A 112,223-nucleotide genomic window follows, 5' to 3' on the forward strand; every position below is an offset into this window, starting at 1 on the left:
CCCGCACGTGGGCCGGCTGGGGCCCCAGGTCTGCGGGGTCGGTCCCTCGTCCGACTGTGGCGATGATGTCCGCGTCGAGGCCGGCGAGCCCGGCCAGGAGGCGCTCGAAGAGGTCGCCCGACGCCGTGTTGAAGATCGTGCCGAGGGTGACGTAGACCCGCGGCCGGCCGGAGCGCGACGTCGCCCTCGGCGCAACGAAGGACCTGTAGTGCGTCGGGCTCAGGGACATCGGCGACATCGGACTCCGGAACGAGGGCGCCGCATCGGTCAGCACCAAGCCGGAGGTCAGCAGCGTCAGCTCGGGGTCCGGCGGTAGGCCGTGTTCAGCGCGGATGGAGTCGAGGCGCTGGGCCACCAGCTCTGGCCGGATCAGCAAGCCCGCGGCCAGCACGAGGTGGCTGGCGACAGGCACGTCCAGCAGCTGGGCGGCGATCGTCGTACCGAGGTCGGTCTCGTCGCGGAGCACGAGGTCGGGCTTGTAGGCGCGGATGACGTCCGGCACGGCCAGTGCCATCCGACGTGCGCCCCGGTCGGCGAAGTTGTCAGCAAACTCGAGCTCGGTCGCGCGAGCATCCATCACCTCGAGCGGCGTCCGGCCCCGGCTCGCACGCGTCTGGTCGTGGTGCGGCCGCGGGCTGGTCGCGAAGGCGGTGAACCCGGCCTCCTCGATCCGCGGGACCAGCCCACCCGACCCGGCGATCGCCACGTGGTGCCCGGCGTCGCGTGCCGCACGTGCCAGCGGGAGCAGCGGAGCCAGGTGGCCGAGGCCGCCGACGAAGGTGACGAGGAGACGCATGATGGCTCACCTTAGAGAGAGCCGCTGTGTCGAGTGGAAGGACGCCTTCGACGGAGCCAGCGGCTGCTCGTGTCGGTGGGGGATCCGACGCTTCACGTGCCCCGGAAGGCTCAGGCCCGGTCGACCTCGTCGGGCGCAACCTCGCGGCGACGTAGATCGGCCTTCATCGTGGCGATCCGTTGGTCGGTCCGGTCGATGCGGTAGGCGTCCAAGGTGCCGTGCCGCACGCCCAGTCGGATGATCCAGTACACGGCGAAAGCGGGGACTGTCCACAACACGAAGAAGAAAATCAGCTCGACCAACCCGACGTCCATCATCGGCGGAGGTTATCGCACTGCCGTGTGCGTGAGCGAAAACGGACGCGCGGGCGCCGCGGGCCTAACCTGACCCCCGTGACTTGGACCGATGTCGTCGACGGCTATTGCGAACGGACAGACGCGAGCTATTGGTCCGAGCCGCTCAATGCGGTGTCCAACCTGTCGTTCATGGTGGTCGCCGTCATCACCTGGCGTATGGCGCGTGCGGCCAATGACAAGGCCGCGCTCCTTCTCGCCCTGTCCGCCGGCAGCATTGGTATCGGGTCGTACCTCTTCCATACCCACGCAACACGTTGGGCGCTGCAAGCGGACGTCTGGCCCATCCGGGGCTTCGTGCTCCTGTTCATCGGATTCGCCGTCGTTCGCTTCTTCAACGCACCGCGGTGGGCGGGCCTTGCGACTGCGGCCGCGTTCGTGATGGCGACCGCGGCGACCATCGCGCTCGGCGGGGCGGTGGGCGTCACGTTGAACGGGTCGATCGGTTATGCCCCCATACCTGCGGCTATGGTGTTGATGGCTGCCCTGGTGGCACGCCGCGACCAGCGCGCAGCCATCGGCATGCTCCTGGGTGCCGCAACTTTCATCCTTTCCCTCGCCCTGCGCACCGTCGACCGTGAGCTCTGCGCGTCCCTGCCGCTCGGCACCCATTTCGGCTGGCACCTGCTCAATGGCGTGGTGATCGGAACGATGATCGCCGTGTTCATCCGAGGCGGGCGTGTGGTCGTCAACGACCTCGGCCGGTCGTCGCTCCCCATCGCGACAGACCGCTGACAGGCATCTCGGGCGTCAGTCCCAACAGCTCGTCCAGCTTGTTCATGGGCATGCGGCCTTCGTACTCGCTGGCCGCGATCATCAGCGTTGTCACGAGCTCGACCTCGCCAAGGAGATCGCCATCCTCGAGGCTCACGTCGAACTGGTCATACACGCGAACACCCCCATTGCGGTCGACTCGGGTGGACACCCATCTGTGTGCCCCCGATGAAGCCTTCTGGAGGCCATGCTTCCGCACCTGTGGCAACAGCACAGCAACAGCCGTGGCCCGGTCCCCAATTTCGGGGAAAGGCACGAAATCGCTTGACGTCGACCGGTGAGCGGTCGTTGTCACCCCGCGCGACATGCCTGTGGCCCCCGCAGGCCGTGCTCTGCGGGGTGTGGGGCAGGGAAGTCAGCTGTCGGGTGGGGGGCCCGGTCGGGCCGATCGGTCGGGATCCTGTGTGGTCGCGGAGGTACTGGTCTCCCAGCGGGCTGGTCCAGATGAACACCCCGGGGTCGGTCGTGCGGTAGCGCCAGCGACCCCGGGTCTTGAGGCGATGGTGTCGCCTGCACAACGGGGCGAGGTTGTCGGTGCTGGTGGGACCACCGCGGGTGGGGTCGGTGTGGTCGAACGGGACGACGTGGTCGAGGTCGCAGCTGCGCGCGTTGCGTCCGCACCACGGGAAGACGCAGGTCCGGTCCCGGGCGATGACGTGGTCGCGGATCCGGCCGGTCGGTGTGTAGCCGGCCGTCTCGAGACGCTGGTGGAGGTCAATGACGGGCTTCACCGTGACCTGGACGTCGGGGCGTCCGCACCAGTCCCGGATCTGGTCGGCCGCCAGGCCGCGGTGGCCGGCCTGTTCGACGTACCCGCTCAGGTACTCGTCCCCGTCGGGGTTGGTGCGGAGAATCGCGTCGGCGGAGAGGTGGGCGTGGAGCACGATCTGGGTCGTCGCCGGCTGCTTCGAAGTCGGCCGGGCGTCGGCGTCAGGGTCGTTGAACCCGAACGCGAGCTGGTGGCGGGCAAGGTCACCCAGGGCGGTGGCGCGGCGCCCGTCGAGGGTGTCGGTCGAGCCCAGGTCAGCAAGACGGGCGGCACCGTCTGCGACCGCTCGGGCGAGGCCGAGGGCGTCGGGGACGTCGAGGTCGGCCTCGAGGTGCATGGTGCCCTCGAAGGAGACCTGGTCGGTGATGAACGTGACGTGCCGCTTGTCTGCTGCGGCTTCGACCTCCGCTGCCAGCAGCTCGGGCATGAACCTGGCCCGGGCGTGGGCCACCAGCCTCATCAGCTGCGACGGAGTGAGCCGGTTGGCGCACCACGCGGTCTGCATGTCCACGAACGCCGCCGCCTCCGGCGTGAGGTCGACTGTGGTCTGTGCGATCACCCGGGCCCGCCACGGCATCACGTCACCCATCAGGACCCCGGCCCACAACCGGGGCAAGCGGTAGCGCAGCTCGATGACGTCAGTCAGGTAGGACCCGACCGAGTCGCACGTCATGCCGAGCTTGGTCGCGACGTCTGGGATGCAGAACTCGTCTATGGCCGGGGAGCCCTCCCCGGCGAGAGTCTTCGGGGACTGGAAGCACCCGGCAGGGTCCTCCGAATCCGCGGCCGGGTGCAGCGCGACCCAGTGCGCGGCCAGCTGCATCGACCTGACGTCGGAGGCCCGCCGCAGGTCCTGCTCGGACCGCAACGCAGCCAGCACCTCGGCCGGAGAGTCCGGCAGAGTCGCGGTGGTGGCGGTCGCTGTCATGAGACAAGCCAAGCAGGGACCACCGACACTGAGGGCCCGAAATCGACCACCCTGTAGATCTTGGGGAAGAACTTCAGAGCACGTCGGGGTCGAGGTCCAGCGTCGTCGTGTCGAGGCTCTCGAGCAGCCGCAGCTTGGGGCCGATGGTGGGCAGCTCGAACGCATAGAAGAAGCGCGCAGCCGCCCGCTTCCCGTCGTAGAAGTGGCCCTCACGCGTGCCGCAGGCCGTGAGCTGCTCGAGCCACAGCCAGGCCACGACGACGTGGCCGAAGGCTTCGAGATAGAGGGTCGCGTTCGCCAGGGCGAGCTCCGGATCGAGCTTCTCCCACAGGGCCGCGGTGACGCGGAGGACGTCGTCCCACGCGGCCTGGAGCAAGACGGCGTGGACAGCCGCTTCGCCACCGGCTTCGGGGGCTGTAGCAACGGTGGCGGCGATGCGGGCACCCAGCACGTTGAGAGCCGTGCCTCCACCCTCCACGACCTTGCGGCCGAGGAGGTCCAGGGCCTGGATGCCGTGGGTGCCCTCGTGGATGGGGTTGAGCCTGTTGTCGCGATAGAACTGCTCGACCGGGTAGTCGCGGGTGTAGCCGTAACCGCCGTGCACCTGGATGGCGAGGTCGTTGGCCGCGAGGCACCACTGCGACGGCCACGACTTCGCGATCGGGGTGAGGAGCCCGAGCAGCGCGCGGGCTTCACCGGCAGCCGCGGCGTCGGGGTTTGTCCGCTCCTCGTCGACGAGGTGTGCGCAGAACAGGACGAGCGCGAGCCCGCCTTCGACGTACGCCTTCTGTGCCAGCAGCATCCGTCGCACGTCGGGGTGGTCGATGATCGCCACCGGAGGAGCGGCCGGGTCCTTCGTGCCGACCGGCCGGCCCTGGGTCCGGACGCGGGCGTACTCGAGGGCGTGGAGGTAGCCGGTATAACCGAGCGCCACCGCGCCGGCACCGACCCCCACCCGGGCCTCGTTCATCATGTGGAACATGTAGGTGAGGCCGCGGCCCTCCTCCCCGACGAGGAAGCCGACGGCACCCGGTGCCCCGCGGGGCGTGGTGAAGCCCTCGCCGAGGTTGAGCAGGGTGTTCGTGGTGCCGCGGTAGCCCATCTTGTGGTTGAGGCCGACCAGCGCCACGTCGTTGCGTTCTCCGAGCGACCCGTCGTCCTCCACCAGGAAGCGGGGGACGATGAAGAGCGAGATGCCCTTGGTGCCGGGGGCGGCGTCCGGGGTGCGCGCGAGGACGAGGTGCACGATGTTGCCCCCGAGCTCGTGGTCGCCGGCCGAGATCCACATCTTGGACCCGGTGAGGCGGTGGCTGCCGTCGCCCTGTGGCACTGCGCGGGTGGTGATGTCACCGAGCGACGAGCCGGCCTGCGGCTCCGACAACGCCATGGTGCCGTACCAGCGTCCCTCGATGATGGGCAGCGCGTAGGTGGCCACCTGCTCGGGGGAGCCGTGGGTCACGATCAGGTTGGCGTTGCCGGCGGCGAGGAACGGGTATGCCGAGGCCCCGACGCTCGCGGCCATCAAGTAGCTGGTGGCCGCCATGTGCACCACGAACGGCAGCTGCATGCCGCCGACGGCGTCGTCGAAGATGCTCGCGCTGAGCCCGGATGCGGAGTACGCCGCCAGCGCCCGCGTCAGCTCCGGCGGCAGGACGACCTTGCCGTCGTCACCGACGAAGGGCTCGTTGGCGTCCACGATGGCGTTGAGGGGCCCGAAGTGGTGGGTCGCCAGCTGCTCGCTGAGGTCCAGGACGGCGTCGAAGGTCTCCCGGCTGTGGTCCGCGTAGCGCTCCCGCTCGACCAGGGCCGGGACGTCGAGCCACTCGTAGAGCAGGAACTCCACATCGCGGCGGTTCATGATCGTCGAGCTGGCCACTGAATGCCCTTCGTCGTCGCGGAAGCTGTGAGTCCCGGGCAGGTCTACCAGACCGGCACGGAAGGATCGGTGTTGTCGATGACCACGGCGGCGCGGGCCCGTGGGTCGCATTCGCGCAGGTAGATGCGCTGCCCTTCGACGTACCGCCGCATGCTCGGCTGGTCGGGATCGGGGTCCGACCCGTCCCGATCCGCCATCCGCCGGGCCGTCACCTCGAAGGGGACGTCGAGGAAGATCGAGAAGTCCCAGCAGTCGATCAGCTCGTCGCGGTGCAGGAAGATCCCCTCGACGAGAAGCACGCCGCCCGGCGGTGCGGTGACCCAGCCGCCCGCCACGAGCTCGTCGCTCTCGAGGTCGTGGGAGGCCGTGCGACAGCGACCGTTGCCACCCGGTGCCAGCGGATCGAGGACGTCCGAGCGGAAGGTGGCGTAGTCGTAGGAGTCGAGCCAGAAGCCAACGGGTGAGTCCTTCCCGAGCCGGTGGCGCACCCCGCGACGGTGGTGGAAGTCGTCGACCGAGACGGCGACAACCGTGGCCCCGCGTGCCTCGAGCGCGCGCGTCAGCGCGGCCGCGAACACGGTCTTGCCGGCGCCATCCACACCGTCGACAGCCACTCGGCGTGCCGGTATGGCGAGGATGCGGTCGGCGAGGCACGCCAGGACGGCGGCGCGGCCGCTGGCCCCGGGGTGCTCGGGCGTCATCGGGTCGGCAGGACAGGCAGGTCGGGGATCGGCCACTCGGGATCGGGACGGAATCGTTCCCAGTCGTCGCAGAACGGGGGACCCCAGCGGGATACCACGGCCTCGACGTCGGCAGCGTCCGCCTCGATCGCTGCCGCTGCGGCGGGGTCGAAGACGCCTTGGGCGACCGCGAGCTCGAGCTCGTCCTCGTCCTTGCGTCGCATCGAGCGATCAGGGTCGACAACGACGTCGAGCACGTGGTCGGTCGTGTAGACGGTGTCCCCGTCGCGTACGTGCGGCGTCTCGAGGTTGACGTACCACCCTGCGAACTCCCCGGTGCCCTCCGCGAAGAACACCCAGACCGACCACGGTCGCCCGGTCGGGGCCACCCGGAGCTGGTCGAACCAGGCGTGCACGCCGTGGTCCTGGACGACCTCGGCGGTGAACAGGGTGCTCAGGTCGGCTCGCTTGTCCAACCCGTCGGCGCGCGCCGCCCGCAGGACCGGCGTGCCGACGGGCAGCCACGCGACCAGGGCGTCGGCGTCGTCACGCACGACGGTCACCGGCTGGGCGAAGTGGGGGACAGCGAGGTCCGCGACCGGCGCACCGGTGCCCAGCGCTCCTGACCCCTCCCGCCACATGATCTGGGTGCCGGGGGACCAGTACGGCGGGCTGCCCGACGGTCGACGGCTCATCTGGGTCATGGGGATGGAAGGTACGTCACGAGAGCGGCTGGAGGCTGTCAGCCAGGTCGGAGGCGATTCGCTGGGACTTGTCGCGGTCGTCGGTGAGGATGTTGATCGTCGTAGCGGTGGTGTCCGTCTGCACGATGAGCTGAGCCTGATGATGGACGGGGTCCTTGAGGCTTGATGCGAACCCGGTCAGGATCGCTGAACCGACCGCCGTGTCGACCTCGGTGAGCTCGACGTAGTCAACCCCGATCGGGCCGCTGCGGTAGGTCGCCTCGATGTCGGACATCGAATAGATCTCGCCGTCCACAGGCCGCACATCCACGGACATCTTGGAGAGGACACCGTTGTCCACCCCCTTGGCCGAGGCGACGAACACCGGCTCGGTGCCACCGGGGATCCCGGTGGTGCTGATGAAGATCATGACCGGCGACCGCTCGGTGTCCGGGCCGTGCCTCTCGACCAGCTCCGCCATCAGTTTCTTGTCCGTGGAGGCTGCACGGGCTGTATCGACGTCCAGCTCCACCCAACCTGCGGGCATCTCGAAGGTCAGGCCGGCGTCCTTGATGGTGACGGTCTCCGACGACCCGCCGCCGTCCGAGCTGTCGTCCGAACAGCCGGCGAGGACGGCCAGCATCACGAGGACGGCAAGGGTCGTCAGGATCGAGCGGAGGGTATGGCGCACGCACGGAACCTACGGGATGCGAGCCCTCGCACCTGACGGCGACATAACCCACTCGACCAACGGCGGAGCGGACTGGCAGGCTGGTGCTGACCGAGGAGAGGATCCGCTCATGTCGAACGAAGACCTCAAGGCCAAGATGCGCGAGGCGCTGGACAAGAAGAACAACAAGGAGAAGGGCGTCCACCAGGATGGCCCGACCCCGGAGAAGGCCCACGGCTCCGAGGTGGAGGGTGGCGCCGCCCCGAAGATGCACCGCCGCAAGGCCGGTGGCGGCGGCAGCTGACCGTCACCGTGACAATGGCCACGTGAGCACCCGCGTCCCTCAGGGGCGCGGGTGCGGCACGATGTGGCCCATGAGCAAGACGACGAGCAAGACCAACGGGGGCAACTTCTTCGAGGACTTCACCCTCGGCCAGGTGGTCGAGCACGCCACCCCGCGCACGATCACCGAGGGCGACCGCGCGCTCTACCAGGCGCTCTACCCCACGAGGTTCGCGCTCCCCAGCAGCGCCGAGTTCGCCCGGCAGGTGGGTCTGCAGCAGCATCCCGTCGAGGAGCTGATCGCCTTCCACGTCGCCTTCGGCAAGACGGTCCCGGACATCTCGCTCAACGCGGTCGCCAACCTCGGCTATGCCGAGTGTCGCTTCCACCAGGCCGTGGTCCCGGGCGACACGCTGCGGACGTCGAGCGAGGTCATCGGCCTCAAGCAGAACTCCAACGGCAAGACCGGCGTCGTCTACGTCCGGTCGACGGCGCTCAACCAGCGCGGCGAGGTCGCCCTCGACTGGTGTCGCTGGGTGATGGTCAACAAGCGCGATGTCGAGGCACCGGCTCCCGAGACGTTCGTGCCCGACCTGAAGGCCGTGGTCGCCGCCCAGGACCTCAAGATCCCCGCCGGCCTCGACTTCTCGGCGTACGACGACAGCGCAGCCGGCGAGAAGCACCGGCTCGGCGACTACGAGGTCGGCGAGAAGATCGACCACGTCGACGGTGTGACCCTCACCGATCCCGAGCACATGCTGGCGACCCGGCTCTGGCAGAACACCGCCAAGGTGCACTTCAACACCCAGGTGCGCCCTGACGGCAATCGGCTCATCTACGGCGGGCACATCATCTCGATGGTGCGCGCGCTGTCCTTCAACGGTCTGGCCAACGCGCAGCTCATCGCGGCGATCAACGCCGGAGCGCACGTGTCCCCGGCCTACGCCGACCGCACGATCTACGCCTGGTCGGAGGTGCTCGACAAGGCGGAGACCGACGCTCCCGGCGTGGGCGCCATCCGTCTGCGGCTCGTCGCTACCCGGGGTCGCGACGAGTCCATGACGCTGCACGGCGAGGATGGGAAGTATGCCGACGGCGTGCTGCTCGACCTCGACTACTGGGCCTTCATGCCTGTCTGAACCGGAACAGGCACACCAGCCGGGGCGAAGGCCTTCGCCAGCGGAACCAGGGCGAGCACCAGCACCATGGGGACTGCGAAGCCGATGCGAAGTGAGCCCGCGCCGGCGAGACCCGTCAGCACCGAGCCCAACAGCGCCCCGACGTAGTTGAACTGGTTGAAACGCGCAATCACTGCGTCGACGCGCGCCTGCCGCGCGCTTCCGGTCAGCGCAGAGCCGCCGGCGAGCGCGGCGGCCGCAGAGAAGCTGAGAGGCGCGATCGTGGCGACGCCGAGCCCGAGCACCGTGAAGCCCAGCACGGCGACTGGCCACGTCGGAGCCAGGACGATGACGCCAAGCGCACAGAAGGCGACGAGAGCACCGGACCGGAGCAGGGTCACCGGCCCGACCCGCCTAACCAGCGAGTCGCCAGCCAGCCGCATCGCACCGCTGGCGACGAGGTAGGGCAAGGTCGCCAACGCCACGAGCCCTGAGGGGGTGTCGAACTCGTCTGCGAGATAGGTCGGTCCCCACGTCGCGGCCGCCGTGTCGACCATGTAGAAGAGCACCAGTGCCGCTCCCACGAGCAGGAGCGGTCGCCACTGCACGACCTCGGCGGCCGTGCTGGCTCGATCCGTCGCTGCCTGGTCACGTCGAAGGAATGGTGCGAACGCGACCGCCAGCGGGACCACCGCGACGAGCACGGCCCAGGACAACGACAACGAGCTCGTTGCCAGGGTGATCACCGAGCCGGCGATCCCGCCGAGGGTCCACATCCCGTGGAACGAGGGCAAGATCGTCCGACCGTAGCGATGCTCCAGCGCCACCGCCTGCATGTTGGTCGTGGCGTCCACAACGCCCAACGCCACGCCGTAGAGCGCCATGCCCGCGACGAAGAACGCAAACGCGGGTGCAAGGACGAGGCAGGGGACGGCGATCACCATGAGCAACAGGTCGGCACGAAGGACGAGGGCGCTGTCGGTCGACCTCGCGGTCCGCTCGGCGATCACTGAACCGACCCCCGCCAGCACCACCATCATCAGCAGGATGAGGGACAGTGTCACCTCGCCGAGGTCCCAGCGCTCCCGCACGTCGGGGAGGCGGGTGGTCAGGGAGATGAACACCAGGCCCTGGGTGAAGAAGGCCGCGCAGTCCGCAGCGCGGGCGCGGCCGAGGGTCGTCATGCGCTGATGGTGGCAGCAAACGGGGGCAACCGGCGTGTCAGACTCGCGCCATGAGCGCCGACCCAGCCATCACCACCGAGCTCTGGCTGGTGCGCCACGGCGAGACCGAGTGGAGCAGGGACGGCAAGCACACCTCCACCACCGACCTGCCCCTCACCGAGCACGGGGTCGAGGTGGCTCGGGGCCTCGCACCGCGGCTCGTCGACGTCGAGTTCGCCCAGGTCTTCACGAGTCCACGCCAGCGGGCCCGGGTCACCGCAGAGCTCGTCGGTTTCCCGGACGCCACCCCGGACGACGACCTCGTCGAGTGGGCGTACGGCGACTACGAAGGAGTGACGACCAAGGAGATCCGCCGGACCGTCCCGGGGTGGACCGTCTGGTCGCACCCGGTGCCCGGCGGCGAGACGCCACGGGAGGTCACGGAGCGGCTCGACCGCGTGGTCGCCAAGGTCCGCGCGAGCAGCGGGCGCACCCTCGTCTTCGCGCACGGCCACTCGCTGCGTGCGCTCACCGCCCGGTGGCTCGAGCAGCCGGTCACCGACGGCCGCTACTTCCGCCTCGACACCTCGACCCTGTCGGTCCTCGGCTACGAGCGCGAGACGCCGGTTCTCCTCCGCTGGAACTCTTGACGACGCCACCACATTGATGAGACTGGGTGGGTGCTCCTCGCCGGCTGCCCGCAGTGCGCTGAGCCCGTCCGCGAGCGCGAGTCGGGCTGGGAGTGCCCCGCGCACCGCGCGGTGACACCGCTGTGGCGCCCGCGCGAGGCGGTCTATGAGGCCTTCGTGGATCACCTGGCTCGTGCCGACGACTGCCCGACGCTGCTGCCGTGGCCGATGGCGCCGGCCTGGCAGGTCAGCGACTTCGGGGTGGTCGCCGCCCCCGACCGGTCGGCGATGGCAACGGTGACGTGCTGCTCGGGCATGAGCGAGCTGGACGGAGCAGTCGACGTGCTGATCGTCTCGGAGGAGCCCGGCACCGGCCTCGGCGCCCGGGTGGCCCGGCTCGGTCGCAGCCACCCGACCGGCGTCGGTGAGGGCCCGCCGGTCGCCCGGGTCAGGGTGGGCCGCGCCGCGGTGCCGTTGTGGACGATCTCGACCGGAGAGGACCCCGACCTCGACCGGAGCGTGCTGGTGGGGGAGGCAGAAGGCCGCTGGTTGTGGTTCGTGCTCTACCCGGCATCGGCCGCGCTGTTGCTGGGCGACGACTGGATCCTGCGCGACGCAGCCGACGCTGGTGCCGGGCTGGTCGAGCTGACCTTCGGGGGAACGCCACCCCACTGGTGACCCACATGGATGGACGGCTCGGTGACACACTTGTCCGGTGCTCATCGACCTCCACACCCACTCGTTCGTCTCCGACGGGACCGATGCACCGGCCGACCTGATCCGCGCGGCGAAGACGGCTGGCCTCGACGTCGTGGCGCTCACCGACCATGACACGGCAGCCGGCTGGCCGGAGGCTCAGCGCGCCGCCGACGAGGTGGGCATCACCCTGGTGCCGGGGATGGAGATCAGCACCAGGCTCGGCTCCGCGAGCGTGCACCTGCTGGGCTATCTCCTCGACCCGACGCACCCCCCGCTCGTGGCTGCGCTCGACCGGATCCTCGACGGCCGCAACGGCCGCGTGCCGGCGATCTGCGCCCAGCTCCAGGCCGTGGGCATCGAGGTGACCGAGGAGGACGTACGCCTCAGTGCCGGTGACGCCGCGGCCACCGGCCGCCCGCACATCGCCGACGTGATGGTGGCGACGGGCGCGGTCGCCAGTCGGGACGAGGCGTTCGCGAAGTTCCTCAATCCCGGCCGACCCGGCTACGTCCGGCGCTACGCCTGCCCGCTCGAGGAGGCGATCGGTCTCGTGGGCGAGGCCGGCGGTGTGCCGGTCATCGCGCATCCGTGGGGCCGCTCTCCGGGCGCGCTGACCGAGGAGACCCTGGCCCGTCTGACCGCCATCGGTCTGCACGGGATCGAGGTGGACCACCAGGAGCATTCGCCGCAGGCGCGAGAGGCCCTGCGCGGCATCGCCCGCAACCTGGGGCTGGTGGTCACCGGGTCCAGCGACCACCACGGCACCGGCAAGGTCGATCACGACCTCGGCTGCAACACCACGGACCCCGACGAGTACGAGCGCATCCTCGAGCTGGCTACTTCCGCCCCATCGACTGGTAGCGCTGCAGCACCACGGAGGGGATGACCCGCGTCAGGGCGCGGACTGCCTTGTACTGCGCCCCGGGGACCGAGTAGACCCGCCCCTTGTCGAAGTCCTCGAGCGCGGTCTTCACGAGGAACTCCGGCTCGAGCCACATGAAGCCGTCGCCACGCTTGACCTCCATGCGCTCGTGGAACTCGGTCTTGGTGAAGCCGGGGCACAGCGACATCACCTTCACCCCGTGCGGCCGGTATTCGTTGTGCGCCCATTCGCTGAAGCTGTTCACCCACGCCTTGGTCGCCGAGTAGGTGCCGCGCGGCAGGAACGCCGCGACCGAGGAGACGTTGATGATGCCGCCCCGTCCACGCTCGGTCATCGGCCCCAGCGCGGCGTGCGAGAGCCGCAGGACGGCGGTGACCAGCACGTCGAGCATCGCCTGCTCCTCGTCGACGGAGTTGTCGAGGAACCGCTTCTTGAGGCCGAAACCGGCGTTGTTCACCAGAAGGTCGACCGGGCGCCCACGGTCCGCCAGGCGGGCCTCGACCCGGGCGCACTGCTCCGGCACGACGAGGTCCGCAGGAAGCGTCTCCACCTCGACGGCGTACGCCGCCCGCAGCTCGTCGGCCACGGCAGCGAGCCGAGCCTCGTCGCGTGCCACGAGCACGAGGTCGTGCCCGCGCCGGGCGAGCTGGTGGGCGAACTCGAGGCCGATGCCGGCGGTCGCGCCGGTGATGAGGGCAGAAGTCATGCCCCCAGCAAACAGGTGTCGCCATGATCGTGCCAACCGGGTCGGGCATGATGGGGCTCGATGAGCAGATCACGCACGGTGACCCTCGCGATCGCCAACCAGAAGGGCGGCGTCGCCAAGACCACCACGGTGGCCTCGATCGGTGCTGCCCTCGTCGAGCTGGGCCACTCGGTCCTGATCGTGGACCTCGACCCGCAGGCCTGCCTGACGTTCTCGCTGGGGATCGACCCTGAAGACTTGGAGCTGTCGGTGCACCACGTCCTCACCAAGGGTCTCGACCCCAGTGAGGCGATCATCGAGACCGCCGACGGCGTGGACCTGCTCCCTGCCACCATCGAGCTGGCGCGGGCCGAGGCCGACCTGCTGACCCGGACGGGTCGCGAGCACGTGATCAAGGTCGCGATCGACGCGCTCGCCGACGACGAGGTCCACTACGACTGGGTCCTGCTGGACTGTCCTCCCTCGCTCGGGGTGCTGACGGTCGCTGCGCTCACGGCAGCAGACGGGGTGCTCATCCCCTTGCAGTGCGAGACCCTGTCCCACCGCGGCGTCGGGCAGCTGCTCGACACCGTCCACGACGTGCGGCGCTTCACCAACCGCAACCTCGAGGTCTGGGGCGTGCTGCCGACGCTGTACGACGGCCGCACCAACCACTCCCGCACCGTGCTCGAGACCATCAGCGACACCTACGACCTCGAGGTCGTCGAGCCGCCCATCCCGAAGACGATCAAGTTCGCCGAGGCGCCGGCCGCCGGCCGGTCGATCCTCTCGACGAGCCGCAGCAGCAAGGGCGCGCAGGCCTACCGCGAGGTCGCCGCCAACCTGGTGAAGCGGGCCGAGCAGCCCAAGGCGCGCAAGAAGGCCCCGAAGAACCCGAAGAACCCGAAGGCAGCCAAGGCCACGAAGGCCTGATCGTCGTGAGTCGCCATCGGTCCGCCCGCCCTCGCTACGGCCGGATCGTGCTGGCCGCGCTCGCGCTCTTCATCACGGTCTTCGCCGTCCTCGGGGGAGTAGGCGTGGTGCCGACGGCGCCGTCTGCCGCTGAGGGCGACCGGGAGACGAAACGGTCAGCCCCGTCGGAGACGACCTCGCCCGAGGTCGCGGAGGCGGCGGACACCCAGCCCGGGGTCACCGGCCCGACTGCCTCCGGCGCCGGGACCGGGACCGGGACGGACACGGAACCGCTCAGCGACGCGGGGGGGCGAAACGGGGGGCGAAACGGGGGGCGACACGACCAGCGACACGGACACGGACGACGTGGTCCTGCCGGCCGACTCGGGTGCCGGGCGTCGGATCGTCTTCAGTGAGACCGAGCAGCGGGTCTGGCTCGTGCGCAGCGACGGCAGCGTGCGGCGTACCTATCTCGTGTCAGGCAGCGTGCAGGACAACCTCGAGCCAGGGACCTACTCCGTCTTCTCCCGCTCCCGCTGGGCCGCGGGCCTGGACGACTCGGGAGTGATGGAGTTCTTCGTGCGGTTCGCCCAGGGACAGCGGGCCGCCATCGGGTTCCACACCATCCCCACCAAGCTCGGAGTCTCGCTGCAGAGCCGCGCCGAGCTGGGCACTCCGCAGTCCCACGGGTGCATCCGGCAGGCGAAGGCCGACGCGATCTCCCTGTGGAGGTTCGCCCCCGAGGGCACCACCGTCGTCGTCGTCTGAGCAGGGCGCTCGGCTGGCGTCGATTTGCGACGCGGCGGGGTCCTTGTCATGGTGTCGGGATGCCACACACCCCCAAGGCCTTCGCTGCTGCCTGTGCGCTGACGCTCAGCCTTGCGCTGACGCCGGCGGCGCTGGGCACCCCCACCGCCCACGCAGACATGACGAGCACCCCGGTCACCATCACTGCGGACGAGACGCCGGGCGCGGAGAAGCCGAAGCCACCCAACGGGTACGGCCTGCGTCTGACGACGTTCAACATCCTCAGCAGCTCGATCGCCCGAGGCGGCGTCGACCGCGCCACCCGGGCCGCGAGGTGGGTGCAGGAGCAGGGCGCGGACGCCGCGGCCTTCCAGGAGGTCGCGAAGGACCAGCTGCGCCAGATGCAGACCGTCATGCCGCGCTACAACTTCTTCCCGCGTCGGGGCCTGGGCACTCGCGGCTCGGCCATCCAGATCGCCTGGAACTCCAAGACGGTCAAGATGGTGGAGACCGGGCACATCATGCGGCCCTTCCTGGGGTGGGCCCGCCCCATCCCCTACGTGCGCCTGCGTGACCGCGAGACCGGTCGTGGCTTCTGGGTGGTGGCCATCCACAACGCCCCCGGTGGCCAGGAGCACGATCGCGACGTGTCGACGGCAGCCGAGATCAAGCTGGTCGAGAAGATGCTCGCCGGCCGGGACCGCCCGGTCCTCGTGATCGGCGATGTCAACGAGCGCTCCGAGTTCTGCCAGAAGTTCGCCGCCGCCACCCCGCTGGTCTCGATGAACGGCGGCACCGCCAAGAACCCGTGCCCCGTCCCGCGTTTCGGCGGCCCGGACTGGATGCTCGGCAGCGGTGCCGAGTTCTCCGGCTTCAAGAAGGTCTACAACGGGATCAGCGACCACCCGGCCCTCACGGCGCGGGCCTGGGTGCCCTCCGCGCACTGACAACGCCGGTCGACGACCGGCACAACGACAGGCCCGCCCGAGCTCAGCTCGGGCGGGCCCTGTCATGTGTAGCTGTCACGTGCTTGCTTGGTGGTGCTCAGGACTCGCTGGTCGTAGCGGCCGAAGCGGAGCCACCGCCGGAGCGGGTGCGACGACGGTTGCGGTTGGTGCGCGTCGCGACGGGCTTGTCGCCCTCGGTGGCGGCCACGGCCGGCGCACCGGCCGTCTCGCCCGAGACGGAGGACCCGCTGCGCGTGCGGCTGCGGTTGCGGTCGTTGTTGCGGCTGCGGGCCGGGCGCTCGGAACCCTTGTCGTCACGTCGACCACGGTCTCCACCGCGATCGCCACCGCGGTCCTCACGCGGCTTGCGCTCGACCGGGGCAGCATCGACGATGCGGCCCTTGGTGCCCTTCGGGATGCCTTGGTCGTGGAAGAGCTCGGGTGACGTGGAGTAGGTCTCCGGCGGGTCGGGGAACGGCAGGTCGAGCGCCTTGTTGATCATCTTCCAGCGCGCGATGTCCGGCCAGTCGACCAGCGTGATCGCCGTACCGGTGGCACCAGCGCGACCCGTGCGACCGATGCGGTGGATGTAGGTCTTGTCGTCCTCGGGGCAGGTGTAGTTGACGACGTGGGACACGCCGCGGACGTCGATGCCGCGCGCGGCGACATCGGTGCACACGAGCACCTTGAGCTTGTCCTCGCGGAACTTCGCGAGCGCCTTCTCGCGAGCGATCTGCGCCATGTCACCGTGGAGGGGAGCGGCCGCGAAACCGCGCTCGGCCAGGTCGTCAGCGATGCGCTGGGCCTGACGCTTGGTGCGGGTGAAGACGATCATCTTCTCCGCGTCGTCGGCCTGGAGGACGCGACCGATGATCTCCGGCTTGTCCAGGTCGTGGGCCAGGTAGATGAACTGGGCCGTCGCCGGGACGGTCGCGTTCTCGTACGACGACTCGGCGCGGATGTTCATCGGGTGGCGCATGTGGCTGCGGGCCAGGGCCACGATCGCGGCCGGCATGGTGGCCGAGAACAGCATCGTCTGCCGGGTCTCGGGGGTGAGGCTCAGGAGGCGTTCGACGTCGGGCAGGAAGCCGAGGTCGAGCATCTCGTCGGCCTCGTCCAGGACGAGCGCGTGGACGTGCGAGAGGTCCAGCGCCTTGCGGTTGGCCAGGTCGATGAGCCGACCCGGCGTGCCGACGACGATGTCCACGCCGGACTGGAGCGTGTCGAGCTGGGTGTCATAGCCGACGCCGCCGTAGACGGTCAGCACGCGCAGCCCGAGGTCCTTGCTGGCCAGGTGCAGGTCGTTCGAGACCTGGAGCGCGAGCTCGCGGGTGGGGGCGACGATCAGTGCCTGCGGCTTGCCCTGCGGCAGGTCGGCGTAGGCCGGGTCGCTCATGGTGACGCTGCGCTGCATCACCGGGATGCCGAAGGCCAGGGTCTTGCCGGTGCCCGTGCGGGCCTGGCCGATCAGGTCGGTGCCCATCAGGGCGACCGACAGGGTCATCTCCTGGATGGCGAAGGGGGTGGTGATGCCGGCGCGCTCGAGCGCGTCGCAGATCAGGGGGAGCACCCCGAGCTCGCGGAAGGTGGTGGTCACGTCTATGTCGCTTTCTTGTTCAAGTCCTCGTCGTGCGGCGGACTCGCAAGAGAAAGCCTGCCGCGCACATACGTCGGCGCCGGTCGGATCCTCAACGGAACAGGGCGCCCGATGAGGCCACTCTATCGCCTAGGGTGCGAGCATGACTGAATCGTCGTCGGCGCTGATGACCGACTCCGGGCAGGATCCCGCCTACACCCAGGCAGTGATCGACCTGCTGGGCGCGATCGCCTACGGCGAGCTGTCCGCCTTCGAGCGCCTCGCCGAGGACGCCAAGCTGGCGCCCACGATCGAGGACAAGGTGGCCATCGGATCGATGGCGGCGGCCGAGTTCGGTCACCTCGAGCGCCTGCTGGCCCGGCTCACCGAGCTCGGCGCCGACCCGTTTGTCGCCATGCAGTCCTTCAAGGAGGGCTTCGACAGCTTTCACGCCCACACCCGCCCGGCCGACTGGTTCGAGGGCCTGATCAAGGCCTACGTCGGCGATGGCCTGGCCGCAGACTTCTACCGCGAGATCGCGGCCTACCTCGACTCGGAGACCCGCGACCTGATCGTCGCCGCGCTGGCCGACACGGGCAACTCCGTCTTCGTCGTCGAGCGGGTGCGGGCCGGGATCGCCCAGGACCCGCGCCTGGGTGGGCGCCTCGCGCTGTGGGGCCGACGGTTGATGGGGGAGGCGCTCACGCAGGCTCAGCGGGTGGCGGCCGAGCGCGACGCCCTGAGTGCCCTGCTGGCCGGGGGTGTCGACCGTCCCGGTCTCGACCTCGCGGCGCTGAGCCGTATGTTCAGCAGGCTGACCGAGAACCACGCCCAGCGGATGGCCGACCTGGGGCTCGACGCCTGAGCGACTCCGGCAGCCCGACACGCGGAAGGGCCCCACGCCTCGCGGTGTGGGGCCCTTCGTCGCTGTCGTGTCAGGCGCGAGCCTGGATCAGACGCGGGTGCTGTGGTTGCTGTTGTTACGGCCGCTGACGGTCGAGGCGATCATGACCAGGACGGTCGCGGTGATGACGGCAGTGATCCACTGGATCCAGTTGAAGTCCTCGGTGTCGCCGCCGCCGAGGGCTTCGTAGATGAAGAAGCCGAGCAGGATCCCGCCGATGCCGCACAGGATGGTCAGCCAGACGGGCGTGTTGTCCTTGTCACCGGGGGCAAGGAGCTTGCCGAGGAATCCGATGATCACGCCGAGGATGATGAGAACGATGATGTCGATAATCATGGTGTCAACCTTTCTCTAGTCGCACCCTGATGGCGCGAACCTGTCGAACGCGTCGACTTGGTTCCATCATCCTCATCACGCAGGTCGGTCGCAATTGGCGTCGCCCATAGGGGTGGCGTGGCTCAGCGGTAGCCCACGCTGCCGGACTTGCCGGAGCCGATCTCGACATAGGCGATCTTGTCGCCCGCGACCGCGATCCGGCGGCCGCGGGTGTCGGTGAACGCGAGGATCCCGCCGGTGCTGACGGCCTCCGAGAGCAGTGCCTCGAAGTCGCTGGGACTGGTGTCGGTCTCCACGACCAGCTCGCGAGGCGCGTGCTGCACGCCGATCTTGACCTCCATGGTCACTCCTTGTGGGGTATGTCGATGGGTGCTGCGATGGGTCAGGTGTCTTCGGACTTCGGATAGCCACGGATGCCGCGCCACGCCAGGCCGGAGACCAGCGCGGCGGCGTCCTCGAGGGGGATGGCGCCGCTGCTGACGCCGTCCTCGCCGAGCCAGAACCGCGCGCTGACCTGTGCCATTCCCACCAGCGCCACGGCCAGCAGGCGTGACGCCTCGTCGGGCAGCCCGGTGTCCTCGTGGATGACCTCGGCGATCATCGCGGCGCACTCGGTGGTGACGCGGTCGATGTGGGCGCGCACGGCGGGCTCGCTCGTCAGGTCCGACTCGAAGACCAGGCGGAAGGCGCCGGTGTCGGAGGAGACGTAGTCGAAGAACGCCTGCATGGCGGCTTGCACGCGCAGCTTGTTGTCGGTTGTGGAGGCCAGGGCCAGCCGGCAGTTGTCGATGATGGTGTCGCACGAGGCGTCGAGGAGTGCGAGGTAGAGATCGAGCTTGCCGGGGAAGTGCTGGTAGAGCACGGGCTTGGAGACGCCGGCGCGATCGGCGATGTCGTCCATGGCGGCGGCGTGGTAGCCGTGCACCACGAACACCTCGAGCGCCGACTCCATCAGCTGGACGCGGCGTTCACGGCGAGGCATCCGAGCCCCGCGGGGTCGGGACTCGCCTGAGTCGAAACGGTCGACGCTCACGTGCTGTGTCCTCCCGGCGGTTCCTTGAAGTCGCAGCCTACTCATAGGTATCCCCGGGGATTCGCAGGGCCGACGGCTCGCCCCCGTCCGGATGCCGGGACTTGTGCGGACCGGTCGCCCGGGCCGGGGAACATGAGGAAGGTCGGTGGTGTTTGCCTCCACGAACCCTGAATCGATCTGAGTCCGAGGAGTACCCGTGTCGTTCGCCCCGCTCGTGGAGCCCGCCGCTGAGCTGACCATCGACGAGGTCCGCCGCTACAGCCGGCACCTCATCATCCCCGACGTCGGGATGAGTGGGCAGAAGCGCCTCAAGAACGCCAAGGTGCTCGTGATCGGCGCCGGCGGCCTCGGCTCCCCGGCACTTCTCTACCTCGCTGCGGCGGGGGTCGGGACGCTCGGCATCGCCGAGTTCGACACCGTCGACGAGTCCAACCTGCAGCGTCAGGTCATCCACGGCGTCAGCGACATCGACAAGCCGAAGGGCCAGTCCGCCCGGGAGTCCATCGCGGAGATCAACCCGTACGTCGACGTCGTCCTCCACCCCGAACGGCTCGACAACGACAACGTGCTCCAGGTGTTCGAGGGCTACGACCTCATCGTGGACGGGACCGACAACTTCGCGACCCGCTACATGGTCAACGACGCGGCGTTCTTCCTCGGCATCCCGTATGTCTGGGGGTCCATCTACCGTTTCGACGGCCAGGCCTCGGTGTTCGCGCCGATGCTCGGCGACGACCTGCCCTGCTACCGCTGCCTCTACCCCGAGCCGCCGCCGCCCGGGATGGTGCCCAGCTGCGCCGAGGGCGGCGTGCTGGGGGTCCTCTGCGCGAGCATCGGGGCCATCCAGGTCAATGAGGCCATCAAGCTGCTGACGGGCATCGGTGACCCGATCGCGGGCAAGCTGATGATCTACGACGCGCTGGAGATGGAATACCGCAAGCTCAAGGTGCGCAAGGACCCCAACTGCGCCCTGTGTGGGGAGCACGCGACCGTCACCGAGCTGATCGACTACGACGCCTTCTGCGGTGCGGTCTCCGACGAGGCGGCCGAGGCTGCGGTCGGTTCGACCATCTCGGTCACCACGCTGGAGCACATGCTCAAGGAGCGGGAGAACGGTGAGCGCGACTTCGTGCTCGTCGACGTCCGCGAGCCCAACGAGGCGGAGATCAACCACATCCCGGGTGCGGTGCTGATCCCGAAGGGCGAGTTCCTCAACGGCAACGCCCTGAGCCAGCTCCCCAGTGACAAGCAGATCGTCATGCACTGCAAGTCCGGCGTGCGCTCCGCCGAGACGCTGGCCATCGTCAAGGGCGCCGGCTATGCCGACGCCGTGCACGTCGGCGGCGGCGTGGTCGCCTGGGTCAGCCAGATCGACCCGAGCCAGCCGACGTACTAGACGCGCGGTCCCTTCCGACTGCTCGATCACCGACGAGGCGTAACCCCAAGGGGTCACGCCTCGTTGGCACGTTCGGACGAGCCCTCGCCCACTCGGGAGCGAGGGCGCAATCGGAAGAGGACCCCACATGCGCACCTCACGCACCTTGCTCGCGGTCGCCGCGAGCATCACCCTCACGAGCGCCGTCGCCACGTCCGCCCCAGCCGTCGCTGCCAAGGGGGGAAAGAATTCCCCGACCGCCGTCTCCTATGCCCCGGCCGCCACCGCCAAGATCCACCCCGGCGTGCAGATGTACACCGAGGGCGCCCAGTGCACGGCCAACTTCGTCTACACCGACGGCGCCGGAGCCACCTACGTCGGCTATGCCGCGCACTGCGCCGGCCTCGGCGAGGCCACGGACACCAACGGTTGCACCGCACCCTCGCTCCCGCTGGGCACCCGCGTCCAGTTCGTCGAGGGCGGCTCGCTGGTCAGCCGCGGCACGACCGTCGGCCAGGGCACCCTCGCCTACTCCTCCTGGCTGACGATGCAGCAGCGCGGGGAGACCAACGAGAACGCCTGCGCCTACAACGACCTGGCGCTGGTCAAGGTCGACGCGGCCGATGTCGCCAAGGTCAACCCCTCCGTCCCGTTCCGGGGTGGTCCTGTCGGCATCAACACGACGGGCACGACCACGGGCGACACGGTCTACTCCTACGGCAACTCCAGCCTCCGTGCCGGCATCGAGACGCTGTCCCCCAAGCAGGGCACCAGCGTGATCACGGAGGGCGAGGGCTGGTCCCACGCCGTCTACACCGTGAGCCCTGGCGTGCCCGGTGACTCCGGCAGTGCCTTCCTCGACGGCCAGGGCAACGCGCTGGGCACGCTGTCCACGCTCGCCATCGCCCCGCTTGCCGCGTCCAACGGGGTCAGCGACCTCAACCACGAGCTGACCTACGCCCAGCAGAACGGTGGGATCAGCGGCCTGCGCCTCGTGCCCGGCACGGAGCCGTTCAGCCCGATCCTCTGATCGCGTAGCACCAGATTCCGGCGGCCCCGTCTGTGGGGGACGGGGCCGTCGGGCCTTTTCCTGCCTGTCCGGAGGACTAGGCTCCCGCGCATGACCTCGGGGGCGTGGCGCGCCGCGGCCGCAACCGCCGTCACCTGCGTCCTGGTGACGATGGTGGGCTGGGCTGCGCTGATCGGCCCGTCCGAGGTGTTCACCGGCCCCGGCCCTCAGCCGAGCAGCGAGACCACCACGACCAGCGAGGCGCCGGTCGAGGATGTCAAGGAGCTCCAGCGCAAGGACATCGAAGAACGTGAGTACGGCGCTGCGACGATCATCATCGCCAACGTGATCGGCGGTGCCATCCAGCTCTTCGTGCTGGTCGGTATGGGATGGGTGGCCTACCTGCTGCTGCGGCGCGCCCGGCGAGCCTGGCAGCTGAGACGGCATTTCGAGGCCCCGGCGACCGCCGACTTCGACATCCTCGAGGCCGGCCATCCCGAGCGGGTCCGGCGCATGATGGCGGACGACGCCGAGGCGCAGCTGGCGCTGCTGTTGGACGGCGAGGCCCGCAACGCCATCGTCGCGTGCTGGCACCGGTTCGAGGTGCAGGCCCATCATGCTGGGCTGCCCCGGCGCCCCTGGGAGACGTCGTCGGAGTTCGCCCTACGCATGCTCGAGCTGGCGGAGGTGGACTCGCCGGCCGTCAGCCGGCTGCTGGCCCTCTATCGCGAGGCGCGGTTCTCCGAGCACCCGATGGCTGAGGACGACCGACGCGCGGCTGCGGAGGCCCTGCGGCAGATCCAGTCCAGCATCGCCGCGAGCAGCTCGCCGGGGCGGTCGGGATGAGCCGGTGGTGGCGTCGCGTGGCTGTGCTCGTGCTGGTGGCGGTCGGGGGGCAGGTCGCGCTCACGCTCCTCGACTTCGACCCGGACCCGCTGCGGTGGGCGCTGATGGCGACGACCGGAGTCACGTTGCTGTGGCTGGTCCTCGACGTCCTCGGAATCGGCACCGCGCCCTGGGACGAGCCGCTGTCGCCGTACGCCCGTCCCGATGCCGCCGATGACAGCGTCCAGCACCGGGTGGTGGCCAACCACCTGGCAGCGCGCGACCCCGGTCCCGCGCTGCACCGCCTCCTCGTCGGGCTCGCCCGGGCCCGGGACCCGGCGCTCAGCGACCCCGAGCTCCGCGCCCTGGCCGAGGAGGCGCCGCGACGCCTCAAGGCCACCGACATCGACCGCTACCTAACCCGAATCGAGCAGCCCCATGACGACGACTGACGCCGTGCCCCAGCCCAGCGAGCTCACCGCCGTCGAGGCAGCCGCCGTGGCTCAGGAGGTGCTGAGCCAGGTCGGTCGGGCCGTCGTCGGCAAGCAGCAGGCGCTGAGTCTCGTGCTGGCCGCGATCCTGGCCAAGGGTCACGTGTTGATCGAGGACTTCCCAGGTCTCGGCAAGACCCTCGCCGCGCGGACGTTCGCCCAGGCGCTCGGACTCGACTTCTCCCGGGCGCAGTTCACGCCCGACCTGCTGCCGGCCGATCTCACCGGTTCCTACATCTACGACCAGCGGGTGGGGGAGTTCTCGTTCCGTCGCGGGCCGCTGTTCGCGGGACTGCTGCTGGCCGACGAGATCAACCGCACCCCGCCCAAGACCCAGGCCGCCCTGCTGGAGGCGATGCAGGAGGGCCAGGTGACGGTCGAGGGGGAGACGCACCCCCTGCCGGTGCCCTTCCACGTCCTGGCCACCGCCAACCCCGTCGAGTACGAAGGCACCTACCCGCTGCCCGAGGCCCAGCTCGACCGGTTCCTGCTGCGCGTCACCTTCGGATACCCGACGGCGGACGAGGAGTACGACGTGCTGGCCCGTCGCATCGCTCGCCAGCGCGAGGAGATCACCGTCGAGGCGGTGACCGACGCTGCGGGGCTGAGCGCGGTGCAGGCGGCCACCGAGCGCGTGCAGGTCGACCCCAGCGTCGGTCGCTACTGCGTCGCCCTCGCCGAGGCGACACGTGCCCACCCCGACGTGCTCATCGGGGCCTCGCCCCGGGGCAGTCTCGGCCTGGTGCTCGCCGCCCGCGGCTGGGCGCTCATCCGGGGACGCGACTACGTCATCCCCGAGGACGTCAAGGCCGTGGCGCCGTCCGTGCTGGCCCACCGGATCACCGTGAAGCCCGAGCTGTGGATGACGCAGGCCTCCGGGGGCGCGGTCGTCAAGGCCGTGCTGAGCGGTGTGCGTGCGCCCGGAGCGCTGGAGCGATCGTGAACGGGTGGGCACCGACGCCCGCCCTCGGCCGGGCGACCGTGGTGGCGGCCGTGGGGCTGGTCGGCGCCGCCCTGACCGGCTCGCCGGCGCTCGTGGTGATGGCGTCCTCCTTCGTCCTGCCCGTCCTGATGGGGCTGCTGGGCGGGCCCGACGTCGACCCCAGGATCGTGCCTCGCCTGGGGCTGGTCCGGCTGCACGAGGGGCAGGGCACCACCTCGACGCTCGAGATCGTCGACGGCGACGCCGTCGAGCAGGTCACGCGAGTGCAGACGCGGGCGGCGTACGTCGCAACCGTGCCCGCCTCCGGTGCGATGGCGGTGCCGATGGACCGGGCCGACGCCCGCGTCATCGCGCTCACCCCGCGTCGCTGGGGCCGACGCAACGTCGGTGACGAGCAGGTGGCGCTGACCAGCGCCTGGTGCGGCTACCGGTGGGGACCGGAGCGGATGCCCGCCCAGCAGCTGACCGTGTGGCCCCAGGCCGCGGCCTACGACTCGACCGCAGAGGCCCCGCAACCCGACGGTCTGGTCGGCGCGCACCGGTCGCGCCGGGTCGGCAGCGGGACCGAGTTCGCCGGCATCCGTCCTTTCGGGCCGGGGGATCGGCTGCGCCGGATCAGCTGGCCGGTGTCGCTTCGGACCGGAGAGCTGCAGGTCGTGACCACGCGGGCCGAGCAGGACGCGTCGGTCCTGGTCGTGGTGGACGCGCTGCGCGACATCGGTGTCTCGGGCGGGGTGGACGGGCGTGCCAGCAGCCTCGACCTGACTGTCCGGGCGGCGTCGGCCCTGAGCGACCACCACATCCGACGCGGCGACCGCGTCGGCCTGCGAGTGGTGGGCCCGAGGGACGTCCGCGTGCCTCTGGGCAGTGGCCCCCGGCACCTGCACCGGCTCACCGGCACGCTGGCGCGCGTGCTGCCCGACACCTCCCCGATGACGGCCGACAGCCTCGAGCTGGGAGTCACCGGGGACTGCATCGTCTACGTGCTGTCCACGATGCTGCACGCTCCGCTCGTCGCCGCAACCGCGCTGCTCTCGGCCAGGGGAGTCTCTGTGGTGGTCATCGACACGCTGGGGGAGCGAGCGATGGACGAGATCGGTGGGCCGACATCGGCGGCCGGCCTGGCCTGGCGAATGCGCATCCTGGAGCGGAGCTCCCTGCTCGATCGGCTGGCCGCCCTGGGGTGTCCCGTCGTGACGTGGCGAGGTCCGGGCACCGTCGATGAGGTGCTGCGCCAGCAACAACAGCGCCAGCAGCTCCCCAGGGTGCGGAACAGATGACCACCTGGCGGACCTGGAGCCGCAGCCAGGTGGGTTGTCGGGTCCTCGTGGCCCTGTCACCGGTCCTGGCCCTGCTGGTCGCACCCGTGCGACCGAGCGCCCCGGTCCTGGCGCTCGCGGCGGCTGTCTCCCTGCTCTGGGCGGCGTGGCCCGAGCTGGCCGCAGGGCCGGTGGTGCTGCTGCTCGTCATGGCCTGGTGGGTCCTGGCCGTTCCGGACCCCGTCCAACCGCGCGTCCTGGTGGCCGCCGCGCTCCTGCACACCGCCCACGTGGGAGGGGTGCTTGCGGCGTACGGACCCGCTCGCGCAGCGATCCACCCACGACTGGTCCGCATCTGGGTCCGCCGCGGGGTGCTGTCGTTCCTCGCCGCCCCGGTGGCCTATCTGGCCGTCGCGAGTCTGGACGACGTCCCGGACCAGCCGCTCATGTGGCCGGTCGCGATTGGCTTCCTGGTGGTCGCCGCCCTGACGATCGGCCTGCGATTTCGCGATCAACCCGTCCCGGTCTCTCCACAGGTGCGACGGAAAACTGTGGACAGGAACGGGTCATGATGTGGAGAACCTCCCTGCTTTGTGGAGGACACGCGGGTCAACCAGAATCAGTTCGAATTGGTTCTCCCAACCCCTTGTGCGGGGCGCGGCCGACGGCATAGAACTACTCCCACGCACTCCCCCCGGGGAGAGCGGGACAGCTCGGAAGTGAAGATCCATCCGACGGGGCAACCCGTCGCAGCGGCTGGGTGACGAAACCGCTGGGATCCGAAGACGAAGAGCCGTCGACTGGAGGCGTCACCACGATCCGGTCACCAGAAGGGCCCTTGCAACTCATACTTGCAAGGGCCCTTCGTCTATTTGCACATCCACGCAGGGGAAGATGTGCGACATGTTCTTCGCCGCGGTCCACCGAGTCGTCCCGCCCGTCGCCAAGGCCATCTGGCGGCCGACGGTGACCGGACTCGAGCACGTCCCGCGAACGGGTGCCGTGATCCTGGCCAGCAACCACCTCAGCTTCATCGACAGCACCGTGATCCCGGTGGTGGTGCCGCGCAAGGTGGTGTTCCTGGCGAAGTCCGACTACTTCGAGGGGACCGGCATCAAGGGTGCGTTCGTCCGCGCGTGGTTCGAGGGGCTCGGCATGCTGCCGGTGGACCGCGACAACAACTCGTCGGCGCTCGCCAGCCTCGACACGGCGCTCGAGGTGCTCGGTCGAGGGGAGGCCTTCGGCATCTATCCCGAGGGCACGAGGTCGCGGGACGGCCGCCTGTATCGCGGCCGCACCGGTGTGGCCCACCTCGCGCTCAGCGCCGGCGCCCCGATCGTGCCGGTCGGGCTGCGGGGCACGCAGGACCTGCAGCCGGTGGGAGCCCGCGTGCCGCGGCTCGCGCCGGTGAGCCCGGTGAGCATTGCCTTCGGACCACCGATCCTCCCTACGGGCTATGACGGTGTGCCGTCGGGCCGCGCCCGCCGCGAGCTCACGGACCGGGTGATGGCTGCGATCGGCGAGCTCAGCGGACAGGAAGCCGCCGGGGTCTACAACGAGCGGCCGGCCGACGGGTGAGGGTCCGCCGCGCACTGTCGGTGTCGTCTGTTTGAGTGCAGCCATGGCCGCGACCTCCCCGCCCACCACGCGCTACCGCCTTGTCCGGGCGGCCGCGCCGGCGCCCTCGCGCCCGACGCTCGACGAGCACCAGCAGGAGGTCGTCGACCACGCCGGCGGCCCGCTCCTGGTGCTCGCCGGTCCCGGCACGGGGAAGACCACGACCATGGTCGAGGCCATCGCCGAGCTCATCGAGCGACGTGGTGTGCATCCCGACCAGGTCCTGGCCCTGACCTTCTCCCGCAAGGCCGCAGAGCAGCTGCGCGACCGCGTGAGCGCGCGGGTCGGACGCACCACGTCGGCGGCGACGTGCTCGACGTTCCACTCCTTCGCCTACTCGTTGATCCGTGCCTACAGCCCGCTTGATCTGTACGACGCCCCGTTGCGGCTGCTGTCGGCCCCCGAGGCCGACGTCGTGCTGCGCGAGCTGCTGATGGACAACCCCGAGTCGGTCGCCTGGCCCGAGGCGCTGAACAGCGCCCTGGGGACCCGCGGCTTCACCCGAGAGGTGCATGCCGTCCTGTCCCGGGCGCGGGAGAAGGGCCTGGACCCCGCCGGGCTCGAAGCGCTGGGCGCGGCCAACGGGCTGCCCGAGTTCGTCGCTGCCGGGCTGTTCCTGGAGCAATACCTCACCGTCTTGGACAACCTCGGCGCCACCGACTATCCCGACCTCATCCGTCGGGCCGTGATCACTGCCGAGGCGCACCGCGATGAGCTGCGAGCCAGGTTCACCCACGTCTTCGTCGACGAATACCAGGACACCGACCCGGGCCAGGTCGCCCTGCTGCGCGCACTGGCGGGCGACGGACGCAACCTCACCGTGGTCGGCGACCCGCACCAGTCGATCTACGGGTTCCGGGGCGCCGACGTCCGGGGGATCCTCGACTTCCCAGGCCAGTTCCCCACCTCCTCGGGCCAACGAGCCCCGGTCCTCGTGCTTCGGCACACCCGCCGCTTCGGCCCGCGCCTGCTGCTGGCCGCGGGCCGGATCGCCGCCCGTCTTCCGCTGACGGGCAGCATCGGCCCCGAGGCCCGCGACGCGTTCCTGTCCCCGCAGGCCGTCCCCGGAGCACACGGCGAGGGCCGGGTCGAGGTCCACACCTTCGACACCGATCGCGCCGAGTCCGAGCACCTCGCCGACCTCCTGCGGCGCGCACACCTCGAGGACGGCATCGAGTGGTCGGAGATGGCGGTGCTCGTCCGCTCCGGCCAGGCGTCGATTCCCCCGCTGCGACGAGCGCTCGCCGCCGCCGGCGTCCCCGTCGAGGTCGCCACCGACGAGGTGCCGCTGGTGCGCGACCCGGCGGTGGTGCCCCTCCTCGACGCCCTGCGTGCCGTGGTCAACCTCGACAACAATGACCCCGACTCGGCCGACTTCCTCGACCCCGGGCGCATCGAGTCGTTGCTGCTCTCACCGCTGGGGGGACTCGACGCCAGTGATCTCCGCGCTCTCGTGCGCCGCCTGCGCACGCGGGAGAAGGTCAACGAGGCGCCCCGCACCAGTCGGGAGCTGCTGCGCCTCGCCGTCGCCGCCGACGACTTCCTCGCCGGGCTGGACGGACCCGAGGTCGACCGCTGTCGCGCCCTCGCGTCCCTCCTGCGCTCCGCATCAGCCCTTCTCGAGCAGCGGGCCAGCGTCGAGGACGTGCTGTGGCATCTGTGGTCCGGCACGAGCTGGCCCGACCGCCTCCGTCGTCAGGTCGACCACGGCGGGGCGGCGGCACGCCGCGCGCACAAGGACCTCGACTCGATCTGCGCCCTGTTCGAGGTCACTGCTCGCGCCGTCGAGCACCGGGACCACGTCGGTGTCGGTGCCTTCTTCGCCGGCCTCGTCGCCCAGCAGATTCCCGGCGACACCCTCGCCGAGAAGGGGGTGCGGGGTTCCGCCGTCCGGCTGCTCACCGCCCACCGGTCGAAGGGGCTGGAGTGGGACCTCGTGGTCGTGGCGCACGTGCAGCAGGAGGGCTGGCCGGACCTGCGCCGCCGGTCCAGCCTGCTGGGAGCCGATCGGATCGGTCTGGACGGCACCGGCCGGCCCGATCTCGTGCCTCCCGTCACCGCCCGGGCCCTGCTCATGGAGGAGCGCAGGCTGTTCTACGTCGCGTGCACCCGTGCCCGCCGACGTCTGGTCGTCACGGCGGTCAGGTCCGACGAGGACGAGGGCGAGCAACCCTCGCGGTTCCTGGCCGAGCTCGAGCTCGTCGCGGAGCACCACAACGGACGCCCGCCCCGCCCGCTGTCCCTCGGCGGTCTGGTGGCCGACCTGCGCCGTACCGTCGCCGACCCGGACACCTCCCAGCCTCTCCGGCATGCCGCTGCCCGACGCCTCGCTGCCCTGGCGGCTGAGGAGGTCGGTGGTCGCCCCCTGGTGCCCCAGGCCGATCCGTCGTCGTGGTGGGGCACCCGCGCGGTCACCAGGTCGCCTCGACCGGTGCGCGACCCCGAACGCCCGGTCCCGGTCTCCGCGAGCATGCTCGACGCACTGATGACGTGCCCCGCCCAATGGTTCCTGGCGCGGGAGGCAGGCGGCCTGACGGCAGCGCACCAGGCGGTCAACCTCGGCCAGATCGTGCACGCACTGGCCGAGCGGGTGGCCACGTCCGAGCTCATCGCCGACGTCGACGTGCTCATGAGCGAGGTGGACGCAGTGTGGGGGCGACTCGCGTTCCGCACGCCCTGGTCGCGCAAGCGGGAGCACGACCGCATCCGCAAGGCGATCGAACGCTTCGTGGCCTGGCACGAGTCCAATGGACGAGAGTTCGTGGCCGCGGAGACGCGCTTCAAGACCGTCGTGCAGGTCCAAGGACAGGAGATCACCCTCAACGGCACGGCCGACCGCCTGGAGCTGACGCAGGACGGCGAGGTGGTCGTGGTCGACTTCAAGACCAGCCGGAGTGCCCCGTCCGCGCCGGCCGTCAAGGCCAACCTGCAGCTCGCGCTGTACCAATACGCCGTCGACGCGGGAGCGCTCGACGAGGTGGTCGGCCGACCCACCAGGTCCGGTGGTGCGGAGCTGGTGCAGCTCGGCATCCAGGACGACACCGAGCTCGCCAAGGTGCAGGTCCAGGAGGCGCACGTCGACGGCGGTCCCGAACGCGAGCTGTTGCGCGAAGGGCTCGCGCGGGCCGCGACGCTGATCACGCACGAGACCTTCCCGGCGGTCCCGGGTCCGCACTGCCGCGACTGCTCGTTCGTGCCGATCTGTCCGGCCCGGGGCGCAGGCTCGGTGACCGTCCAATGACCCCATCAACGCCGATCCGCCTGGACACCCCAGCCGACCTCCAGGCACTCATGGGAGGACACGCGCCGAGTCCGGAGCAGTGGGAGGCGATCACCGCCGAGCTGCGCCCGACCGTCGTGGTGGCGGGCGCCGGCAGCGGCAAGACCACCCTGATGGCCCAGCGGGTCGTCTACCTCGTCGCGACCGGGCGGGTGCGGCCCGAGGAGGTCCTGGGGCTGACGTTCACGACCAAGGCCGCTGCCGAGCTGCGGAGCAGGGTCGCGCTGGCCCTCTCCAACGCCGGCCTGCGCTCGGTCGTCGCCGATGGCGAAGACGTCCTGGAGCCCACCGTCGCCACCTACCACGCCTACGCCGGCAGCCTCCTGACCGATCACGGGCTGCGGATCGGACACGAGCCCGACACCCGCGTCGTGTCCGACGCCTCTCGCTACCAGCTCGGTGCGCGGGTGATCGACCGGTTCACCGGTCACATCGAGCTGCTGTCCGACCACCCGGCGACCGTCATCCAGAACGTCCTGGCACTGGACGGGGCGATGAGTGAGCACCTGGTCGCTGCCGACGACGTCCGTCGCGTGGACGGCGAGGCACGCCAGGGGTTCGAGAGCGCGCGTGCTGAAGAGGTCCAGGGCAAGGCCCGCAAGACCTATCTGGAGGCCATCGACCGGGCCATCAACGCCTTGGACAGGCGAGCCGAGCTCCTGGAGCTCGTGGCCGGCTATCGCCGGCTCAAGGCAGACCTGGGACTCATGGACTTCGGTGACCAGATCGCCCTCGCCGCCCGGCTCGTCGCGGAGCAACCCGACGTCGGGGTGGTCGAGCGAGGCCGGTTCAAGGTCGTCCTGCTCGACGAATACCAGGACACCTCGGTCGCCCAGGCCACGATGCTCGCCCGGCTCTTCTCGGGCCCCTCCCCGGACTCAGGCCTCGGCCACCCGGTCATGGCGGTCGGCGATCCCAACCAGGCGATCTACGGCTGGCGCGGCGCATCGGTCTCCAACATCCTCAACTTCGCCGAGACCTTCCCCGCGGCCGACGGCGAGCCCGGCCGGCTGCCACTCACCGTCAACCGACGCTCCGACCGGCGCATCCTCGACGTGGCCAACCGCTTGGCCGAGCCCCTCCTCGCGGCGTACGGCGACAAGGTCGCCCGGCTCCGGGCACCAGAGGGGACTCCTGACGGCGTCGTGGAGACACACGTCTTCGAGCGCGCGGTCGACGAGCTCGACTGGCTCACGCGATCGGTGACCGAGGTCCATGACGCAGGCACGCCGTGGTCCGAGGTCGGGGTGCTGTGCCGCGACAACGCCCACGCGGCCGAGGTCTACGACGCGCTGACCGGGGCCGGCGTGCCGGTCGAGATCGTGGGCCTGTCGGGACTGATCCGACTGCCCGAGGTCGCGGAGGTCGTGGCAACGCTCTCCCTGCTGCACGACGTGACCGCCAATGCCGCGGTCCTGACCCTGCTGGCAGGTCCACGGTGGGCGATCGGGCCGCGCGACCTGCGCCTCCTGGCCGAGCGCGCAGCCGAGATCGGCGGTGGCCGCGACCGCAGCGAGGCGGCCTCGATCGGCCAGCAGCTCCTGCGCATCGCCGACGGCATCGACGTCTCCGAGCTCCCCGCTCTCAGCGACGCGCTCGAGGATCCGGGCGAGGCTCCGTTCTCCCCGGAGGCTCGCGAGCGCTTCGGGCTCCTCGCCGGGGAGCTGCGGCGCCTGCGCAGCCACGTCGGTGACCCGCTCCTCGATGTCGTACGCCGCGTCATCGACACCACCGGCGTCGACGTCGAGCTGGCGTCCGCCACCGCTGTGTCCGCGGCGGCGCGGCGCGACAACCTCGATCTCTTCGTCAAGGCCGTGGCCGAGTTCCAGTCGGTCGACGGCGACGTGACCCTCCCCGCGCTGCTGGCCTACCTGACGGCCGAGGACGACGACGGCAACGGTCTCGACATCGCCACCCCGACCGCCGCCGACTCGGTCAAGCTCCTGACCGTCCACCGGGCCAAGGGCCTGGAGTGGTCCTCGGTGTTCTGCGTCGGGGTCGGCGAGACGCGGTTCCCGAGCAACCGGTCACGGACCCTGTGGACGTCGTCGCCGGCCGTGCTGCCGGCGCCACTTCGCGGCGACCGGGCGGACCAGCCCCAGCTGCACGGCCACGACAAGGCCGCGCTCGACGCCTATCGTGCGGCCACCCGGGAGCACGATGCGGAGGAGGAGCTGCGCCTCGGCTACGTCGCCTTCACCCGGGCCGCCCACCATCTCGCCGTCACGTCCTACGTCTGGGCCCAGCGAGCCACTCCGTTCGGGCCGTCCGCCTACCAGCGCGTGGTGCGCGAACAGCTCGAGCACTGGGGCGCACCTGTCGGTGCCTGGCTGGACCGGCCGACCGGCAAGCCGCCCAACCCCAACGACGAGGTCGACCCCTCGAGGCCGTGGCCGGTGCCCGGTCCGGGTGAGGAGGCACGGCGACGGCTCGCCGCCGCGGAGCTCGTGCGCGCTGCCGATCCGACCGCTCCCGACGACGACCTCGACCTGATCGAGTCCGCTCGGGTGGCCGACTGGGACGACGACCTCGGCCAGCTCGTCGCCGAGGCCCGCGCCGCACGCGCTACCGACGTGGCCGTGCCGATGCCCTCGAGCCTCTCGGCGACCGCGCTCACCCGGTTGCACACCGATTCCGATGCCCTGGCCCGCGAGCTCGCCCGACCCATGCCACGCGCGCCGTCGGCTCAGGCCCGCTTCGGCACTGACTTCCACGCCTGGGTCGAGGCGCGCTTCGGCCAGCAGGCGCTGCTGGAGCCCGACGAGCTCTGGGGGCGGGCCGACGCGGACATCGAGGACTCAGGTGAGCTCCACGACGTCATCCGCAGCTTCGAGCGTGGCCCCTTCGCCGACCGAGCCCCTCACCGTGTCGAGGCCCCGTTCGCGCTCGTGCTGGCCGGACAGGTCGTCCGGGGTCGGATCGACGCCGCCTATCGCGAGGAGGACGGGTCCTTCCTGGTGGTCGACTGGAAGACCAACAGGGCCGAGACCGCCGACCCGCTGCAGCTCGCCATCTACCGCCTCGCCTGGGCCGAGATCAACGACGTGCCGCTGACGTCCGTGCACGCGGTGTTCCACTACGTCCGCACCGGGCGGACCGTGGAGCCCGACGACCTGCCCGGTCGCGAGGAGCTGGAGAGGATCATCGCCGGCTGATCTCCCGGGGCCGGCCCGCAGCGCGTCACTGATCCGGTCCCTGATCCGGAGCAGGAGGAGCTGTCGCAGCCGGGCGCATCGAAGACAGCGGTGCCTTGCTGCCACCAGGTGGCACCGAACGACCGCTGTCTCCGGCCAGAGCCCCCCCAGCGGCACCGGGGCAGGAAGAGCTGTGGCTTTGGTGCCATTCGCGGACATCAAACCACGTCAACGGAGCGCGCTCGGCCCCGGAGGGAGCCGCCTGGGTCAGGCCGAGCCGACCGAGATCGTGATGGTCGGCACGGTCCTCAGGCGAGTGCTGCTGACAGCGCGATGTGGACCATCGCGTCGAAGGTCTGCTCGCGCTCGGCCGACGTCGTCTGCTCGCCGGTGACGATGTGGTCGCTGACGGTGCACACGACCAGTGCCTTGCGGTCGTACGCCGCAGCGAGCGTGTACAACGCACTCGCCTCCATCTCGACGGCGAGCACGCCGTGGTCGGTCATGGGCAACATCAGCTCGGGGCGAGGTGAGTAGAACGAGTCGCTCGAGATGATGAGACCGACGTGGCTGGTGACGCCGTCGGTCGCCTGCGCGGCGGCGTACGCCCGGCTCAGCAGGCCGAAGTCGGCGACCGGTGCGTAGTCGAGGCCCCCGAAGCGCAGCTGGTTCATCGACGAGTCCGTGCAGGCACCGCTGGCCAGGACGACGTCGCGGACGGCGACCTTCTCGGTCAGGGCCCCGCAAGACCCGACGCGGATGACGGACTCGACGTCGTAGTCGGTGAAGAGCTCGTTGACGTAGATCGCGAGCGACGGCTGGCCCATGCCGGATCCCTGCACCGACACGCGCTGTCCGTGCCAGGTCCCGGTGTAGCCGTACATCCCGCGGACCTCGGTGTAGCACTGCGCGTCGTCGAGGAACGTCTCGGCAATCCACTTGGCGCGCAGGGGGTCCCCGGGCATCAGGACGACGGGGGCGATGTCTCCGGGCGCTGCGCCGATGTGGGTGCTCATGCACGTGCTCGCTTCGCTCCGCGCGCGCATGAGGCACGTGGCGCGCTGTGTTTGATGATTCGCTCGCTTCGCTTGCTCACGTGGTCAGCCTAGAGGGGTCGTACGGCGACGGAGACGCGGTCGTAGCCTGTGCACGTGATCCGCTTCCTGCCGCACGTGGCCCTGTCTGTCCGCGCCCATGACCGCGAGGGGATGCGGCGCACGGACGCAGACTGGTTGGCCGAGAGATGGGCGGACGACTCGACACTTGTCCTGGTGCTGGTCGGGACCAGGCTGCGTCCCGTCGACGGTGCGGTGCACTGGGTCAGCCCCGCGGAAGCACCGAAGGGCAGGCGTGTCCTGCTGGGCCATGCCGAGTGCGTGACCCGCTTCGCGGTGATCGCCCAGCCGGGTGACGTCGACGGCGAACGTGACGAGTGGGTCGCCCTGCGCGCGCTCTTCCCGGCCCTGCTGGCGGGCGATGAGTCGCTGGTGGGGGATGTGCCGTGGCTCTTCCACGCAGTCGGTCTCGCCGAATGGCACTGGGTGACCCGGTTCTGCCCACGCTGTGGGGGCGAGCTCGAGTCGAGCCACGCTGGGCACCAGCTCGACTGCATCGAGTGCGGGAAGCCGCAGTTCCCACGAACCGACCCGGCGGTCATCATGGCGGTCACCAAGGGGGAACCCGGCAGCGACGACGAGCGGATCCTGCTCGGACGTCAGGTGTCGTGGCCGGAGGGACGCTTCTCCACGCTGGCCGGCTTCTGCGAGCCAGGCGAGACGCTCGAGGACGCCGTACGCCGCGAGGTGCTCGAGGAGACGGGCGTGCTCGTCGGTGAGGTCACCTACTTCGGCAACCAGCCGTGGCCGCTGCCCGCGAGCCTGATGGTGGGCTTCACCGCGCGGGCGCTCACCGAGGACATCGAGGTCGACGGGACGGAGATGGCCGAGGCGCGGTGGGTCAGCAGGGCCGACCTGCGCGGCGATACCGCAGATCGCATCGCAGTCTCGAGCGGGATCTCCATCTCCGCGTCGCTCATGGAGACCTGGCTGGGATCGCCGCTGACCGGCGGCTGGTGACCGACCCGTATCGTCGGTCGGTCAGCTGGTGAGGGACGCGAGCTTCGCCTTCACCTGGGCGAGCGAGGGGTTGGTCTGGGCCGAGCCGTCGGCATACACCAGGGTCGGGACCGTCTGGTTGCCGTTGTTGACCTCCTGGACCGTCACTGCGGCCTCCGGGTGCTGCTCGATGTCGATGACCTCGTAGCTGATGCCCTCGCGGTCGAGCTGGCCCCTCAGTCGGTGGCAGTAGCCGCACCACGGCGTGCTGTACATCGTGAAGCTTCGCTCGCTCATGAGGCGTTGTCCGTCCTGACGTCTAGGGTTTCGATATCCGTCCAGCACAACCTCTCATCACCCGGAGTTGTTCCGCACCCATGCCCACGCCCGACGAGTTGCTGGCTGCCCTCGACCCCGAGCAGCGCCAGGTCGCTGAGGCCATCCGCGGGCCCGTTCGCGTGCTCGCGGGCGCGGGCACCGGCAAGACCCGGGCGATCACGCACCGGATCGCCTACGGCGTCGCGACAGGGGTCTACGCGCCCACCGAGGTCCTCGCCGTCACCTTCACGACGCGCGCGGCCGGCGAGATGCGGGGACGACTTCGTGGCCTCGGTGCCGGCGGAGTGCAAGCCAGGACGTTCCACTCCGCGGCGCTGCGCCAGCTGCGCTACTTCTGGCCCCGGGTGCACGGACACGAGCTGCCAGAGCTGATCGAGTCCAAGATCGGACTGCTCGCCGGAGCTGCCCGGCGTCAGCGCGTCCAGACCGACCAAGCGCTGCTGCGCGACCTCGCCAGCGAGGTCGAATGGGCCAAGGTCAGCAACGTCTCGCCCGACGACTACGCCCGGGTGGCCGAGCAGCGGGGCCGCTCCGTGGCCAAGCTCGATGCCGCGTCGGTGGCCCGGATCTACGAGGGCTATGAGGAGATCAAGCGCGGCCAGACCCGCATGGACATGGAGGACGTCCTCCTGTTCGCTGCCGGCCTGCTCGCCGACGAGGAAGCCGTGGCGGCACAGGTCCGACGACAGTACAAGTGGCTCGTCGTCGACGAGTTCCAGGACGTGTCGCCGCTGCAGTCAGCCCTGCTCGACCTCTGGCTCGGTGGCCGCAACGAGATCTGTGTCGTCGGCGACCCCGCCCAGACGATCTACTCCTTCGCCGGGGCCAACGCCTCCTACCTGCGCGACTTCGCCAAGAAATACCCCGCAACCACGTGCGTCGAGCTGGTCCGCAACTACCGGTCCACGCCGCAGATCGTCGGGGCGGCCAACCAGATGCTGGCGGGAAGTCCGAGCAGGGGCGTGCGGCTCGTCGCCCAGCAGCCGGCCGGCCCGGAGGTGACCTACAACGCCCACACCGACGAGGTGGCCGAGGCCGCCGCCACCGCCGACAAGATCGCGGCCCTGCGCGCCGCCGGCACGCCGGCGGGCGAGATGGCCATCCTCTTCCGGATCAACGCCCAGTCCGAGACCTTCGAGGACGCCCTGAGCCGACGCAAGATCCCCTATGTCGTCCGGGGCGCCGCGCGCTTCTTCGACCGTCCCGAGGTGCGTCAGGCGGTGACCTTGCTGCGAGGCACCGCCCGCTCCGGCCAGGGCGAGGGCTCCGTGGACGATCTCGTCCAGGCCACGTTGTCCGGGATGGGCTGGACCCCGGAGCCCCCGGGGACGCGCGGGGAGACCCGCAACCGCTGGGAGTCGCTGCAGGCACTGGTCGACCAGGCCGCCGAGTTCGTCCGCGAGCACCCCGGCGCCGCCCTCGGGTCGCTCGTCGACGATCTCGATCGACGCGCCTCAGAGCAGCACGCCCCGCTGGCCGACGGCGTCACGCTGGCCACCCTGCACACCGCCAAGGGCCTGGAGTGGGACGCGGTCTTCCTCTGCGGCATGCAGGACGGCACGCTCCCGATCGTCTACGCCGAGACTCCGGCCGAGATCGAGGAGGAGCGGCGCCTGCTCTACGTCGGCATGACCCGAGCGCGCAAGACGCTGGCGATCTCGTGGGCGCTGGCGCGCAACCCGGGCGGCCGTGGATCCCGCAAGCCGTCCCGGTTCCTCGACGCAGTGGCCGAGGTCGAGCGGTCCGCCACGGTCACGTCCGCAGCGGGTCGCAACCGCAAGGCGCGTCACTGCCGAGAGTGCGGTGGGCCGCTCGGCTCCCCCTCGGAGAAGAAGATCGGCCGGTGCAGCGACTGTCCGGCGTCCTACGACGAAGGCCTCTTCGAGCGGCTTCGCGAGTGGCGCCTGGCCCGGGCCGCCGACGACAGTGTCCCGGCCTTCGTCGTCTTCACCGATGCGACCCTGCAGCTGATCGCCGAGCACCGCCCCAGCGACCAGCGCGGGTTGCTCAAGATCAGCGGAGTCGGGGCCTCCAAGCTCATGAAGTACGGCGACGATGTGCTCGCTGTGCTGGCCGCCGAAGAAAAATGAAGAAATACCCATAAAATCGTTTGCCCATTACACGGGGCAGCCGCTACTTTTACTCCCACAAGCCACGCGCACACGATCACTGACACCGATCAGCGCCCGATCACCTGAGGAGGTGGACCGCAATGAAGATCTTCACCACATGGCAGCAGCCGGCAATCGAGCCGAGCTTCGTCATGCCCGTCAACGCCTCCACCTCCGCCTACGCCCGGCCGCACACATGCGGCATCACGGCGCCGGTGTCCGGAGCCGTCATGGGCGACGTGCGCCTCGATGCAGTCCGCATCAAGGGCGTCTTCCCGGGATCTCCCGCCTGGAGTCCGCCGATCAGTTGACAAGCAACTGAACGGCTCACCTCCAGGCCGCGGATCCCCACCGGGATCCGCGGTCTTTTCGTCTCTCCGGAGGCGTTGAGCCCGCGGACCCCGATCACACGAACTTGCACCAGCGATCAGGTCAACGAGAAGGAGGTGAAACACATGACCATCAGTGTTCTCGACCGCAACCGAGCCGGCGATGTCACCCAGGGAGACCTGGGCGGCCTCCACGACGCGGCTGCCCAGGTGGATGACGAGCTGCTGCCCTGCCGTACCAACGAGTCAGAGCTGTGGTTTGCCGAATCCCCGTCCGACGTCGAGTTCGCCAAGACCCTGTGCCAGGCGTGCCCTGTCCAGGCTCTGTGCCTCGACGGGGCCCTTGAACGGCGTGAGCCGTGGGGCGTCTGGGGCGGCGAGCTCTTCCTTCAGGGCGTGGTGATCCCGCGCAAGCGTCCCCGCGGTCGACCCCGCAAGAACGCCGCAGCCTGATCAGGGCCGCACCCCTTCTCACGAACGACCGGAGCACCTCAACACATGAACACCACTCAGCAACTCAACTCTTTCAAAGGACACGACATGAACACGATGCACGAAAGCCTGGCGCGCGCGCAGATGACCGCGCGCCTGGGAGAGGCGCAGCAGCTGCGGCGTGGCCACCAGCTGGCCCTGGCCCGTCGCATGAGCCGCAAGGCCGAACTGGCCGCGCAGCAGGCGCGTCTCGCCCTCGCTCGCGCGATCTAGCGACCAGCTCACCCTGATCGCGGGTGATGCAAGCAGAGCCGGCACGACAGACTCCTGTCGTGCCGGCTCTGGTGCATTTCGGCCGGGTAGCGTGATCTCATGCGCACCTGTGACTTCTGTGGCCGACAGGCCGAGCAGGCCGAGACACTGTCGTGGACGACGTCGGTCGAGAACGGCCGTCGCCGGACCTACTGCGACGAGTGCTCGCGCACCCACCTGCGGGCCATCGAGGGCAAGCTCGACAACGAGTGGTGGTAGCACCCAGCGTCAGCCGACCCGGCGACTGGCCCCATCATCGGCCCCATCATCGGCCCCATCATCGGTCAGGTGACCGGCCGACTGGTCTGGCAGGCCCCACGAGCAACCGCAGTGCGGGTGCCGCAGCCAGCGCTGCAGCTCGGGCTGCCGGTCGCTGGCCAGCGTGAGGGAGGACGACCACGTCAGGGGCAACCCGCCGGAGTGCCACGTCGCCAGGTCGCGCACCGCCCACCCCACTCCGGCCATCAGCAGCGCCGGATCCAGCGGCTCGCCGGGTGCGAGGGCAGGCGCCGCGGACGCAGTGGCGGCACCCCCCACCTGCACGCACCGCAGGCACGCCGTGACCCCCGGCTGGACGAAGGGGCCGAGCCGGATCGACTCGCCACCCAGGCACATGACCAGATGGGGCAGGGAGTCGACCAGCCACCGGTCAGTGGCGGAGGGGTCGTCCTGCGCGGTCACGAGGAGCGCAAGATCGGCAGAGTCGCTCGGTCGGAGCCCGGCCAGCGTCACGAGCTCGGTGATGCGGTCGGCATACGCGGGTGGCGCGTGCACCTGCGCCCGGATCGACTCCATGGCGACACTCAAGCAGCGAGAGTGGTCGCTCGCATCCGGCCGTCCACAGGCCCGTCAAATGCCAGCGGCGACGTCACCGCTGGGGTGACGTCGCCGGCTGAGCTGGTGGTGGTAGGCGAGTCTCACGCCTTGCCGAGGATGCGGTTGAGGTTGGTGCTGCAGACCGGGCAGACGGCCTTCGCCATCCGGGTGCCCTTGTCGTTGACCTTGACCTCGCCCTCCGCCTCGCGCTTCTCCTTGCACTTGACGCAGTAGAACTCGCCACTCCAGGTTTCGGCCATAGGGGCCTCCTTGCTTGGGTTCTCGCCTCGTCACGACGGGGAGGATGGGGAAGCCCGTCGGGGACACACGGCTGACCGCTGGTCCGTCAGCGACCCTACGCCAAGCGCGCTCAGGCACGGCGCAACACGCTCGGTCAGTAGGGTGAGCCCATGTCTGAAGAGCGCCGCGAGAACACGCCTGAATACGCGCAGCTGCGCCTCGATCGTCCCGCTGTCGGGGTCGTCCGCCTCACCTTGGACAACCCCGGAATGCGCAACGCCATGAGCGAGGAGATGACCGCGTCGTGGGTGCGTGCCATCGACGACCTGGCGGGAGATCGCTCGGTGCGGGTCGTCGTGGTCACCGGCGAGGGATCGGCGTTCTGCTCGGGAGGTGACACCAGCTGGATCTCCAGCGAGCCGGACGCCAGCGTCGACCACCTCCGCAACCGGATGCTGCCCTTCTACCGAGCGTGGCTCTCGATCCGCAGGCTCGAGGTGCCCACGATCGCGGCCGTCAACGGCCACGCGATCGGCGCTGGACTCTGCCTGGCCCTCGCCTGCGACATCCGCTACGCCGCCCGGGACGCCAAGCTCGGTGTCCCCTTCGTCAGGCTCGGCATGCACGCCGGGATGGCCGGCACCTACCTGCTGCCCAACGTTGTGGGTGCCGCGCACGCACGCGACCTGCTGCTCACCGGGCGCGTGGTCGACAGCGACGAGGCGCTGCGCATCGGCCTGGTCTCGCGGGTGATGGAGGGCTCGAGCTTCGCCGACGAGGTGCTCGACATCGCGCGCGAGATCGCCGCGACGGCACCGATCGCCACTCGCCTCACCAAGATCGCACTCGCTGACGGCGGCCACGCCGACTTCGAGAGCGCCCTGCAGTGGGAGTCGCTGGCCCAGCCGATGACCCTGGCCACCTCGGACCTCCAGGAGGGCGTCCGCGCCAGTCGCGAGAGGCGCGCACCGGAGTTTCGGGGGAGATGAAGACGAGGCCCTCGATCCGCTGGCGTCCGACCGAGCGCTTCCCCACGCTGGTCGTGCCCGACGGGCCGAGGGCCTCATCTGGCGCAAACCTACGAGATGGCTGATCGCGGGGTCAATGGGGGTCTTTCCACGCCTGTGCACAGGCCTGTGGACAACTTGTGGACCAACGGGCCGCGGCGGGGGAGAACCAGACCGGCAGCGGGGACGAGGTTGTGTGGGACACGCCCTACCGGACCGTCCGACAGCCCCGTGACCAGCCACAATGCTTGGCGAGGCCCTGTGGAGCAAAATGATCTGTGACCGACGTTCAGGAGGGGAGACGCGATGAGCGAGTACGCCGCTGGCCCGGTGGCCGCGCTGCGCCGCATCGCCTTCCTGCTCGAGCGGGCACGGGAGGACACCCGACGGGTCCAGGCCTTCCGGGCTGCGGCAGCAGTGATCCTGCCGCTGCCCGATGACGAGGTGAGCAGGCGTGCCGAGGCCGGCACCCTGACCGAGCTGCCCGGGATCGGGCCCAGCACCGCTGCCGTCATCGCCGACGCGTGTCGCGGCCGGCTCCCCGATCGTCTTGCCAAGCTCGAGGCCGAGCATGCCGGGCCCCTGGCCGACACCGGGCAGGGCCTGCGCGCGAAGCTCCGCGGCGACTGCCACTCCCACTCGGACTGGTCCGACGGCGGCTCGCCCATCGAGGAGATGGCCATGACGGCGATGGAGCTGGGCCACGAATACCTCGTGCTCACCGACCACTCGCCCCGGCTCAAGATCGCTCGCGGCCTCAGCGCCGAACGGTTGGCCCGACAGCTCGACGTGGTCGCGGCCATCAACGCCCATCTGGTGTCGCCGGACGCGACGACCGAGACGTTCACGCTGCTGCGCGGGATCGAGGTCGACATCCTCGACGACGGCTCGCTGGATCAGACCGACGAGCTGCTGGCTCGGCTGGACGTCCGGGTGGCCAGCGTCCACTCCAAGCTGGCGATGGAGGGCGACGCGATGACGCGTCGGATGATCGCCGCCGTGCGCAACCCATACACCAACGTGCTCGGCCACTGCACCGGACGGCTCGTCACCGGCAACCGCGGGGTCCGGAAGCAGAGCCAGTTCGACGCCCGGGCGGTCTTCGAGGCCTGCCGCGACAACGACACCGCGGTCGAGATCAACTCACGCCCCGAGCGCCGTGACCCGCCGACGGACCTGCTCGAGCTCGCGCGCGACCTCGGGTGCCTCTTCTCGATCGACTCCGACGCGCACGCGCCGGGCCAGCTCGACATGCTCGACTACGGCTGCGCACGAGCGGAGGAGGCCGGAATCGACGCTGACCGGGTCATCAACACGTGGCCACGGGACCGGTTGCTCGAGTGGGCCAACCGTGGCTGAGCCGCCCATCGTCGAGGTCCGGCGCTCGAAGCGCCGCCGGCGCACCGTGTCGGCATACCGCGAGGGCGACCGGGTCATCGTGCTGATCCCCGCCTCGATGAGCAAGCGCGACGAAGCGAGATGGGTGACCGACATGGTCGCGCGCCTCGAGCGGCAGGAGAGGCGCCGCAAGCCCAGCGACGAGCAGCTGATGGCGCGGGCCGCGGTCCTCAACGACACCTGGTTGGGTGGGCTGGCGACTCCGTCGAGCGTGCGGTGGGTCTCCAACCAGAAGTCTCGGTGGGGTTCGTGCACGCCCGGCGACCGGTCGGTGCGTCTCTCCGAACGGCTCCAGCAGATGCCGTCGTGGGTGGTGGACTACGTGCTGGTCCACGAGCTGGCGCACCTGATCGAGCCGGGCCACGATGCGAAGTTCTGGGCGTGGGTCGACCGTTATCCCAAGGCCGAACGCGCGAAGGGCTACCTCGCCGGTTGGTCGACGGCCGCGAGGATGGAGCTCCCGGAGGGCTACGACGAAGGCGAGTGACCCAGGCGAGCGAGCGCCGGCGCGATCCGCGACGCCAGGTCGGGGTTGGGCAGGTCGTCTATCGGCCACCAGGCGACGTCCAGCGACTCCTCGCTGACAGCGTGGCGGGCACCGGCGCGGGCGGTGGCCGCGAACATCACGTCGAAGTGGTGGACTGCCGTGCCGGGAGCGCAGAACGGCACGAGATGGGCGTCGAGCTCGATGGGAACGGGGTCGAGCGACAGGTCGGATCGCTGGAGTCCTGACTCCTCCACCGCTTCACGGAGGGCGGCGCCCGCCACGGTGGTGTCCTCCGGTTCGGGGTGCCCGCCGAACTGGAACCAGCGGCGTGCCTTCGCGTGATGGGTCAGCAGCACGCGGGTGGCGCCCTCGTTGAACACCAGGGTCGAGGCCGTGAGGTGGTCGGGCAGACAGTCACGCGTCATGGCGTCCGGGCGGGCATCGAGGAGGCACACGTAACGGTCGCGCAGCAGCGCTTGGTCGGTCGTCGGTGCGACCCAGCCCTGGAGGGTGGCGAGGGCGTCCGCGTGCAGCCGGCTCACTCCTGGCCGGGCTGGTCGCCGGACTGGTCGGGGTCCGGACCGTCGAGGAGCTCGCGCAGACCGGCGTCGAAGTCCTCCTCGGAGAGGGACAGAGGAGCCGCGGCGTCCTCGCGGAAGCCGAGCGGGTCGTCCAGGTCGGCGGCAGTGGGCAGCAGGTCGGGGTGCATCCACACGCCGTCTCGGCCCTCGGTGCCCTGGCGGGTCCGCAGCGAGCCCCACAGGGTCGAGGCGTCGCGGAGTCGGCGGGGCCGCAGCTCGAGGCCGACGAGGGAGGCGAAGGTCTGCTCCGCCGGACCGCCGGCTGCCCTGCGGCGGCGTACGGACTCCTGCAGCTTGGTCGCTGCCGGCATCCGCTCCTGGGTGGCCTGGCCGACGACCTCGTCGACCCAGCCCTCGACCAGGGCCAGGGTGATCTCCAGGCGATCGAGGGCGGCCTGCTGGGCCGGCGACTTGGAGAGGTCGAAGAGTCCGCCCTCGAGGGCGGACTGCATGGCCATCGGGTTCATCGGGTCGATCTCGCGGAGCTTCTCCTCCATGCCGGAGACGTTGATCTCCATGCCGCGGCCGTAGTCGGCCACGGCGCCGATCAGGTGCTCCCGGAGCCAGGGCACGTTGGCGAAGAGGCGCTGGTGCGCGGCCTCGCGCAGCGCAAGGTAGAGGAGGACGTCATCAGCGCTGACGTCGAGCTCGCCGGCAAACGCGTCGATGTTGCCGGGCAGGAGCGCTGCCTTGCCGTCCGGACCGAGGGGGAGTCCGATGTCGGAGGCTCCCAGCACCTCACCGGACAGTGCGCCCACGCCCTGGCCGACCTGGGTCGCGACCATCGCGCCGGTGATCTTGCCCAGCATCCCGATCAGGGGACCGGCCATCGCCCGCGCGTCCTCGGGCAGCGCGTTGCTCAGAGCACCGACGGCCGACCCGGCCAGCGGCTCGACCAACCGCTTCCACACGTCGGTGGTCTCCACGATCCATTCGGCGCGGCTCCACGCAGCAGTCGTGGTGACGCCCGACGGGAAGTCGGTGGTCTCGTCGAGCCAGTGGTCGGCCAGGCGCACCGCGTCCGCGATCGCGTCGCGCTGGGCCTGGGTCGGCGTCGGGTCAGGCGTCTGCGCCGCAGCCTTGCGGGCCACGTCCGTGACGACCGCCCAGTTGACCGGGCCGTCGTGCGGCTGCATGAAGGCCTGCATCTGGCTCATCAGGCCACTGAGGTCGGGCATCCCGGGAACGCCCTGACCCGGGCCACCAGCCGCGCCGAATCCGCCTCCGGGGCCGCCGCCCAGGGCCCCGCCGAGAGCGCTGAAGATCTGCTCGAAGGGGGTGCCCTTGAACGGGTTCGGCTCGTCCGGCGACTCTCCGGGGTTGTTGCTCATGGCTCCACGTTACTCACCGGCTCCCAGCGGGTTACCTAGACTCTGCCCATGACGCAGGCCCCCCAGCACACCGCCGTCCGCCTTGTCGCGATCCGCGACAGTGCCCTCGACGTCAACGAGGTCATCGACGTGCTCGATGACGTGGCGGCAGGGGCTCTGACGCTGTTCGTGGGCCGGGTCCGAGACCACGACGGGGGACAGGGCGTGACGTCCCTCGACTACAGCGCCCACCCGAGCGCCTACGAGCGGCTGGAGGACGTCTGTGCCCGGATCGCCAGCGAGCACGACGTCCACGGGCTGGTCGCGGTGCACCGGATCGGGCACCTGGAGATCGGGGACGTCGCGGTGATCGTGGCGACGACGGCCAGTCACCGCGATGTCGCCTTCCAGGCATCGCGCGCCCTCATCGACACCCTCAAGTCCGAAGTACCCATCTGGAAGCACCAGCGTTTCGCGGACGGTCGCGAGGAGTGGGTCGGCCTACCCTGACCACATGGAGATCCTGCTGTGGCTCGTGCCGGCCGCCCTGGCGACCGCCGGTGCCACCGTGTGGGTCAGCTGGCTGGCTCGAGAGGGTCGCGGTGAGGTCGATCGCGATGTCGCCGTCCAGCGCCTGGCGAAGGCGCTCGAGAAGGACCATCGCCAGGCACATCGCAGGGCCCTGCCCGCTCGCCCGGCGCGTGCGGCGGACCGCAGCACCGGGATCGCCGTACGCCCGACCCGGACCGGCCCAAGTGGCGCCTCAAGTGCCGGCCCCGAGACCCGTCGCGCGTCCTAGTTGCACCTGTTTGAGAGGCTGACGCCATGAGTCAGCGGACGATGGCAGCGTTGCTCGCCATTCCCTTGCTGATCGGGCTGTTCGTGGTGGTCGGCACCCAGCCGCTGCCGTACGTCACCTACCGTCCCGGCCCGAGCCTCGACATCCTCGGCTCACGCGGCGACAAGGAGATCATCGAGGTCTCCGGCGAGAAGGCCTATCGCGACGGCGGGGAGCTCAGGCTGACCACGATCTACGTCGACCAGCCGCAGGAGGACGTGACCCTCGACGAGCTGATGCGCGCCTGGCTGGACCCGAGCGAAGCCGTCTATCCCTACGACTCGGTCTACGCACCGAACGAGACCGACGAGTCCAACGACGCCGAGTCGACGGTCCAGATGGTGTCGTCGCAGGACGCGGCGATCGCCAGTGCGCTGAGCGAGCTGGGCTATGACGTGACCGAGATCGAGGTCGCGTCCGTCGACCGGGCCATGCCCGCGGACGGGGTGCTCCTGGTGGGCGACGTCCTGCTCTCGATCGAGGGCACGGAGATCACCTCGAGCCAGGACGTGGTCGACGCCGTGGACGGTGCCCCCGCCGGCGAGCCGATCGCCTTCACCGTACGCCGCAAGGGCCGCGAGACCTCGGTGACGGTGACGCCTGAAGTGGTGGACGGAGACAAGCGGATCGGCATCGAGCTCGGACCGCGCTTCAGCTTCCCGTTCGAGGTCTCGGTCGACATCGGGGACAACATCGGTGGACCCAGTGCCGGGCTGATGTTGTCGCTGGCGATCTACGACACGCTCACTCCCGGTTCCCTCACCGGCGGCGAGGTGGTGGCCGGGAGCGGCACCATCGACGCGGAGGGTCGGACCGGCGCGATCGGCGGTGTCCAGCAGAAGATCGCGGGTGCGCAGGACGCCGGTGCCGAGCTCTTCATGGTGGCTGCCGACAACTGCCCCGACACCCTTGAGCTCGACTCCGGCGACATGCGCCTGGTGCGGGCCGAGACCATGCACGACGCTGTCGAGGCGATCACCGCCTGGGCCGAGGACCACGACGCAGACCTGCCAACGTGTGAGGACAAGTCATGACCGAGATCTCCCTTCCGCAAGACCCGGCGCTGGCGACCGCGGTCCTCGAGATCGAGGCGCACGTCGCTGAGTCCGGGTGGGATCAGCCGTCGCGGCTGTACGCCCTCGTCGACACCGCCCGCATCGTGGAGCAGGAACCCGATCTGGCCTCGCAGATGGGACTCGACTCCGCCGCGGCGGACGGCTCCTTCACCCCGGTGGAGCAGGACGCGCTGCCCGACCAGACGCTCGAGGTGACCCTGGAGTCGATCGCCTGGCCGGAGGAGGTCAACGGCTGCGCGGCGGTGGTCGAGCGGCTGGTGCTCCCGCCCGGTGTCGACGACGAGATCCCCGACGACCCGGCTGCGGCGGAGGAGTTCGCTCGCGAGCACCCGCTTCGCCAGGAGGTGCGCATCGTCGCCGGCGTGACGCGCGCCGGGGCGACATACTGTGCCCTGCGTCTGAGAGCCCACGACGACGACTCGTCGGTCGTGGACGGCACCGAGCTCGTGCCGGGCCTGCTCGCCCTGCTGCGAAGCACGTTGGAGGTAGAGGTATGAGCTCGATGTTCGGAGCCGAATCGGCTCGCCAGGAGGAGCCGCCGGCACGGACCGGGCGCTCGCGCACGCTGGTCATCACCGCATCCGTGCTGGTCGTGCTGTTCCTGGTGCTGAGCGCGTTCGCCTCCTTCTGGACCGAGCGCCTGTGGTTCAAGTCGGTCGGCTACTCCGGTGTCTTCACCACCCTCCTGTGGACGCGGATCGGACTGTTCCTCGTCTTCGGTGGCGTCATGGCGGCGGTCGTGGCGCTCAACCTCGCGCTCGCCTACCGCGCGCGGCCGCTGCTGATCAACGGCGGCGACCCCAACCTGTCCCGCTACCGAGACGCCGTCACCCCCGTCACCGGCTGGCTGCTCGGGGGGATCTCGGCCCTGATGGGGTTCTTCGCCGGCGCATCGGCGTCCGGTCAGTGGCGGGAGTACTCGCTGTGGCGCCACTCGTCCCCGTTCGGCACCATCGACCCCTACTTCAAGCGCGACGTGGGCTTCTACGTCTTCGACCTGCCGTGGTGGCACTACCTCACCGACTTCATCATGGCCTGCACCGTGATCGGGTTGATGGCCGCGGCGCTCGTGCACTACCTGTACGGCGGCATCCGGCTCTCCGTCCCGCGTGATCGACTCAGCGGTGCCGCCCAGGCCCACCTGTCGGTGCTGCTCGGTATCTTCGTGCTGGCCAAGGCGGCCGACTACTGGCTCGACCGCTTCGACCTCGTGACCGCCTCTGGTCCGCTGATCGACGGGATGACCTACACCGGCAAGAACGCCGTGCTGCCGGCCAAGGAGATCCTGACCGGCATCGCACTGATCTGTGCCGTGCTGTTCTTCCTCAACGTGTGGCGGCGCACCTGGCTGCTCCCCACGATGGGCATCGCCCTGCTCGCGCTGTCGGCCGTGCTGCTGGGGCTCGTCGTCCCCGGCGTGGTCCAGCAGTTCGAGGTCAGCCCCAACGTCCGCGTCAAGGAGGGGCCCTTCATCAAGGAGAACATCGAGGCGACGCGCGCGGCCTACAACCTCGACGACGTCGAGGTCGAGCCCTACTCGTCCGACCCGGACACGGATGGCGGCGAGCTCGCCAAGCTCGACGCAGCGACCTCGACCGTTCCCCTGGTCGACCCGAAGATCGTCAGCCAGACCTTCGAGCAGCAGCAGCAGGTGCGCGGCTACTACTCAGTGGCCGACGTGCTGGACGTCGACCGTTATGAGATCGACGGCCAGGACCGGGCGATGGTGCTGGGTGTGCGCGAGCTCGACCAGGAGGGCGTGGCGGACGGCGACAAGAACTGGTCCAACCTGCACACGGTCTACACCCACGGCAACGGGATCATCGCGGCCTACGCCAACCAGCGCCAGGTCGACGGCGACGAGCAGACGGACACGATCCAGTGGGCCGAGGGGTCGGAGGAGAACGAGAGAGCACTGACCGACCTCAGTGAGGGCGGCTACGAGTCGCGGGTCTACTACGGCGAGAAGAGCCCGACCTATTCCATCGTCGGTTCGCGTGATGGCGTGGCGTCGATCGAGCTCGACCTGTCGAAGGGTGAGGAAGAAGAGCAGCGCACGACGTACGACGGCTCGGGCGGCGTGCCGATCGACAACATCTTCGAGAAGATGCTCTACGCGGTGAAGTTCGGTGAGCCCAACCTGGTGCTCTCCGAGCAGGTGCACGACAACAGCAAGATCCTCTACGACCGCCAGCCGCGGGACATGGTGCAGAAGATCGCCCCCTGGCTCACCGTGGACTCGGCGCCCTACCCGGCCGTCATCGACGGTCGGATCCAATGGATCCTGGACGGCTACACCGTCACCGACCGGTTCCCGCTCTCGCAGCGCGAGTCCCTGACCGACATGACCAAGGACTCGCTCACCGACGCGCCGGGCTTCCAGACCCTGCCGACAGACGAGATCAACTACATGCGCAATGCGGTCAAGGCGACGGTCGACGCCTACGACGGCACCGTGAAGATCTACGCGTGGGACGAGGAGGACCCGATCCTCAAGGTGTGGAGCGAGGTCTTCCCCGGCGTCGTGCTGCCCAAGTCGGAGATTCCGGACTCGCTGCGGGAGCACCTGCGCTACCCCGATGACCTGTTCAAGGTGCAGCGCCACCAGCTCGCGCGCTACCACCTCACCGACCCCAGCGACTGGTACGCCGGCGACGACCGCTGGGAGGTCCCGAGCGACCCGCAGGACGACGACACCAAGCAGCCGCCGTACCGCCTCTTCGTCGACGACACCTGGGCGCTCACCTCGGTCTACGTCCCGCAGAAGCGGAGGAGCAGCCTGGCGTCCTTCGTGTCGGTCAACAGCGATGCCACGAGCGACGACTACGGCAAGATCCGGGTGCTCGAGCTGGCGAACTCGGGGGCCCCGGGCCCGAGCCAGATCGCCAACGAGCTCGAGTCGGACGAGGGCGTGCGTGAGGAGCTGCTCGGCTTCACGCAAGGTGGGGTGGAGCCGATCTACGGCAACCTGCTGACCCTGCCGGTGGGCGACGGGCTGATGTACGTCCAGCCGGTCTACACGCAGAGGTCGAGCGACACCGAGACCAGCTTCCCCATCCTGCGATTCGTGCTCGTGTCGTACGGCGAGGAGATCGGCATCGGCCGCACGCTCACCGAGGCGATCGCCGACGTGCTGGGCGTCTCCTCGACCGATCCTCCGCCCGACCCCGACCCAGGCCCCGACCCAGGCCCCGGCACCGAAGGCCCTGACCCGAAGCCGACGGGCTCGGTCGACGAGCAGATCCGTGCGCTGCTCCTCGAGGCCGAGGAGAAGTTCGCGGCTGCCGATCGGGCGCAGGCCAACGGCAACTCCGTCGGGTGGGCGCGGCTGATGGAGGAAGGTCGAGACCTGATCAACGAAGCGGTGGCGCGGGCCGGCGAGCGCGACGACTGACCTCGATTTGAGGTCGCCCCCGCCGATCACGTAAGGTTCTGTTCACCGGCGCGGGGTGGAGCAGTTCGGTAGCTCGCTGGGCTCATAACCCAGAGGTCGCAGGTTCAAATCCTGCCCCCGCTACAAAGAAAGTCCAGGTCAGCCACAGGTTGACCTGGACTTTTTCTTTGGGGGGATCATGCGATCCCATCGTTTACCCATCACATTGACAGGTGCGCCGCGCCCCCCAGTCGTGCGTCGGCGCCGTTAAAGCCGAAGCGCACACCGACCGCGCCGTGCGCGACCGAGGTGAACGCCATCCGGGCCGTGATCAAGGCCTGGGAGCTGACACGTGGGGCGTCCGGTCCGAACCCGGACGGGCAGCTGGGCCAGATCGTTGAGGTCATGCTCGGTACCTCGGCACGGATCGGCGAGGTCCTGGCGATCCGCCGACGGGACCTGGACCTGACGACGACGTCGGCCACGCTGCGGATCTGCGGCACGGTCATCTCCGAGCGCGGTGTGGGGACCTACCGCCAGGAGCACCCGAAGACAGACCGCTCCAACAGGGTGATCGCGCTGCCGTCCTTCACCGCCGGGGCGCTCCGACGGCGGTTGGCGATCATGGCCGATCACTCGCTGGACGCGCTGGTCTTCCGCAGCCGTGAATGCACGCCGCTGACCACGGCCAATGTGCGGCGCCAGCTCCGCAAGGTCCTCGGGGACGCGGGCATCGAGGGAGTCAGCCCGCACATGTTCCGCCGCACCGTCGCGACGGTGATCAACGAGCAGGCCAGCCTGAACCTAGCCTCGGAACTGCTCGGACACACCGACCCCAAGGTGACGATCGAGCAGTACATCCGGCGCAACGAGCAGGTGAACCCGCTGACCGCGGAGCTGCTCGACGCAGCGTTCGCGCGAGCGGACAACGGGAGGGAGTTGGCATGACGGCAAGCTTGACGATACCTATAATCGGGAGATATCTTCCAGTTATGCGTAGTGACGGTCCGGCCCTGATGCCGGTGTTCCGCTCGCAGCATCAAGCGGAGTTGCTGATGTGGCTTCTGCTGCACCCTGAGCAGGAGTACGGCGTGACTGAGATGGCCGCACGGCTGGAGGTGCCGCTCTCCACGCTTCACCGCGAGGTGATCCGCCTCGATGAGGCGGGCCTCGTCGCGAGCCGCACCCAGGGCCGCAACCGGCTGATCCGAGCTAACCTCGACCACCCTGCCGCCAAGGCGCTGACCCAGCTGTTGGAGATCACGTTCGGGCCACGGGCCGTCATCGCCGAGGAGTTCGCGTTCGAGGGTGCTGAGCAGGTGGTGATCTTCGGCTCCTGGGCTGCTCGCTACGAGGGCGAGGCCGGCCCGCCGCCGAACGACGTCGACGTGCTTGTGGTGGGAAAGGTCGACCGTGCTGATGTCTACGAAGCGGCCGATCGGGCGAACGCCCGCCTCGGCATCGAGGTCAATCCGGTCGTCCGTACGGCGCAGCAGTGGGCCGAGCCACAGGATGCCCTGGTCGTGCAGATCAAGGAGTCTGCGCACGTGACGGTGCTCGACTCGCGTGAGCGGGTGAGCTCCTGATGGCCCGCTGGAAGCGCGGTGAGTCCGAGGTTGAGGCGCTGCTGGCTGCCGGGGAGCTGCAGAAGCTGACCGGCGCCGCGGCCAACGGCGAGCGGCTCCTGGAGAAGGCGACCGTGACGCTGACGACGGCTCGTTCAGCCGTCGGGACCGACCCTGACTCCGCCTTCGTGCTGGCCTACGACTCGGCCCGTCAGGCGCTGATCTCGTTGCTCGGGCATCAAGGACTCCGGCCGACGACGAAGGGCGGCCACTACGCCGTCGAGCAGGCCGTCCGCGCCCAGTTCGGCCCGGGGTTCCGCCAGTTCGGTGCGCTGCGGCGGCGTCGCAACGAGCTCGAGTACCCCGAACGTCCGGGCGACGACGCCACGCAGGTCGAAGCCGCCGAGGCCGTTGAGAACGCCGAGGCGATCCTCACCGCGGCGCAGGGCCTGCTCGATCAGCTCGGACTGTTCTGATCGCGTCGCCTGTTGGGCAAAGTCCCGACAACCGTTGCCGCCACCCGGCGTCTCAGAGGGCTGCCTTGCCGGGATAGCCGCCCTCGATGAAGAAGACCATGTCCACGACCTTGGCTCTGGTGTAGAGACGGGTCGAGGGGTGGCCGGTTGTGAATTCGAGCGTTGCCTGGCGCAATCCGTCGATCGTCGAAGCGTTCGCGCGATAGAACTCGCCGACCAGGCCCAACGATCCCTTGCTGAACGTCGAGATGCGGAATCCCTTCTTGAAGTAGGTATCGAACGCCGGGACGCAGCCGAAGACTCCGAGCATCACTTTGGTGACGAGGATGTCCGACGCCTCGACCGGCCGCAGGGCGCTGCGAATGTCGAGGGCCGTTTGGTACACGAGGTCGATGCCCGACGCGTCGTAGCCGTTGAGGTCGAGCTCCCAGAGCGCCGGCGGAACGTTGGCGATCCTCTCCACGAGGGGCACCAGATGTCGGGCGCTTCGTTGGAGGAGCTCCGAGGAGCCCCTGAGCATTCCCCAGCTCGCCAGGTAGAAGCCCAGTTGCAGGCAGCTGACCTCCATGCCGGTGGGTTGTCCCCATGCCGCGACGGCCGTGCGGTGCTCCTGGAAGTGGTTGAAACAGTAATCGAACGAGGCGTACCGAGCATCGGGATCTCGATCGCGGAGGTACTTGCCGACGGCCGCTTCGATGTTGACGTCGGTCCTAGTCGTCGCCACCGGGGCGCTCGGCGTGGCTTGCGCTGCGCCGTCGTTCTCGGCGCGCCTTTCAAAGCGGCGGTACACGCCGTGCTCAATCCGGGTGATGAGAGGTTGGCGACCCGCGAACATGCCCCGCGAAGCATCTGAGGCGTTGGAGGTCGCTCCCTGGATGTGTGCCCGTAGCGACGGCTCCTTCACGTCCGGATGGTGTCGGCGGAACCAGCCGACGATCTCGGACGCGCGGAAGGGCTCTGCCAAGTTCTGTACGCAGTAGTCGAGTCGGTCCCAAATGGTGTCGGCCACGGATTGATCCTCGCCCACATGCGCACTTTCGTCGCGTTACATGCCAACAGCAGCAGCGGACGCCGCGTGGGCTCGTGCTCACGCCGTTGGGCATCAGGGCAGGCCGGCGCGGTCGAACTCCTGTTGCAGCCGCGGCCGGCGACGATGCGTCTCCCGGAGCTCCGCGATCAAGCCATCAACCTCGACTGCTTGGTCGGACCCAGCGCTCAGCTTCCGCATCGTCGCAAGCCTTCGCGCAGCCAGTCGATAGTGCTGCGCGCCGGCCTCGACCAGCTCGTTCTCGACCAGACGCTGGTGGATCGGCAGCGTGGCGATCGGGTCGACCTTCTCGTACGCCTTCACCAGCTCGCTCCATGTGTGGTCGCTGTCCAGGGCGAGCGAGTGCGCGAGGTTCCAGGCGAACTGCGGCTCCTTCAGGGTGAGGAGCACGAACAGGACGGCGTCGCTGGGACTCGCTGCGAGGGTTGCCACGACCTCGTCGCGGTAGTCGGTCCACGCCTTGCCGGCGGCCTTGTGCAGCCGGGCCGCTGAGGTCGACGAGGGCCACTTGCGGAACACCGAGAGTCGCGCGTCGAACCCTTCTGATGGCCGATGCGCCTCCAGGAGTCCGCACCAGTAGTCGGCCGCCTTGAGGGACTGGTGCCCGCGGTCGAAGTCGGTCGCCTTCTTCGCCCAGTCGATGGCCAGGTCGATCTCGCCGATCTCCTCTAACGCCTCGGCGGTGTCCTCCAGCCAAGCGGCGACCTTCCGGTCCTTGGCATGGGTGCGGATGATGGCGTCGATGTCGTGGTCGAGGACCGCCAGCCGCCGTGCGTTCCAGTCCAGGGTGAACCACTCATGCGAGCGGCCCGACGTCCAGCGCTCGTCCTCCGATGGGCGAGGCCCGAGCTTCGCCTGGACCTCCGCCAGGCGCTTCCGGTACACCGCCATGCCGACCTCGCCGAGGGCCGGCGCGTACGCCACCGGGTCGAGCTCGAAGTAGTCGACCTCGTCGTCATCGAACTGGAACTTCATCATCCAGTCGATCAACTTCCCGACCGGCGTCCTGGCCGCGGCGGCTGCCCTCGGGTGGAGCTCCAACAGTCGACGACATCCGTCGCCGATGATCCCGCTGGAGTCATCGGCCCGGGCGATCACCTTCAGCGACGACGCGAGCGCCTTGTGAGTGACCGAGTAGACCTCGGCCGGATCAGTCGCCGGGATCGCGGCCTCGAGGATGTCGATGGCGTCGTGCATGTCCCGGCCGTGCGCATTGGCGGCGCTGTAGCGGTAGAGGTCCGAGCGGCTGCGGATCAGCGGGAGTACGGCGTCGGCCAGTGTGCTCACGGGCGACATTCTTCCTTCCCGACCTTCACTACATTTCCTCCACTCACCTTCTGCCCCGCCCTACCTCTTCCACCCCCTCATCCTCCTCCCTCTCCTCTTCCCATTCTCGCACTCCTCCTCATCTTCTTCTTCCTCTCCTTCATCCCCTTCACGCCTCTTGCAACTGAGGTGCGTGCCCGTCCCGGCGCCGTTCGGGAGCGCCTGCACACCTACCTTCTGAAGGAGGTGGGCGCGGTGACCGTGACCATCAGCAAGATGAGTGCCGGCAAGGGCTACGAGTACTTCCTGCGCACGGTCGCTGCAGGTGACGGGGACCGGTCACTCTCGACGCCGCTGACCCGCTACTACACCGAGCACGGAACCCCGCCCGGGCGGTGGATGGGCTCCGGCATCGCAAGCCTGGAGAGCCACGTGAAGATCGGCGACGAAGTGCTCGAGGGGCAAGCTGAGCAGAGGGGCGCCTGACACGCCTCGGACGACCTGCATTTGTGAGGAAGCCTGCGCTCCCAGCGATGCGGACGTAGTGTCCCTACAACCCCCCGTGTGACCTCGAGGACTGGGCAGGAGTGGGCCTCATGCGCGATTCGTCGTCGAACCGCGAGGACGAGCGCCCGGAGCAGGGCGGAGCCGCTGGCGAGCTCAAGGCACGTCCCCAGCGGTACGGCTCCGTGCACAACCGTGCGCCCGCGGGTGAGGTGGTCTTCATGCCAGGGCTGGACCACGCTGCGACGCTGGCGTCGCTCCAGGAGAGTGAGACGCGCCACCGCCTGGTCATGCTGGCGACCAACGACATCATCTGGGACGCCGATCTCGTCACGGAGACGACGCTGTGGAGCGGCGCCATCGAGGAGATCCTGGGGTACAGCGACCGGTTCCACCACGACGACGTGTGGTTTCGCTCGAGCTTGCACCCCGACGACTTCGACCGGGTGATCGAGGCGCTGGACAGTGCCCTCGGCGACCCGGACCAGTCGTTGTTCGAGGCGGAGTACAGGTTCCGTCGCCAGGACGGCTCCTACAAGGACATCTTCGCCCGGGGCCTGATCCTTCGCGACGAGCACGGGGCCGGCGTCCGGATGGTGGGCTCGATGATGGACTACACGGCACAGAAGCTGGCCGAGACCGTGCTGGTGGAGGCTCGTGTGCAGGCCGAGGCAGCCCAAGAGGCGCAGACCAAGTTCCTGGCCAACATCAGCCACGAGCTGCGGACGCCGCTGACCAGCATCCTGGGGCTGGGAGAGCTGTTGCTCGACGGTGAGATGGACCCTCAGCAACGCGCGTGGGCAGCAACGATGCATCGTTCCGCCGAACGCCTGCACGCCATCATCAACCAGTTCCTGGATTTCTCCAGGACCGAGGCTGGCTTCACCGTCGTGGATCCACAGCCGTTCGACCTCACCCTGTTGCTGGAGCAGCTGGAGGCGGAGTTCGCGCCCCTCGCTGACCAGAAGGACATACGTTTCACCGTCGAGGTGAGCAAGGACGTCGATCGCATCCTGGTGGGAGACGCCCTGCGCATCGCGCAGGTCCTGCAGAACCTGCTGGGCAACGCCATCAAGTTCACCAAGCAAGGCCATGTCGAGCTCCGCGTCGAACGTGCCGACATCGGGCCCGGACCGACCCTGCACTTCATCGTGGCGGACTCAGGCGTCGGCTTCTCTGCTGAGATCCAGCGAGACCTCTTCCAGTCCTTCCGGCAGGCGGACGAGTCAGTGACACGCGAGTACGGCGGGACAGGACTCGGCCTCGCCATCTGCAAGCAGCTCGCGGAGCTGATGGGCGGGGCGATCCACGCGGAGAGCCGTGTCGGCGAGGGGAGCACGTTCACGTTCGTGCTGCCCGTCGCGCCCTGACTCGGGGCCAGCGGCTCAGTCAGCCCGGACCGGAGACGTCCGCCGGCTCATCTGGACGACCCGGAGGTAGCCGGGCTTGGTGGCAGTGACTCGGACCGAGATCCGCTTGCCCTGCTGAGCTGCGCGCAGCAACAACGTCCGGCCCGTGGCGTTCCGGATGCGGGTGCCGTTGGCGAACCACTTGTAGGAGACGCGGACGCCAGGATCACGGTCACCGGCGCGAGCAGTGAGCTTGCTCCCCACCCGGGGTGTGCCCATCACCTTCGGCGTTGGGCGGAGGACCTGAGCAAGGATCTGCGGAACCACCACCGGTGGTACGACGACGGGCGGCGCAACGACGACGGGCGGCGCAACGACGGCTGCGGCTGCACGGACCACGCCGGTCGGGGCAGATGACGCAACACCCGGAGCGTACCCGACCCTCGTGCCGGTGGAGGTCACTGTCAGCGTGCTGCCCACCTCGCCGGCCGTCACCAGGTGAAGCACTCCCGTGCCGCACACGGTGCCGGGAGCTGCGCCACACCGCCACGAGTACGCGACGGCGGCGCCCGAGGGAGCCGTGGACCCGGCGGAGGCACCGAGGACGTCTCCGACCTCGGGGTCAGCGCTCCCGCGGACGCTGCTGGTGAGGTTGATGATCGTGGGCGCTCCGACCACTACCCGCCCGAAGAGGGCGTACAGGGTGACCGGGGCGGGTGCTCCATCCGGGCTGGACCCGGGGAGGGCGGTGACGTCGTCGACCACGAGGCCGGTGGCGTCCCGTTCGGTGCTCCACCCCTGGAAGTCCGGTTTCTGCGCGGAGAGGTCGGGCAGGGTGCGGGCGCCCGCCGCGAAGGAGGACGCGTAGACCGTGACCGGTGAAGGAGCTGTGAGGCCGATGCCGGGCTCGAAATCGACGAGGTAGTGGCGGTGGGTGACGTCGACCCCGACGGCGACCGTGGGAAGCGTGATGCTGCCATTGTTCTCGATGGCGCCCCCGCCGGTGATCGCAGCGCTGCCTCCACTGGCGCGGCGGATCACACCTGCCGTGCCGACCCGCACCGAGCTGTGGGGCACGCGAAGGTTACTGCCCAGTTCGAGAGTGCCGTCCTCGACGGTGAGGAAGGTGCCTGGTTCCGCCGTTGTTTGTGCTCCCCCGCCGATCGCGGAGCTGCTCGCATAGGCGTTGGCGCGCATGGTGCTCCCACCGGTCACAGTCGTCGACCCCGCAGCCCCGGAATACATTCCGGCGCCGATGCCGGCGCCTTCACTACCGTTGCCGGTGACCAGCGAGGCGTCGTTGCTGGTGGTGGTGCCACCTGCGCCCTCGGTGCCGCCACCGATCCCGGCGCCGCCGTAGCCCGAGCTGCCGACGATGGTCGAGGTGTTGTTGCTCGTGGTCGTCCCACCGTTGCCCGTGCGGCCGCCGCCGATGCCAGCACCCTGGCTGCTGCTCGTTCCGGCGACCGAGGCGGAGTCGTTCGTCGTCGTCGTACCGCCGCCGCCTGCGTTGCCACCTCCGATGCCGGCCGCGAACGCGCCCGAGGTGGCCACCACCACCGAGGTGTCGTTGCTCACCAACGTGCCCCCGGACGCGCCGGAGCCGCCGCCGATGCCCGCGGCGTAGAATCCCCCGGTCGCGTTCACCTGTGCTCGACCCGACGTCACCAGGGTGGCCGCGGTGGTCCGGATCCCGGGCACGTAGTTGTTGCCCGTGGCATTGGCAGTCAAGATGCCGGGGGCTCCGGCACCGGGGGAGGTGTCGGTGACCTCCAGCACCTGGCCAGCGTTGATGGAGACGTTGCGCACGTTGAGGTCGAAGCCGCTGAGGTCGATCAAGGCGACGCAGGCCACGGTGAGCTCGGCGGTGCCACCAAGGTCCTGCTGCAGGGTCACGGTGTACGGCGCAGCCTGGGTGCCGCTGCAAGTCGAAAGAGAAGCCGCCAGCTCGCCGAGGTCGGAGCCCGGAGCCGCCGAAGCCGGTGCGGCAAGCCCGGGCAGGACCGTGAGACCGACGACGGCGGCCGTCAGGGTCGAGAGCAGGATTCGGCCGTGGTGCCTCATACGGGGTGCCTCTCGGTGACGAGAGCAGGCCGAAGCGACCTCCCCCCTGGGGTGAAGGCAGTAGAGCACAGCACGGGTGACGAGTGGGCGAGAACCCAGAAGTCTTTGCCCTCCGCTGCGCAGCGCCCCGGGGGGGAAGGATCAGGGCCGTCGCTACTTGACCGAGATGTAGGCCTTCAGGCCGGTGACGGTCGACATCCAGCCTTCGCCGGCCGCGGGCACATGCCCGCCGCTCAGGGTGAGACGCAGGTGGCGGCGAGCGCCGTTGCCAGCTGGTCGACGTGCTTCTCGCCGAACACCAGCGGCGGTCGGATCTTGAGCGTCGCGCGGTCGCGGCCGGTGCGGCCGATGAGCACCCCGTGCTCCCGCATGCCTTCGACGATGCGACCCGCACGTGCCGCGTCCGGCCGCCCGGTGGCGGGGTCGACCACGTCGATGGCGAGGGCAAGTCCCCACCCGCGTGCTGCCCCCAGCTCGGCCCGGTCCTCGGCCACCGTGCGCAGGGCTTCGAGCAAGTGGGCCCCCACGACGGCCGCCCGCTCGACGAGGCGCTCCTCGTCGATGGTGCGCAGGACGGCGAGGGCCGCTACGCAGGCGGCGGTGCTGCCCCCGAAGGTGCTGAAGTAGTCGGTGCTGCTCACGAACGGATCCACCAGGGCGGCGGGGCCCACGACCGCGGCCACCGGGTAGCCGTTGCCCATGGGCTTTCCCACGGTGACCAGGTCGGCGGGGACGTCACCGGCCACGAAGCTCCAGAGGTGGGCGCCGGTGCGACCGTGTCCGGCCTGCACCTCGTCAGCGACGTACAGACCACCCGCGGCGTGGACGGCCGCAGCGGCGGCCTTGGTCCAGGCATGGGCAGGACCGTGCACGCCGTCGCTCGTGAAGACACCGTCCGCGAGCATCGCAGCCACGCCGTGCCCGCTCGCCGCCAAGCTGTGGACGGCCTCGACGACCGCCGAGGGTGAGGTCGGCGGTGGGGGCACGACCCGCATGTGGGGAGGGGCGGCTGCGTCTCGCCAGCTCTCCGGGGAGAAGGCGTAGGTGGCCTCGGTGACCCCGTGGTAGGCCCACTCTGTGGCGATGCCGCCGGCGGCTCCGGTCGCATGGCGGGCGATCCGCCAGGCAAGGTCGTTCGCCTCGCTGCCGGAGCTCACGAACAGCACCCGGTCGAAGCGCTGGGGAAAGGTGGCCAGCAGTCGCTCTGCCAGCTCGACCGGCGCGTCGTGGAGATAGCGGCTGTTGGTGTTGAGCGTCGCGAGCTGGGCGCCCACCGCCTCCACGACGGCTGGGTGCGAGTGGCCGAGCACGGGGACGTTGTTGTACGCGTCGAGGAATCGCCGGCCGTCGGCGGCATCGAGCATGACGCCGTCTCCCCGGACGAGGTGCAACGGCTGGTCGTAGACGAGCTCCTGATCGCCGAAGGCGCCTGCCCGTGCCCGGCTCAGCGCCGTCGTCGAGCGGCCGGCATGGAGCGTGGGCGCCTCGAAGCGGCGCGCGAGGGCGTCCAGTCCGATGGAGAGCATGGTCTCCAGCTGCACGTAGGCGTCGTCGTCGATCTCCGGCGCCCACCCCAGCTGGCGGGTGCGCCAGGCGGTGATGAGGACCGTGGCGGCGTAGCGAGCAGCCATCAGGTCGGCGACCAGGCCGCGCTCCTCAGGCTCCAGGGGGGTCACCGAGTGGTAGCCGGCGACGATCTCGCCCGCCAGGTCGAGCCCATCCGCACGCCCGCTGAGGACGTCGGCTGCAGCTACGGCCAGGTCACCGACGAGGGCCGTGTGCGTCAGGTCACCGAAGTCGGTGATGCCCGTCAGCGCGAGGTCGTCATCCACCAGCACGTTCGTGAGCGCCAGGTCGTTGTGCACCACTTGGGCGCGAAGCCGGGGGAGCGCGGGGACGACGCGCTCGTCGAAGCGGTCCAGGACCGTCTCGATCGCCGCCCGCCGGTCAGCCGCCACCGCCGGGAGCCACGGACGCAGCTGCGGCAGCAGCTTGACGTCCCAGGTGAGGGGATGGGTGGCGGCAGGGTGGGCGAAGGCGCGCAGCCCTCGCCCGAGGCGGGCGCTCGTGCGCCCCCACTCGCGCAGGTGGACGGGTTGGAGCTCGTCGGGCTCAGGGTGGCGTCCCGGCAGCCAGGTCGACAGCCAGGCCAACGAGCGGCGTCCGTCCCGGCCGGAGATCTCGACCCACGATCGACCATCAGGGGTGGGGACGACGCCCGGCACGGGCAGGTCAGGAGCGGCCGTGCGCAGGTGGCGCAATGCGGACTGCTGCAGGTCGAGGACCTCGTCGGTGTCGGCAGGGTTGTGCACCTTGAGCAGCAGGGAGCCGGCAGCGGAGTCGAGACGGAAGTTGCAGTCACGCTCTCCGTGCAGCGGGGTCAGCGCGCCGTCCGAGCCCCAGTGCGCATCGAGCATCGCGTGCACCACGTCGAGGTCGAGGTCGGGCCCGGGCACGCTCAACGAGTCCTCCGGCGCTGCACGCATAGGAGCATTGTGCCCGGCGCCGCGCCGGTCCTACGTCGCGCTGCTGGCCGCCGGGATGAAGACGGTGAAGGTCGTGCCCTTGCCCAGCTGGCTGGCCACCTCGATCCGCCCGCCGTGGCGGGCGATGATGCGGTGCACGATCGTCAGCCCCAGGCCGGTGCCGGGCTCAGCCACCGCCTCGGGGTTGGTGGAGCGGAAGAACTCCTCGAACAGGCGTTCCTGGTCCTTGGTGGAGATACCGAGCCCTTCGTCGGCCACGACGAGCACGACGTCCACGGCCCGTTGCTCGAGGGTCACGGTGATGGACCTGCCCTCGGGGGTGTACTTCACGGCGTTGCTGATGAGGTTGCCGCACACGCGGTCGAGGTCGCTGACGTCGCCGAGCGCGACCACGGGCTGGCTCGCCGGCTCGTGGATCGCCGCCAGCCGCTTGCGGCCGATTGTCAGCGACACCAGGTCGAGGGCATCAGCCACGAGGGGGCGCATGTCGACCGGAATGGCTACCAGTGCGTTGTTGGGGTCGCCGACCTCAGCCAGCGTGAGCATGTCTTCGATGACACGCTCCATCCGCACCGCGCCGCGTTCGATGAAGGCGACCGATCGCTGGGCCCGGGAGGGCACGCCGGAGGCGGCGTCGAGCATCTCGACGTGCCCCAGGATCGAGGTGAGGGGGTTCTTCAGCTCGTGGGCGACGGTCGCGATCAGCCGGCTCCGGTAGGTGTCCAGCTCGCGCAGCTCGGAGACGAGCTGTTGCTCGCGCTCGAAGTTGCGCGCGTTGAGCAGCGCGCGGCCCAGGTCTTGCGCGATGTCGAGCGCTGTGCTCGTCTCGATCGCAGTCCACTCCACGCCCGGGCCGCGGCGCGTGAGCACCAGGTTGCCCAGGCACTCCTGGCCGGCGCCCAGGGGCACGAAGAGGATGGAGGAGACTTCGAGAGTGGTGAGGAACTCGGAGATGAGGGTCTGCTGGGCGGCGGTGATGATCGGCGGCGGCTTCCGGTCGACGGCGACCACGACGGTCTCCTGCGCCTGCCAGAGCAACCCTGCGGCATCGCGGGAGATCTGGACCAGGTCGGCCGGCATGATCACTTCGCTGTCCGTGCCGGTGTAGATGGCGGAGCGTCCTTCGCCGTCCTCGTCGAAGGTCTGGATCCACAGCCCCGACACGTGCAGCCCTTGGGCGATCGCCGGTTGGCACACCTCCATGATCCGCTCGACGCTCAGCTCCGAGCCCACGGCACGCACGATCTGACGGGCTGCTGTCGCCAGGCGCACCTGCTCCTCGAGGCGGCGGCGAGCGACCTCCGTGAGCACCGCGCGACCTGCCTGGGCGGCGTACTTGTTCAGGAGTTCGCGGGTGGCCTGGTCAGGGCGACGTCCGTTGTCGGGGACGTCCATGTAGAGCACACCGAGGAGCTCGCCGCTGTCGTAGATCGGGGCCATGAGCAGGTCCATCGGATGCCACGCGTCCGGACCCGGCGCGACCTCGATCTCCGGGATCCAGACCGGCTCTCCATCGCCTGCCACGAAGCGCTCGCTGGGGACGAATCGGAGCATGCCCCACCGGTCTGCGCGCTCGATGTCGTCCAGGGTGGAGCGGACCGCGATCCGCGACCCGAGGAGCTGGCTGCGGGCGTCGTCGTCACCGGCGACCGCCACGGTCTCCAGCACCGAGTCCTCCTCGCGCAGGACCCGGATGGCGGCCACGCCGAAGCCGACGAGGTCGACGACGCTCTCGGCGATCAGCTGGAGGGCGTCGTGCACCACCGGTGGGGTCACCCCGTTGCTCATGTGTGTCTCGACCTTCCGCGGCGCAGGGGGGCGTCCCACCAACGTTCAACCAGTTTAGGACCGGCATCAGCGGTGCGGAGGGTTTTCTTCTACCTTCACCCACGGGTCGAGGTCAAGTCGGCCGGAGGCGTTTCCGGGTGTCAGGCCTCAGTGTGGGTGCCGACAGCGAGCAGGTACTCCTTCTCGAAGCGGGCGGCGCCCGGGGCGCCGACGTTCCAGGTGTCGCAGAAGCTGTCCAGGGCCGCATCGAACTCGGCTGCCCGGCCGTTGCGGTCCGCATTCGCGCGTACGGCGATGGTGGGACCGTAGTGCGCCTTGAAGTGCTCGCCGTAGTCGCGCGCCTCGGCGAATGCCGTGATCTCGAGGGTGTCCCGCGTCATCGTGTGGAACTCGACCCGTCCGCCGAACAGGCCGCGGAGGTGCTCCTCGCTGCCCCACAGGACTGGGGGCAGGGCGCCGGGCGGGGGTGCTGGCGCGAAGGGCTTCATGGTGGCGAACAGTGCGCCGAGCATGCCCTCCGGGGTCCAGCTCAGGAGACCGATGGTCCCTCCCGGGCGGCACGCCCGGACCAGCTCGTCGGCGGCGGCCTGGTGGTGCGGGGCGAACATCACCCCGATCGAGGACATCACCACATCGAACGAGTCGTCGTCGAACGGCAGGTGCTCCGCGTCGGCGGGGACCCAGGTGAGATCGAGCCTCGCCGCCTCCGGTCGGCTGCCTCCCGCCTCGAGCAGCTCGGGGGTGAGGTCGCTGGCCGTCACGACGGCACCGCGCTGGGCTGCCGGGATCGATGCGTTGCCGGTGCCTGCCGCGACATCGAGGACTCGGGTGCCGGCGCCGATCGGGCAGGCGTCGACCAGTCGCGGACCGAGGGGGAGCAGGAACGTGTCCACCATGTGCGGATAGTTCCCCGAGGCCCACATGCTGCGGTGTCGGGCCTTGAGGTCGCTGTCGGCTGTCTGGGTCGTCATGGTCGTCCTTTCGTCGGGTGGACCACCAGCGTCTTCCGGATCGGGCCCTCATCGCATCGGGCGAAATCCCCATCCCGTCCTAGACTCACGCCATGGAAGCCTTGGCCGGCGAGCTCGTGGCCGGCAGGCGCGCGCTGGAACAGGCGCAGTGGGCGGAGGCGCGGGGCTGCTTCGAAGCCGTCCTCGCCGCGGGTGAGTCCGGGTCGGTCCTGGAGGAACACGCCTTCGAAGGGCAAGCCCGCGAAGGCCTCGGTCAGGCGCTCTGGTTCTTGGCCGACATCGCTGGGGGCATTGCCTCCAAGGCGGCAGCCTTCGAGCTCTACGTGCGAGCGGGTCGCTGCAACGACGCGGCACGCTGTGCTGTCTGGGTCTCCCACCAGCACCTGCTCGGCGGTCGGGCCTCGGCAGCGCGAGGCTGGCTGGCTCGAGCGGAGCGAGTGCTCGAGGGCGTGGCTGAGTGCGAGGGGCACGGCTGGGCGGCCGTGGAGCGGGCGCGGCACGTCGTCGACCCGGACGACCGCGCGGCACACGCGCTCCGCGCGGTGGCGATCGGGCGCAGGGTCCGTGCGAGCGACCTCGAGATCTTCGCCCTGAGCGTGGTGGGCCGCACGCGGGTGGAAGCCGGCCACACCGAGGACGGGCTGCTGCTGCTGGAGGAGGCGTTGGCCGGTGCCGCGGGTGGGCAGGTGCGCAACGTCCACACGCTCGCCGAGGCCTACTGCAACCTGATCATCGCCAGCACCAGCACGGGCGACTGGGTGCGAGCCACCGAGTGGTGCGAACAGGTCGACGCGTTCGCCCGAGGCCACGACACCGCGCCGCTGTTCGGGACCTGCCGCGGGGTGCACGCAGACGTGCTCCTTGCGACCGGCCACTGGCTCGAGGCGGAGCAGGCGCTGGAGACGTCGTTGGCGACGCACGCGAGATACGTGCCCGAGATGGCCCAGCCGTCGGTGGCGTCGCTCGCCGAGCTGCGAGTCAGACAGGGTCGGCTGGGCGACGCCGAGGTGCTGCTTGCCGGCCGGGAGGAGAACCCGGCGGCGTTGCGGGTGCTGGCGATGCTCCGGGCGGCCCAGGGTCGGGAGGCCGCTGCGGTCGCGCTGCTCGAACGCGCGTTGCGACATGTCACGGGAGGCGTGGTGGTCAGGGCCCGGCTGCTGGCCGACCTGGTCGACGCTCGGCTGGCCGTGGCGGACCTCGAGGGCGCGCAGGAGGCGGCCGGCGACCTGGACAGCCTCAGCAGGGAGTCGGGGGTCCGCCTGGTGGAGGCTCGTAGCCAGCTCGCTGCGTCCCGCGTCGCGCGGGCCCGAGGAGACGTCGAGGAGGCAGTCGAGCAGGCACGCCTCGCCCTGACCGCATTCGAGGCCCTGGCCATGCCGCTCGAGGCTGGAGAGGCGCGCGTCGAGCTCGCCCGGGCGCTGGCCCTCTCGACCGATGCGGCGAGCGGCGTGGCCCTCGAGGAGGCTCAGGCTGCTCTCGTGGTCTTCCGCCAGCTTGGTGCCGCCCCGTCCGTCGCTGTTGTCGACACCTTGCTCCGCGAGCTGGCGGGAACGGACGCGGGTGCGTCCCATCGCGCCGGTCCGCTCACGCGCCGCGAGCAGGAGGTGCTGGAGCTGGTCGCCCAGGGCTTCTCGAACGCCCGCATCGCGTCCTCCCTGGTGATCACCGAGAAGACGGCGGGCCACCACGTCAGCCACATCCTGGCCAAGCTGGGAGTGCACAACCGGACGGAGGCGGCGGCCCACGTCACGGATCAGAGGTGAGGTGACGGTGCCGTCCGCAGGGCGAGAGCCGCGAGCGCCGTGGTCAGCGGCACCGCGGCGATCAGGCCCAGCGTCGCAACCACGCTGCGCACGATCTCCTGCGCCACGATCTGGTCGGTCACCACGCCGCCGAGGGAGTCGTTGTTGGCCACGATGAGGATGAGCAGCGGCAGGGACGAGCCGGCGTAGGCGAGGATAATGGTGTTGACCACCGAGGCGATGTGCGACCGTCCGACCCGGCTCGCCGCACGGTAGAGCTCAAGGAACCGGTAGGACGGGTTGGCCCGGGCGAGCTCGGACACGGTGGCGGCCTGGGTGACGGTGACGTCGTCGAGCACGCCCAGGGAGCCGATGACGATCCCGGCGAGCAGCAGGCCCTCGGTGTTGATGCCCTGCGACATACCGACCGATGCGGACAGGTCGTCGGTGACCCCCGTGAGGTGGAGCGCCGCGACGGTGGCGGCTGACAGCAGGCCGGTGAGGATCAGGGCGACCAGGGTGCCGAGCACGGCCACTGTGGTCGAGAGGGCGAAACCGTGGGTGAGGTAGAGAACCGTGAGCATGATGGCGCTCGATCCGACGATCGCCACCAGCAGGGGCGGCTCCCCGGCCAGGATCGCCGGGACGACGAACAGGAGCAGCAGGGCGAAGGTCGTGGCCAGCCCGGCCAGGGCGGTGAGCCCCCGCCACCGGCCGAACGCGACGAGCGCGAGGGCGAACGCGCCCGCGAGCACCCAGAGTCCGTCGCTGCGCTGGTGATCGACGATGGAGTAGACGTCCCCATCTGGGCTGCTGGTCCTGATCAGCACCACCTCGTCGCCGACGTCGACCTCGGGGGCACCCGCGCCGTTGGGCAACGCGACGGTGATCCCTTCCTCCGAGCCCGAGATGAGCGAGACTCGGGCGGAGCCGCAGCCGTTGACCTCGTCGGGCAGCTCCTCGAGGCACTCCTCGGCCTCCAGCGCCGTGACGGTACCGGCGTACTGCGTCATGGCGGCCTGCTCCGGGACGGTGACAGCATCGGCGGACGGCCACAGCCAGACCAGCGCTACCAGGGTCAGGACGACGACCGGCGCGATGACGACCAGCGCGAGGCGCTGCATCTGGCGTGTCTCCGGGGCCGTATGGCGCGAGTGGTGTCCACCCATGGGTCTCATGCTCCTCGCCAGGGGTCGGGTCCGCCGCCGGCAGATGCTGTCGGCTGCGGCTGCCGGTGGAATGAGCGTTCACCGTAGCCACGACGCATTCGCGGCCTAGACTCGCCGTGCTCCCCCCGCTGCCGCAAGGTGTCCACATGCCCCCCGTTCCAGCTCTCCAAGAGCTCGCCCGCCTCGTCGAGGGCGAGCCCCAGGCCGCGCTGCAGCGGCTCCTCACCTTGGCGTGTGAGCAGCTGGCCATGGACGTCGCGTTCGTCAGCGTTCTCGACGGCACCGGCAACCGCACCGTGCTGCAGTCCGTGCACGCCGATGGCACGGCCGGTCCCGCCGGCCTCACCGAGCCGGTGGACGCGACATGGTGCGGACGCGTCATGGATGACGGTTCGCTGCTGGTCGACGACGCACGTGAAGATGCCGCGCTTCAGGCCCTCCCGTCGACCAAGGCGTTCTCGATCGTGTCGTATGCCGGAGTGCCGCTCAGCGACGAGGACGGGAGCGTGTTCGGGGCGCTGTGCGCCTTGGGCCACCAGCCGCACCCTTCGCTCAACTCTCGCGACCGCGACATGTTGACCGGCCTCGCCGAGGTCGTCGCACCCTTGGTGCGCGCTCTCGACGACCCCCCCACGCCGCCCTCGGCGCCCTCGGGGCTGGCCGCGATCGCAGCTGTTCTCGAGGGCGCTCATGACGTCGAGCGGCTCAGTCGCCCGCTGCTGGAGGCGTTGCAGGACATCACCGGTCTGGCCTCGGCGTACCTCACGGTCGTGCACGAGGAGGACGACGTGCAAGAGATCCGCTACGCGCGAAACGCCCGTGACGGCTTCGAGATCCCGGAGGGATTGCACGTGCCTTGGGGGGACACGCTCTGCAAGCGTGCTCTCGACGAGGACCGTGCGTGCACGACCGACGTCCCGTCGATCTGGGGTGACAGCGACGCTGCCCGCGTCCTGGGCATCCAGGTGTACGTCTCGGTCCCTGTCTCCACGCCGGGCGGGCAGGTCTGGGGCACGCTGTGTGCGGCCGACTCCGTCGCAGCGGACGACGTCGAGTCCCACCTGCCGACGATGCGTCTCTTCGCACGTCTCATCGGTGCTGAGGTGGAGCGCGAAGAAGCCGTGAAGCGAGCCCGCGTCGAGGCCGCCACCGATCCGCTCACCCAGTGCGCGTCTCGCAGGGTTGTGGATCCCTGGCTCGCCGCGCAGCTGCCTGCCCTCTCCCCGGACGAGGTGGTCGTTGCCGCCTTTGCCGACCTCGACAACTTCAAGAAGATCAATGACTCACTCGGGCACGTTGCCGGTGACGCGGTGCTGGTGCAGGTGGGGCACCGTCTGCTCGCCACGGCTCGTCCCCACGACCTGGTTGCCAGGCTGGGTGGCGACGAGTTCCTCGTGGCGGCGCGCGTCCCGCGCGACTCGGCAGAGGCACTCGTGGCGCGCGTCCGCGATGCCCTGTCGTTCTCGCTGGACTGGCAGGGGACGGCTGTCGACGTACGAGCCTCGGTCGGCGCCGCGATCTCGGACGGTCGCGACGGACCGTCGCTGGTAGCGGCTGCTGACGCTGCGATGTACGCCGACAAGACCACGCGCTGACCGGCGGCCGACAGACCGGCCAAAAGGGTATGTCGGGCAGGGCGGCGTGGCGCGTAGTTTCGTGCCGATGGGCACGCATCACGGTGCCCGGCCACGTCCACGAACGCCCAGGAGGCATCCATGTCCAACGACGCCATCGTCCTGCTCAAGGAAGACCACCAGGAGATCAAGAGGGTCTTCCGCGACTTCGAGGGCGCGGGTGAGAACGCGGAGGTGCGCAAGGGCAAGCTCGTCGACAAGATGATCGAGCTCCTCACCCAGCACACCTACATCGAGAACGAGGTCATGTATCCGCGGGTCCGTGCGCTGCTTCCCGACCTCGAGGACGACATCCTCGAGTCGTACGAGGAGCACCACGTCGCGGACGTCCTCATCATGGAGCTCTCCACCATGAGCCCCAGCGACGAGCGCTTCGACGCCAAGACCACCGTCCTCATCGAGAACGTCGAGCACCACATCGACGAGGAGGAGGACGAGTGGTTCCCGAAGGTGCGGGAGAGCCTCGGTCGCAACCAGCTGCAGGAGATCGGCGAGGAGATGCTCGAGGCGAAGAAGACGGCGCCCACGCGGCCCTCGCAGCCGAGCGCCCTCAAGAAGACGATCGACGCCGTCCTCGACTGACCACGCCGCTCCGTCGCGACGGCTCAACGCCGACAACGGGCCACCCGCTCGGAGGAGCGGGTGGCCCGTTGCTATGTCCGGCTGTGCGCGGCCGGTTCGGTCAGCGAAGCACCGGGTTTCTCTTGACGATGCCCTGCGACTCCCACCAGGTGCCGAGGCCCCAGGTGCGACCGGCGTAGGCCAGTGCCAGGACGGCCATCACGATGACGCCGACCAGGTGGTCGTCGACGATCGGGTTGTTCTCCAGCGGCAGCACGGCGGCGTACATGAAGGCGTACATGAGAGCGCCGGCGGCGGTGCCGATCCGCATCGCGACGCCGGTGAGGAGCGCGACGCCGATGCCGAGGAGGCCGAGCATGAAGAGAACGTCTACCCAGCCCTGGCCAGCCATGCTGGTGAAGACTTCCTTGAACGGGTTGTCCGCCGGGACGCCGAAGGTGAGGAACCCTTCGGTGGGGCTGCCGCCGTTGATCCAGGCTGCGTCCTTGGCGAAGAAGTCGATGCTGTCGCGAGCCCCGGTCCCGGGGTTGGTGACCGCGCCGGTGTGGAATCCGAGGGCGAGCAGCTTGTCGAGGAACGCCCAGAGGAAGGTGATGCCGAAGGCGAGCCGCATGACGGCGATCGCCTTGTCCATCGGGGTGGACGTGGTGGGGGCGGCGGAGGCGTCGGTGGCGACGACCTCGCCGGCCTGGTTGGGGGTGTGAATGGCAGCCATGATGACGACCTCCTGGTGGGGTGCGGGTGATGCTCTGCACTCCATGGTGTGCCGCCGGAGCGCCGGGACGCAGGGCAAGTGGACCTCAGGTCGTGGGACCTTGGTCCCTCGCCGCCCGTGGTGCCAGGCCGAGCTCAACGGCTTCCTCGCGGAGCTCCTCACGCACGCTCGGGTGAGCGGCGTTCTCGATGAGCTGGCGTGCCTGCTCGGTCTGGTCGAGACCGAAGACCTGGGCGACGCCCTGCTCGGTGACGACGGCGCTCATCTGGAACGAGGTGACCGGCTCGTCGACCAGCGGCACGATCGTCGAGACGTCCGCCTTGGGGTGCCAGGAGCGCAGCGCGATGATCGCCTGGCCGCCCGGGCTGTGGAGGGCGCCCACGATGAAGTCGGTCTGGCCGCCGAACCCCGAGTGGATCCGGGCGCGGATCCGCGAGGCGTTGGCCTGCCCGAAGAGGTCCACCTGCAGGGCGGTGTTCACACTGACCATGGACTGGTTGCGAGCGATCCGGCCGGGATCGTTGGTGACCTCCGTGCGGGTCATCTGGACGCGTTCGTTGCCGTCAGCCCAGTCGAGCAGCTCCTCGGAGCCGAAGAGGAACGAGGCGATGATCGGAGCGCTGGTGTCGAGCGAGCCCGCGCGCTCGAGCGCGAGCACCGAGTCGGAGAACATCTCGGTCCAGATCCGCAGGCCCCGTCGGCCGGCGAGGCCGTGCATGGTCGCGTCCGGTACGGCGCCGATGCCGGCCTGCAGGGTCGCGCCGTCGACCACGCGCGCAGCGACGAGGCCACCGATCCGGGCGGACTCGTCGTCCACGCGGGACGGGGGCGCGAACGTCAGTGGTTCGTCGGCCTCCACCATCACGTCCAGCAGCGCCACGTCGAGCTCCGCGTCGCCGTACGTCCATGGCATGCGGTCGTTGACCTGGGCGATCACCACACCGCCACGGCGACGGACCGCCTCGATCGCGGCGGGCAGCACGTTGACCTCGGTCCCCAGTGACACCTTGCCCTGGCGCGGCCGCGTCGTGTGGACGACCACCGCGTCCGGAGGCATGACCGACGCGAACAGCGTGGGCACCAGCGAGAGCCGGGAGGGCACGTAGCTCAACCGCGGGCTGCGCCGCACCCCCGGTCCGACGAAGGACGTCTCCAGCAGCACGCCGTCGCGATCGGGCAGACCGGGTTGGCCGTTCAGGGCCCACAGGCGGTATTCGGGCAGGGCCGCGTCGACGAGGCGCAGCGTGTGCCACGGGGTGGCGTGGTTGCCGCTGACGACGATGCGCGGGGTCGCCGGCAGCCGGCGAAGGTGTGAGGTGAGGTCCACATCACCATCGTCCCTGACGTCCTGAGGAGTGCGATCGTCGCATCTTGTTCTATGGTTAGGCTGACCTAACTACGGAAGGCTGTCCATGAAGCACGTCCCTGCTCTCGCGGGTGTTCTCCTGCTCGGTCTGCTCACCGCGGGCTGCGGCTCCGACGAGCCGAAGCTGGTCGTCTACAACGCCCAGCACGAGCCGCTTCTGGAGGAGCTGGCGCCTGCCTTCACCGAGGCCACCGGCATCGAGGTCGAGCTGCGCAACGGCAAGGACCTCGAGATGTCCAACCAGCTCGTGCAGGAGGGCGATGCCTCGCCCGCCGACGTCTTTCTGACCGAGAACTCTCCCGCGATGTCGCAGGTGGAGGCCGCCGGTCTCTTCGATCCGCTGCCGGCCGACCTGGTCGAGCCGATCCCCGAGATGTTCCGCCCGCGCAGCGGTCTCTGGACGGGCTTCGTCGCCCGATCGACCGTGCTGGTCTACAACACCGACCAGGTGCAGGCCTCCGAGCTGCCGGCCTCGATCCTCGACCTCGCCGAACCGGAGTGGGCCGGACGCATCTCGTTCTCGCCCACCGGCGCCGACTTCCAGGCCATCGTCGCAGCGGTGCTCGAGCTCGAGGGGGAGGACGCCACCCGCGCCTGGCTCGAGGGACTCAAGGCCAACGGCACCATCTACGACGGCAACAACGTCGTGCTGGAGGCCGTCGACTCGGGGGAGTCCGAGGTCGGCATCGTCTACCACTACTACTGGGAGCGCGACCGCGCCGAGAACGGCGACGTCAGCGACACCAGCGAGCAGTACTACTTCGGTGACCAGGACCCGGGCTCGTTCGTGAGCGTGTCCGGAGCGGGGATCCTTGCCTCCAGCGACATGAAGTCCGAGGCCCGCGAGTTCATCGAGTTCCTCGTCAACGAAGAGGGCCAGCAGGTGCTGGCCGACAGCTACGCCCTCGAATACCCGCTCAACCCCGCGATCCAGCTCGACCCGCCGGTCAAGCCGTTCAGCGAGCTGCAGCCGCCCGAGGTCAACGTCTCCGACCTCGATGCGGAGCGCGTGGTGGAGCTGATGACCGAGATCGGCTTCCTCTGAGCATCGTCGAAGCACCCGCGCCGCCCCGCAGGTCACGAGGTCGTGGCTCGGCGGGTCCGGCGCCGACCGCTCTGCTCTGGGCGGGGTGCCTCATCGCTGCGATGTCCCTGATGCCCCTCGGCTACGTCCTCGTCACCACGGCCCAGCTGGGTGTCGGCGAGGCCGCTGCATTCCTCTGGCGACCACGGGTCGGTGAGCTCCTGTGGAACACCGTGCGCCTGCTGGTCGCGGGCGTCACGTGCTGCCTGCTGATCGGCCTGGCTGGCGCCTGGGTCGTGGAGCGTACCGACCTCCGGGGACGCGGCTGGTGGCACGCCCTCATGTGCGCGCCCCTGGCCGTGCCGGCCTTCGTCAACGGCTACGGCTGGGTCTCCACCACCCACGCCGTCCAGTCCTTCAGCGGTGCGGTCATGGTGACGACCCTGTCCTACTTCCCCTTCGTCTACCTGCCCACCGTGGCGGCCATGCGTCGACTCGACCCGGCGGTCGAGGAGGTGGCGACGTCCTTGGGTCACGGACCGTGGCGGGTGTTCTGGTGGGTCACCCTGCCCGCCATCAGTCCTGCCGTCCTCGGTGGCGCGCTGCTGGTGGGGCTGCACCTGCTCGCGGAGTACGGCGCCCTGCAGCTCCTCAACTACCCGACCCTGACGACGGCGATCCTGCAGCAGTACGCCACCGTGTTCAACGGCCCCGCTGCCACGCTGCTGGCCCTGGTGCTCGTGCTCTTCTGCCTGCTCCTGCTGCTGGTCGAGCACGTCCTGCGGGGTCGTCGGCCGCTGGCGCGCGTCGGCTCCGGGACGAGTCGGGCAGCGGTGCGGATGCCGCTGGGCCGGCACCGCCACACCGTCGCCCTCGGTCTCGGCCTGCTGGCCGTGTGGTCGCTGGCAGTGCCGCTCGTCAGTCTCGTGCGGTGGCTGGTCAAGGGCACCTCGGCCGGGATCGACGTCGCGGAGCTGAGCGGAGCGATCGGCACCACCCTCGGGCTCGGAGCAGCCGGCGGCCTGTTGGCCACGGTCACCGCGGTGCCGGTCGTCTGGCTGGCCGTGCGCCACCGCAGTGCGCTGAGCACGTTCGTGGAGCGGAGCGTCTACACCGCCAGTGCCATGCCCGGCATCGTCATCGGGCTGGCGCTCGTCACCATCTCGATCCGCGTGGTGCCGAGCCTCTACCAGACCGTGGTGGTCCTGCTGGTCGGCTACACCGTGCTGTTCCTGCCGCGCGCGGTGGTGAGCCTCCGCGGGACCGTCGAGCTCATCCCGGCCTCGCTCGACGACGTCGCCCGCAGCCTCGGTTGCCGCGGATCCGAGGTGATGCGGCGGGTCACGCTCCCGTTGGCGCTGCCGGGTCTGGCGGCCGCGACGGCGCTGGTGGCGCTGGCCGTGTCGACCGAGCTCACCGCGACCCTCCTCCTCGCGCCGACGGGCACCGACACCCTGGCCACGAAGTTCTGGTCCGAGGCGTCCTCGGTGGCGTACGGCGCCGCTGCGCCGTACGCCCTCGCCCTGGTCATTCTCTCGGTCCCGGCGACCTGGCTCCTGGGGCGACTGAGCACCCCCGGCGACCGGATCGAGGGGGCTCGGTGACTGCGGCTCTGGAGGTGCGCGGCCTCACGGTCGGCTATCCCGGACGCCCGGTCCTGCGCGGCATCGACCTCACGGTCGCAGGTGGCGTGACCGCCGTCGTCGGACCCTCCGGTTGCGGCAAGACCACCCTGCTCAGGACGATCGCCGGCTTCCACGCGCCCGACTCGGGCACGATCTCGATCGCGGGCCGCGACGTGGCCGGCCCGGGCCGCGCGATCCCCGCGCGCAGCCGCGGCCTGGGCTTCGTGCCGCAGGAGGGTGCCCTGTTCCCGCACCTGTCCGTGGCCGCCAACGTGGCCTTCGGGCTGCCGCGTGGCGAGCGGCGCAGCCTGGAGCGTGCCCGCGAGCTGCTGGCCATGGTCGACCTGCCCGTCGAGCTGCTGGACCGCTATCCCCGTGACCTGTCCGGGGGACAGCAGCAGCGCGTCGCGCTGGCTCGCGCGCTGGCACCCCGTCCGGCCCTGGTGCTCCTCGACGAGCCGTTCTCCTCGCTGGATGCCGGTCTGCGCGAGGGCACCGGACGAGCGGTGGTGGCCGCCCTGCGCAGTGCGGGTGCGAGCGCGCTGATCGTCACCCATGACCAGGGGGAGGCGTTGTCGCTGGCCGACCAGGTCGCGGTGATGATCGAAGGTCGGTTCCTCCAGGTGAGCTCCCCGGCCCAGGTCTACCTCGCACCGGCCGACCCGCGGGTCGCCTCCTTCATCGGTCACGCCACCCTGCTCCCGGGCGTCGCCACCACACGCGCGGCAGCCACGTGCGCGCTCGGTGCCCTGCCGCTGAGCAAGGCGGTCGCGCCTGGCCCGGTACAGATCGCCGTACGCGCCGAGCAGGTGCAGGTCCACCGCGCCGGTGGGCTGGGGGTGGAGGGAGTCGTCGAGGACGTCAGCTTCTACGGCCATGACGCGGCCGCCACTGTTCGCCTCCACGGCGGTGAGCGGATCGCGGCGCGGATCCCCGCGACCGGTGTGCCCGAGGCCGGTGTGCGTGTCCGGGTCGAGGTGCTGGGCGAGGTGGTCGCGTTCTCGACAGCTCCGACCCGCACCGCCGAGACGGAGCTGCCCGCTGGCGCGGGGTCGAAGGTCTGGGAGGCGACGCCGTGACGATGGTGCCCGACTCCGTCCACCAGCTGCTGCCCTTCGCCGGGGCGGCCGAGGACGTCGCCCTGGTCCAGGCGGGCCGGTCCCTGACCTACGCCGGCCTCGCCGCTGCGATCCGCCACGAGGCGGAGCGGTTGGATCGGCTCGGCCAGCGGCAGGTGCGGTTGCTGGAGATGCGCAACGACATCGACTCGGTGGTTGCCCTGCTCGGCTCGCTCAGCGCCCGTCACCCCGTGGTCGTCGTCGAGGCCGGAAACCCGGCGAGGTCGGCCGAGATCGAGGCGGCGTACGCCGATGCACGCGACCTGCACCCCGACCTCGCGCTGCTGCTGTCGACCTCCGGATCGACCGGGTCGCCCAAGCTCGTGCGGCTCTCGCACGACAACATCTGGGCCAACGCGCAGAGCATCGCCGACTACCTCGGTCTGACGAGCGACGACAGAGCGGTCACGTCCCTGCCGCTGCACTACTGCTACGGGCTGTCGGTCCTGACGAGCCACCTCGTCGCCGGCGCCACGGTGGTGCTCACCGACGCGTCCGTCGCCGACGATCGCTTCTGGGACCTGGCGCGGTCGGCAGGTGCGACCGGCTTCGCCGGCGTCCCCTACACGTTCGAGCTCCTGGAGTGCCGGGGCTTCACCGGGGCCGAGCTGCCGACCCTGCGCTACCTCACCCAGGCCGGGGGGCGGATGGACCCGGCTCGCGTCCGACGGTTCGCGGCACTCGGCCGTGAGTGGGGCTTCGACCTGTTCGTGATGTACGGGCAGACCGAGGCCACGGCGAGGATGGCCTACCTGCCGCCGCACCTCGCGCACGACCGGCCCGAGGCGATCGGCATCCCCGTGCCGGGTGGCGACTTCCGGCTGGCGCAGGTCCCGGGAGCGCCCGAGGGTGCCGGCGAGCTCGTCTACACCGGGCCCAACGTGATGATGGGCTACGCGCACACTGCAGCGGACCTGGCGCGCGGCGCCGAGACGACGGCCCTGCACACGGGAGACCTGGCACGCCAGACCGACGACGGGCTCTGGGAGATCTGCGGGCGCCTCGACCGGCATGCCAAGGTCCTGGGACTCCGGCTCGACCTCGCGCGACTCGAGGCCCGGATGCCCGTGGCGACGGCCCTGGTCGTCGACGCCGACGTGGTGCACGGCTTCGTCACGGCGCCGCGGATGACCGCGCGCGTACGCCGTGACCTCGCTGCACTGTCCGGGCTTCCGCCCCACCTCGTGCGGGTGCACGAGATCGAGGCGCTGCCGACGAACAGCCGGGGCAAGACCGACTACGCGCTCCTGGCCGCCCACGCGGCTGCCAGCGGCACCACGACCCTCGACGAAGTGGCCGTCGCTGACGGTGCCAGCGCGGAGGCGTTGCGCGACCTGTTCGCGGTGGTCCTGGGTCGCCCCGACGCGGACCTCGACCACACCTTTGCCGACCTCGGCGGGGACTCGTTGTCCTTCGTCGAGGTCTCCACCCAGCTCGCCCACCGGCTCGGCCACCTCCCGGCTGACTGGCCGAGGCTCACACCGCGCCAGCTCGCTGCGACGGCGCGCCAAGGCTCGCGCCACGTCCTGGCCACCGAACCCGCCGTGGTCCTGCGAGCGCTGGCCATCGTCGCGATCGTGGTCTCCCACGCCGACCTGCTCATGGTCATGGGCGGGGCCCACGTGCTCCTGGCCGTGGTCGGCTTCAACCTGGCCCGGTTCTCGCTCCACACAGCCGGGCGGACCCAGCGTGCCCGGCGGATCGTGACGTGCACGGCAGGCTTCGCCATCCCCGCGGCGCTGTGGATCGCCGCGACGGGGGTCGTCACCGGCGACTACCGGCCCGCGACAGCGGTGCTCCTCAACCAGGCGGTGGGTGCGTCGGCGTGGAGCGCCGACTGGCAGTTCTGGTTCCTCGAGGTGGTCGTCTGGTCCAACCTCGGCCTCGCCGCGCTGGTCCTGGTGCCGGTCGTCGACCGGGCACTACGACAACGCCCGTTCGCTGTCGCGCTCGTCGTCCTCGGGTGCGCCCTGGCCGCTCGCTACGCCAGCGTCGGCCTGAGTGCCGGCGGCACGCAGAAGTACACGCTGCTGGGCGCCTTCTGGTGCATTGCCATCGGGTGGGCGGCGGCCGATGCCCGCACCCCGGCGCACCGCTGCCTGGTCGCGGCGGCGGCGCTGCTCGGCACCTGGGGCTACTTCTCCGACGATCCCGCGCGCTATGCCGCCGTCGTGCTCGGCATGCTGCTGCTCCTGGTGCCCAGGAGCATCCCGCTCCCTCGCGTGCTGTCCCGGGCCCTGCACCTGCTCGCGGGGGCGTCGCTGTGGATCTACCTCACCCACTGGCAGGTCTATCCCGGGCTCGAGGCAGCCGGGCACCCGGTCGCAGCCGTCCTGGCCTCGCTGGCCGTAGGACTCGTCGCGCACCGGGCCCACGGGTGGATCCTCACCCGGTTCCGTCGCCGTACCGTCTCAACATCAGCGCCGACCCCGTCTGTTCATCACGGTATGTCGACGAATGGTGCACTTCCCATGGTCAATTGACCTGGGGGAGTGCCCATTGATCGACGTCCCATGGTGAAGGTGAGCTGGCATTGGTTCACGCTGGACTGAATACATCAATTGATGTACTGTTGTCCACATGAACACCACGGCCGACTCGCTCGACGCACTGGCCCGCTTCGGGCACGCCCTGTCCGACCCGACGCGGGCGCGCATCCTGATGACGCTGCGCGAGGCGTCGGCGTACCCGGCTGATCTGGCCGATGACCTCGGGGTCACCCGGCAGTCGATGTCCAACCACCTCGCCTGCCTGCGCGGGTGCGGGCTGGTCGTCACTGTCCCGGAGGGCCGCCGGAGCCGCTACGAGCTCGCTGACCCACGCATCGGGCACGCTCTCCTCGACCTCCACGAGGTCGTCCTGGTCACCGACCCGGAGGCCTGTGCCGCCGACGCCCACGCGCAGGTCAGCTGAGATGACCACGTCCCCTCACGCGCACCCGATCGTCTCGGCGCAGCGTCGCTCCGCGCTCAACCGGCGCGTCCGGTTCCTGGTCGCCTTCACCATCTCCTACAACCTCATCGAGGCCGCCGCTGCGCTCTTCGCGGGAACCGTGGCCAACTCAAGCGCGTTGATCGGATTCGGGCTCGGCTCGGTCGTCGAGGTCTCCTCCGCGCTGGCCGTGGCCTGGCAGTTCGCCGCACCACGTCCCGCTGAGCGCGAGAAGACAGCCCTGCGGATCATCGCCCTGTCGTTCTTCGGCCTGGCGACCTTCGTGGTCTACGACGCCCTCGCCAGCCTCATCAGCCAGCAGGCGCCCGCTCACTCCACCCTCGGCATCGTCATCGCCAGCCTCAGCCTGGTGATCATGCCGACCGTCTCGCTGCTCCAGCGACGCACCGGCGAGGAGATTGGGTCGCACTCGGCCGTCGCCGACGCCAAGCAGACCCTGCTCTGCTCCTACATGTCCGCGGTCCTCCTGCTCGGCCTCGCGGCCAACAGCCTCCTCGGCTGGTGGTGGGCGGACCCGGTTGCCGCCCTGGTGATCGCTGCCCTCGCCGTACGCGAAGGCATCAACGCCTGGAACGGCGACGCGTGCTGCTCGGCCGAAGCCCTGTTCGAGCGGGAGGACGGGTGCGAGGACTAGGGAGCTGACCGGGTCTTCGCCACCAGGGTCAGCACGTCGTACGTCGCAACCGGCTCGTCTGCGCTACTGAAGTGACGCGCGTTCGGAGTTCATGCACACGCGCGACCGATCGCCCATGGGCTTGTTGTGGCCGCGGCGAGCTCGTGGTCACGCGCTACCCATCCGCGAGATGCCCCGGTGGGGCGGTCACGACGCGGGCAGGTCGCTAGGACTGCTTGGCCCAGACAGGCGTGAGCGAAGTGACCTGCGGTGGCCCGGACAGCAGCGGCTCGACGTCGCGCAGGTAGCCGGCGTAGGCGTCGGTCTCCAGGAACTGCTGCGACGACTCGATGCTGTCGTAGACCTGGAAGGCGCTGATCGCGTCCGGATCGTTGTCGTCGAAACAGTAGAAGTAGGCGAGGTGACCGGGGTTGGCGTCCACGGCAGGCGCCAGGTGGGCCTCCCAGACTCTGCGAACGTCGTCCCTGAGGCCGGGTCGTGTCTGGTGTCGGATGATCAATGCAAGGTGAGTCATGCAGCGATGCTGTCATCAACCACCGACACGACCGCAGCACCGGCTTTGCTCCCGCCAGCGCCGCGCTCACGCGACGCAGACAGGAAAACCGGCACCCCTGCCCCCACGTCGACACGGCCGTCCAGGCCGGGATCGATTCCTCATGCTGGGCGCGCCCCGTCGGCGCGCATCCTGCGGGACACTGGACGCATGGCCGACCTCGGTTACGACGCCGATTTCCTTGAGACCACCCTTCTGCCCCCACATGCCCCCGACGCTGGTGGCACGGAGCTCGACTACATGCACTTCACCGTCCGCATGCACCCCTCCCGCCGCCTCGCATCGTGGGTGGCCTGGAACATCGACGGGCTACGGCTCTTCCCCAGCGACAGCATCAGCCGCTCGGGTGAGAGCTTTCGCGCCGACCCCCGCATCCCCACCACCGCACAGACCCTCAACGACGCCTACGACGGCAACCGACTCGACCGAGGTCACATCGCTCGACGATCGGACCTGCTCTGGGGAACCCTCGACGAGGCGCGTACGGCGAACTCTGACTCGTTCTTCTTCACCAACATCACCCCGCAGGTCGACAACTTCAACCAATCGGGCCGAGGCGGCAGCTGGGGCCTGTTGGAGAACGCCGTCCTCGCCCAGGAGGGGCTGGAGGACCGGCGGCTCTCCCTGCTGGCGGGGCCAGTGCTCCGCGACGACGACCCGTTGTACCGCAGCATCGTCCAGCTGCCGCGCGAGCACTGGAAGATCGTGCTCTACCGGATGGACGGACAGCTGCGATTCAAGTGCTTCGTCTTGTCCCAGGACCTCGATCGCATCGATGAGCGTGCCTTCCTCGACGACTTCGACACCTACCTCGTGCCGCTGAACTTCCTCGAAGAGCGCGTCGGGCTGACTTTTGTGAGCTTGCGTGAGAACGCCCTCCCAACCGAACTGCAGCAACAGAACAGTCCGGTCCTGGTCAAGGACGCCCAGCACCTGGACTGGTAGACGGCGCCGGGTCTGATCGCTCCGGCTCTGCGCTGGAAAGTCCCTCTGACCTTGACCTTGACGCTGCGTCAGGGCAGCAGACTCGCGGCATGACCACCAACACAGCCATCGAGATCACCGGACTGACGAAATCCTTCGGCGACAACGCCGTGCTCAAGGGCGTCGACCTGAGGGTGCGCGAGGGCACCATTCACGCGCTGCTCGGCTCCAATGGTGCCGGCAAGACGACGCTGGTGAGGATCCTGTCCACCCTCCTGCTCGCTGACGGCGGTGAGGCGCGTGTCTGCGGACGCGACGTATCCACCGAGCCCGCCCGGGTCCGCGAGTCGATCAGCCTCACCGGCCAGTTCGCAGCCGTCGACGAGGTCCTCACTGGTAGGGAGAACCTCGTCCTTGTCGCCCAGCTGCGGCACGTGGCGGACCCGGGAGGGATTGCTGAGGACCTGCTGGCCCGGTTCGACCTGACCGAGGCCGGCGCGCGGAGGGTGGCCACGTACTCCGGCGGCATGCGCCGCCGCCTCGACATCGCGATGAGCCTGGTCGGCAATCCACGTGTGTTGTTCCTGGACGAGCCAACGACCGGGCTCGACCCCCAGTCGCGGCTCGAGGTGTGGAGGACGGTGCGCGAGCTCGCCAGACAGGGCACCACCCTGCTGCTCACCACCCAACACCTCGACGAGGCCGAGGAGCTCGCCGACGCGATCGCGATCCTGCACGAGGGCAGCATCATCGTCGACGGAACCCTGGACGAGCTCAAGGCACTGCTACCCCCAGCGAAGGTGGAGTACGTCCAGAAACAGCCCACTCTCGAGGACATCTTCCTCACCCTCGTCGGCCACACCTCTCCGGCCGGCTCCGACCAGTGAAGGACACCGCCATGACCACCCCGGCCACCTCAACCACGCGGGCCCCGTTCCTCGTCGACACCGCTGTCCTGACCACACGATCGCTGCGGCATGTCGTGCGCAGCCCCGACACGATCATCACCACCGCGATAACGCCGGTGGCGATGCTCCTGCTGTTCGTCTACGTCTTCGGCGGGGCGATCGACACCGGCGGGGACCAGGACGAGAAGTACGTCAACTACCTGCTCCCCGGGATTCTGCTGATCACGGTCGCCTCGGGCGTCGCCTACACGTCGTACCGGCTGTTCCTCGACCTGCAGGGCGGCATCTTCGACCGCTTTCACTCCATGCCGATCACCCGGTCGGCGACGCTCTGGGCGCACGTGCTGACCTCGCTGGTGGCGAATCTGGTCTCGCTGCTCCTGGTCGTGCTGGTGGCGCTCCTGATGGGCTTCCGCTCCGGGGCAGGTCCGCTTGCGTGGCTTGCGGTGCTGGGCATCCTGGTGCTGTTCACCCTCGCGCTGACGTGGCTGGCCGTGATCGCCGGCCTGACCGCGAAGTCGCCCGACGGTGCCGGAGGCTTCGCGTATCCGCTGCTGTTCCTGCCCTTCCTCAGCTCCGCCTTCGTCCCGACGGAAAGCATGCCCGGCCCGGTGCGTTGGTTCGCCGAGCACCAACCGGTCACCTCGATCGTCGACACCCTGCGCCGCCTCTTCGCCCAGCAGCCGCTCGGCAACGACGCGTGGACCGCGCTCGCCTGGTGCCTGGGCCTGTTGGGCCTCGCCTACGCACTCGCGATGCGCAGCTACAAGCGCAGAATGAGCCCATGCTGACCATCAGCCAGCTCGCGGCGTACGCGGGAGTGACCGTGCGCGCGGTCCGGCACTACCACGCAAAGGGCCTGCTGCCAGAGCCCGATCGTGACCGGGCTGGCTATCGGCGGTACGGCGCCCCCGCGGTCGTGGACCTCATCCGCATCCGGACGATGGCCGAGGCAGGGGTGCCACTGGCACGAGTGCAAGAACTGCTGTCTGCCGACGCCCACGCGTTCGCCGTCGCCGTCGAGGAGATCGACCAGCGCCTCCGCGCAGAGATCCGCGAACGACAGGCGCACCGGGAGAAGATAGCCCGACTCGCCGCCGGCGACAGCCTCGCGCTCCCACCCGAGGCCGTCACCTACCTCGAGCGACTTCGCAGCCTCGGCGTACCAGGGGTGATGGTCGACGCGGAGCGCGACGCCTGGATCCTCGTGGCCGCCCAGCTGCCCGAGCGGATGCCGTTCTACATGCAGATGAAGACCCAACAGCTCGACGATCCCGGCGTGCGCGAGCTCTACCGCGACCTCGCGCAGATCATCTACTGGTCCGCCGAAGACCCGCGGCTGGACGAGGTCGCCGACCGGCTCTCGGACGAGTTCGAGCGCATACCGGTCAGCGCATGGGAGGAAGCTCTCCTGCCCGACGACCTTGCCGCACTGCTCGATGAGGTGTTCCTCGAGTCCGTTCCCGGCGCGCGTCGGATCCTGCGCCGCCTGGAGGGACGTGGCTGGACGGGCTGGACCAACCTGCGTCCTCGAAGCGCCGCGGAGTCGGTCGCGGCAGATGCGGACGTTCCATCGGTCCCAAGCTGAGCACATCAGGCACAGGCACGCCGCCGGGCAGCGTTGTCGTTTCGGCCGGCGGATCGCGCAGTCGGCTGAGGACGCCTGAGTAGCCTTGGCGGTATGGACCGGGGACTCATGCTCAACGACGGGGACTGCGGATTCTGCATGCGCACCGCCGCGCTGGTGCACCGCCTGGGTGTGGACGTCGACAGCTCGACCGTGCAGTCGGTCGACCTCGTGGCGTTGGGCGTCGACGAGAAACGCGCCCTGGTAGAAATGCCGTACGTCCACCCCGACGGCCGCGTCGACTACGGCCACCGGGCCTTCGCGTCCATCCTCGGCACCGGCCCGCAGCCGTGGCGCCTGGTCGGCCGGCTGATGACGACTCGGCCCGTCGACCCGGTCGCGCGACGCGCCTACCACTGGGTCGCTGCCAACCGCTCGCGACTGCCCGGCGGGACGCCCGCCTGCTCGCTCGACGCCCGCTGAATTTGCCGCGTCCCGCCTCGGCGAGCCGTTCGCGGCGGCGAATCCGGGTCGAAGCGACCCAGGCTCCGTCAGGCGAGAACGCCAGCAGGCAAGTGCATCTTGAACGTCGTGCCTACGCCGAGCTCAGAGGTCACTTCGACCCGACCTCGGTGACGTACGACGATGCGCTGCACGATGGCGAGCCCCAGACCCGTGCCGGGTCGGCTGAGCGCTTGCTGGTTCGTCGAGCGGAAGAACTCGGTGAACAGCCGCGTCTGGTCGGCCGCGGAGATGCCGAGACCCTGGTCGACGCAGCTGAGTACGACCTCGTCGTCGATGCGCTGGACGCCTACGACGACCGTGTCTCCCGCGTTGCTGTACTTGATCGCATTGCCAACCAGATTGGCCAAGGCGCGGTGCAGTTCGTCTGCGTCGCCGAGCACGTGGACAGGATCCGGCGCCGTTTGGTGGTCGATGTGCACGGAATCCCCGGCAGCCACGACCTTGAGCAACTCGACAGTCCCGGCGAGCACAGCGTCAAGGTCGACGGGCTCGTGTCGTGGCGGCCCTTCGCTCTGCTCGAGTCGGGTCAGCTCGAGCAAACTGTTGGCCAGCGCAGTCAGGCGCTCAACACCTCTTTGCATCACTGCTGTGGAGTGCACACCCGCGGGCGGCAGGTCAGGGAGCGATGACATCAGCTCAAGGTGACCGGTCACGGCGGTGAGCGGGTTCTTCAGTTCGTGGGAGATGGTCGCGATCATCCGGATGCGGTAGGCATCAAGGCGCTGAAGTTCGACATTGAGTTGTTGCTGGCCCTCGAACGCGGCGGCCAGCTGCACAGCCTGGGCGCGCACCACGGAAAGCAGCCCCGCCATCGTGGTGTAGCGCTCGCGGGCCAGCAGGCCAATCTCTATCTGAGTGCGGAACTGCTCGACGATGGACACATCTTGCGCGTTGTAGGTGCCAGACACCGGGGAGTCCAGGTTCAAGACGCCAAACAGTCGATCCTCGACGAACAGCGGTGCGGAGATCACGGATCTGTACTCCCATTCTCCGGGATCGAGCACGGTCTCGATGCGCCGGAAGTCCTCGCTGTCGATCAGTCGTGCTCCCTGGATTTCACCACCGGTGGACTGGTAGAGAAAACTGTCTTCCAACTTCAGACGGAAGTTCTTGACAAACTCTTCGGTGAAACCCCTGGAGGCCGCGAAGGTGAGGTAGCCATCGTCTCCCAGAATCAATACCGAGCCCGTGGTGGCCCGGTCGAACACGCGGAACAGATAATCGAGTATGAGGCGGTAGATGAGCTCAATATCTCCGTTGAGCAGGATCTCGCGATTGACCTGCACATTCATCTCGGCCAGCAACCGCAGGCGCCGGGAGGATTCTTTCAGTGCCATGAAACGACGGTGCGCTGCCAGCAGGCCGGCATTCAGCAGCAACAGGCTCAGCACCAGCACTCCAGCCCAGGGGGCCCAAGCCCTGCCGAGCTGACCCAGCGACACCAGGCAAACGGCGACGAACCCCACCTGCGCCAGGGCCAGCGCGCCTAACTCTTTCCAGGGGGCAACTTTCCACCGCACGAGCCCAGTATGACGACGCTCGGAGAGAAATATGGTCCTTCACGGCTGACGACGTGACGGGGTGTGCTTCCACCATCGCGTGGCCAGGGCGCCGCGGGGCAGAGCTGGGATTGCCCGACGAGGTCGACGACAGCTTCCAGCTTGCCGAGGAGGACACGGTGCAGACGGCCCGGGCGGCGTACGTCGAACGCCTGCGCGCGGCCGCCGCCCACGCGACCTGGACCAGACCTACCCATGGGCATTCCCGCGACCCGCTCCTCGCTTCGTCTTTACGCACCTCTGGGGGAGCCCGCCCGGTACGTGGGGCACGGCGAGATTCCGGTTGAGCAGTTCGTCGCCCGGCGCCGACCTGACGTCGACCTCAGGTCAACCACTCCCGACACTCACAGCGTGCCAGTGCGGATGGGCCTGCGGACGGATGCATCTCAACGCCGAGCGCAGGCGGCCGCGCTTGACAGTCATATGCGGCGGATAGACGCACGTTCGTCTGACCGTCACCGCGGCGTCTGAGGCCGTGCGTGAGGCGTCGGACTACAGGATGGCGAGCGCTCTGGTTCTTGGCGACCTTGGTGTCCAGCGTGCTGGGTGACGGTGAGCGGGTCTCATTTCGGCCAGTTGGGCCAGGGATTGTGGTCCTTGATCACTTGGGGAGTGAGGATCATCTCGCCGAAGTCAGCGCGAGCCTTCGCCACCAGCGCTTCATTCTCGGGCGCGGGGCGCATCGCGGATCCCGGCCCCCAGTCCGGTCCTGCTGGGGGGCGGAACCAGCCTTCGACGTCTCGGGTCGCGACGAGGTGGCGGCCGCCCGTGAGGGGGGTGATGTCCCAGTCGGTGAGGTCGTTGGCGCGTTCGAGGTGAGCGTCGGTCAACACCTGTAGCCCGGAGGCGTCGGGGACGTAGGTGTCGATCAGTGGCCGGTGATAGCGCAGGTCGGACTCGTAGATGTGCGGCCAGCTCTGACCCGACGGACCCCCACCGAAGTGCGAGTGCCGGACGCACCCGTACTGCGTGCGTGGCGGTGTCCAGGTAAGGATGTCGCGGTGCCGGTCCAGGGTTGTGCGCCAGTCGGCGTCCGGGCCGGAGTACGCACACGCATTGCCAGGGGGCCGTAACTCGAATTTTCGCTGTGCGAGTGAGTCCCGGATGCTCAAGAGGCGCACGGGCCCGTACTCCTGTGCTGCTTCGGCGATCGCTTCGGTGTGGTCGAGCCCGACGGTCTCGACCTCCCAGTCGGAGCGGTTCATCCAGTTCGTGCCGCGCACTATGTGTTGCCACGCCAGGCCTTGTTCGGCCAGGTAGCGGGTGGTGCCGGCATCGACGTGCCAGCCGATCTCACGCTCCGAGCGCGACATCTGTGTCAGGTCAGGCAACGACATCAGCAGGTACGTCATGAGTCCCGGGCTGCTGGGCAACATTGCGGTTGATGCGGACCGGCTCCTGGGACCGCCGATGATCTTTTCGTCGCGGTGGGGCCACGTGCCGGCGAAGAGCTCGAGCCACTCAAGGACGTCGTCGAAGTCGGGACATTGCAGCAGCACCCCTGACCATCCCTTCGGTGTGCGGACCCATTGACCAGCCCTGGCCTTGTTCCCGTCCCCGGACAACGCCGCGGTGGTCTCCTCGCTGCGAACTCGCAGGTCGGCTTCGTCCACGGAGTCCTCCCACCCCGCGGGCAGGGCGAACCGTGCGGAGGCGGAGTGCCGATCCCAGAACCGTTTTACGGAAACCACATCTACGTGCATGACCACGACCTTCGCGAGGGCGGACCTCCCACGATCTGGAGACTGAGTGCCAGTCTCCTAGCTCGTCCAGTCGATCTGAACTGCCATCGCGCCTGGAGTCGCGCCTGCGACAAGCGCGCTCCTCAGCGCGGCAACCTGCTCATCGCTTGGCATCGGGTACTTGCTGGGCCCGTCATAGGTGCACAGCTGCAATAGAAATCGCCTCTGGTCATCGGGACTCAGAGCCTTCAAGCCCTCCTGGAAGACTTGCCATCTAGACAGTCCTCCACCGCCCCAGCCCTGGTACGGACCAACCGCGTCCGTCCAGTCAGCGAAGAGATCGTGAAGCTCGGGGCCACTGAAGCCGGTGTCGCGAGCGAACATGTCAGTCGCGAGCTTGGCGGTACGGCAACCCATCGTTTTTCTCCACACGCTCATGTTGCCTCAGTTGGATCCCGACGTTCTGCGCCGTGCCCAAGGCCAACAGCGCCCGCGGCGACATGGGCGCCACCTGCGTACGTAAGGGCGCCGTCACCAGCCCGAGGGCGAGAGCAGCAGAGCGATGCCCGCTGACTGACTAGGCCGGGGCGCGGGTCTTCGCGACCAGCGTCAGCACGTCGTACGTCGCAACCGGCTCGTCCGCGCTGTTGGTGACCGTCGCATCCCAGCGGACCTCGCCGTAGTCGGCGTTGGACCGCGGCGTGATCTGCTTGACGGTGAGCTCGACCTTGATGGAGTCGCCGGCCTTGACGGGCGTCAGGAAGCGCAGCCGGTCGACGCCGAAGTTGGCCAGCACCGGGCCCGGGTCGGGATCGACGAACAGCCCTGCTGCCAGCGAGACGACGAGGTAGCCGTGCGCCACGATGCCACCGAAGAGCGGGTTCCTGGTCGCCGCAGCCTCGTCGGTGTGGGCGTAGAACGTGTCGCCGGTGAAGTCCGCGAAGTGCTCGATGTCGTCGAGGGTGACGAGGCGGCTCTCGCTGCTGATCGTGTCGCCCACGGCCAGCTCGGCGAGGCTCTTGCGGAAGGGGTGCTCGGGGGTGACGGTCCGCGAGGAACCGGTGATCCACTGCCCGCCGATCGCAGTGAGCATGTCGGGGGAGCCCTGGATGGCGGAGCGCTGCATGTGGTGGAGGACGGCGCGGACGCCGCCGAGCTCCTCGCCACCGCCGGCGCGCCCCGGCCCGCCGTGCACCAGCACCGGCAGGGGAGAGCCGTGCCCGGTGGACTCGGCGGCACAGGACCGGTCGAGCACCAGCAGGCGCCCGTGCCACGGCGCCAGCCCGCGCGTCAGGGCGCGCGCCACGTCTGCGTCATGGGTGACGATCGAGCCGACCAGGCTGCCCTGTCCGCGTGCCGCGAGCCGGACTGCGTCGTCGAGGTCGGTGTAGGTGATCACGGTGGCGACCGGGCCGAAGGGCTCGATGTCGTGCGGCTCGCTGGCACCCGGGTAGGCACGCAGGAGGACCGGGGACATGAAGGCCCCGGCCTCGTGGTCCGCGTCGATCACCTCGACGACGTCGGGGTTGCCGAAGACGATCTCGGCCGAGGCCCTCAGGGCCTGGACGGCCTTGCGGACCTCGTCGCGCTGGGCGAGGCTCGCCAGGGCGCCCATCCGCACGCCCTCGCTGCTCGGGTGGCCGACGGTGATCTTCGCCAGGCGCGCGGAGATGGCGGCGACGACCTCCTCCGCCATGGCCTCCGGCACGATCACCCGCCGGATCGCGGTGCACTTCTGGCCGGCCTTGACGGTCATCTCGGTGACGACGCTCTTGATGAACAGCTCGAACTCCGGGTCGTCGGCGGCCACGTCGGTCCCGAGGATCGAGCAGTTGAGGGAGTCGGCCTCGACGCCGAGCTGCACCCCGCCGTGCAGCACCGACGGGTGCTGGCGAAGGTGCGCGCCGGTCGAGGCGGACCCGGTGAACGCGACGGAGTCTTGCGGTCCCAGCTCGTCGAGGAGCCCGGCCGGTGACCCGCACAGGAGCTGGAGGGTGCCGTCGGGCAGGAGGCCCGAGTCGATGATGCGGCGGACCACGGCCTCGGTGACGTAGGCCGTCTGGCTGGCCGGCTTGACGATCGTCGGCAGGCCGGCAATGAACGCAGGGGCGAGCTTCTCGAGCATGCCCCACACCGGGAAGTTGAAGGCGTTGATCTGGACGGCGACGCCGGGGCGGGAGGTGTAGAGGTGCTGGCCCAGGAACGTGCCCTCGCGACCGAGGCGCTCGACCTGTCCGTCGAGCACGACCACGTCGTTGGGCAGCTCGCGCGTGCCCTTGGAGGCGATGGAGAAGACGGTGCCGATGCCTCCGTCGATGTCGACCATGGAGTCCCGCTGGGTTGCCCCGCTCCGGGCGGAGAGGGCGTAGAACTCGTCCTTGTGCTCGCCGAGCATCTTGGCCATCGCCTTGAGCGCGGCGGCGCGCTCGTGGAAGGTCATCGACCGCAGCGCCGGCCCGCCCACCTCGCGGGCGTGGGCCGTCATCGCACCGAGGTCGAGCCCGGTCGAGGAGATCCGCGCCACCTCCTCGCCCGTGGCGGCGTCGAGGAGCGCCTCACCCTCGTCGCTCGCACGGAACCAGCTGCCGCACGCGAAGCTCTCGAGCAGGGGGGCTGGGGACTGGGTCTCGGAGTTCGTTGCAGAAGCATTGGTCACCGTGTCAGACTATTACCGACCGATCGGTCTGTAAATGCCGTGCCAGGAGGAGATCAGCAGTGAGCGACACCCTGCAGACAGCGAGCCTGGAAGCCGACTTCGACCGCGTGATCGCGCGGCACGACCGCATCGAGCCGCGCGACTGGATGCCCGAGAAGTACCGCGCCACCCTCGTGCGCCAGGTCGCCCAGCACGCCCATTCCGAGATCATCGGCATGCAGCCCGAGGGCAACTGGATCACCCGCGCTCCCAGCCTGCGCCGCAAGGCGATCCTGCTGGCCAAGGTGCAGGACGAGGCGGGTCACGGCCTCTACCTCTACAGCGCCTGCGAGACCTTGGGCGTCACCCGCGCCGAGCTCACCGAGAAGCTGATCTCCGGCAAGCAGAAGTACTCCTCGATCTTCAACTACCCGACGTTGTCGTATGCCGATGTCGGCACCATCGGCTGGCTGGTGGACGGGGCGGCCATCTGCAACCAGGTCCCGCTGTGCCGTACGTCCTACGGGCCCTACGGCCGCGCGATGATCCGCATCTGCAAGGAGGAGTCGTTCCACCAGCGCCAAGGCTTCGAGCTGCTCATGACGATGATGGGCGGCACCGACGAGCAGCGCACGATGGTCCAGGAATCGGTCGACCGGTTCTGGTGGCCCGCACTGATGATGTTCGGCCCGCCCGATGCCGAGTCGCCCAACACCGCGCAGTCGATGGCGTGGGGGATCAAGCGCGACACCAACGACGATCTGCGCCAGAAGTTCGTGGACATGTCGGTGCCGCAGGCCGAGGCGCTCGGAGTCACCCTGCCGGACGCGGAGCTGTGCTGGGACGAGGAGCGCGGCCACTACGACTTCAGCCAGCCCGACTGGGACGAGTTCATGGCCGTGGTCAAGGGCTCCGGTCCGTGCAACGCCCAGCGGATCGCGCACCGCAAGCGCGCCCATGACGACGGTGCCTGGGTCCGCGAGGCCGCGACCGCCTTCGCCCGCACGCAGAGGGAGCACGCATCATGACCACAGGCTCAGACTTCTCCGCCGGCGGCGGGCACGGCGCCGTACCCCTCGAAGGCGTGCCGACCGGACTGGGGCAGCAGCCGCCGCAGCCCGAGTGGCCGCTCTACGAGATCTTCGTCCGCGGCAAGCGCGGCCTCAACCACGTGCACGTCGGCTCGCTGCACGCCGCTGACGACGAGATGGCCGTGCGGCACGCCCGTGACGTCTACACCCGCCGCAACGAGGGCGTCAGCATCTGGGCGGTCCGCGCCGACCTCATCGTCGCGTCCAGCCCCGACGAGAAGGACCCGTTGTTCGACCCGGCCGGCGACAAGGTCTATCGGCACCCGACGTTCTACGACATCCCCGACAACGTTCCGCACATGTGATGGACGACCACGAATCCGTCTACGACGGCCTGCTCGGCGGCGACGCCTCCCAGTGGGCCTTCGGCACCGACTTCGAGGACCCGCTCGCGGGCGTCGACACGACGATTCCGGCAGGCGTCGACGGCGCCGCCCTGGCGGCGTACTGCCTGATGCTCGGCGACGACGCGCTGATCTATGCCCACCGGCTCTCGGAGTGGACCAGCAACGCCCCGGACCTCGAGGACGACATCGCGCTGGCCAACATCGCCCTTGACCTCCTGGGTCAAGCACGGCTGCTGCTCGCCCGAGCTGCCGCTGCCGACGCCTCGGTGGTGCCCCAGATGCCCGAGGGCTCGCCGGTCCCGGCCGAGGACGCGCTCGCCTTCTTCCGCGACGAGCACGCCTTCCGCAACGTGGGGTACGTCGAGGCGGTCAACGGCGACTTCGCCGTCACCATCGCCCGCCTGCTCCTCTTCTCCTCCCACCGCCTCGCCCTCCTCCAACGCCTCGCCGCCAGCGTCGACCCGGTCCTGTCGGCCATCGCGGCGAAGGGCGTCAAGGAGGTCACCTACCACCGTGACTACGCCGGCCGCTGGTTCGTGACCCTGGCCGGTGGCACCGAGGAGTCGCGACGGCGGCTGGTCGCCGGGCTGCGCACGGTGTGGCCGACGTACGCCGAGCTGTCGAGGCCCACACCTGTCGAGACCCTCGCCGCGGAGCAGCGCTTCGGGGTCGATCCCGCTGTGCTCACCGATGAGGTGGACGCGGTCGTCGACCATGTCCTCGCCACCGCCGGTCTCGAGCGGCCGGACCTCCCCCCGTCCGGCACTGGCGCGATGGGGCGCAACGGGCGGCACACCGAGGAGATGGGTCGCCTGCTCGCGGAGATGCAGGTGGTCGCTCGCGCCCACCCCCGGGGGAAGTGGTGACCGCCCTCGCCGAGGGGCGCACGCACGCCCGGGAGATTGCCGGCACCGTCGTGGACCCCGAGATGCCGATGCTGACGCTGGTCGACCTCGGCGTGCTGCGCGACGTCACCGAGAGCGGGGCCCGCGTGAGCGTCACGATCACGCCGACCTACTCCGGGTGCCCGGCGATGGCGACCATGCGCGACGACCTCGTGCACGCGCTGACCGACGCCGGCTATGCCGAGGTCGAGGTGAAGATCAGCCTCAGTCCGGCGTGGTCCAGCGACTGGATCACTCCGGAGGGACGGCGCAAGCTCCGCGCCCACGGGCTCTCGGCCCCCGGCCCGAGCCCGACCGGCCCCGTGCAGCTCAACCTCGCGCCCATCCGCCGCGCGATCGACTGCCCCCGGTGCGGGAGCGCTGACGTGCGGCTGACGTCCGAGTTCGGTCCGACCGCGTGCAAGGCGCTCTACCGGTGCAACGACTGCCTGGAGCCCTTCGAACACGTCAAGGAGATCTGATGCTCGACATTTCTCGACCGGCGTCCCGACCCGCACGCGGCTTCCACCCGCTGACGGTCTCCTCGGTGGAGGTCCTGACCGACGACTCCGCTGCCATCACGTTCAGCGTCCCCGACGACCTGCGCGACGACTTCGCCTTCGCGGCCGGCCAGTCGCTCACGTTGCGTCGGGTGATCGACGGCACCGAGCACCGACGGTCCTACTCGATCTGCGCGCCGGCCGGGGCCGCCCCGCGCATCGGCGTACGCGAGATCCCCGACGGCCTGTTCTCCCGCTGGCTGACGCGGGAGGTGCGGCCCGGCGACGTGATCGAGGTCCAGGCGCCGAGCGGGTCGTTCACGGCCACCGAGGAGCTGCCCGGCCGCCACCTGTGCATCGCGGCCGGCTCGGGCGTCACCCCCATGCTGTCGATCGCCTCCACCGTGCTTCGCAACCCCGAAGCCAGCGTGACCCTGTTGTACGGCAACCGGCGGACCTCGTCGGTGATGTTCGCCGAGGAGCTGGCCGACCTCAAGAACCGCCATCGCGAGCGGCTCGAGCTGGTGCACGTGCTCTCCCGCGAGCCACGCGACGTCGAGCTGTTCTCGGGGCGTCTCGACGCGGAGCGCCTGCGCCGGCTGATCACGCTGCTCGTGCCGGTCGGGGCCGTGGACCACGTGTGGCTGTGCGGTCCCTTCGGGCTGATCGCCGACGCGCGTCAGGTCCTCGGCGAGCTGGGGGTGCCCGAGGACCGGGTGCACTTCGAGCTCTTCTACGTCGACGAGCCGCCACCCGAGCTGGACCGTCTCGAGCCGCTCATCGAGGGCGACGTCAGCGAGGTCACGATCTCGCTCGATGGCCGGAGGACCACCTCGCCGATGCCGCGGGGCACCTCGATCCTGGACGGCGCCGCGGTCTCGCGCAACGACCTTCCCTTCGCCTGCAAGGGCGGCGTGTGCGGCACCTGCCGGGCACACGTGACGAGTGGCGAGGTCGACATGCGGCGCAACTACGCCCTGGGCGACGACGAGGTCGAGCGCGGCTTCGTGCTGACGTGTCAGACGTTCCCGGTCTCGGGCGAGGTGGCCGTCGACTTCGACGCCTGAGCGTCGGGCGGCGACCTGGGATCTGGGCGCTGAGGGTCGGGGCGCTGGGTCAGGCCGTCGAAGGCGATGCCGGTGATCGCGTGGGCGAGGGCTCCCGCGTCGACCGAGCCGCCGGTGTGGAACCACTCGATCGAGCTGTTGACCATGCCGAACAGCAGCCGGCTGATGAGTTCGGGCTCGATGTCGGTGCGCAGGCTTCCTTCGCGTACGGCGTCGCGCACGAGCTCGGCCAGGGCGTCGTCGATGGCCCGGCGACGCGCGAGGGCGGCCTGCTCGACCTCGCTGTTGCCCCGGGCCCGCAGGAGCAGGGTGACCGCCGGGAGGTGCTCGACGAGGATCTCGACCGAGGACCGGATGGCCGCACGGAGCCGCTCCTCCGCCGGCTTGTCGCTGGTGGCCGCGATGGTGGTGACGGTGCTGCTGAGTGCCCCCAGCGCCTCGTCGAGACCGGACGCGAGGAGGTGCTCCTTGCTCGGCACGTGGTGGTAGATCGCAGACTTGGACAACCCCAGCTCCCGGGCGAGGTCGCCCATGCTGGTGGCGTCGTAGCCCTGGCGGTTGAAGAGGTCGATCGCTCGGCGCAGGACGGTCTCCTGGTCGTAGCCCGGCCTGCCGCGGCGCACCGTGCCGATCTCGCCCCCGGTCGCTGGGTCGAGCTCGGACGCGGTCATCCGCCCACCCTGCCATGAGCACGCCACGCGGGTGCACGCATCCGGGTGGCGTCGAGGTAGGATGGGCCTCGCCTTCGTCGCTGGACCACCCGGTTCGGTGTCGGAGCCCCGGCTCATCCAGTGCCGCACGTGACTCCTCTGTCGCGTGGCGCCCGCCGGGTTCTGCGTCGCCGTCAAGCCGCCAAGTCTGCTGCGACGCAGGTAGTGCTGTCTGTCGCGAGGCGCGATCAGGCAACTCGAGGAGGAACTGAGTGGCTCAGCGAAGCCGACGCACATCCACCGCACGTCGCGGCGGCACCAAGGTGATCCGCAAGGACAACGACGGCATCATCCCCGTGCTGGCCAGGTCGGTGCGCGAGGTGGAGCAGGCAGCCGAGCGCGGCAAGGTGGCGCCGCACGGCCGGGCGACGTTCCAGGTGGTCGCGTTGCTGGTGCGCGACGAGCGCCAGCGCCTCAACGCCGACACCGAGCTCGGGGAGGGCCGCAAGGCCGAGCAGCTCAAGCGTCTCGACGGGATCGCCACGATCCTGGCGAAGGCCGCGGCCCGCGACACCTCGCTGCTCCAGCTGCTGGCCGAGGATGCCGAGGTGTCCGAGGGAGCCAGGGCGCTCAAGCGGCAGATGCTCAAGTCGGCGGGGATCGAGGCCCCCGAGGAGGTCGAGGGTCCGAAGCCCGAGACCGCGGCCACGACGTCCTCGCGGCGCACCACTCCCCAGTCGGTGATCTCGCGCCAGCTGGCCAACCCCTTCCTCGCACCCGACTTCTCAACCGCTGAGGCCCTTCGCGTCCAGTCCGGCCGACTGGCCAACTGGGAGCTCCTCGAGCCCCTCTTCAAGTCCTTCGAGTACGTCGGCGGGGGTGCCGCCGCGTGCATGAGACTGCCGGACCCCGTCCCCGTCCCGGGAGTCGCGCTGATGGCGCACCAGGCGCAGCTCGTGGCTGTTGCCGCCGCCGGACACCGCACGTTTCTGCTCGCCGACGAGCCCGGCCTGGGCAAGACCGCCCAGGCGCTGCTCGCCGCGCAGGCTGCCAACGCCTGGCCGCTGCTCTGCGTCGTACCCAACGTCGTCAAGGCCAACTGGGCCCACGAGGTCAGCCTGTGGACCCCCAACCGCTCCGTCACCGTCATCCACGGCGACGGCGAAGAGGTCGACGGCTTCGCCGACATCATCGTCGTCAACTACGAGGTGCTCGACCGCCACGTCCAGTGGCTCGGCAACCACGGCTTCCGCGGGATGGTCGTGGACGAGGCGCACTTCATCAAGAACAAGAGCTCACAGCGCTCCCAGCACGTGCTCGAGCTCTCCCAACGGATCCAGACCCGGATCGCGCGGCCGCTCCTGATGGCGCTCACCGGCACGCCGCTGATCAACGACATCGAGGACTTCCGGGCGATCTGGCAGTTCCTCGGCTGGATCGACGACCACAAGCCGCTGCCGGCGCTGATGAACAAGCTCGAGGACACCGGGCTGATGCCCGGGGAGCCCGGCTTCTATCCCAACGCCCGCCGCTCAGTGATCGAGATGGGCATCGTCCGCCGCCGCAAGATCGACGTCGCAGCCGACATCCCTGCCCGACGCGTGGCCGACCTCCCCGTCGAGCTCGAAGGAGCCGAGGGTCGCTCCATCCGCGACGCCGAGCGCAACCTGTCGCGCCGCCTGGTCTCCCGCTACGACGCCGCGCTCGAGGCGCGGACCACGAAGGTCGTCGTGGACGGCATCGACCTCGACCTCGTCCGACGCGTCGCCAAGTGGGAGCGCGAGGACATGGAGTCGGCCAAGGACGGCGAGAACGTCTTCTCGATGATGCGTCGCATCGGCCAGGCCAAGGCCGGGCTCGCTGCCGACTACACCGCGCAGCTGGCGCGCAGCGTCGGCAAGGTGGTCTTCTTCGCCAAGCACATCGACGTGATGGACGAGGCCCAGGAGAGCTTCACCAAGCGTGGCATCAACTTCGTCTCGATCCGGGGCGACCAGACCGCCAAGGCGCGAGCCGCGGCGATCGAGTCCTTCACCAAGGACCCCGAGACCTCGATCATCGTCTGCTCGCTCAGCGCCGCGGGCGTCGGGCTGAACCTCCAGGTCGCGTCCAACGTGGTGCTGGCCGAGCTGTCGTGGACCGACGCCGAGCAGACCCAGGCGATCGACCGGATCCACCGCATCGGTCAGTCCGAGCCGGTCACCGCCTGGCGGATCATCGCCGCGCAGACGATCGACTCGAAGATCGCTGAGCTGATCGACTCCAAGGCGGGGTTGGCTGCCCGGGCCCTCGACGGCGCCGACGAGATCGCGTCCTCGGTCGACGTCCAGCTCGAAGCCCTCGTCGGCCTGCTCACCGACGCGCTCGAGGCGCGCGGCGGGCGCTGAGGTTCCGACCTGGCGGGTGCGTGAGCCACCTTCGGTACGCCGAAAGTGTGGCTGTGGCACCGCTGGCCGGCGACCTCTTTGGCGCGAGGCAGGCGGCGTACACCCCCGGCATCACCACTCGCGAGCGGTGAGCGAGGTCACCTCCGGGATGTCGAAGGGTGCGGCTCTGGCTCAGCGCCGAACGGAAGAAGCTGTCAATAGACCGTTTGGACCATAGCCGGGCATGCGGTAGGTCCCTAGCGTTCGGTCCGTCCCTCAGATCTGGGGCGGTCTCGGTCGGGGGAAGTCTTGATGTCTTGCCGGAATCGGGTTCAGTTCGGTGGCTGTCTGGTCGACACAGCAAGCCGGCTCCGCGCGTCTCGAGTCCGGGCCAAAACCGGACTTGCGACGACCGTGAACCGCGACCGAGCGCAACAGTCGAGAGGGCCCGGCTCCAAATGATGACGAGGTCACGTCAGGGGAGAGCAACAGCGGGTGCCGCTGCGACGGCTTTGCTGTTGAGTGCCTGCGGAGTCGGAAACCTTTTTGGTGATCACGAGGTGGTGATCTCCGTCCAGAACGACACACCGGACAGCTTGTACGCAGGCGTCACTGATCATGACCAAGGCCCGGGATTCGGCGGCGACATCGCTCCAGGGGAACAACGTGTCGTCAGTTGGAGCCCGTGCAAGACCGCCTGGCTGGTCCTGAGCGAGTCTGATGATCCATCGGCCGTCGAGCTGGCCAGACATGAAGTCACACTGTGTCCCGGTGATGACGTGACAGTGACCCCTGACTACGAACTCACCATCACCTGTGGCGAACAGTCCCTGCGCGAACGCGGACCCGACTGCTGACATCCGGAATGACACCGAGGCCGTCACGGTCCGATGCGAAGGCAGACTGCCACGCCTCCCAGCGGAAAAGCCCTTGCGGGAGCGGAGCTCAGCCCATCAGCTTGCGGGCGAGCGGCAGCGGCAGGTGCTCGAGCGCGAAGCCGATGGGCACCCACGGCCAGGCCGGCACCCGCGCGGACGACTTCTCCTTCTCGATCGCGGCCACCATGGCACGGACGCCACGCTCGGTCGAGGCCACCAGCGGCGTCGTCTTCGACGTGGCAGACATCTCCGAGACGATGTAGCCCGGGTAGAGCACCGTGACCTTGATCGGGGTGTCCATCACGTCGGCGCGGAAGCCCTCGGCGAGGTGGGCGACGGCGGCCTTGGTGGCGGCGTACGTCGTGATGTTCCCGGGCATCCCGCGCAGCGCCGAGACCGACGAGACCATCACCAGCTGGCCAGAGTTCTGCTCGCGGAAGATGCGGGCCGCTGCCTCGGTCTGGGCGAGAGCGCCGATGAAGTTCGTCTGCGCCGTGGCCAGATTGGCGTCGAAGCGACCGGTGCCGAGTGGTTGGCCCTTGCCGAGGCCGGCGTTGACGACGACCTTGTCGATGGTGCCGAACTCCGTCCGGAACTCCTCGAAGACACCGAAGACCGCGTCGTGGTCGTTGACGTCGAGGGCCTTGACGCTGACCCGGACCGAGGACAGCGAGGCTGCGAGCTCGTCGAGCCGGTCGGTGCGCCGCGCACACAGAGCCAGGTCGTAGCCGAGGGCCGCGAACTGGCGCGCCATCTCGGCGCCGAGCCCGGCGGAGGCGCCGGTGATCAGGATGGTGGGCATCTGGAGGAGGTCCTATCGGTAGGTCTGGTGGGCGGGGGAGAGGTGGGTGTGCTCGTTGAAGGCGAGCAGGGTGGCGCCCCGCGAACCGACGACGAAGCTCGTGACGCCGGCGTTGATGGTCACCTGGTTGAGGCGCAGCCAGAGGTCGGCTGCGCCATTTCCTGGGCTGCCGAGGGCGGCCGCGGCCGCCCAGGAGACGGGTCCGCCGCTGGTGAAGACGACCGCGGTGCCGCCGGACCCCAGGGCGACCCGGGTCCGCTCGAACGCAGCGGAGACCCGCTCGCAGAAGTCCGCGAACGACTCGTCGTAGTCGTCGTGCTTGCCGCCGGTCCAGCGCAGGGTGGCGTCGGAGAACCAGCGCTGGAAGGCGCGCCGGTCCGTTGTCAGGTCGACGCCCTCGGGTGCCGGGTGCCGAGAGAGGACCTGGAGGTGGTCGAACTCGTTCCAGCCCTCGTCCGTCTCGACACCGAGCTCCCAGCCGGCTCCCTCGCAGGCCCCGACGGCGGTCTGCTGGTGCCGCTTCATGGCCCCCGAGAACAGCGCGTCGGGGGTGATGTCCTGCGCGGCGAGGGCGGCGCCGAGCGTACGCGCCTGGGACTCTCCCATGGTCGAGAGCTGGTCGTAGTCCTCGGCTCCCCACGAGGCCTGTCCGTGGCGCACCAACAAGATGCGACTCACGCACGTACTCGCTTCGCTCCGTGCGCACGTGAGGCCCAGACGCTGCGTTGGATCGCTCGCTCGCTTCGCTCGTTCACGCGAGCAGCTCGGCGATGCGGCGATCGAGGATCTGCACGCCGGGGCCGAAGAGCGCGAACATCTCGTTGCTGGTCTGCCCGTGGAAGTAGCGGTAGTAGATCTGCTGGGCGATGACCGCGTTGCGGAACAGCCCGAAGACCTCGTAGAACCGCCACGCATCGGGGGTCAGGTCGAACCCCATCCGCTCGCAGTAGCGCTGCACGAACTCGTCGCGGGTGATCATGCCGGGCAGGTCGGTCGGCACCCGCTTGGTCAGCCGGAGCTCCTCGGAGTCGTCGGCCTGGATCCAGAAAGCCAGGGCGCCACCGAGGTCCATCAACGGGTCGCCCAGGGTCGCCATCTCCCAGTCCAGGACGCCGATGACCCGCGTCGGGTCGTCCGCTGCGAAGACCAGGTTGTCCACCTTGAAGTCGTTGTGGATCACGCAGGTGGCCACGTCGGCGGGCTGGTGGGCGTCGAGCCAGGCCATGACCTCGGTGAACTCCGGGTTGTCCGGGGTGTGCGCGTTGCGGTAGCGCATCGACCACCCTTCGACCTGACGGCGGACATAGCCCGTCCCCTTGCCGAGGTGCGTCAGGCCGGCCGCATCGGCGTCCACGCTGTGCAGCTCGGCGGTCACCTCGACGACGTTGAGGCACAGCTGCCGCGCCTGCTCGGGTGTCAGGGGGACACCAGCTGGCCAGGTGCTGCGCGGGATCAGGCCGTCGATCCGCCCCATGACGTAGAAGTCACCACCGAGGACCGACTCGTCGTCACAGAAGCCCACCATCGGGGCGACGTAGGGGAACACGGGGGCGAGCGCCGACTGGATCGCGAACTCGCGGCGCATGTCGTGGGCGCCCTTGGCCTTGGTGCCCCGCGGTGCGCGTCGCAGGATGAGGTCGCGGTCGGGGTAGCGCAGCAGGTAGGTCAGGTTGGACGCACCGCCCGAGAACTGCCGCACCTCGGGCGTCCCCTCGAGCCCGGCGGCGCGGGGGGCGTCGGGGGCGTTGGCCCGCAGCCAGGACGCGACGGCGTCGACATCGAAGGAGTCCTCCTCCCGCACCGCGCGGGCGCCGGGCACCTCGGCGTTCACGACAGGGCATCCAGCCGAGCGGCCTGGTGACGCATGACCTTGTCGTACGCCGCACGGTCGGCCCACTTGAGGAAGTAGGCCTGACGCGCCGCCTCGTCGGGCACGATCACGTCCTCGACGGCCTCGATACCGGCCAGCACCGCCGAGGCGATGTCGTCGGCGGTGACCGCCGAGCCCTCGACCAGCTCGGTGATCACGGTCGCGAGGGCCTCGTCCTGGCCCTGCATGGAGTCCAGCAGGTTGGTCCGGAAGTAGGAGGGGCAGACCGCGCTGGCGCGGATGCCGTACGCCGCAAGCTCGTGCCCGCAGGTCTCGGTGAACGCCACGACGGCAGCCTTGACTGCGTTGTAGGAGCCCATCCCGCCCGGGTGGACCAGGCCTGCCAGGGACGCGACGTTGACGATGTGGCCGGATTTCTGCGCCTTGAGCATCGGGGTGAACGTCTGCACACCGCGGACGACTCCGAAGAGGTTGATCTCGGTGATCCACCGCCAGTCGTCCATGGAGCACAGCTCGATCCGGCCCCCGCCGGCGACCCCGGCGTTGTTGACGAGGATGTCGAGGCCGCCCCACCGCTCCTCGACGAGTCCCAGCGCCGCCGCCCAGTCGTCGTCCGAGGTGATGTCCAGGACGAGGTCGATGCCGTCCGCCGCGACCCGATCGGTCGCGAGCACCTCGTCGCCCCGGATGCGGAACGCGCTGGTCAGGGCCTCACCCAGACCTGACGCGGCACCGGTGACCAGGACGCGGCGCGGGGTCGCGGCGTTCACGCGCTGGTCCGGGCGCCGGACTTGCCGAGCTCGATCTTGGCGATCACGTTGCGATGCACCTCGTCCGGCCCGTCCGCGAGCCGGAGCGAGCGAGCGCCGACGTAGGCGCCGGCCAGCGGGAAGTCGTCGGTCATCCCGGCACCGCCGTGCAGCTGGATCGCCATGTCAATCACGTCGAGGGCCATGTTGGGCACCTCTACCTTGATCTCGCTGACGGCCGACAGGGCCTCGATGGACATCCCCTGGTCGAGCAGCCACGCGGCGTGCATGACGAGCAGGCGGGAGCGGTTGATCGCGATGCGGGCGTCGGCGATGCGCTCGCGGTTGCCGCCGAGGTTGGCGAGCGGCTTGCCGAAGGCGGTCCGGCTCAGCGCGCGGTCGCAGGCGAGCTCGAGGGCGCGCTCGGCGAGCCCGATGGCGCGCATGCAGTGGTGGACGCGACCGGGGCCGAGGCGGCCCTGCGCAATCTCGAACGCACGACCCTCGCCGAGCAGGATGTTGGTGGCGGGCACCCGCACGTCGTCGAAGGTCACGTCGCCGTGGCCCAAGGGCTCGTCGTAGTAGCCCATGGTGGTGAGCATCCGCTCGACCTTCACGCCGGGTGCGTCCCGCGGCACCAGCACCATGGTGTGGCGCGAGTGCCGGTCGGCGTCCGGGAAGGTCAGCCCCATGAAGACGAGGAGCTTGCACTCGGGGTTGCCGACGCCGGTGGAGAACCACTTGCGTCCGTTGATGACGACCTCGTCGCCGTCGCGGATCGCCGTCGCCTCCATGTTGGTCGCGTCCGAGGAGGCGACGTCGGGCTCAGTCATGCAGAAGGCGCTGCGGATCTCGGACCGCAGGAGCGGCTCGAGCCACTGGGCCCGCTGCTCGTCGGTGCCGTAGCGCAGCAGGACCTCCATGTTGCCGGTGTCCGGCGCGTTGGAGTTGAAGATGAGGGGGGCGAGGAAGGAGCGGCCCATCGCCTCGGCCAACGGCGCGTAATCGATGTTGCTGAACCCGTCGCCGCCGTCGGTGCCGAAGTCCGCGGCGTACGACCCGGCATGCTCGGCGGGCAGGAAGAGGTTCCACAGGCCCTGCTGGCGGGCCTTGGCCTGGAGCTCCTTGATCCGCGGGTCGGGAGTCCAGCTGTCACCGCCGCTCTCGCGGGCCTGCTTGATCCGCTCGTGCATGTCAGCCTCGAGCGGCTCGATCTCGGCGTCCATGAAGGCCCGGACGCGCGCTTGCAGATCGGCCGCGCGGGGGGAGAGGGAGAAGTCCATGGCTTGACCCTACCCACACTGTTGAGCAATGCTCAATAGTGTGTCCGATCCTGCACGTCGTCGCCTGAGCGCCGACGACCGGCGCCGCCAGCTCGTCGGGATCGGCCTGTCGATGATCATCGAGACGCCCATCCAGGACCTCTCCCTGGACCAGGTCGCTGTCGAGGCGGGGATCTCGCGCGGCTTGTTGTTCCACTACTTTCCGACCAAGACCGACTTCTACCTCGCCTGCATCTCCGCTGCGGGTCGCCGCATCCTGCGCAACACCGCCCCGGACACCTCTGCCCCGGGCGTCGACCAGGTCCGCGACATGGTCACCGCGATGGTCGAGCAGATCGACCGGCGTCGCTCGTTCTACCTCACGCTCGTGCACGGAAGCGGTGTTGCCGATCCGCGTGTCAGCGAGGTCTACGACTCGGTGCGTTCGGTCTCCACCGACCGGGTGCTCGACGCGCTGGAGCTCGAGCCCGCAGCGAGGCCGGTCGTGCACGCCTGGTGGGCCTACGTCGAGGACCGCGCGCTCAGCTGGTCAGCGGTGCCGATGCAGGCTCGCCGTGAGTCGTTGGACGCGCTCGTGGATCACTGCGAGCGGGTTCTGGCCACCCTGGGTGCTGAGCCCGGTTGACGTGATGGATCGGTGATCGAGTGAGTGGCGGGCGTGGTGGCGACCGAGCCCGGCGTGTCTTCGCGTAGTAGCGCTGCGCCAAGCGAACTGCCGCGAGTTTGGGCGCACACCTCCGGGGTAGCACTAGGACGGACGAAGGGATGACACATGACCGTCATTGAGATGAAGATGAGCGCGATCTACCGCGCCGCCCACGACGAGCTGCCTGCTAGGGCGACCAGCTTCTCCACCCGCGCCGGTGACATCTCGGGGGCGATCGACCCGATCGTCAACGAGCTCGCGCTGGCTGGCAACCATCCGATCGCCGGGGACCTCGCCGACCTGTCCACCGAGCTCTTCGTCCACCTCCGTTCCATGGTGCGCACCTTCAACGACAGCGCAACGGCGCTGGACGCCATCGCCGACGACTTCTCGAGGGTCGATGCCGAGGCGGGCGCGTGGTTCACCCGGCACCAGCAGTACCTCGGCGACCCTGAGACCGCGCCCGACCCGACCCCACCGGAGAGTGTGAGATGAGCAGCCTCCTGGACCAGCTGGACCCGCTCTTTGCCGAGATCGTCGACGGAATCGGCGAGCTCGACGGCAACGAGGGTTGCGTCGAGGTGTTCGACGGCGAGCAGAACCGCAGGCTCGAGGACGGGTGGTGTCATGAGCCGGGCTATTTCAAGGTTCCCGGATCCCACGCCTGGGAGACGCAGGCGCTGTACGTAGCCATGCACCCCACCCACCCCGGTTTCTGGGACGACCCGGTCTCCAACGCGGACCGCGAGCGACTTGTCCAGGAGTTGTTGACGTCGGTGTGGAACCAACGTCACGACAGCTGGGTCAACAGCGCCGTGCCCATCGTCTACCGCAGCGCCAGCCGCGACGTATGGGAGCCGGACCCCTCGGCGATGGAGGCACCGGTCCAGGCACTGAGTGATCTGACGCGCTGGCTGGCCGAGCAGCTCGAGCCCGGCGCCGGGTGGACCTCCCCTGAGGACGGCGGGGCGCCGAAGTGGCTCGCCGACCTGCGTCAGCACTGGCCGGCGACGTCGCAGAGCTCGGAGTCTTTCTACGACTTCTGGAACGACGTCAACGACAAGTGTGGCCTCTACCTGCACGCCGCGGCCCGCCTCGCTTCATCGAGCGCCCAGGTTGCCGCGGCTCTCTCCGACTACCAGACAAACCTGTTGAAGGCGACGCAGAAGTGCCGAGACCGCGTCAAGGAGGCGCTCGAGCAGTGGCAGAGCTGGAAGGACAGCAGCGGCGCGTGGCCGACGGGGGCGATGACTGACAACAGCGGGGCCAAGGACATCCTCGGTCACGTCAGCACCGTCACCGGACTCATCGCTCTCTTCCCTCCTGCGGCGCCTGTCAGCGGCGGTATCAGTCTGGTCACGGGGTTGACGACCTACATCGTCCCGGCCGAGACCATCGAGATGGAGGTGCTCAGCGCTGCCACCGCCTCCGACATCCACAGCGGCTTCCTGGCCGATCTGAAACGAATCGCGGAAGAGTTGAGCAAGACACTCGATGGCCTCCGCACCGAGCCTCCTGCCGACGGGGGCACCTTCGCCCACCAGGGGCTGAGGTCATACGCCAACGACGTCGTCGCCAACCAGCGCGACTGGGCGCCGCCCACAGTGCACATCTAGTCGCTGGGTGCCGGTGCACCCCATCGCACGAGACCACATGAGCGGTCCGCGTGAACTGGTGCACAGACCTGCCAGGCTCGAGTGTCCTCAGCGACGCTTCCTCGGCTTGACCGCCTTGGCGACGACGGTGAACAGCTTGTTGTCGTCGAGGGCTTCGCCCTGGCAGACGAATTCTGTGGCCCGACCACACCTGAACCGCGTCGAGACGTTGGCGAACGACACGGTCACCGCGAGGACCTTGGTCGAGCTGAACGGCGCCAGCCTCTGCGCGCGACCGCCGCGGCTGAACCGCACGCGACGACTGGTCAGGGTGCCGTCGAGCTTGTGCACGATCAGGCGGGCGGCGGGACTCGAGCTGCGTGGAGGTCCACTGATGTTGACGCGCAGCTTCCACCTGCGGCCGCTCAGCTCGGCGGCCGGCCTGAGGTTGATCGCCTCCGCCGCCAGGTGGTCGACCTTCTTGCGCTCCACGTGCCGCTTGGCGGCGCGGGTGAGCGTCTCATCGGCGAGCGGGAGCGGGTTCGCATACTCCGCGACCCCGGGGGCCTCTGGATAGGTCAGCGCCGGCGTCGTGTTGGCGGCCGCGAAGTCGGCATACACGTCTGTGAAGCTCTGCCTCTTCTTGCGCAGCACGGCCTTGACGGCGTCGATGGAGTGGTTGCGGCCGTCCTTGCGCAGGCTGCCTGCGGACTCCCACGCTTTCTTGACGAATCCCGTGCCGAAGCGCTCGGTGAGGTATTCCCAGAAGATCCAGTTGCCGTACTGGAAGCCGTGGCTCGTGCTGAAGGCGTCGAGATGGACGTACGGCGCCTGCAGCTGACTCTGGCGGAGGTACTGCCGGTTGTCGTTGACGTCGTCGAAGACCTGCTCCTCCATCCACGTGGCCGTCGACTCGAGCATCCACGGGTCCTCGGCGTAGTCGTAGGAGTACTGGACCGCATGGAAGAACTCGTGCGCCGCGGTCACCCTGAGGTTGTCCTCCGGCGTCTTGGCCGGGAACTGGGTGGGGGAGTAGTCGTTGTCGAGCACGCAGAAGCCGCTGGCCGTGCGAGCGGCCTTGTCGCGTTCTGCGGCGCAGTAGCCGTAGAGACCGACGCCGAGGTCCTTGAGATAGACGTCGAGCCGCGCGTCGCCGCCGTCGATCCCGTCCTTGCGCGGAGCGCGGTAGCCGAGCTGGCGCACCTCGCGGTCGTAGACGGCCTCCATCGTGGCGAGGGTGAGAGCAACCCACTCGGTGCTGGGGGGAGCGTCGGTCGTGGTGGGCACGTAGTGGACGCAGACCTTGGTGCCGCACTGCTTGGTGGAGGCGACGGTGTAGCCGTTGTCGAACGGGTCAGCAGCTCCGTCGGTGGGCCGAGCCAGCAGAGCCGTCGCCTCCAGCGCGTCGGTGCCGGTGAGGTCAGGGCGGGCCAGCCACAGGTCCCGCAGCGCCATGGTGGCCGACGGGTCGGTGGCAAGGGCGTCGCCGGCAAGGACTCGCCCGGCCGTGCCGAGCGGGGACACCGACTCGCGCGACGCGGGCTCGGGCGGCAGGGGCCGAGGATCGGCCGACGCGACGGTCACGCCGCCGGACAGCGGGGCCAGGAGCAGTCCAAGCACCACGACAAGCATGGATGACGACCTACGCACGCAACATGTCCCTTCGTCGCCGGCCCGAGCAGCCGTCTCCTCGAGGTTACGTCAGGGACCTGATCAACGAACAACCTTCACGGACACTGCGAAGCGCTGGCGGTCATCGCGGGGCACCCCGTGGCACGCGAATTCCGTCTGCCGGCCGCAGGCGTAGCGAGTTGACGCGTTGACGAGAAGCAGGACGACTCGACGGACGCGGGACGGGCCGAAGGCCACGAACCGCCGACCGATGCCGCGGTCGTCCAGGTGGATCGGCCCCCGGGCCACCTTCCCGGACTCCAGGAAGACCAAGGTCGTGGCGATCGCTCCCCGCGGTCGCGTGGCGTCCACGGTGATCCGCAGCCGCGAGCCGCCCCGGGTGCCGGGGAGCGCTCGTACGCCGACGGCATGCGAGCTCAGGTGAGGAGCAGCGATGCGTCGAGCCCGCCAGGAGGGCCGCCGTGCGCCGAGGCGGACGGTCCGGTCGGCCGCCGCGGCCCGGTAGCTCGCACCTTCGTCGTAGGAACGGCGCGGGACCATGTTGGCGGCGGTGAACGCCGCGTAGACCCTGGTCATGCCCGGTCCGCGGCTCTCGACGAAGCGACGCACGGCCTCCACCGAGAAGTGGTCGGGTGCGCCCGGCCCGGCGCTGGCCAGGGCCCAGATCTGCCGCACGGCGTCGACACCGTGGCGCTGGGCCAGGAACTGAAAGAAGATCCAGTTGCCGTAGCTCGCGAGGCCCGTCCCGGCGACGTCGAGCGGTGTGCGCCGCTCGGCGAGCTGCCCTGCCAGCAGGAACTGCCGGTTGTCGTTGACGTCGTCGGCGACCTGCTCCTCGATCCAGGTGGCGGTCGCCTCGAGGAACCACCGGTCCTCGCGCACGTCCATGCCGAACTGCACCGCGTGGAACAGCTCGTGCGCCGCGGTGACGCGCAGGCTCTCGTCCGCCGGCATGGGGAAGCCGCGGAAGTCGTTGTCGAAGACGCAGTACGACGACGCGTGTCCGGGCGCCCCGGGGACCGCGGCCTCGGGCGCGCAGTAGCCGTAGAGACCCAGCCGCGAGATGTCGGCCAGGTAGAGGTCGAACTGGGGACCGCCGCCGCGCCCGTCGTCGGTGGGTGGCGCGGGATAGCCGAGCTCCACCATGCGGGCCAGCGAGAACTCGGCCACGGCCAGGTTGCGGCGTACCCAGTCCGGGGTCGTGCCGTCCGTCGTTGCCAGGGGCGGAGCATCCGAGGTGGCGGTGACGTAGTGCACGCAGACTGCCTGGCCGCACAGCCGCTCGCGCGGGGCCGCCGGGTCCCAGAAGAGCTCACCTGACCCGTCCGGCGGGTCGCTGGGGCGCGGAGCGACGTCTCCTCGGCGATATCGGGCTCCACGCTGCGACACGTCGGAGGCGGCCTCGAGGTAGGCGTCGCGCAGGTCCAGCGTGCGGTCGCGCGCAGGCTGCGATGGCTCGTCCGCGCCGTATGCCGACGAGCCCACCGACTGGACGGGTGCGGCTGCCACCGGTCCGCCCGTGATGGTGATGGCCAGCAGCACGAGGGTGGCCGTGAGGAGCCGGACGGATCGCAAGCGGTGCACTCTCTCTCCAGGGCGAGCCGTCAGCCTACAAGTGCGGCCCGTTGGTGCCCTACATCTCCGCGATGTGCTCGATGATCGCAGTCGTCGAGATCGCCGGCGTCCGCGCGAGGTAGACCACCTCGCACACGTCGGAGAACTCGTCGAACTTGCCGGACCAGTCGTCGCCCATGACCAGGACGTCGGCGCCGTGCTCGATCAGGTAGTCGCGCTTGGCCTCGAGGCTGTGCTCGATGAACACCTCGTCAACGACCCTGAGTGCTGCGACGATGGCCAACCGCTCACGCTCGCTGAAGACGGGGACGCGTCCCTTCTTCTTCTCGTTCAGCGCATCCGCCGAGACGCCCACGACGAGCCTGTCACCCAGCGCAGCGGCACGCTCCAGCACGCGGAGATGCCCGACGTGGAAGACGTCGAAGGTGCCGAAGGTGAGCACGGTGCGCGACATGCGCGTCAATGTATCTGGCCGCCTGAGAGGATCCTTGCGTGGCCACACTCCCTCCGATGCCGATGATCACGCCCGACCCGGGTGCGGATGAAGAGCGCCGCCGCGGGCTGCGACGGATGCGCACCGTGGCGGTCTCGCTCCTGGTCTTCGCGGCCGTCGTGTACGCCGCAACGCTGGGTCGCGAAGGGGAGGTGTGGGGCTTCGTCAACGCCGGTGCGGAGGCCTCCATGGTCGGCGCGATCGCCGACTGGTTCGCCGTGACCGCCCTCTTCAAGCACCCGCTGGGCATCCCGATCCCACACACGGCGCTGATCCCCAAGCGCAAGGACGAGCTCGGCAAGGGCCTCGAGGAGTTCGTCGGGGAGAACTTCCTGCAGGAGGACATCATCCGCGAGCGGGTGGTCGCGGCCGCGATCTCGGAGCGCGCGGGCGACTGGCTCTCGGACCCCGCCAACGCCCGCCGGGTCGTCGACGAAGTGTCCGAGGTCGCCGCCATCGCCCTGGGGAAGGTCCGGGACGAGCACATCGCCGACCTGGTCACCGAGGCGTTCGTGCCGCGCTTCCGCGAGGAGCCGATCGCGCCGCTGCTCGGCACGCTGCTCACCGAGCTCGTCAGCGACGACCTCCACCACGGCGTGGTCGACCTCGCGCTGGAGGAGCTCCACCGGTGGCTGGTGCACAACGGGGACACCTTCATCGACGTGCTCGCCGAGCGGGCGCCGTGGTGGGCGCCCCCGCGGCTCAACGAGGCCGTCACGCAGCGCCTCCACCTCGAGGCCATCCGGTGGGTCGCGGACATCCGGGACAACCCCGACCACCACGCGCGCGAGGCGCTGGACTCGATGCTGCGCCAGCTCGGCCAGGACCTCCTGACCGATCCGGCCACCCAGGAGCGGGCCGAACGGTTCAAGGAGAGGCTCCTCGACCACCCCCAGGTCGTCACCACCGCCATCTCGCTCTGGAAGGCGATGCGATCGGCGCTGCTGAGCTCGATGCGCGACCGCGAAGGCGCGGTCCGCAAGCGCCTGCTCGTCGAGCTCAAGGCCTTCGCCGACCGCATCCGGAGCGACGAGGCGCTGCGCAGCAAGCTCGACAAGGCTGCCGCAGACGTGGCCGTCTTCACGGTGTCCCGCTACGGCGCGGAGCTGACGGCGGTGATCACCCACACCATCGAGCGGTGGGACGGCAAGGAGGCCGCGCGCCGGATCGAGCTGCACGTGGGGCGGGACCTGCAGTTCATCCGCATCAACGGCACGATCGTGGGCGGGCTCGTCGGCGTACTGATCCACGCGATCTCGCTGATGGTTAAGTGAGCGCGTGACCGACCCCACGAGCAACCCCGTGCCCGATGCCGTCGACGTCCCGATCCGGGACGACTCGATCCGGCTCGGACAGTTCCTCAAGCTCGCCAACCTGATCGAGTCCGGCTCCGACGCCAAGCCCTTGCTGGCCGACGGCCAGGTCAGTGTCAACGGTGAGGTCGAGACACGACGAGGCCGCCAGCTCGTCGCTGGCGACGTCGTCGCGCTGGCCGGTCAGGCGGCGCGCGTCGCGTCGGGGGAGACGGAGATCGACGTCCCCTGGTGACGCACGTCAGCAGGGGTCAGCTGACCCCGAGCAGGTCCACGACGAAGATCAGCGTCTCGCCGGGCTTGATGGCCCCGCCGGCTCCACGGTCGCCGTAGCCGAGGTGCGGGGGAATGACGAGGCGACGACGGCCGCCCACCTTCATGCCCTGGACGCCGGTGTCCCAGCCGGAGATGACCTGGCCGATGCCGAGGCGGAACTTGAGCGGGTCGCCCCGGTTGTACGACGCATCGAACTCCTCGCCGGTGGAGTGGGCCACGCCGACGTAGTGGACGGAGACGTTGGACCCCTTCGTCGCTTCGGCACCGTCGCCCTCGACGAGGTCGGTGATCTCCAGGTCGGCGGGGGCGTCCCCGATGTGCGGGTCGACGTCTGGCTTGTCCATGGTGGTGCCTTCCGGTAGGTCTGGGGTCTGCCTCAGGGCAGGGTTGATCAGGTCTGGTGGAGGTAGCTGTCCAGCTGGTCGCGCTCGAACTCGAGCTCGCCGATGCGATTCTTCACCACGTCGCCGATGCTGATGATCCCGGTCAGCTTGCCGCCGGTCAGCACGGGCACGTGCCGGACGCGGTGCTCGGTCATCACCCGCATGAGCTCGGTCAGGGCCGCGTCGCCCTCGCAGGTGCGCACGTCGGTGGTCATCAGCTCGGAGACGCGCGCGTCGAGCACGTCGGGCCGGTCGTTCAGGCGGCGTACGACGTCTCGCTCGCTGACGATCCCGTCCACGGACTCGCCATCAGCGCTGACGATCAGCGCTCCCACGTTGTGCTCGGCCAGCAGGGCGACCAGATCACGGACGGATGCGTCCGGGCCGATCGTGATGACGTCGGAACTGGACTTGGCGTTGAGAACGTCGTTGATGCGCATGGCTTCCTCCGCAGATTTTGAATTCTGCTTCCACGCTAGCGCTCCCGCGGTGCTGGAGGAAGGAAGGGGCCGTCAGTCGGTCTGCGGGGCCTGGCGCGCGCGGAGGTCGTGGACCGAGCCGGCACCGTCCGGACGCGAGTCAGGATCCGTGTCGTCGTGCGGCATGGACCCCAGGAACGCCAGGGCGGACTCGTGGAGGTGCCCGTTGCTGGCGATCGCGTTGCCGCCGTATGGCCCGGCAATGCCGTCGAGAGAGGTGAAACTGCCACCTGCCTCGCGGACGATCACGTCGAGTGCGGCCATGTCGTAGAGCTCGAGCTCGGGCTCGGCGGCGAGGTCGACGGCGCCTTCGGCCACCAGCATGTAGGACCAGAAGTCGCCGTACGCGCGAGTGCGCCAACAGCGGCGGGACAGCGAGATGAAGTCCTGGAGCCGGTCGCGTTCGTCCCACCCGGAGAGCGAGCTGTAGGACAGGGAGGCGTCCTCCAGGCGGCGTACGTCGGAGACCTCGCACTTCGTCGCCTTCAGCAGCGAGCGGCCCGTCCACGCACCGTGGCCCTTGGACGCCCACCAGCGTCGCTGCAGCGCCGGGGCCGAGACGACGCCGAGCACCACCTCGTCGTCCACGGCGAGGGCGATCAGGGTCGCCCAGACGGGGACGCCGCGCACGAAGTTCTTCGTGCCGTCGATCGGGTCGACGATCCACCGCCGCTGGCTGTGCCCGCTGGATCCCTGCTCCTCGCCGAGGACGGCGTCGCGGGACCGGGCGCGCGAGAGCGTACGGCGAATGCCCTCCTCGACGGCCTGGTCGGCGTCGGAGACCGGCGTCAGGTCGGGCTTGCTCATCACGTGCAGGTCGAGCGCCTTGAACCGCGCCATGGTGAGGGAGTCGGCGTCGTCGGCGAGCACGTGCGCAAGGCGGAGGTCGTCGGTGTAGTCGGACGGACCGGAGATGGGCATGGCTGACAGGCTATGGCCACGGGGAGCCACTACGGTGCATCCGTGGAGATCAACGGCCTGCCGATGCATCCCCTGATCGTGCACGCGGTGGTCGTCATGGGACCGCTGGCGGCGTTGGTCGGGCTGGCGTACGCGTTCGTCCCGAAGTGGCGCTGGCTGCTTCGTTGGCCGCTCGTGGTGCTGTCCGTCGTTGTGGCGATCAGTGCTCTCCTGGCCGTCGCGGCAGGCGAATCGCTCCTCGACGCGCGGCCCGAGCTGGAGCCGCTCGTGGCGGAGCACGAGGACTGGGGCGAGCTGCTCCGGAGCGTGTCGCTGATGTTCGTGGTCACTGCGATGCTGTCGGCGTGGGCCCTGGGCGGCTCGTCCGCCCTCGCCTCGGACCGCGGAGCCAGGGTGTCCCGTGGCGCCCTCGGCTGGGTCGCCATGGCGCTGCTCGTCGCCGCGTCGGTCGCCCTGCTGGTGCTGGTGTTCCTCGCCGGCGACTCAGGGTCGCGCGCCGTCTGGGGTTAGCTCACCACTCGTGTGCGCCCTCGCGGGCGGTGAGGAGCCGCCGGAAGGACTCGACGCGGTCGGGGTCTGACTCGCCGGCCGCGACGGCGACGTCGAGGCCGCACTCGGGCTCGTCGGTGCCGTGGGTGCATCCCCGCGGGCAGTCCTCGGTCATCTCCTCGAGGTCGGGGAAGGCGCTGATCAGGTCTTCGGGCTGCACGTGCGCGAGCCCGAACGACCGGATGCCGGGAGTGTCGATGATCCACCCGTCGCCTGTGCCGTCCGGCCCGGGGATCTCCAGGAGGTAGGCCGAGGTCGAGGTGTGGCGACCACGGCCGGTGACCGCGTTGACCACGCCCACGCGGAGGTTGGCGCTGGGGATGAGGGCGTTGACCAGCGTGGACTTGCCGACGCCGGAGTGCCCGACGAGCACGCTCGTCCGACCCCTGAGTCGTTCGCGCACCTCGGCCAGGTCGCCGCCCCGCTCGGTCACCACCCACGGCACCCCCAGCGACCGGTAGGTGGACAGGAGCACCTCCGGGTCCGCGAGGTCGGCCTTGGTCAGGCACAGCAACGGCGCCATCCCCGCGTCGAAGGCCGCCACCAGCGCTCGGTCGATGAGTCGAGGTCGGGGCTCCGGATCGGCGAGGGCGGTCACCACGACGAGCTGGTCGGCGTTGGAGACGATGACCCGCTCCACCGGGTCGTCGTCATCGGCCGTACGCCGCAGCGTCGTCGTGCGCGGCACGACCTCGACGATGCGTGCCAATGATCCGTCGACACCGGAGACGTCGCCGACGACCCGCACGCGGTCCCCGACGACCACGCCCTTTCGGCCCAGCGGCCTCGACTTCATCGCCATCACCCGGGCGCCGTCGATCAGCAGCGTGAACCGGCCCCGGTCGACGGTGACGACCACGCCGTCCACTGCGTCGTCGTAGGTGGGCCTGTCCTTGGTCCGCGGCCGCGTGCGCCTGCGCGGGCGCTCGTAGTGCTCCTGGTCGTGGTCGGTGTATCTGTTGTTCACGAGCGCCCCGTCGGGTTCGGGCAGGGCTCGTCGGCACCCACCACGCCGAGCCAGGCACCGGCGAAGTCGGGGAACGTCTTCGACGTGGTCGCGATGTCCTCCACCAGCACCCCGTCGACGGCCGAGCCGATGATCACCCCGGCGTGGGCCATGCGGTGGTCGGAATACGTCCTGAAGACGCCACCGTGCAGGGCCGCGGGGCGGATGGAGAGACCGTCGGCGTGCTCGGTCACGTGGGCGCCCAGGGCGCCGAGCTCGGTGGCGAGCGCAGCCAGCCGGTCTGTCTCGTGGGCACGGATGTGGCCCACGCCGCGCAGGTGGGAGGGCGAGTCGGCCAGGGCGCACAGGGCAGCGATCGCGGGAGTGAGCTCGCCGATGTCGTGCAGGTCGAGGTCGACGCCGTGGATCTGCCCGGTCCCGCGGACGGTCAGCCCGA

The 112,223-nt window shown here is 69.6% G+C and carries 114 protein-coding genes and 1 tRNA gene (2 of these 115 cut by a window edge); 67 read left to right on the forward strand and 48 right to left on the reverse strand.

Annotation, left to right across the window (positions count from 1 at the left end):
• A protein-coding gene (locus VNJ48_RS18410) for a glycosyltransferase (RefSeq protein ID WP_325604791.1) crosses the window boundary here: on the reverse strand, positions 1-796 show its 5' portion. 341 nt of this gene lie to the left of the window's left edge; 796 of the gene's 1,137 nt are visible here — the first part of the coding sequence; it begins with the start codon at positions 794-796; the stop codon falls past the left edge of the window.
• A 110-nt stretch (positions 797-906) separates the two neighbouring features.
• Positions 907-1,113: a hypothetical protein gene (locus VNJ48_RS18415; protein WP_325604793.1), complete on the reverse strand. Its 207-nt coding sequence runs from the start codon at positions 1,111-1,113 to the stop codon at positions 907-909.
• 75 nt (positions 1,114-1,188) lie between these two features.
• Here VNJ48_RS18415 and VNJ48_RS18420 point away from each other — a divergent pair, with 75 nt between their 5' ends.
• Entirely contained in the window at positions 1,189-1,884 is a 696-nt protein-coding gene (locus VNJ48_RS18420) for a ceramidase domain-containing protein (protein ID WP_325605051.1), read from the forward strand.
• On the opposite strand, the gene VNJ48_RS18425 is transcribed toward VNJ48_RS18420, so the two are convergent.
• The 6 genes from VNJ48_RS18425 to VNJ48_RS18450 form a co-directional block, all read right to left on the reverse strand.
• Complete coding sequence (locus tag VNJ48_RS18425; protein WP_325604795.1) at positions 1,838-2,038, reverse strand: hypothetical protein; 201 nt, start codon at positions 2,036-2,038, stop codon at positions 1,838-1,840. The two genes, VNJ48_RS18420 and VNJ48_RS18425, sit on opposite strands and share 47 nt — an antisense overlap.
• Positions 2,031-3,620, reverse strand: coding sequence for an HNH endonuclease signature motif containing protein (locus VNJ48_RS18430; protein WP_325604797.1), 1,590 nt, complete (start codon positions 3,618-3,620; stop codon positions 2,031-2,033). Before VNJ48_RS18430 ends, VNJ48_RS18425 begins: the two co-directional genes overlap by 8 nt.
• Positions 3,621-3,693: 73 nt before the next feature.
• On the reverse strand, positions 3,694-5,478 hold the full coding sequence (locus tag VNJ48_RS18435; RefSeq protein ID WP_325604799.1) for an acyl-CoA dehydrogenase: 1,785 nt from the start codon (positions 5,476-5,478) through the stop codon (positions 3,694-3,696).
• Positions 5,479-5,540: 62 nt separating this feature from the next.
• Positions 5,541-6,197 carry a uridine kinase gene (locus tag VNJ48_RS18440; protein ID WP_325604801.1) on the reverse strand — a complete coding sequence of 219 codons (657 nt, stop codon included), beginning with the start codon at positions 6,195-6,197 and terminating at the stop codon, positions 5,541-5,543.
• Positions 6,194-6,880, reverse strand: a complete 687-nt coding sequence (locus tag VNJ48_RS18445; RefSeq protein ID WP_325604804.1) for a DUF402 domain-containing protein — start codon at positions 6,878-6,880, stop codon at positions 6,194-6,196. Before VNJ48_RS18445 ends, VNJ48_RS18440 begins: the two co-directional genes overlap by 4 nt.
• Before the next feature lie 16 nt (positions 6,881-6,896).
• The gene (locus tag VNJ48_RS18450; RefSeq protein ID WP_325604805.1) at positions 6,897-7,550 is read right to left on the reverse strand and encodes a hypothetical protein; all 654 of its coding nucleotides are present in this window, start codon (positions 7,548-7,550) and stop codon (positions 6,897-6,899) included.
• Positions 7,551-7,659: 109 nt separating this feature from the next.
• On the opposite strand from VNJ48_RS18450, the gene VNJ48_RS18455 reads away from it, so the two are divergent.
• Entirely contained in the window at positions 7,660-7,833 is a 174-nt protein-coding gene (locus VNJ48_RS18455; protein WP_325604807.1) for a DUF5302 domain-containing protein, read from the forward strand.
• A 70-nt stretch (positions 7,834-7,903) separates the two neighbouring features.
• Complete coding sequence (locus VNJ48_RS18460) at positions 7,904-8,950, forward strand: MaoC family dehydratase (RefSeq protein ID WP_325604809.1); 1,047 nt, start codon at positions 7,904-7,906, stop codon at positions 8,948-8,950.
• Here the strand turns inward: VNJ48_RS18460 and VNJ48_RS18465 are convergent.
• Positions 8,926-10,113 carry an MFS transporter gene (locus VNJ48_RS18465; RefSeq protein WP_325604811.1) on the reverse strand — a complete coding sequence of 396 codons (1,188 nt, stop codon included), beginning with the start codon at positions 10,111-10,113 and terminating at the stop codon, positions 8,926-8,928. The two genes, VNJ48_RS18460 and VNJ48_RS18465, sit on opposite strands and share 25 nt — an antisense overlap.
• A gap of 50 nt (positions 10,114-10,163) precedes the next feature.
• On the opposite strand from VNJ48_RS18465, the gene VNJ48_RS18470 reads away from it, so the two are divergent.
• Genes VNJ48_RS18470 through VNJ48_RS18480 form a run of 3 tightly spaced genes read left to right on the forward strand, consistent with a single transcriptional unit; the run spans position 10,164 to position 12,306 of the window.
• Positions 10,164-10,742 (forward strand): histidine phosphatase family protein, encoded by a 579-nt coding sequence (locus VNJ48_RS18470; protein WP_325604813.1) that lies wholly within the window; start codon positions 10,164-10,166, stop codon positions 10,740-10,742.
• Between the two features lie 30 nt (positions 10,743-10,772).
• Positions 10,773-11,399 carry a DUF6758 family protein gene (locus tag VNJ48_RS18475; RefSeq protein ID WP_325604815.1) on the forward strand — a complete coding sequence of 209 codons (627 nt, stop codon included), beginning with the start codon at positions 10,773-10,775 and terminating at the stop codon, positions 11,397-11,399.
• 37 nt (positions 11,400-11,436) lie between these two features.
• Entirely contained in the window at positions 11,437-12,306 is an 870-nt protein-coding gene (locus tag VNJ48_RS18480; RefSeq protein WP_325604817.1) for a PHP domain-containing protein, read from the forward strand.
• On the opposite strand, the gene VNJ48_RS18485 is transcribed toward VNJ48_RS18480, so the two are convergent.
• The gene (locus VNJ48_RS18485) at positions 12,257-13,009 is read right to left on the reverse strand and encodes an SDR family oxidoreductase (RefSeq protein ID WP_325604819.1); all 753 of its coding nucleotides are present in this window, start codon (positions 13,007-13,009) and stop codon (positions 12,257-12,259) included. The two genes, VNJ48_RS18480 and VNJ48_RS18485, sit on opposite strands and share 50 nt — an antisense overlap.
• A gap of 60 nt (positions 13,010-13,069) precedes the next feature.
• On the opposite strand from VNJ48_RS18485, the gene VNJ48_RS18490 reads away from it, so the two are divergent.
• A complete protein-coding gene (locus VNJ48_RS18490) occupies positions 13,070-13,921 on the forward strand; it encodes a ParA family protein (RefSeq protein WP_325604821.1) in 852 nt (283 codons plus the stop codon).
• Between the two features lie 34 nt (positions 13,922-13,955).
• On the opposite strand, the gene VNJ48_RS18495 is transcribed toward VNJ48_RS18490, so the two are convergent.
• Entirely contained in the window at positions 13,956-14,186 is a 231-nt protein-coding gene (locus tag VNJ48_RS18495) for a hypothetical protein (protein ID WP_325604823.1), read from the reverse strand.
• 80 nt (positions 14,187-14,266) lie between these two features.
• Between VNJ48_RS18495 and VNJ48_RS18500 the strand changes: the two genes are divergently transcribed.
• Both VNJ48_RS18500 and VNJ48_RS18505 read left to right on the forward strand, forming a co-directional pair.
• Positions 14,267-14,668 (forward strand): L,D-transpeptidase, encoded by a 402-nt coding sequence (locus VNJ48_RS18500; protein ID WP_325604825.1) that lies wholly within the window; start codon positions 14,267-14,269, stop codon positions 14,666-14,668.
• Between the two features lie 59 nt (positions 14,669-14,727).
• The gene (locus tag VNJ48_RS18505; protein ID WP_325604826.1) at positions 14,728-15,594 is read left to right on the forward strand and encodes an endonuclease/exonuclease/phosphatase family protein; all 867 of its coding nucleotides are present in this window, start codon (positions 14,728-14,730) and stop codon (positions 15,592-15,594) included.
• A gap of 97 nt (positions 15,595-15,691) precedes the next feature.
• Here the strand turns inward: VNJ48_RS18505 and VNJ48_RS18510 are convergent, their stop codons facing one another.
• Entirely contained in the window at positions 15,692-17,098 is a 1,407-nt protein-coding gene (locus VNJ48_RS18510) for a DEAD/DEAH box helicase (protein ID WP_414689968.1), read from the reverse strand.
• Between the two features lie 235 nt (positions 17,099-17,333).
• On the opposite strand from VNJ48_RS18510, the gene VNJ48_RS18515 reads away from it, so the two are divergent.
• Entirely contained in the window at positions 17,334-18,035 is a 702-nt protein-coding gene (locus VNJ48_RS18515; RefSeq protein WP_325604829.1) for a ferritin-like fold-containing protein, read from the forward strand.
• Positions 18,036-18,122: 87 nt separating this feature from the next.
• On the opposite strand, the gene VNJ48_RS18520 is transcribed toward VNJ48_RS18515, so the two are convergent.
• From VNJ48_RS18520 to VNJ48_RS18530, 3 genes are all read right to left on the reverse strand, one after another.
• Positions 18,123-18,410 carry a GlsB/YeaQ/YmgE family stress response membrane protein gene (locus VNJ48_RS18520; RefSeq protein WP_325604831.1) on the reverse strand — a complete coding sequence of 96 codons (288 nt, stop codon included), beginning with the start codon at positions 18,408-18,410 and terminating at the stop codon, positions 18,123-18,125.
• Positions 18,411-18,532: 122 nt separating this feature from the next.
• Positions 18,533-18,751: a DUF3107 domain-containing protein gene (locus VNJ48_RS18525; RefSeq protein ID WP_325604833.1), complete on the reverse strand. Its 219-nt coding sequence runs from the start codon at positions 18,749-18,751 to the stop codon at positions 18,533-18,535.
• Positions 18,752-18,792: 41 nt separating this feature from the next.
• Positions 18,793-19,443, reverse strand: a complete 651-nt coding sequence (locus VNJ48_RS18530; protein WP_414689967.1) for a TetR/AcrR family transcriptional regulator — start codon at positions 19,441-19,443, stop codon at positions 18,793-18,795.
• 196 nt (positions 19,444-19,639) lie between these two features.
• Between VNJ48_RS18530 and moeZ the strand changes: the two genes are divergently transcribed.
• The 10 genes from moeZ (at position 19,640) to VNJ48_RS18580 (ending at position 33,397) form a co-directional block, all read left to right on the forward strand.
• Complete coding sequence (moeZ, locus tag VNJ48_RS18535; protein ID WP_325604835.1) at positions 19,640-20,839, forward strand: adenylyltransferase/sulfurtransferase MoeZ; 1,200 nt, start codon at positions 19,640-19,642, stop codon at positions 20,837-20,839.
• A gap of 127 nt (positions 20,840-20,966) precedes the next feature.
• Positions 20,967-21,848 (forward strand): hypothetical protein, encoded by an 882-nt coding sequence (locus VNJ48_RS18540; protein WP_325604837.1) that lies wholly within the window; start codon positions 20,967-20,969, stop codon positions 21,846-21,848.
• 90 nt (positions 21,849-21,938) lie between these two features.
• On the forward strand, positions 21,939-22,673 hold the full coding sequence (locus tag VNJ48_RS18545) for a DUF4129 domain-containing protein (protein ID WP_325604839.1): 735 nt from the start codon (positions 21,939-21,941) through the stop codon (positions 22,671-22,673).
• Positions 22,674-22,690: 17 nt separating this feature from the next.
• A complete protein-coding gene (locus VNJ48_RS18550) occupies positions 22,691-23,104 on the forward strand; it encodes a hypothetical protein (protein WP_325604842.1) in 414 nt (137 codons plus the stop codon).
• Positions 23,091-24,086 carry a MoxR family ATPase gene (locus VNJ48_RS18555; protein ID WP_325604844.1) on the forward strand — a complete coding sequence of 332 codons (996 nt, stop codon included), beginning with the start codon at positions 23,091-23,093 and terminating at the stop codon, positions 24,084-24,086. Before VNJ48_RS18550 ends, VNJ48_RS18555 begins: the two co-directional genes overlap by 14 nt.
• Positions 24,083-25,366, forward strand: coding sequence for a DUF58 domain-containing protein (locus VNJ48_RS18560; RefSeq protein WP_325604846.1), 1,284 nt, complete (start codon positions 24,083-24,085; stop codon positions 25,364-25,366). Before VNJ48_RS18555 ends, VNJ48_RS18560 begins: the two co-directional genes overlap by 4 nt.
• Positions 25,363-25,917 carry a hypothetical protein gene (locus VNJ48_RS18565; RefSeq protein WP_325604848.1) on the forward strand — a complete coding sequence of 185 codons (555 nt, stop codon included), beginning with the start codon at positions 25,363-25,365 and terminating at the stop codon, positions 25,915-25,917. The genes VNJ48_RS18560 and VNJ48_RS18565 overlap by 4 nt, the downstream gene beginning before the upstream one ends.
• Before the next feature lie 331 nt (positions 25,918-26,248).
• Positions 26,249-26,923, forward strand: a complete 675-nt coding sequence (locus VNJ48_RS18570; protein ID WP_325604850.1) for a lysophospholipid acyltransferase family protein — start codon at positions 26,249-26,251, stop codon at positions 26,921-26,923.
• Positions 26,924-26,966: 43 nt separating this feature from the next.
• The gene (locus VNJ48_RS18575) at positions 26,967-30,203 is read left to right on the forward strand and encodes an ATP-dependent DNA helicase (protein ID WP_325604852.1); all 3,237 of its coding nucleotides are present in this window, start codon (positions 26,967-26,969) and stop codon (positions 30,201-30,203) included.
• Positions 30,200-33,397, forward strand: coding sequence for an ATP-dependent DNA helicase (locus VNJ48_RS18580; protein WP_325604854.1), 3,198 nt, complete (start codon positions 30,200-30,202; stop codon positions 33,395-33,397). Before VNJ48_RS18575 ends, VNJ48_RS18580 begins: the two co-directional genes overlap by 4 nt.
• Before the next feature lie 287 nt (positions 33,398-33,684).
• Here the strand turns inward: VNJ48_RS18580 and deoD are convergent, their stop codons facing one another.
• Positions 33,685-34,392 carry a purine-nucleoside phosphorylase gene (gene deoD / locus VNJ48_RS18585; RefSeq protein ID WP_325604856.1) on the reverse strand — a complete coding sequence of 236 codons (708 nt, stop codon included), beginning with the start codon at positions 34,390-34,392 and terminating at the stop codon, positions 33,685-33,687.
• A 135-nt stretch (positions 34,393-34,527) separates the two neighbouring features.
• On the opposite strand from deoD, the gene nudC reads away from it, so the two are divergent.
• Positions 34,528-35,451, forward strand: a complete 924-nt coding sequence (nudC, locus tag VNJ48_RS18590) for an NAD(+) diphosphatase (protein WP_325604858.1) — start codon at positions 34,528-34,530, stop codon at positions 35,449-35,451.
• A 21-nt stretch (positions 35,452-35,472) separates the two neighbouring features.
• Here the strand turns inward: nudC and VNJ48_RS18595 are convergent, their stop codons facing one another.
• Positions 35,473-35,727 carry a mycoredoxin gene (locus VNJ48_RS18595; RefSeq protein WP_325604860.1) on the reverse strand — a complete coding sequence of 85 codons (255 nt, stop codon included), beginning with the start codon at positions 35,725-35,727 and terminating at the stop codon, positions 35,473-35,475.
• An 80-nt stretch (positions 35,728-35,807) separates the two neighbouring features.
• Between VNJ48_RS18595 and VNJ48_RS18600 the strand changes: the two genes are divergently transcribed.
• From VNJ48_RS18600 to VNJ48_RS18620, 5 genes are all read left to right on the forward strand, one after another.
• A complete protein-coding gene (locus VNJ48_RS18600) occupies positions 35,808-37,859 on the forward strand; it encodes an ATP-dependent DNA helicase UvrD2 (protein WP_325604862.1) in 2,052 nt (683 codons plus the stop codon).
• A 122-nt stretch (positions 37,860-37,981) separates the two neighbouring features.
• Entirely contained in the window at positions 37,982-38,191 is a 210-nt protein-coding gene (locus VNJ48_RS18605) for a hypothetical protein (RefSeq protein ID WP_325604864.1), read from the forward strand.
• Positions 38,192-38,335: 144 nt separating this feature from the next.
• Positions 38,336-38,662: a WhiB family transcriptional regulator gene (locus VNJ48_RS18610; RefSeq protein ID WP_325604866.1), complete on the forward strand. Its 327-nt coding sequence runs from the start codon at positions 38,336-38,338 to the stop codon at positions 38,660-38,662.
• Positions 38,663-38,749: 87 nt separating this feature from the next.
• Positions 38,750-38,914: a hypothetical protein gene (locus tag VNJ48_RS18615; RefSeq protein WP_325604868.1), complete on the forward strand. Its 165-nt coding sequence runs from the start codon at positions 38,750-38,752 to the stop codon at positions 38,912-38,914.
• Between the two features lie 99 nt (positions 38,915-39,013).
• A complete protein-coding gene (locus tag VNJ48_RS18620) occupies positions 39,014-39,172 on the forward strand; it encodes a hypothetical protein (protein ID WP_325604870.1) in 159 nt (52 codons plus the stop codon).
• 9 nt (positions 39,173-39,181) lie between these two features.
• Here VNJ48_RS18620 and VNJ48_RS18625 read toward each other — a convergent pair whose 3' ends face one another.
• On the reverse strand, positions 39,182-39,748 hold the full coding sequence (locus VNJ48_RS18625) for a hypothetical protein (RefSeq protein ID WP_325604872.1): 567 nt from the start codon (positions 39,746-39,748) through the stop codon (positions 39,182-39,184).
• Positions 39,749-39,870: 122 nt separating this feature from the next.
• Complete coding sequence (locus VNJ48_RS18630; protein WP_091115022.1) at positions 39,871-40,029, reverse strand: DUF5679 domain-containing protein; 159 nt, start codon at positions 40,027-40,029, stop codon at positions 39,871-39,873.
• Between the two features lie 150 nt (positions 40,030-40,179).
• Between VNJ48_RS18630 and VNJ48_RS18635 the strand changes: the two genes are divergently transcribed.
• The 3 genes from VNJ48_RS18635 (at position 40,180) to VNJ48_RS18645 (ending at position 42,901) form a co-directional block, all read left to right on the forward strand.
• On the forward strand, positions 40,180-40,998 hold the full coding sequence (locus VNJ48_RS18635) for an enoyl-CoA hydratase/isomerase family protein (RefSeq protein ID WP_325604874.1): 819 nt from the start codon (positions 40,180-40,182) through the stop codon (positions 40,996-40,998).
• 324 nt (positions 40,999-41,322) lie between these two features.
• Entirely contained in the window at positions 41,323-42,375 is a 1,053-nt protein-coding gene (locus VNJ48_RS18640) for a PHP domain-containing protein (protein WP_325604876.1), read from the forward strand.
• Positions 42,368-42,901, forward strand: coding sequence for a M48 family metallopeptidase (locus VNJ48_RS18645; protein ID WP_325604878.1), 534 nt, complete (start codon positions 42,368-42,370; stop codon positions 42,899-42,901). The genes VNJ48_RS18640 and VNJ48_RS18645 overlap by 8 nt, the downstream gene beginning before the upstream one ends.
• On the opposite strand, the gene VNJ48_RS18650 is transcribed toward VNJ48_RS18645, so the two are convergent.
• Both VNJ48_RS18650 and VNJ48_RS18655 read right to left on the reverse strand, forming a co-directional pair.
• Positions 42,883-43,443 carry an NUDIX hydrolase gene (locus VNJ48_RS18650; RefSeq protein WP_325604880.1) on the reverse strand — a complete coding sequence of 187 codons (561 nt, stop codon included), beginning with the start codon at positions 43,441-43,443 and terminating at the stop codon, positions 42,883-42,885. The genes VNJ48_RS18645 and VNJ48_RS18650 overlap by 19 nt on opposite strands.
• Positions 43,440-44,813 carry a zinc-dependent metalloprotease gene (locus VNJ48_RS18655; protein ID WP_325604882.1) on the reverse strand — a complete coding sequence of 458 codons (1,374 nt, stop codon included), beginning with the start codon at positions 44,811-44,813 and terminating at the stop codon, positions 43,440-43,442. The genes VNJ48_RS18650 and VNJ48_RS18655 overlap by 4 nt, the downstream gene beginning before the upstream one ends.
• Positions 44,814-44,861: 48 nt before the next feature.
• Between VNJ48_RS18655 and VNJ48_RS18660 the strand changes: the two genes are divergently transcribed.
• From VNJ48_RS18660 to VNJ48_RS18700, 9 genes are all read left to right on the forward strand, one after another.
• Complete coding sequence (locus VNJ48_RS18660) at positions 44,862-45,302, forward strand: molybdenum cofactor biosynthesis protein MoaE (RefSeq protein WP_325604884.1); 441 nt, start codon at positions 44,862-44,864, stop codon at positions 45,300-45,302.
• Positions 45,303-45,306: 4 nt separating this feature from the next.
• Complete coding sequence (locus VNJ48_RS18665) at positions 45,307-45,591, forward strand: hypothetical protein (RefSeq protein WP_325604886.1); 285 nt, start codon at positions 45,307-45,309, stop codon at positions 45,589-45,591.
• A gap of 26 nt (positions 45,592-45,617) precedes the next feature.
• Positions 45,618-46,664, forward strand: a complete 1,047-nt coding sequence (locus VNJ48_RS18670; protein ID WP_325604889.1) for a YlbL family protein — start codon at positions 45,618-45,620, stop codon at positions 46,662-46,664.
• Positions 46,661-47,203, forward strand: a complete 543-nt coding sequence (locus VNJ48_RS18675) for a PPA1309 family protein (RefSeq protein WP_325604890.1) — start codon at positions 46,661-46,663, stop codon at positions 47,201-47,203. The genes VNJ48_RS18670 and VNJ48_RS18675 overlap by 4 nt, the downstream gene beginning before the upstream one ends.
• Positions 47,200-50,100 (forward strand): UPF0182 family protein, encoded by a 2,901-nt coding sequence (locus VNJ48_RS18680; RefSeq protein WP_325604891.1) that lies wholly within the window; start codon positions 47,200-47,202, stop codon positions 50,098-50,100. The genes VNJ48_RS18675 and VNJ48_RS18680 overlap by 4 nt, the downstream gene beginning before the upstream one ends.
• A 49-nt stretch (positions 50,101-50,149) precedes the next feature.
• Positions 50,150-50,223 (forward strand) — tRNA-Met (locus VNJ48_RS18685).
• Between the two features lie 165 nt (positions 50,224-50,388).
• Positions 50,389-51,027, forward strand: coding sequence for a site-specific integrase (locus VNJ48_RS18690; protein ID WP_325604893.1), 639 nt, complete (start codon positions 50,389-50,391; stop codon positions 51,025-51,027).
• A gap of 44 nt (positions 51,028-51,071) precedes the next feature.
• Entirely contained in the window at positions 51,072-51,665 is a 594-nt protein-coding gene (locus VNJ48_RS18695; protein ID WP_325604895.1) for an ArsR family transcriptional regulator, read from the forward strand.
• Positions 51,665-52,120 carry a hypothetical protein gene (locus tag VNJ48_RS18700; protein ID WP_325604898.1) on the forward strand — a complete coding sequence of 152 codons (456 nt, stop codon included), beginning with the start codon at positions 51,665-51,667 and terminating at the stop codon, positions 52,118-52,120. The genes VNJ48_RS18695 and VNJ48_RS18700 overlap by 1 nt, the downstream gene beginning before the upstream one ends.
• Positions 52,121-52,172: 52 nt before the next feature.
• Here the strand turns inward: VNJ48_RS18700 and VNJ48_RS18705 are convergent, their stop codons facing one another.
• Positions 52,173-53,147 (reverse strand): DUF7669 domain-containing protein, encoded by a 975-nt coding sequence (locus tag VNJ48_RS18705; protein ID WP_422656587.1) that lies wholly within the window; start codon positions 53,145-53,147, stop codon positions 52,173-52,175.
• 75 nt (positions 53,148-53,222) lie between these two features.
• A complete protein-coding gene (locus tag VNJ48_RS18710) occupies positions 53,223-54,464 on the reverse strand; it encodes a DUF6880 family protein (protein WP_325604902.1) in 1,242 nt (413 codons plus the stop codon).
• Between the two features lie 225 nt (positions 54,465-54,689).
• Between VNJ48_RS18710 and VNJ48_RS18715 the strand changes: the two genes are divergently transcribed.
• Complete coding sequence (locus tag VNJ48_RS18715; protein ID WP_325604905.1) at positions 54,690-54,920, forward strand: relaxase domain-containing protein; 231 nt, start codon at positions 54,690-54,692, stop codon at positions 54,918-54,920.
• A gap of 110 nt (positions 54,921-55,030) precedes the next feature.
• A complete protein-coding gene (locus VNJ48_RS18720) occupies positions 55,031-56,308 on the forward strand; it encodes a sensor histidine kinase (RefSeq protein WP_325604906.1) in 1,278 nt (425 codons plus the stop codon).
• Positions 56,309-56,323: 15 nt separating this feature from the next.
• Here VNJ48_RS18720 and VNJ48_RS18725 read toward each other — a convergent pair whose 3' ends face one another.
• The 4 genes from VNJ48_RS18725 to VNJ48_RS18740 all read right to left on the reverse strand — a co-directional run bounded on the left by VNJ48_RS18725 (position 56,324) and on the right by VNJ48_RS18740 (position 63,596).
• Positions 56,324-58,351 carry a hypothetical protein gene (locus VNJ48_RS18725; RefSeq protein ID WP_325604908.1) on the reverse strand — a complete coding sequence of 676 codons (2,028 nt, stop codon included), beginning with the start codon at positions 58,349-58,351 and terminating at the stop codon, positions 56,324-56,326.
• Between the two features lie 233 nt (positions 58,352-58,584).
• Positions 58,585-60,837 (reverse strand): aminotransferase class III-fold pyridoxal phosphate-dependent enzyme, encoded by a 2,253-nt coding sequence (locus tag VNJ48_RS18730; RefSeq protein WP_325604910.1) that lies wholly within the window; start codon positions 60,835-60,837, stop codon positions 58,585-58,587.
• Positions 60,838-60,867: 30 nt separating this feature from the next.
• Positions 60,868-62,625, reverse strand: coding sequence for an ATP-binding protein (locus tag VNJ48_RS18735; RefSeq protein WP_325604912.1), 1,758 nt, complete (start codon positions 62,623-62,625; stop codon positions 60,868-60,870).
• 140 nt (positions 62,626-62,765) lie between these two features.
• Entirely contained in the window at positions 62,766-63,596 is an 831-nt protein-coding gene (locus VNJ48_RS18740) for a class I SAM-dependent methyltransferase (RefSeq protein WP_325604913.1), read from the reverse strand.
• 92 nt (positions 63,597-63,688) lie between these two features.
• Between VNJ48_RS18740 and VNJ48_RS18745 the strand changes: the two genes are divergently transcribed.
• Positions 63,689-65,359, forward strand: coding sequence for a LuxR C-terminal-related transcriptional regulator (locus tag VNJ48_RS18745; protein WP_325604915.1), 1,671 nt, complete (start codon positions 63,689-63,691; stop codon positions 65,357-65,359).
• Here the strand turns inward: VNJ48_RS18745 and VNJ48_RS18750 are convergent.
• Positions 65,350-66,507 carry a YibE/F family protein gene (locus VNJ48_RS18750; RefSeq protein ID WP_325604917.1) on the reverse strand — a complete coding sequence of 386 codons (1,158 nt, stop codon included), beginning with the start codon at positions 66,505-66,507 and terminating at the stop codon, positions 65,350-65,352. The two genes, VNJ48_RS18745 and VNJ48_RS18750, sit on opposite strands and share 10 nt — an antisense overlap.
• A gap of 146 nt (positions 66,508-66,653) precedes the next feature.
• Between VNJ48_RS18750 and VNJ48_RS18755 the strand changes: the two genes are divergently transcribed.
• Both VNJ48_RS18755 and VNJ48_RS18760 read left to right on the forward strand, forming a co-directional pair.
• A complete protein-coding gene (locus VNJ48_RS18755; protein ID WP_325604920.1) occupies positions 66,654-68,102 on the forward strand; it encodes a diguanylate cyclase domain-containing protein in 1,449 nt (482 codons plus the stop codon).
• A gap of 120 nt (positions 68,103-68,222) precedes the next feature.
• The gene (locus VNJ48_RS18760; protein WP_325604922.1) at positions 68,223-68,723 is read left to right on the forward strand and encodes a hemerythrin domain-containing protein; all 501 of its coding nucleotides are present in this window, start codon (positions 68,223-68,225) and stop codon (positions 68,721-68,723) included.
• Positions 68,724-68,823: 100 nt separating this feature from the next.
• On the opposite strand, the gene VNJ48_RS18765 is transcribed toward VNJ48_RS18760, so the two are convergent.
• Both VNJ48_RS18765 and VNJ48_RS18770 read right to left on the reverse strand, forming a co-directional pair.
• Positions 68,824-69,438, reverse strand: coding sequence for a hypothetical protein (locus VNJ48_RS18765; RefSeq protein WP_325604924.1), 615 nt, complete (start codon positions 69,436-69,438; stop codon positions 68,824-68,826).
• Positions 69,439-69,523: 85 nt separating this feature from the next.
• The gene (locus VNJ48_RS18770) at positions 69,524-70,765 is read right to left on the reverse strand and encodes an acetyl-CoA hydrolase/transferase family protein (RefSeq protein WP_325604926.1); all 1,242 of its coding nucleotides are present in this window, start codon (positions 70,763-70,765) and stop codon (positions 69,524-69,526) included.
• Between the two features lie 85 nt (positions 70,766-70,850).
• Between VNJ48_RS18770 and VNJ48_RS18775 the strand changes: the two genes are divergently transcribed.
• The 6 genes from VNJ48_RS18775 to VNJ48_RS18800 all read left to right on the forward strand — a co-directional run bounded on the left by VNJ48_RS18775 (position 70,851) and on the right by VNJ48_RS18800 (position 78,157).
• Positions 70,851-71,849: an iron ABC transporter substrate-binding protein gene (locus VNJ48_RS18775; RefSeq protein WP_325604928.1), complete on the forward strand. Its 999-nt coding sequence runs from the start codon at positions 70,851-70,853 to the stop codon at positions 71,847-71,849.
• Positions 71,850-71,950: 101 nt separating this feature from the next.
• Complete coding sequence (locus VNJ48_RS18780; protein WP_325604930.1) at positions 71,951-73,432, forward strand: iron ABC transporter permease; 1,482 nt, start codon at positions 71,951-71,953, stop codon at positions 73,430-73,432.
• Complete coding sequence (locus tag VNJ48_RS18785; RefSeq protein ID WP_325604932.1) at positions 73,429-74,532, forward strand: ABC transporter ATP-binding protein; 1,104 nt, start codon at positions 73,429-73,431, stop codon at positions 74,530-74,532. The genes VNJ48_RS18780 and VNJ48_RS18785 overlap by 4 nt, the downstream gene beginning before the upstream one ends.
• 2 nt (positions 74,533-74,534) lie before the next feature.
• Entirely contained in the window at positions 74,535-77,054 is a 2,520-nt protein-coding gene (locus tag VNJ48_RS18790; RefSeq protein WP_325605055.1) for an AMP-binding protein, read from the forward strand.
• A 97-nt stretch (positions 77,055-77,151) separates the two neighbouring features.
• Positions 77,152-77,484 (forward strand): metalloregulator ArsR/SmtB family transcription factor, encoded by a 333-nt coding sequence (locus VNJ48_RS18795; protein ID WP_325604934.1) that lies wholly within the window; start codon positions 77,152-77,154, stop codon positions 77,482-77,484.
• A 1-nt stretch (position 77,485) separates the two neighbouring features.
• Entirely contained in the window at positions 77,486-78,157 is a 672-nt protein-coding gene (locus VNJ48_RS18800; protein ID WP_325604936.1) for a cation transporter, read from the forward strand.
• Between the two features lie 205 nt (positions 78,158-78,362).
• Here VNJ48_RS18800 and VNJ48_RS18805 read toward each other — a convergent pair whose 3' ends face one another.
• Complete coding sequence (locus VNJ48_RS18805) at positions 78,363-78,671, reverse strand: putative quinol monooxygenase (protein ID WP_325604938.1); 309 nt, start codon at positions 78,669-78,671, stop codon at positions 78,363-78,365.
• A 189-nt stretch (positions 78,672-78,860) separates the two neighbouring features.
• Between VNJ48_RS18805 and VNJ48_RS18810 the strand changes: the two genes are divergently transcribed.
• From VNJ48_RS18810 to VNJ48_RS18830, 5 genes are all read left to right on the forward strand, one after another.
• Positions 78,861-79,655: a DNA/RNA non-specific endonuclease gene (locus tag VNJ48_RS18810; RefSeq protein WP_325604940.1), complete on the forward strand. Its 795-nt coding sequence runs from the start codon at positions 78,861-78,863 to the stop codon at positions 79,653-79,655.
• Positions 79,656-79,744: 89 nt separating this feature from the next.
• The gene (locus VNJ48_RS18815; protein ID WP_325604942.1) at positions 79,745-80,521 is read left to right on the forward strand and encodes an ABC transporter ATP-binding protein; all 777 of its coding nucleotides are present in this window, start codon (positions 79,745-79,747) and stop codon (positions 80,519-80,521) included.
• A gap of 11 nt (positions 80,522-80,532) precedes the next feature.
• A complete protein-coding gene (locus VNJ48_RS18820; RefSeq protein WP_325604944.1) occupies positions 80,533-81,333 on the forward strand; it encodes an ABC transporter permease in 801 nt (266 codons plus the stop codon).
• On the forward strand, positions 81,327-82,130 hold the full coding sequence (locus tag VNJ48_RS18825) for a MerR family transcriptional regulator (RefSeq protein WP_325604946.1): 804 nt from the start codon (positions 81,327-81,329) through the stop codon (positions 82,128-82,130). The genes VNJ48_RS18820 and VNJ48_RS18825 overlap by 7 nt, the downstream gene beginning before the upstream one ends.
• 93 nt (positions 82,131-82,223) lie before the next feature.
• Positions 82,224-82,592, forward strand: coding sequence for a thiol-disulfide oxidoreductase DCC family protein (locus tag VNJ48_RS18830; protein WP_325604948.1), 369 nt, complete (start codon positions 82,224-82,226; stop codon positions 82,590-82,592).
• A 68-nt stretch (positions 82,593-82,660) separates the two neighbouring features.
• Here VNJ48_RS18830 and VNJ48_RS18835 read toward each other — a convergent pair whose 3' ends face one another.
• From VNJ48_RS18835 to paaZ, 3 genes are all read right to left on the reverse strand, one after another.
• Entirely contained in the window at positions 82,661-84,154 is a 1,494-nt protein-coding gene (locus VNJ48_RS18835) for a GAF domain-containing sensor histidine kinase (RefSeq protein WP_325604950.1), read from the reverse strand.
• Between the two features lie 602 nt (positions 84,155-84,756).
• The gene (locus tag VNJ48_RS18840) at positions 84,757-85,806 is read right to left on the reverse strand and encodes a hypothetical protein (RefSeq protein ID WP_325604952.1); all 1,050 of its coding nucleotides are present in this window, start codon (positions 85,804-85,806) and stop codon (positions 84,757-84,759) included.
• Between the two features lie 646 nt (positions 85,807-86,452).
• Complete coding sequence (gene paaZ / locus VNJ48_RS18845) at positions 86,453-88,531, reverse strand: phenylacetic acid degradation bifunctional protein PaaZ (protein WP_325604954.1); 2,079 nt, start codon at positions 88,529-88,531, stop codon at positions 86,453-86,455.
• Positions 88,532-88,590: 59 nt separating this feature from the next.
• On the opposite strand from paaZ, the gene paaA reads away from it, so the two are divergent.
• The 5 genes from paaA to paaE all read left to right on the forward strand — a co-directional run bounded on the left by paaA (position 88,591) and on the right by paaE (position 92,399).
• Positions 88,591-89,538: a 1,2-phenylacetyl-CoA epoxidase subunit PaaA gene (gene paaA / locus VNJ48_RS18850; RefSeq protein ID WP_325604956.1), complete on the forward strand. Its 948-nt coding sequence runs from the start codon at positions 88,591-88,593 to the stop codon at positions 89,536-89,538.
• 68 nt (positions 89,539-89,606) lie between these two features.
• Positions 89,607-89,906, forward strand: a complete 300-nt coding sequence (paaB, locus tag VNJ48_RS18855) for a 1,2-phenylacetyl-CoA epoxidase subunit PaaB (protein ID WP_325605057.1) — start codon at positions 89,607-89,609, stop codon at positions 89,904-89,906.
• Entirely contained in the window at positions 89,906-90,814 is a 909-nt protein-coding gene (gene paaC, locus VNJ48_RS18860; RefSeq protein ID WP_325604958.1) for a 1,2-phenylacetyl-CoA epoxidase subunit PaaC, read from the forward strand. Before paaB ends, paaC begins: the two co-directional genes overlap by 1 nt.
• Complete coding sequence (gene paaD, locus VNJ48_RS18865; RefSeq protein ID WP_325604960.1) at positions 90,811-91,314, forward strand: 1,2-phenylacetyl-CoA epoxidase subunit PaaD; 504 nt, start codon at positions 90,811-90,813, stop codon at positions 91,312-91,314. The genes paaC and paaD overlap by 4 nt, the downstream gene beginning before the upstream one ends.
• The gene (gene paaE / locus VNJ48_RS18870; protein WP_325604962.1) at positions 91,314-92,399 is read left to right on the forward strand and encodes a 1,2-phenylacetyl-CoA epoxidase subunit PaaE; all 1,086 of its coding nucleotides are present in this window, start codon (positions 91,314-91,316) and stop codon (positions 92,397-92,399) included. Before paaD ends, paaE begins: the two co-directional genes overlap by 1 nt.
• Here paaE and VNJ48_RS18875 read toward each other — a convergent pair.
• A complete protein-coding gene (locus VNJ48_RS18875) occupies positions 92,351-93,070 on the reverse strand; it encodes a TetR/AcrR family transcriptional regulator (RefSeq protein ID WP_325604964.1) in 720 nt (239 codons plus the stop codon). The genes paaE and VNJ48_RS18875 overlap by 49 nt on opposite strands.
• A 251-nt stretch (positions 93,071-93,321) precedes the next feature.
• On the opposite strand from VNJ48_RS18875, the gene VNJ48_RS18880 reads away from it, so the two are divergent.
• Positions 93,322-95,436, forward strand: coding sequence for a DEAD/DEAH box helicase (locus tag VNJ48_RS18880; protein WP_325604966.1), 2,115 nt, complete (start codon positions 93,322-93,324; stop codon positions 95,434-95,436).
• Positions 95,437-95,975: 539 nt separating this feature from the next.
• Entirely contained in the window at positions 95,976-96,272 is a 297-nt protein-coding gene (locus tag VNJ48_RS18885; RefSeq protein ID WP_325604968.1) for a hypothetical protein, read from the forward strand.
• Positions 96,273-96,360: 88 nt separating this feature from the next.
• On the opposite strand, the gene VNJ48_RS18890 is transcribed toward VNJ48_RS18885, so the two are convergent.
• The 5 genes from VNJ48_RS18890 to VNJ48_RS18910 form a co-directional block, all read right to left on the reverse strand.
• Positions 96,361-97,095 (reverse strand): SDR family oxidoreductase, encoded by a 735-nt coding sequence (locus VNJ48_RS18890; protein ID WP_325604970.1) that lies wholly within the window; start codon positions 97,093-97,095, stop codon positions 96,361-96,363.
• A gap of 12 nt (positions 97,096-97,107) precedes the next feature.
• Entirely contained in the window at positions 97,108-97,773 is a 666-nt protein-coding gene (locus VNJ48_RS18895) for a histidine phosphatase family protein (protein ID WP_325604972.1), read from the reverse strand.
• Positions 97,774-97,846: 73 nt separating this feature from the next.
• The gene (locus tag VNJ48_RS18900) at positions 97,847-98,926 is read right to left on the reverse strand and encodes a phosphotransferase family protein (RefSeq protein WP_325604974.1); all 1,080 of its coding nucleotides are present in this window, start codon (positions 98,924-98,926) and stop codon (positions 97,847-97,849) included.
• The gene (locus VNJ48_RS18905; protein ID WP_325604976.1) at positions 98,923-99,696 is read right to left on the reverse strand and encodes an SDR family NAD(P)-dependent oxidoreductase; all 774 of its coding nucleotides are present in this window, start codon (positions 99,694-99,696) and stop codon (positions 98,923-98,925) included. Before VNJ48_RS18905 ends, VNJ48_RS18900 begins: the two co-directional genes overlap by 4 nt.
• Complete coding sequence (locus VNJ48_RS18910) at positions 99,693-100,958, reverse strand: acyl-CoA dehydrogenase family protein (protein WP_325604978.1); 1,266 nt, start codon at positions 100,956-100,958, stop codon at positions 99,693-99,695. The genes VNJ48_RS18905 and VNJ48_RS18910 overlap by 4 nt, the downstream gene beginning before the upstream one ends.
• A gap of 40 nt (positions 100,959-100,998) precedes the next feature.
• Here VNJ48_RS18910 and VNJ48_RS18915 point away from each other — a divergent pair, with 40 nt between their 5' ends.
• The 3 genes from VNJ48_RS18915 (at position 100,999) to VNJ48_RS18925 (ending at position 103,220) form a co-directional block, all read left to right on the forward strand.
• Positions 100,999-101,583 carry a TetR/AcrR family transcriptional regulator gene (locus VNJ48_RS18915; RefSeq protein ID WP_325604980.1) on the forward strand — a complete coding sequence of 195 codons (585 nt, stop codon included), beginning with the start codon at positions 100,999-101,001 and terminating at the stop codon, positions 101,581-101,583.
• Positions 101,584-101,730: 147 nt separating this feature from the next.
• Positions 101,731-102,099 (forward strand): hypothetical protein, encoded by a 369-nt coding sequence (locus tag VNJ48_RS18920; protein ID WP_325604983.1) that lies wholly within the window; start codon positions 101,731-101,733, stop codon positions 102,097-102,099.
• Positions 102,096-103,220: a hypothetical protein gene (locus VNJ48_RS18925; RefSeq protein ID WP_325604985.1), complete on the forward strand. Its 1,125-nt coding sequence runs from the start codon at positions 102,096-102,098 to the stop codon at positions 103,218-103,220. The genes VNJ48_RS18920 and VNJ48_RS18925 overlap by 4 nt, the downstream gene beginning before the upstream one ends.
• An 87-nt stretch (positions 103,221-103,307) precedes the next feature.
• On the opposite strand, the gene VNJ48_RS18930 is transcribed toward VNJ48_RS18925, so the two are convergent.
• The 3 genes from VNJ48_RS18930 to VNJ48_RS18940 all read right to left on the reverse strand — a co-directional run bounded on the left by VNJ48_RS18930 (position 103,308) and on the right by VNJ48_RS18940 (position 106,860).
• Positions 103,308-104,819, reverse strand: a complete 1,512-nt coding sequence (locus VNJ48_RS18930) for an MXAN_6640 family putative metalloprotease (RefSeq protein ID WP_325604987.1) — start codon at positions 104,817-104,819, stop codon at positions 103,308-103,310.
• Between the two features lie 93 nt (positions 104,820-104,912).
• A complete protein-coding gene (locus VNJ48_RS18935) occupies positions 104,913-106,406 on the reverse strand; it encodes an MXAN_6640 family putative metalloprotease (RefSeq protein ID WP_325604989.1) in 1,494 nt (497 codons plus the stop codon).
• Positions 106,407-106,464: 58 nt separating this feature from the next.
• Positions 106,465-106,860 (reverse strand): adenylyltransferase/cytidyltransferase family protein, encoded by a 396-nt coding sequence (locus tag VNJ48_RS18940; RefSeq protein WP_325604991.1) that lies wholly within the window; start codon positions 106,858-106,860, stop codon positions 106,465-106,467.
• Positions 106,861-106,916: 56 nt separating this feature from the next.
• On the opposite strand from VNJ48_RS18940, the gene VNJ48_RS18945 reads away from it, so the two are divergent.
• Both VNJ48_RS18945 and VNJ48_RS18950 read left to right on the forward strand, forming a co-directional pair.
• Positions 106,917-108,173 (forward strand): DUF445 domain-containing protein, encoded by a 1,257-nt coding sequence (locus VNJ48_RS18945; RefSeq protein WP_325604993.1) that lies wholly within the window; start codon positions 106,917-106,919, stop codon positions 108,171-108,173.
• Between the two features lie 52 nt (positions 108,174-108,225).
• Complete coding sequence (locus VNJ48_RS18950) at positions 108,226-108,447, forward strand: RNA-binding S4 domain-containing protein (protein ID WP_325605059.1); 222 nt, start codon at positions 108,226-108,228, stop codon at positions 108,445-108,447.
• A 16-nt stretch (positions 108,448-108,463) separates the two neighbouring features.
• On the opposite strand, the gene VNJ48_RS18955 is transcribed toward VNJ48_RS18950, so the two are convergent.
• From VNJ48_RS18955 to hisN, 3 genes are all read right to left on the reverse strand, one after another.
• The gene (locus VNJ48_RS18955) at positions 108,464-108,832 is read right to left on the reverse strand and encodes an FKBP-type peptidyl-prolyl cis-trans isomerase (protein ID WP_325604995.1); all 369 of its coding nucleotides are present in this window, start codon (positions 108,830-108,832) and stop codon (positions 108,464-108,466) included.
• Between the two features lie 47 nt (positions 108,833-108,879).
• Complete coding sequence (locus VNJ48_RS18960) at positions 108,880-109,311, reverse strand: CBS domain-containing protein (protein ID WP_325604997.1); 432 nt, start codon at positions 109,309-109,311, stop codon at positions 108,880-108,882.
• Positions 109,312-109,383: 72 nt separating this feature from the next.
• Complete coding sequence (hisN, locus tag VNJ48_RS18965; protein ID WP_325604999.1) at positions 109,384-110,271, reverse strand: histidinol-phosphatase; 888 nt, start codon at positions 110,269-110,271, stop codon at positions 109,384-109,386.
• A gap of 42 nt (positions 110,272-110,313) precedes the next feature.
• On the opposite strand from hisN, the gene VNJ48_RS18970 reads away from it, so the two are divergent.
• Positions 110,314-110,781, forward strand: coding sequence for a DUF2231 domain-containing protein (locus tag VNJ48_RS18970; protein WP_325605001.1), 468 nt, complete (start codon positions 110,314-110,316; stop codon positions 110,779-110,781).
• Position 110,782: 1 nt separating this feature from the next.
• On the opposite strand, the gene rsgA is transcribed toward VNJ48_RS18970, so the two are convergent.
• Positions 110,783-111,787, reverse strand: coding sequence for a ribosome small subunit-dependent GTPase A (gene rsgA / locus VNJ48_RS18975; protein ID WP_325605003.1), 1,005 nt, complete (start codon positions 111,785-111,787; stop codon positions 110,783-110,785).
• Positions 111,784-112,223: the 3' portion of a 3-phosphoshikimate 1-carboxyvinyltransferase gene (gene aroA, locus VNJ48_RS18980; RefSeq protein WP_325605005.1), read on the reverse strand. 874 nt of this gene lie beyond the right edge of the window; only the last 440 of its 1,314 coding nucleotides appear in the window; its start codon lies off the right edge, out of view — the gene reads right to left on this strand; the stop codon is at positions 111,784-111,786. The genes rsgA and aroA overlap by 4 nt, the downstream gene beginning before the upstream one ends.

Origin of the sequence: Nocardioides sp., assembly GCF_035576065.1 — a bacterium.
Taxonomy (GTDB): domain Bacteria; phylum Actinomycetota; class Actinomycetes; order Propionibacteriales; family Nocardioidaceae; genus Nocardioides.

Coding starts and splice junctions, on each gene's coding strand:
- VNJ48_RS18415 (WP_325604793.1), bottom strand. CDS start 1,113: ATGATGGACGTCGGGTTGGTCGAGCTGATTTTCTTCTTCGTGTTGTGG.
- VNJ48_RS18430 (WP_325604797.1), bottom strand. CDS start 3,620: ATGACAGCGACCGCCACCACCGCGACTCTGCCGGACTCTCCGGCCGAG.
- VNJ48_RS18435 (WP_325604799.1), bottom strand. CDS start 5,478: ATGAACCGCCGCGATGTGGAGTTCCTGCTCTACGAGTGGCTCGACGTC.
- VNJ48_RS18440 (WP_325604801.1), bottom strand. CDS start 6,197: ATGACGCCCGAGCACCCCGGGGCCAGCGGCCGCGCCGCCGTCCTGGCG.
- VNJ48_RS18445 (WP_325604804.1), bottom strand. CDS start 6,880: ATGACCCAGATGAGCCGTCGACCGTCGGGCAGCCCGCCGTACTGGTCC.
- VNJ48_RS18455 (WP_325604807.1), top strand. CDS start 7,660: ATGTCGAACGAAGACCTCAAGGCCAAGATGCGCGAGGCGCTGGACAAG.
- VNJ48_RS18460 (WP_325604809.1), top strand. CDS start 7,904: ATGAGCAAGACGACGAGCAAGACCAACGGGGGCAACTTCTTCGAGGAC.
- VNJ48_RS18465 (WP_325604811.1), bottom strand. CDS start 10,113: ATGACGACCCTCGGCCGCGCCCGCGCTGCGGACTGCGCGGCCTTCTTC.
- VNJ48_RS18470 (WP_325604813.1), top strand. CDS start 10,164: ATGAGCGCCGACCCAGCCATCACCACCGAGCTCTGGCTGGTGCGCCAC.
- VNJ48_RS18485 (WP_325604819.1), bottom strand. CDS start 13,009: ATGACTTCTGCCCTCATCACCGGCGCGACCGCCGGCATCGGCCTCGAG.
- VNJ48_RS18490 (WP_325604821.1), top strand. CDS start 13,070: ATGAGCAGATCACGCACGGTGACCCTCGCGATCGCCAACCAGAAGGGC.
- VNJ48_RS18505 (WP_325604826.1), top strand. CDS start 14,728: ATGCCACACACCCCCAAGGCCTTCGCTGCTGCCTGTGCGCTGACGCTC.
- VNJ48_RS18510 (WP_414689968.1), bottom strand. CDS start 17,098: ATGACCCTGTCGGTCGCCCTGATGGGCACCGACCTGATCGGCCAGGCC.
- VNJ48_RS18515 (WP_325604829.1), top strand. CDS start 17,334: ATGACTGAATCGTCGTCGGCGCTGATGACCGACTCCGGGCAGGATCCC.
- VNJ48_RS18520 (WP_325604831.1), bottom strand. CDS start 18,410: ATGATTATCGACATCATCGTTCTCATCATCCTCGGCGTGATCATCGGA.
- VNJ48_RS18525 (WP_325604833.1), bottom strand. CDS start 18,751: ATGGAGGTCAAGATCGGCGTGCAGCACGCGCCTCGCGAGCTGGTCGTG.
- VNJ48_RS18540 (WP_325604837.1), top strand. CDS start 20,967: ATGCGCACCTCACGCACCTTGCTCGCGGTCGCCGCGAGCATCACCCTC.
- VNJ48_RS18545 (WP_325604839.1), top strand. CDS start 21,939: ATGACCTCGGGGGCGTGGCGCGCCGCGGCCGCAACCGCCGTCACCTGC.
- VNJ48_RS18555 (WP_325604844.1), top strand. CDS start 23,091: ATGACGACGACTGACGCCGTGCCCCAGCCCAGCGAGCTCACCGCCGTC.
- VNJ48_RS18565 (WP_325604848.1), top strand. CDS start 25,363: ATGACCACCTGGCGGACCTGGAGCCGCAGCCAGGTGGGTTGTCGGGTC.
- VNJ48_RS18570 (WP_325604850.1), top strand. CDS start 26,249: ATGTTCTTCGCCGCGGTCCACCGAGTCGTCCCGCCCGTCGCCAAGGCC.
- VNJ48_RS18575 (WP_325604852.1), top strand. CDS start 26,967: ATGGCCGCGACCTCCCCGCCCACCACGCGCTACCGCCTTGTCCGGGCG.
- VNJ48_RS18580 (WP_325604854.1), top strand. CDS start 30,200: ATGACCCCATCAACGCCGATCCGCCTGGACACCCCAGCCGACCTCCAG.
- deoD (WP_325604856.1), bottom strand. CDS start 34,392: ATGAGCACCCACATCGGCGCAGCGCCCGGAGACATCGCCCCCGTCGTC.
- VNJ48_RS18595 (WP_325604860.1), bottom strand. CDS start 35,727: ATGAGCGAGCGAAGCTTCACGATGTACAGCACGCCGTGGTGCGGCTAC.
- VNJ48_RS18600 (WP_325604862.1), top strand. CDS start 35,808: ATGCCCACGCCCGACGAGTTGCTGGCTGCCCTCGACCCCGAGCAGCGC.
- VNJ48_RS18605 (WP_325604864.1), top strand. CDS start 37,982: ATGAAGATCTTCACCACATGGCAGCAGCCGGCAATCGAGCCGAGCTTC.
- VNJ48_RS18610 (WP_325604866.1), top strand. CDS start 38,336: ATGACCATCAGTGTTCTCGACCGCAACCGAGCCGGCGATGTCACCCAG.
- VNJ48_RS18615 (WP_325604868.1), top strand. CDS start 38,750: ATGAACACGATGCACGAAAGCCTGGCGCGCGCGCAGATGACCGCGCGC.
- VNJ48_RS18620 (WP_325604870.1), top strand. CDS start 39,014: ATGCGCACCTGTGACTTCTGTGGCCGACAGGCCGAGCAGGCCGAGACA.
- VNJ48_RS18625 (WP_325604872.1), bottom strand. CDS start 39,748: ATGGAGTCGATCCGGGCGCAGGTGCACGCGCCACCCGCGTATGCCGAC.
- VNJ48_RS18630 (WP_091115022.1), bottom strand. CDS start 40,029: ATGGCCGAAACCTGGAGTGGCGAGTTCTACTGCGTCAAGTGCAAGGAG.
- VNJ48_RS18635 (WP_325604874.1), top strand. CDS start 40,180: ATGTCTGAAGAGCGCCGCGAGAACACGCCTGAATACGCGCAGCTGCGC.
- VNJ48_RS18640 (WP_325604876.1), top strand. CDS start 41,323: ATGAGCGAGTACGCCGCTGGCCCGGTGGCCGCGCTGCGCCGCATCGCC.
- VNJ48_RS18655 (WP_325604882.1), bottom strand. CDS start 44,813: ATGAGCAACAACCCCGGAGAGTCGCCGGACGAGCCGAACCCGTTCAAG.
- VNJ48_RS18660 (WP_325604884.1), top strand. CDS start 44,862: ATGACGCAGGCCCCCCAGCACACCGCCGTCCGCCTTGTCGCGATCCGC.
- VNJ48_RS18665 (WP_325604886.1), top strand. CDS start 45,307: ATGGAGATCCTGCTGTGGCTCGTGCCGGCCGCCCTGGCGACCGCCGGT.
- VNJ48_RS18670 (WP_325604889.1), top strand. CDS start 45,618: ATGAGTCAGCGGACGATGGCAGCGTTGCTCGCCATTCCCTTGCTGATC.
- VNJ48_RS18675 (WP_325604890.1), top strand. CDS start 46,661: ATGACCGAGATCTCCCTTCCGCAAGACCCGGCGCTGGCGACCGCGGTC.
- VNJ48_RS18680 (WP_325604891.1), top strand. CDS start 47,200: ATGAGCTCGATGTTCGGAGCCGAATCGGCTCGCCAGGAGGAGCCGCCG.
- VNJ48_RS18695 (WP_325604895.1), top strand. CDS start 51,072: ATGCGTAGTGACGGTCCGGCCCTGATGCCGGTGTTCCGCTCGCAGCAT.
- VNJ48_RS18700 (WP_325604898.1), top strand. CDS start 51,665: ATGGCCCGCTGGAAGCGCGGTGAGTCCGAGGTTGAGGCGCTGCTGGCT.
- VNJ48_RS18710 (WP_325604902.1), bottom strand. CDS start 54,464: ATGTCGCCCGTGAGCACACTGGCCGACGCCGTACTCCCGCTGATCCGC.
- VNJ48_RS18720 (WP_325604906.1), top strand. CDS start 55,031: ATGCGCGATTCGTCGTCGAACCGCGAGGACGAGCGCCCGGAGCAGGGC.
- VNJ48_RS18725 (WP_325604908.1), bottom strand. CDS start 58,351: ATGAGGCACCACGGCCGAATCCTGCTCTCGACCCTGACGGCCGCCGTC.
- VNJ48_RS18730 (WP_325604910.1), bottom strand. CDS start 60,837: ATGCGTGCAGCGCCGGAGGACTCGTTGAGCGTGCCCGGGCCCGACCTC.
- VNJ48_RS18735 (WP_325604912.1), bottom strand. CDS start 62,625: ATGAGCAACGGGGTGACCCCACCGGTGGTGCACGACGCCCTCCAGCTG.
- VNJ48_RS18740 (WP_325604913.1), bottom strand. CDS start 63,596: ATGACGACCCAGACAGCCGACAGCGACCTCAAGGCCCGACACCGCAGC.
- VNJ48_RS18745 (WP_325604915.1), top strand. CDS start 63,689: ATGGAAGCCTTGGCCGGCGAGCTCGTGGCCGGCAGGCGCGCGCTGGAA.
- VNJ48_RS18750 (WP_325604917.1), bottom strand. CDS start 66,507: ATGGGTGGACACCACTCGCGCCATACGGCCCCGGAGACACGCCAGATG.
- VNJ48_RS18755 (WP_325604920.1), top strand. CDS start 66,654: ATGCCCCCCGTTCCAGCTCTCCAAGAGCTCGCCCGCCTCGTCGAGGGC.
- VNJ48_RS18760 (WP_325604922.1), top strand. CDS start 68,223: ATGTCCAACGACGCCATCGTCCTGCTCAAGGAAGACCACCAGGAGATC.
- VNJ48_RS18765 (WP_325604924.1), bottom strand. CDS start 69,438: ATGGCTGCCATTCACACCCCCAACCAGGCCGGCGAGGTCGTCGCCACC.
- VNJ48_RS18775 (WP_325604928.1), top strand. CDS start 70,851: ATGAAGCACGTCCCTGCTCTCGCGGGTGTTCTCCTGCTCGGTCTGCTC.
- VNJ48_RS18780 (WP_325604930.1), top strand. CDS start 71,951: ATGTCCCTGATGCCCCTCGGCTACGTCCTCGTCACCACGGCCCAGCTG.
- VNJ48_RS18790 (WP_325605055.1), top strand. CDS start 74,535: ATGGTGCCCGACTCCGTCCACCAGCTGCTGCCCTTCGCCGGGGCGGCC.
- VNJ48_RS18795 (WP_325604934.1), top strand. CDS start 77,152: ATGAACACCACGGCCGACTCGCTCGACGCACTGGCCCGCTTCGGGCAC.
- VNJ48_RS18800 (WP_325604936.1), top strand. CDS start 77,486: ATGACCACGTCCCCTCACGCGCACCCGATCGTCTCGGCGCAGCGTCGC.
- VNJ48_RS18805 (WP_325604938.1), bottom strand. CDS start 78,671: ATGACTCACCTTGCATTGATCATCCGACACCAGACACGACCCGGCCTC.
- VNJ48_RS18810 (WP_325604940.1), top strand. CDS start 78,861: ATGGCCGACCTCGGTTACGACGCCGATTTCCTTGAGACCACCCTTCTG.
- VNJ48_RS18815 (WP_325604942.1), top strand. CDS start 79,745: ATGACCACCAACACAGCCATCGAGATCACCGGACTGACGAAATCCTTC.
- VNJ48_RS18820 (WP_325604944.1), top strand. CDS start 80,533: ATGACCACCCCGGCCACCTCAACCACGCGGGCCCCGTTCCTCGTCGAC.
- VNJ48_RS18825 (WP_325604946.1), top strand. CDS start 81,327: ATGCTGACCATCAGCCAGCTCGCGGCGTACGCGGGAGTGACCGTGCGC.
- VNJ48_RS18830 (WP_325604948.1), top strand. CDS start 82,224: ATGGACCGGGGACTCATGCTCAACGACGGGGACTGCGGATTCTGCATG.
- paaC (WP_325604958.1), top strand. CDS start 89,906: ATGGACGACCACGAATCCGTCTACGACGGCCTGCTCGGCGGCGACGCC.
- paaE (WP_325604962.1), top strand. CDS start 91,314: ATGCTCGACATTTCTCGACCGGCGTCCCGACCCGCACGCGGCTTCCAC.
- VNJ48_RS18875 (WP_325604964.1), bottom strand. CDS start 93,070: ATGACCGCGTCCGAGCTCGACCCAGCGACCGGGGGCGAGATCGGCACG.
- VNJ48_RS18890 (WP_325604970.1), bottom strand. CDS start 97,095: ATGCCCACCATCCTGATCACCGGCGCCTCCGCCGGGCTCGGCGCCGAG.
- VNJ48_RS18910 (WP_325604978.1), bottom strand. CDS start 100,958: ATGGACTTCTCCCTCTCCCCCCGCGCGGCCGATCTGCAAGCGCGCGTC.
- VNJ48_RS18920 (WP_325604983.1), top strand. CDS start 101,731: ATGACCGTCATTGAGATGAAGATGAGCGCGATCTACCGCGCCGCCCAC.
- VNJ48_RS18925 (WP_325604985.1), top strand. CDS start 102,096: ATGAGCAGCCTCCTGGACCAGCTGGACCCGCTCTTTGCCGAGATCGTC.
- VNJ48_RS18940 (WP_325604991.1), bottom strand. CDS start 106,860: ATGTCGCGCACCGTGCTCACCTTCGGCACCTTCGACGTCTTCCACGTC.
- VNJ48_RS18945 (WP_325604993.1), top strand. CDS start 106,917: ATGCCGATGATCACGCCCGACCCGGGTGCGGATGAAGAGCGCCGCCGC.
- VNJ48_RS18955 (WP_325604995.1), bottom strand. CDS start 108,832: ATGGACAAGCCAGACGTCGACCCGCACATCGGGGACGCCCCCGCCGAC.
- VNJ48_RS18960 (WP_325604997.1), bottom strand. CDS start 109,311: ATGCGCATCAACGACGTTCTCAACGCCAAGTCCAGTTCCGACGTCATC.
- hisN (WP_325604999.1), bottom strand. CDS start 110,271: ATGCCCATCTCCGGTCCGTCCGACTACACCGACGACCTCCGCCTTGCG.